Source organism: Devosia soli (assembly GCF_000970455.1).
Taxonomy (GTDB): domain Bacteria; phylum Pseudomonadota; class Alphaproteobacteria; order Rhizobiales; family Devosiaceae; genus Devosia; species Devosia soli.
The window spans coordinates 279,506-389,775 of record NZ_LAJG01000042.1 but is presented as its reverse complement, the minus strand read 5'-3'; the positions used below and the strand labels follow the sequence as shown (position 1 = coordinate 389,775).

Annotated in this window: 114 protein-coding genes, 3 tRNA genes, 1 other RNA gene and 2 pseudogenes (2 of these 120 running past the window's edge); 60 read left to right on the top strand and 60 right to left on the bottom strand. The window is 61.3% G+C overall.

What is annotated here, in order from left to right; translation table 11 throughout:
* The 4 genes in view from deoA to VW35_RS18425 are tightly spaced (at most 45 nt apart) and all read left to right on the top strand, a layout consistent with a single transcriptional unit that may run on beyond the window.
* Positions 1–1,041, top strand: partial view of a thymidine phosphorylase gene (gene deoA / locus VW35_RS18440; RefSeq protein WP_046144506.1) — the 3' portion only. The gene continues 282 nt to the left of window position 1, outside the view; only the last 1,041 of its 1,323 coding nucleotides appear in the window; the start codon falls outside the window, past its left edge; the stop codon is at positions 1,039–1,041.
* A 4-nt stretch (positions 1,042–1,045) separates the two neighbouring features.
* Entirely contained in the window at positions 1,046–2,263 is a 1,218-nt protein-coding gene (locus VW35_RS18435; protein WP_046144505.1) for a phosphopentomutase, read from the top strand.
* A gap of 18 nt (positions 2,264–2,281) precedes the next feature.
* The gene (gene upp, locus VW35_RS18430) at positions 2,282–2,923 is read left to right on the top strand and encodes a uracil phosphoribosyltransferase (protein WP_046144597.1); all 642 of its coding nucleotides are present in this window, start codon (positions 2,282–2,284) and stop codon (positions 2,921–2,923) included.
* A 45-nt stretch (positions 2,924–2,968) separates the two neighbouring features.
* Positions 2,969–3,364: a VOC family protein gene (locus tag VW35_RS18425; RefSeq protein ID WP_046144504.1), complete on the top strand. Its 396-nt coding sequence runs from the start codon at positions 2,969–2,971 to the stop codon at positions 3,362–3,364.
* Positions 3,365–3,410: 46 nt separating this feature from the next.
* Here the strand turns inward: VW35_RS18425 and VW35_RS18420 are convergent, their stop codons facing one another.
* From VW35_RS18420 to VW35_RS18405, 4 genes are all read right to left on the bottom strand, one after another.
* Complete coding sequence (locus tag VW35_RS18420; protein ID WP_046144503.1) at positions 3,411–4,031, bottom strand: HAD family hydrolase; 621 nt, start codon at positions 4,029–4,031, stop codon at positions 3,411–3,413.
* Between the two features lie 69 nt (positions 4,032–4,100).
* Positions 4,101–4,679 (bottom strand): TadE/TadG family type IV pilus assembly protein, encoded by a 579-nt coding sequence (locus tag VW35_RS20800; protein ID WP_052951860.1) that lies wholly within the window; start codon positions 4,677–4,679, stop codon positions 4,101–4,103.
* The gene (locus VW35_RS18410; RefSeq protein ID WP_046144502.1) at positions 4,679–5,209 is read right to left on the bottom strand and encodes a TadE/TadG family type IV pilus assembly protein; all 531 of its coding nucleotides are present in this window, start codon (positions 5,207–5,209) and stop codon (positions 4,679–4,681) included. Before VW35_RS18410 ends, VW35_RS20800 begins: the two co-directional genes overlap by 1 nt.
* A gap of 137 nt (positions 5,210–5,346) precedes the next feature.
* The gene (locus tag VW35_RS18405) at positions 5,347–5,790 is read right to left on the bottom strand and encodes a pilus assembly protein N-terminal domain-containing protein (protein ID WP_046144501.1); all 444 of its coding nucleotides are present in this window, start codon (positions 5,788–5,790) and stop codon (positions 5,347–5,349) included.
* Positions 5,791–6,133: 343 nt separating this feature from the next.
* On the opposite strand from VW35_RS18405, the gene VW35_RS18400 reads away from it, so the two are divergent.
* The 9 genes from VW35_RS18400 to VW35_RS18360 all read left to right on the top strand — a co-directional run bounded on the left by VW35_RS18400 (position 6,134) and on the right by VW35_RS18360 (position 14,483).
* A complete protein-coding gene (locus VW35_RS18400) occupies positions 6,134–6,322 on the top strand; it encodes a Flp family type IVb pilin (protein WP_046144500.1) in 189 nt (62 codons plus the stop codon).
* A 113-nt stretch (positions 6,323–6,435) separates the two neighbouring features.
* On the top strand, positions 6,436–6,648 hold the full coding sequence (locus tag VW35_RS18395; RefSeq protein ID WP_046144499.1) for a Flp family type IVb pilin: 213 nt from the start codon (positions 6,436–6,438) through the stop codon (positions 6,646–6,648).
* Complete coding sequence (locus tag VW35_RS18390) at positions 6,645–7,145, top strand: A24 family peptidase (protein WP_046144498.1); 501 nt, start codon at positions 6,645–6,647, stop codon at positions 7,143–7,145. Before VW35_RS18395 ends, VW35_RS18390 begins: the two co-directional genes overlap by 4 nt.
* Before the next feature lie 187 nt (positions 7,146–7,332).
* The gene (gene cpaB, locus VW35_RS18385; protein WP_083983018.1) at positions 7,333–8,256 is read left to right on the top strand and encodes a Flp pilus assembly protein CpaB; all 924 of its coding nucleotides are present in this window, start codon (positions 7,333–7,335) and stop codon (positions 8,254–8,256) included.
* A 14-nt stretch (positions 8,257–8,270) separates the two neighbouring features.
* A complete protein-coding gene (locus VW35_RS18380) occupies positions 8,271–9,668 on the top strand; it encodes a type II and III secretion system protein family protein (protein WP_052951858.1) in 1,398 nt (465 codons plus the stop codon).
* 18 nt (positions 9,669–9,686) lie between these two features.
* Positions 9,687–10,964 (top strand): AAA family ATPase, encoded by a 1,278-nt coding sequence (locus VW35_RS18375; protein WP_052951857.1) that lies wholly within the window; start codon positions 9,687–9,689, stop codon positions 10,962–10,964.
* Positions 10,965–11,000: 36 nt separating this feature from the next.
* Positions 11,001–12,500 (top strand): TadA family conjugal transfer-associated ATPase, encoded by a 1,500-nt coding sequence (locus VW35_RS18370; RefSeq protein ID WP_046144497.1) that lies wholly within the window; start codon positions 11,001–11,003, stop codon positions 12,498–12,500.
* A 1-nt stretch (position 12,501) separates the two neighbouring features.
* Positions 12,502–13,479: a type II secretion system F family protein gene (locus VW35_RS18365; RefSeq protein WP_046144496.1), complete on the top strand. Its 978-nt coding sequence runs from the start codon at positions 12,502–12,504 to the stop codon at positions 13,477–13,479.
* An 8-nt stretch (positions 13,480–13,487) separates the two neighbouring features.
* The gene (locus VW35_RS18360; protein WP_046144495.1) at positions 13,488–14,483 is read left to right on the top strand and encodes a type II secretion system F family protein; all 996 of its coding nucleotides are present in this window, start codon (positions 13,488–13,490) and stop codon (positions 14,481–14,483) included.
* 13 nt (positions 14,484–14,496) lie between these two features.
* Here VW35_RS18360 and VW35_RS18355 read toward each other — a convergent pair whose 3' ends face one another.
* Positions 14,497–15,267 carry a tetratricopeptide repeat protein gene (locus VW35_RS18355; RefSeq protein WP_046144494.1) on the bottom strand — a complete coding sequence of 257 codons (771 nt, stop codon included), beginning with the start codon at positions 15,265–15,267 and terminating at the stop codon, positions 14,497–14,499.
* A 210-nt stretch (positions 15,268–15,477) separates the two neighbouring features.
* On the opposite strand from VW35_RS18355, the gene VW35_RS18350 reads away from it, so the two are divergent.
* A complete protein-coding gene (locus tag VW35_RS18350) occupies positions 15,478–16,074 on the top strand; it encodes a zinc metalloprotease (RefSeq protein WP_046144493.1) in 597 nt (198 codons plus the stop codon).
* Here the strand turns inward: VW35_RS18350 and VW35_RS18345 are convergent, their stop codons facing one another.
* From VW35_RS18345 to VW35_RS18320, 6 genes are all read right to left on the bottom strand, one after another.
* Complete coding sequence (locus VW35_RS18345; protein WP_161796946.1) at positions 16,075–16,896, bottom strand: substrate-binding periplasmic protein; 822 nt, start codon at positions 16,894–16,896, stop codon at positions 16,075–16,077.
* A gap of 62 nt (positions 16,897–16,958) precedes the next feature.
* Positions 16,959–18,737, bottom strand: a complete 1,779-nt coding sequence (locus VW35_RS18340; protein ID WP_046144491.1) for a pyrroloquinoline quinone-dependent dehydrogenase — start codon at positions 18,735–18,737, stop codon at positions 16,959–16,961.
* Between the two features lie 37 nt (positions 18,738–18,774).
* Positions 18,775–19,353, bottom strand: a complete 579-nt coding sequence (locus tag VW35_RS20795; RefSeq protein ID WP_052951856.1) for a c-type cytochrome — start codon at positions 19,351–19,353, stop codon at positions 18,775–18,777.
* A gap of 219 nt (positions 19,354–19,572) precedes the next feature.
* The gene (locus tag VW35_RS18330) at positions 19,573–20,382 is read right to left on the bottom strand and encodes a substrate-binding periplasmic protein (protein ID WP_161796945.1); all 810 of its coding nucleotides are present in this window, start codon (positions 20,380–20,382) and stop codon (positions 19,573–19,575) included.
* Positions 20,383–20,390: 8 nt separating this feature from the next.
* The gene (locus VW35_RS18325; RefSeq protein ID WP_046144489.1) at positions 20,391–21,200 is read right to left on the bottom strand and encodes an ABC transporter permease; all 810 of its coding nucleotides are present in this window, start codon (positions 21,198–21,200) and stop codon (positions 20,391–20,393) included.
* Positions 21,200–22,174, bottom strand: coding sequence for an ABC transporter ATP-binding protein (locus VW35_RS18320; protein ID WP_046144488.1), 975 nt, complete (start codon positions 22,172–22,174; stop codon positions 21,200–21,202). The genes VW35_RS18325 and VW35_RS18320 overlap by 1 nt, the downstream gene beginning before the upstream one ends.
* 273 nt (positions 22,175–22,447) lie before the next feature.
* On the opposite strand from VW35_RS18320, the gene VW35_RS18315 reads away from it, so the two are divergent.
* From VW35_RS18315 to VW35_RS18305, 3 genes are all read left to right on the top strand, one after another.
* Positions 22,448–22,843, top strand: a complete 396-nt coding sequence (locus VW35_RS18315) for a pseudoazurin (protein ID WP_046144487.1) — start codon at positions 22,448–22,450, stop codon at positions 22,841–22,843.
* A gap of 139 nt (positions 22,844–22,982) precedes the next feature.
* Entirely contained in the window at positions 22,983–23,990 is a 1,008-nt protein-coding gene (locus VW35_RS18310; RefSeq protein ID WP_046144486.1) for an ABC transporter substrate-binding protein, read from the top strand.
* Positions 23,987–24,790 carry an ABC transporter ATP-binding protein gene (locus tag VW35_RS18305; protein ID WP_244465937.1) on the top strand — a complete coding sequence of 268 codons (804 nt, stop codon included), beginning with the start codon at positions 23,987–23,989 and terminating at the stop codon, positions 24,788–24,790. Before VW35_RS18310 ends, VW35_RS18305 begins: the two co-directional genes overlap by 4 nt.
* Here VW35_RS18305 and VW35_RS18300 read toward each other — a convergent pair.
* Positions 24,787–25,539 carry an ABC transporter permease gene (locus VW35_RS18300; RefSeq protein WP_046144485.1) on the bottom strand — a complete coding sequence of 251 codons (753 nt, stop codon included), beginning with the start codon at positions 25,537–25,539 and terminating at the stop codon, positions 24,787–24,789. The two genes, VW35_RS18305 and VW35_RS18300, sit on opposite strands and share 4 nt — an antisense overlap.
* Positions 25,540–25,849: 310 nt before the next feature.
* On the opposite strand from VW35_RS18300, the gene VW35_RS18295 reads away from it, so the two are divergent.
* Positions 25,850–27,199 carry a leucyl aminopeptidase family protein gene (locus VW35_RS18295; protein WP_046144484.1) on the top strand — a complete coding sequence of 450 codons (1,350 nt, stop codon included), beginning with the start codon at positions 25,850–25,852 and terminating at the stop codon, positions 27,197–27,199.
* A 38-nt stretch (positions 27,200–27,237) separates the two neighbouring features.
* Positions 27,238–28,185 carry a bifunctional helix-turn-helix transcriptional regulator/GNAT family N-acetyltransferase gene (locus VW35_RS18290; RefSeq protein ID WP_052951855.1) on the top strand — a complete coding sequence of 316 codons (948 nt, stop codon included), beginning with the start codon at positions 27,238–27,240 and terminating at the stop codon, positions 28,183–28,185.
* On the opposite strand, the gene VW35_RS18285 is transcribed toward VW35_RS18290, so the two are convergent.
* From VW35_RS18285 to VW35_RS21145, 3 genes are all read right to left on the bottom strand, one after another.
* Positions 28,169–28,837, bottom strand: a complete 669-nt coding sequence (locus VW35_RS18285) for a YqaA family protein (protein ID WP_083983010.1) — start codon at positions 28,835–28,837, stop codon at positions 28,169–28,171. The two genes, VW35_RS18290 and VW35_RS18285, sit on opposite strands and share 17 nt — an antisense overlap.
* Positions 28,838–28,905: 68 nt before the next feature.
* Positions 28,906–29,844, bottom strand: coding sequence for a 2-hydroxyacid dehydrogenase (locus VW35_RS18280; RefSeq protein WP_052951854.1), 939 nt, complete (start codon positions 29,842–29,844; stop codon positions 28,906–28,908).
* A 68-nt stretch (positions 29,845–29,912) separates the two neighbouring features.
* A complete protein-coding gene (locus VW35_RS21145) occupies positions 29,913–30,785 on the bottom strand; it encodes a c-type cytochrome (RefSeq protein WP_083983008.1) in 873 nt (290 codons plus the stop codon).
* A gap of 237 nt (positions 30,786–31,022) precedes the next feature.
* Between VW35_RS21145 and VW35_RS18270 the strand changes: the two genes are divergently transcribed.
* The 3 genes from VW35_RS18270 (at position 31,023) to VW35_RS18260 (ending at position 33,955) form a co-directional block, all read left to right on the top strand.
* A complete protein-coding gene (locus VW35_RS18270; protein ID WP_046144482.1) occupies positions 31,023–31,850 on the top strand; it encodes a prephenate dehydratase in 828 nt (275 codons plus the stop codon).
* A 141-nt stretch (positions 31,851–31,991) separates the two neighbouring features.
* Complete coding sequence (gene sthA / locus VW35_RS18265; RefSeq protein WP_046144481.1) at positions 31,992–33,464, top strand: Si-specific NAD(P)(+) transhydrogenase; 1,473 nt, start codon at positions 31,992–31,994, stop codon at positions 33,462–33,464.
* Between the two features lie 32 nt (positions 33,465–33,496).
* Positions 33,497–33,955 (top strand): Rrf2 family transcriptional regulator, encoded by a 459-nt coding sequence (locus tag VW35_RS18260; RefSeq protein ID WP_046144480.1) that lies wholly within the window; start codon positions 33,497–33,499, stop codon positions 33,953–33,955.
* A 7-nt stretch (positions 33,956–33,962) separates the two neighbouring features.
* Here VW35_RS18260 and VW35_RS18255 read toward each other — a convergent pair.
* From VW35_RS18255 to VW35_RS18230, 8 genes and pseudogenes are all read right to left on the bottom strand, one after another.
* Positions 33,963–34,038: transfer RNA gene (locus VW35_RS18255), tRNA-Phe, on the bottom strand.
* A 114-nt stretch (positions 34,039–34,152) separates the two neighbouring features.
* The gene (yacG, locus tag VW35_RS21140; RefSeq protein WP_083983006.1) at positions 34,153–34,320 is read right to left on the bottom strand and encodes a DNA gyrase inhibitor YacG; all 168 of its coding nucleotides are present in this window, start codon (positions 34,318–34,320) and stop codon (positions 34,153–34,155) included.
* Positions 34,320–34,958, bottom strand: a complete 639-nt coding sequence (locus VW35_RS18250; protein ID WP_046144479.1) for a Maf-like protein — start codon at positions 34,956–34,958, stop codon at positions 34,320–34,322. The genes yacG and VW35_RS18250 overlap by 1 nt, the downstream gene beginning before the upstream one ends.
* A gap of 115 nt (positions 34,959–35,073) precedes the next feature.
* Positions 35,074–35,292 carry a translation initiation factor IF-1 gene (infA, locus tag VW35_RS18245; RefSeq protein ID WP_035082742.1) on the bottom strand — a complete coding sequence of 73 codons (219 nt, stop codon included), beginning with the start codon at positions 35,290–35,292 and terminating at the stop codon, positions 35,074–35,076.
* Between the two features lie 75 nt (positions 35,293–35,367).
* Positions 35,368–35,796, bottom strand: a complete 429-nt coding sequence (locus VW35_RS22085) for an arsenate-mycothiol transferase ArsC (protein WP_280136773.1) — start codon at positions 35,794–35,796, stop codon at positions 35,368–35,370.
* A gap of 57 nt (positions 35,797–35,853) precedes the next feature.
* A pseudogene (locus tag VW35_RS22080) lies at positions 35,854–36,327 on the bottom strand (UPF0262 family protein); the annotation flags it as partial.
* Positions 36,328–36,335: 8 nt separating this feature from the next.
* Positions 36,336–37,628 (bottom strand): histidinol dehydrogenase, encoded by a 1,293-nt coding sequence (gene hisD, locus VW35_RS18235; protein WP_046144478.1) that lies wholly within the window; start codon positions 37,626–37,628, stop codon positions 36,336–36,338.
* A 114-nt stretch (positions 37,629–37,742) separates the two neighbouring features.
* Complete coding sequence (locus VW35_RS18230) at positions 37,743–38,339, bottom strand: NADPH-dependent F420 reductase (protein ID WP_083983004.1); 597 nt, start codon at positions 38,337–38,339, stop codon at positions 37,743–37,745.
* A 143-nt stretch (positions 38,340–38,482) separates the two neighbouring features.
* Here VW35_RS18230 and VW35_RS18225 point away from each other — a divergent pair, with 143 nt between their 5' ends.
* Positions 38,483–38,734, top strand: a complete 252-nt coding sequence (locus VW35_RS18225; RefSeq protein ID WP_046144476.1) for a hypothetical protein — start codon at positions 38,483–38,485, stop codon at positions 38,732–38,734.
* Here VW35_RS18225 and VW35_RS18220 read toward each other — a convergent pair whose 3' ends face one another.
* From VW35_RS18220 to murA, 3 genes are all read right to left on the bottom strand, one after another.
* The gene (locus tag VW35_RS18220) at positions 38,735–39,169 is read right to left on the bottom strand and encodes a DUF2948 family protein (RefSeq protein WP_046144475.1); all 435 of its coding nucleotides are present in this window, start codon (positions 39,167–39,169) and stop codon (positions 38,735–38,737) included.
* Between the two features lie 50 nt (positions 39,170–39,219).
* Positions 39,220–39,870: a glutathione S-transferase family protein gene (locus tag VW35_RS18215; protein ID WP_046144586.1), complete on the bottom strand. Its 651-nt coding sequence runs from the start codon at positions 39,868–39,870 to the stop codon at positions 39,220–39,222.
* A 140-nt stretch (positions 39,871–40,010) separates the two neighbouring features.
* Positions 40,011–41,303: a UDP-N-acetylglucosamine 1-carboxyvinyltransferase gene (murA, locus tag VW35_RS18210; RefSeq protein WP_046144474.1), complete on the bottom strand. Its 1,293-nt coding sequence runs from the start codon at positions 41,301–41,303 to the stop codon at positions 40,011–40,013.
* Between the two features lie 405 nt (positions 41,304–41,708).
* Here murA and VW35_RS18200 point away from each other — a divergent pair.
* The 3 genes from VW35_RS18200 to VW35_RS18190 all read left to right on the top strand — a co-directional run bounded on the left by VW35_RS18200 (position 41,709) and on the right by VW35_RS18190 (position 43,660).
* Positions 41,709–41,783: transfer RNA gene (locus VW35_RS18200), tRNA-Thr, on the top strand.
* A 111-nt stretch (positions 41,784–41,894) separates the two neighbouring features.
* Positions 41,895–42,836: a diacylglycerol/lipid kinase family protein gene (locus VW35_RS18195; RefSeq protein WP_046144585.1), complete on the top strand. Its 942-nt coding sequence runs from the start codon at positions 41,895–41,897 to the stop codon at positions 42,834–42,836.
* Positions 42,833–43,660: a metallophosphoesterase family protein gene (locus VW35_RS18190; RefSeq protein WP_046144472.1), complete on the top strand. Its 828-nt coding sequence runs from the start codon at positions 42,833–42,835 to the stop codon at positions 43,658–43,660. Before VW35_RS18195 ends, VW35_RS18190 begins: the two co-directional genes overlap by 4 nt.
* Positions 43,661–43,663: 3 nt before the next feature.
* On the opposite strand, the gene VW35_RS18185 is transcribed toward VW35_RS18190, so the two are convergent.
* The 4 genes from VW35_RS18185 to VW35_RS18170 form a co-directional block, all read right to left on the bottom strand.
* Positions 43,664–45,235 (bottom strand): sensor histidine kinase, encoded by a 1,572-nt coding sequence (locus VW35_RS18185; protein ID WP_046144471.1) that lies wholly within the window; start codon positions 45,233–45,235, stop codon positions 43,664–43,666.
* 98 nt (positions 45,236–45,333) lie between these two features.
* Positions 45,334–45,735, bottom strand: a complete 402-nt coding sequence (locus tag VW35_RS18180; RefSeq protein ID WP_046144470.1) for an SRPBCC family protein — start codon at positions 45,733–45,735, stop codon at positions 45,334–45,336.
* Complete coding sequence (locus tag VW35_RS18175) at positions 45,732–46,124, bottom strand: DUF1801 domain-containing protein (RefSeq protein ID WP_046144469.1); 393 nt, start codon at positions 46,122–46,124, stop codon at positions 45,732–45,734. The genes VW35_RS18180 and VW35_RS18175 overlap by 4 nt, the downstream gene beginning before the upstream one ends.
* Positions 46,125–46,215: 91 nt before the next feature.
* Positions 46,216–46,539 carry an ArsR/SmtB family transcription factor gene (locus tag VW35_RS18170; protein WP_046144468.1) on the bottom strand — a complete coding sequence of 108 codons (324 nt, stop codon included), beginning with the start codon at positions 46,537–46,539 and terminating at the stop codon, positions 46,216–46,218.
* Positions 46,540–46,712: 173 nt separating this feature from the next.
* On the opposite strand from VW35_RS18170, the gene VW35_RS18165 reads away from it, so the two are divergent.
* Positions 46,713–48,557: a putative bifunctional diguanylate cyclase/phosphodiesterase gene (locus VW35_RS18165; protein WP_046144467.1), complete on the top strand. Its 1,845-nt coding sequence runs from the start codon at positions 46,713–46,715 to the stop codon at positions 48,555–48,557.
* Between the two features lie 146 nt (positions 48,558–48,703).
* Here the strand turns inward: VW35_RS18165 and VW35_RS21790 are convergent, their stop codons facing one another.
* The 3 genes from VW35_RS21790 to hemA all read right to left on the bottom strand — a co-directional run bounded on the left by VW35_RS21790 (position 48,704) and on the right by hemA (position 51,036).
* Positions 48,704–48,877, bottom strand: coding sequence for a hypothetical protein (locus VW35_RS21790; RefSeq protein WP_162836645.1), 174 nt, complete (start codon positions 48,875–48,877; stop codon positions 48,704–48,706).
* Positions 48,878–48,947: 70 nt separating this feature from the next.
* Positions 48,948–49,466: a GNAT family N-acetyltransferase gene (locus VW35_RS18155; protein ID WP_046144465.1), complete on the bottom strand. Its 519-nt coding sequence runs from the start codon at positions 49,464–49,466 to the stop codon at positions 48,948–48,950.
* 289 nt (positions 49,467–49,755) lie between these two features.
* Positions 49,756–51,036 (bottom strand): 5-aminolevulinate synthase, encoded by a 1,281-nt coding sequence (hemA, locus tag VW35_RS18150; RefSeq protein WP_046144464.1) that lies wholly within the window; start codon positions 51,034–51,036, stop codon positions 49,756–49,758.
* A gap of 370 nt (positions 51,037–51,406) precedes the next feature.
* Here hemA and VW35_RS18145 point away from each other — a divergent pair, with 370 nt between their 5' ends.
* From VW35_RS18145 to VW35_RS18135, 3 genes are all read left to right on the top strand, one after another.
* Positions 51,407–52,732, top strand: a complete 1,326-nt coding sequence (locus tag VW35_RS18145; RefSeq protein WP_046144463.1) for a hypothetical protein — start codon at positions 51,407–51,409, stop codon at positions 52,730–52,732.
* 255 nt (positions 52,733–52,987) lie between these two features.
* Positions 52,988–54,055, top strand: a complete 1,068-nt coding sequence (locus VW35_RS18140; protein ID WP_046144462.1) for a DUF4037 domain-containing protein — start codon at positions 52,988–52,990, stop codon at positions 54,053–54,055.
* Positions 54,056–54,176: 121 nt separating this feature from the next.
* Complete coding sequence (locus VW35_RS18135; RefSeq protein WP_046144461.1) at positions 54,177–54,842, top strand: YiaD family glycine zipper/OmpA-like lipoprotein; 666 nt, start codon at positions 54,177–54,179, stop codon at positions 54,840–54,842.
* Positions 54,843–54,890: 48 nt separating this feature from the next.
* Here VW35_RS18135 and VW35_RS18130 read toward each other — a convergent pair whose 3' ends face one another.
* Both VW35_RS18130 and VW35_RS18125 read right to left on the bottom strand, forming a co-directional pair.
* Entirely contained in the window at positions 54,891–55,193 is a 303-nt protein-coding gene (locus tag VW35_RS18130; RefSeq protein ID WP_046144460.1) for a hypothetical protein, read from the bottom strand.
* Entirely contained in the window at positions 55,193–55,450 is a 258-nt protein-coding gene (locus VW35_RS18125) for a hypothetical protein (RefSeq protein ID WP_046144459.1), read from the bottom strand. The genes VW35_RS18130 and VW35_RS18125 overlap by 1 nt, the downstream gene beginning before the upstream one ends.
* A 157-nt stretch (positions 55,451–55,607) precedes the next feature.
* On the opposite strand from VW35_RS18125, the gene VW35_RS18120 reads away from it, so the two are divergent.
* Complete coding sequence (locus tag VW35_RS18120; protein WP_046144458.1) at positions 55,608–57,218, top strand: EAL domain-containing protein; 1,611 nt, start codon at positions 55,608–55,610, stop codon at positions 57,216–57,218.
* A gap of 77 nt (positions 57,219–57,295) precedes the next feature.
* The gene (locus VW35_RS18115) at positions 57,296–57,685 is read left to right on the top strand and encodes a PRC-barrel domain-containing protein (RefSeq protein ID WP_046144457.1); all 390 of its coding nucleotides are present in this window, start codon (positions 57,296–57,298) and stop codon (positions 57,683–57,685) included.
* 118 nt (positions 57,686–57,803) lie between these two features.
* Here the strand turns inward: VW35_RS18115 and VW35_RS18110 are convergent, their stop codons facing one another.
* A complete protein-coding gene (locus VW35_RS18110) occupies positions 57,804–59,426 on the bottom strand; it encodes a hybrid sensor histidine kinase/response regulator (protein WP_052951853.1) in 1,623 nt (540 codons plus the stop codon).
* A gap of 156 nt (positions 59,427–59,582) precedes the next feature.
* Here VW35_RS18110 and mscL point away from each other — a divergent pair, with 156 nt between their 5' ends.
* Positions 59,583–60,020, top strand: coding sequence for a large conductance mechanosensitive channel protein MscL (gene mscL, locus VW35_RS18105; protein WP_200896912.1), 438 nt, complete (start codon positions 59,583–59,585; stop codon positions 60,018–60,020).
* Positions 60,021–60,281: 261 nt separating this feature from the next.
* Positions 60,282–60,917 (top strand): response regulator transcription factor, encoded by a 636-nt coding sequence (locus VW35_RS18100; RefSeq protein WP_046144456.1) that lies wholly within the window; start codon positions 60,282–60,284, stop codon positions 60,915–60,917.
* 161 nt (positions 60,918–61,078) lie between these two features.
* Here the strand turns inward: VW35_RS18100 and VW35_RS18095 are convergent, their stop codons facing one another.
* Positions 61,079–61,942, bottom strand: coding sequence for an LOG family protein (locus VW35_RS18095; protein WP_046144455.1), 864 nt, complete (start codon positions 61,940–61,942; stop codon positions 61,079–61,081).
* A gap of 69 nt (positions 61,943–62,011) precedes the next feature.
* On the opposite strand from VW35_RS18095, the gene VW35_RS18090 reads away from it, so the two are divergent.
* The 6 genes and pseudogenes from VW35_RS18090 to recR all read left to right on the top strand — a co-directional run bounded on the left by VW35_RS18090 (position 62,012) and on the right by recR (position 66,755).
* Positions 62,012–62,893 (top strand): DUF817 domain-containing protein, encoded by an 882-nt coding sequence (locus tag VW35_RS18090; protein ID WP_046144454.1) that lies wholly within the window; start codon positions 62,012–62,014, stop codon positions 62,891–62,893.
* Between the two features lie 3 nt (positions 62,894–62,896).
* Positions 62,897–63,469, top strand: coding sequence for a pseudouridine synthase (locus tag VW35_RS18085; RefSeq protein WP_046144453.1), 573 nt, complete (start codon positions 62,897–62,899; stop codon positions 63,467–63,469).
* 232 nt (positions 63,470–63,701) lie between these two features.
* An RNA gene (gene ffs / locus VW35_RS21135) (signal recognition particle sRNA small type) lies at positions 63,702–63,797 on the top strand.
* Between the two features lie 107 nt (positions 63,798–63,904).
* Positions 63,905–65,731 (top strand): annotated as a pseudogene (locus VW35_RS18080) (DNA polymerase III subunit gamma/tau); the annotation flags it as partial.
* Positions 65,728–66,051, top strand: coding sequence for a YbaB/EbfC family nucleoid-associated protein (locus VW35_RS18075; RefSeq protein ID WP_046144451.1), 324 nt, complete (start codon positions 65,728–65,730; stop codon positions 66,049–66,051). The pseudogene VW35_RS18080 and the gene VW35_RS18075, both read left to right, overlap by 4 nt.
* Before the next feature lie 113 nt (positions 66,052–66,164).
* Entirely contained in the window at positions 66,165–66,755 is a 591-nt protein-coding gene (gene recR, locus VW35_RS18070) for a recombination mediator RecR (protein WP_046144450.1), read from the top strand.
* Positions 66,756–66,909: 154 nt separating this feature from the next.
* Here the strand turns inward: recR and VW35_RS18065 are convergent, their stop codons facing one another.
* The 3 genes from VW35_RS18065 to VW35_RS18055 all read right to left on the bottom strand — a co-directional run bounded on the left by VW35_RS18065 (position 66,910) and on the right by VW35_RS18055 (position 70,724).
* Positions 66,910–68,343: a HAMP domain-containing sensor histidine kinase gene (locus VW35_RS18065; protein WP_046144449.1), complete on the bottom strand. Its 1,434-nt coding sequence runs from the start codon at positions 68,341–68,343 to the stop codon at positions 66,910–66,912.
* 3 nt (positions 68,344–68,346) lie between these two features.
* Positions 68,347–69,018: a response regulator transcription factor gene (locus tag VW35_RS18060; RefSeq protein ID WP_046144448.1), complete on the bottom strand. Its 672-nt coding sequence runs from the start codon at positions 69,016–69,018 to the stop codon at positions 68,347–68,349.
* 167 nt (positions 69,019–69,185) lie between these two features.
* Complete coding sequence (locus VW35_RS18055; RefSeq protein WP_046144447.1) at positions 69,186–70,724, bottom strand: Do family serine endopeptidase; 1,539 nt, start codon at positions 70,722–70,724, stop codon at positions 69,186–69,188.
* A gap of 211 nt (positions 70,725–70,935) precedes the next feature.
* On the opposite strand from VW35_RS18055, the gene VW35_RS18050 reads away from it, so the two are divergent.
* Positions 70,936–71,157, top strand: a complete 222-nt coding sequence (locus VW35_RS18050) for a hypervirulence associated TUDOR domain-containing protein (protein WP_342017752.1) — start codon at positions 70,936–70,938, stop codon at positions 71,155–71,157.
* 170 nt (positions 71,158–71,327) lie between these two features.
* Here the strand turns inward: VW35_RS18050 and VW35_RS18045 are convergent, their stop codons facing one another.
* Complete coding sequence (locus tag VW35_RS18045; protein ID WP_052951852.1) at positions 71,328–72,752, bottom strand: DNA recombination protein RmuC; 1,425 nt, start codon at positions 72,750–72,752, stop codon at positions 71,328–71,330.
* Positions 72,753–72,886: 134 nt separating this feature from the next.
* Here VW35_RS18045 and def point away from each other — a divergent pair, with 134 nt between their 5' ends.
* Together def and fmt are read left to right on the top strand one after the other, a co-directional pair.
* A complete protein-coding gene (gene def, locus VW35_RS18040) occupies positions 72,887–73,402 on the top strand; it encodes a peptide deformylase (RefSeq protein ID WP_046144445.1) in 516 nt (171 codons plus the stop codon).
* 49 nt (positions 73,403–73,451) lie between these two features.
* Entirely contained in the window at positions 73,452–74,375 is a 924-nt protein-coding gene (fmt, locus tag VW35_RS18035) for a methionyl-tRNA formyltransferase (RefSeq protein ID WP_046144444.1), read from the top strand.
* On the opposite strand, the gene VW35_RS18030 is transcribed toward fmt, so the two are convergent.
* Positions 74,368–74,601: a hypothetical protein gene (locus VW35_RS18030; protein WP_052951851.1), complete on the bottom strand. Its 234-nt coding sequence runs from the start codon at positions 74,599–74,601 to the stop codon at positions 74,368–74,370. The genes fmt and VW35_RS18030 overlap by 8 nt on opposite strands.
* A gap of 11 nt (positions 74,602–74,612) precedes the next feature.
* Between VW35_RS18030 and truA the strand changes: the two genes are divergently transcribed.
* Positions 74,613–75,359, top strand: a complete 747-nt coding sequence (truA, locus tag VW35_RS18025) for a tRNA pseudouridine(38-40) synthase TruA (protein WP_046144581.1) — start codon at positions 74,613–74,615, stop codon at positions 75,357–75,359.
* Between the two features lie 135 nt (positions 75,360–75,494).
* On the opposite strand, the gene VW35_RS18020 is transcribed toward truA, so the two are convergent.
* From VW35_RS18020 to VW35_RS21685, 5 genes are all read right to left on the bottom strand, one after another.
* Positions 75,495–76,058 carry a hypothetical protein gene (locus VW35_RS18020; protein WP_046144442.1) on the bottom strand — a complete coding sequence of 188 codons (564 nt, stop codon included), beginning with the start codon at positions 76,056–76,058 and terminating at the stop codon, positions 75,495–75,497.
* A gap of 16 nt (positions 76,059–76,074) precedes the next feature.
* Positions 76,075–76,620, bottom strand: coding sequence for a hypothetical protein (locus tag VW35_RS18015; protein ID WP_046144441.1), 546 nt, complete (start codon positions 76,618–76,620; stop codon positions 76,075–76,077).
* The gene (gene dapE / locus VW35_RS18010) at positions 76,617–77,771 is read right to left on the bottom strand and encodes a succinyl-diaminopimelate desuccinylase (protein WP_046144440.1); all 1,155 of its coding nucleotides are present in this window, start codon (positions 77,769–77,771) and stop codon (positions 76,617–76,619) included. Before dapE ends, VW35_RS18015 begins: the two co-directional genes overlap by 4 nt.
* 2 nt (positions 77,772–77,773) lie before the next feature.
* Positions 77,774–78,616 (bottom strand): 2,3,4,5-tetrahydropyridine-2,6-dicarboxylate N-succinyltransferase, encoded by an 843-nt coding sequence (dapD, locus tag VW35_RS18005; protein ID WP_046144439.1) that lies wholly within the window; start codon positions 78,614–78,616, stop codon positions 77,774–77,776.
* A gap of 110 nt (positions 78,617–78,726) precedes the next feature.
* A complete protein-coding gene (locus VW35_RS21685) occupies positions 78,727–78,894 on the bottom strand; it encodes a hypothetical protein (RefSeq protein ID WP_161796943.1) in 168 nt (55 codons plus the stop codon).
* A 212-nt stretch (positions 78,895–79,106) separates the two neighbouring features.
* Between VW35_RS21685 and uxaC the strand changes: the two genes are divergently transcribed.
* Together uxaC and glpK are read left to right on the top strand one after the other, a co-directional pair.
* The gene (uxaC, locus tag VW35_RS18000; protein WP_046144580.1) at positions 79,107–80,525 is read left to right on the top strand and encodes a glucuronate isomerase; all 1,419 of its coding nucleotides are present in this window, start codon (positions 79,107–79,109) and stop codon (positions 80,523–80,525) included.
* Positions 80,526–80,614: 89 nt separating this feature from the next.
* Positions 80,615–82,111: a glycerol kinase GlpK gene (gene glpK / locus VW35_RS17995; protein ID WP_046144438.1), complete on the top strand. Its 1,497-nt coding sequence runs from the start codon at positions 80,615–80,617 to the stop codon at positions 82,109–82,111.
* Positions 82,112–82,115: 4 nt separating this feature from the next.
* Here the strand turns inward: glpK and VW35_RS17990 are convergent, their stop codons facing one another.
* Entirely contained in the window at positions 82,116–82,943 is an 828-nt protein-coding gene (locus VW35_RS17990; protein WP_046144437.1) for a DUF1499 domain-containing protein, read from the bottom strand.
* Between the two features lie 92 nt (positions 82,944–83,035).
* Entirely contained in the window at positions 83,036–83,671 is a 636-nt protein-coding gene (gene pdxH, locus VW35_RS17985) for a pyridoxamine 5'-phosphate oxidase (RefSeq protein WP_083983000.1), read from the bottom strand.
* A 107-nt stretch (positions 83,672–83,778) separates the two neighbouring features.
* On the opposite strand from pdxH, the gene VW35_RS17980 reads away from it, so the two are divergent.
* Entirely contained in the window at positions 83,779–84,747 is a 969-nt protein-coding gene (locus VW35_RS17980) for a DnaJ C-terminal domain-containing protein (RefSeq protein WP_046144578.1), read from the top strand.
* 77 nt (positions 84,748–84,824) lie between these two features.
* Here the strand turns inward: VW35_RS17980 and VW35_RS17975 are convergent, their stop codons facing one another.
* Positions 84,825–85,766 (bottom strand): L-threonylcarbamoyladenylate synthase, encoded by a 942-nt coding sequence (locus VW35_RS17975; RefSeq protein ID WP_046144436.1) that lies wholly within the window; start codon positions 85,764–85,766, stop codon positions 84,825–84,827.
* A 127-nt stretch (positions 85,767–85,893) separates the two neighbouring features.
* Here VW35_RS17975 and VW35_RS17970 point away from each other — a divergent pair, with 127 nt between their 5' ends.
* From VW35_RS17970 to VW35_RS17955, 4 genes are all read left to right on the top strand, one after another.
* Complete coding sequence (locus VW35_RS17970) at positions 85,894–86,841, top strand: histone deacetylase family protein (RefSeq protein WP_046144435.1); 948 nt, start codon at positions 85,894–85,896, stop codon at positions 86,839–86,841.
* Between the two features lie 8 nt (positions 86,842–86,849).
* Positions 86,850–87,098 carry an exodeoxyribonuclease VII small subunit gene (locus VW35_RS17965; protein WP_046144434.1) on the top strand — a complete coding sequence of 83 codons (249 nt, stop codon included), beginning with the start codon at positions 86,850–86,852 and terminating at the stop codon, positions 87,096–87,098.
* Between the two features lie 172 nt (positions 87,099–87,270).
* Positions 87,271–87,870 carry an SCO family protein gene (locus VW35_RS17960; RefSeq protein ID WP_046144433.1) on the top strand — a complete coding sequence of 200 codons (600 nt, stop codon included), beginning with the start codon at positions 87,271–87,273 and terminating at the stop codon, positions 87,868–87,870.
* The gene (locus VW35_RS17955) at positions 87,867–88,604 is read left to right on the top strand and encodes a TlyA family RNA methyltransferase (protein WP_046144432.1); all 738 of its coding nucleotides are present in this window, start codon (positions 87,867–87,869) and stop codon (positions 88,602–88,604) included. Before VW35_RS17960 ends, VW35_RS17955 begins: the two co-directional genes overlap by 4 nt.
* 23 nt (positions 88,605–88,627) lie before the next feature.
* Here the strand turns inward: VW35_RS17955 and VW35_RS17950 are convergent, their stop codons facing one another.
* From VW35_RS17950 to glpD, 3 genes are all read right to left on the bottom strand, one after another.
* Complete coding sequence (locus tag VW35_RS17950) at positions 88,628–89,131, bottom strand: CAP domain-containing protein (RefSeq protein WP_161796942.1); 504 nt, start codon at positions 89,129–89,131, stop codon at positions 88,628–88,630.
* A 19-nt stretch (positions 89,132–89,150) separates the two neighbouring features.
* The gene (locus tag VW35_RS17945; RefSeq protein ID WP_052951849.1) at positions 89,151–89,999 is read right to left on the bottom strand and encodes an aminoglycoside phosphotransferase family protein; all 849 of its coding nucleotides are present in this window, start codon (positions 89,997–89,999) and stop codon (positions 89,151–89,153) included.
* A 94-nt stretch (positions 90,000–90,093) separates the two neighbouring features.
* A complete protein-coding gene (gene glpD, locus VW35_RS17940; protein ID WP_046144431.1) occupies positions 90,094–91,581 on the bottom strand; it encodes a glycerol-3-phosphate dehydrogenase in 1,488 nt (495 codons plus the stop codon).
* A gap of 165 nt (positions 91,582–91,746) precedes the next feature.
* Between glpD and VW35_RS17935 the strand changes: the two genes are divergently transcribed.
* Positions 91,747–92,682: an AEC family transporter gene (locus tag VW35_RS17935; protein ID WP_046144430.1), complete on the top strand. Its 936-nt coding sequence runs from the start codon at positions 91,747–91,749 to the stop codon at positions 92,680–92,682.
* Positions 92,683–92,876: 194 nt separating this feature from the next.
* On the opposite strand, the gene VW35_RS17930 is transcribed toward VW35_RS17935, so the two are convergent.
* Positions 92,877–94,046 carry a M20 aminoacylase family protein gene (locus VW35_RS17930; protein WP_046144429.1) on the bottom strand — a complete coding sequence of 390 codons (1,170 nt, stop codon included), beginning with the start codon at positions 94,044–94,046 and terminating at the stop codon, positions 92,877–92,879.
* A 302-nt stretch (positions 94,047–94,348) separates the two neighbouring features.
* Between VW35_RS17930 and VW35_RS17925 the strand changes: the two genes are divergently transcribed.
* The 7 genes from VW35_RS17925 (at position 94,349) to VW35_RS17895 (ending at position 101,212) form a co-directional block, all read left to right on the top strand.
* Complete coding sequence (locus VW35_RS17925; protein WP_046144575.1) at positions 94,349–95,107, top strand: electron transfer flavoprotein subunit beta/FixA family protein; 759 nt, start codon at positions 94,349–94,351, stop codon at positions 95,105–95,107.
* The gene (locus tag VW35_RS17920) at positions 95,107–96,036 is read left to right on the top strand and encodes an electron transfer flavoprotein subunit alpha/FixB family protein (protein WP_046144428.1); all 930 of its coding nucleotides are present in this window, start codon (positions 95,107–95,109) and stop codon (positions 96,034–96,036) included. The genes VW35_RS17925 and VW35_RS17920 overlap by 1 nt, the downstream gene beginning before the upstream one ends.
* Before the next feature lie 67 nt (positions 96,037–96,103).
* The gene (locus tag VW35_RS17915) at positions 96,104–97,288 is read left to right on the top strand and encodes an amino acid aminotransferase (RefSeq protein ID WP_046144427.1); all 1,185 of its coding nucleotides are present in this window, start codon (positions 96,104–96,106) and stop codon (positions 97,286–97,288) included.
* A gap of 82 nt (positions 97,289–97,370) precedes the next feature.
* Positions 97,371–98,024, top strand: a complete 654-nt coding sequence (gene fsa, locus VW35_RS17910) for a fructose-6-phosphate aldolase (RefSeq protein WP_046144426.1) — start codon at positions 97,371–97,373, stop codon at positions 98,022–98,024.
* Between the two features lie 103 nt (positions 98,025–98,127).
* Entirely contained in the window at positions 98,128–99,186 is a 1,059-nt protein-coding gene (locus VW35_RS17905) for an Mrp/NBP35 family ATP-binding protein (protein WP_046144425.1), read from the top strand.
* Positions 99,187–99,622: 436 nt separating this feature from the next.
* On the top strand, positions 99,623–100,936 hold the full coding sequence (locus tag VW35_RS17900) for a GH1 family beta-glucosidase (RefSeq protein WP_046144424.1): 1,314 nt from the start codon (positions 99,623–99,625) through the stop codon (positions 100,934–100,936).
* Positions 100,937–100,987: 51 nt separating this feature from the next.
* Entirely contained in the window at positions 100,988–101,212 is a 225-nt protein-coding gene (locus VW35_RS17895; protein WP_046144423.1) for a DUF3072 domain-containing protein, read from the top strand.
* Here VW35_RS17895 and VW35_RS17890 read toward each other — a convergent pair.
* The 5 genes from VW35_RS17890 to VW35_RS17870 form a co-directional block, all read right to left on the bottom strand.
* Positions 101,209–102,765, bottom strand: a complete 1,557-nt coding sequence (locus VW35_RS17890) for a dipeptide ABC transporter ATP-binding protein (RefSeq protein ID WP_046144574.1) — start codon at positions 102,763–102,765, stop codon at positions 101,209–101,211. The genes VW35_RS17895 and VW35_RS17890 overlap by 4 nt on opposite strands.
* A complete protein-coding gene (locus tag VW35_RS17885; protein WP_046144422.1) occupies positions 102,752–103,600 on the bottom strand; it encodes an ABC transporter permease in 849 nt (282 codons plus the stop codon). Before VW35_RS17885 ends, VW35_RS17890 begins: the two co-directional genes overlap by 14 nt.
* On the bottom strand, positions 103,597–104,547 hold the full coding sequence (locus VW35_RS17880) for an ABC transporter permease (protein WP_046144573.1): 951 nt from the start codon (positions 104,545–104,547) through the stop codon (positions 103,597–103,599). Before VW35_RS17880 ends, VW35_RS17885 begins: the two co-directional genes overlap by 4 nt.
* A 72-nt stretch (positions 104,548–104,619) precedes the next feature.
* Positions 104,620–106,098, bottom strand: a complete 1,479-nt coding sequence (locus VW35_RS17875; protein WP_046144421.1) for an ABC transporter substrate-binding protein — start codon at positions 106,096–106,098, stop codon at positions 104,620–104,622.
* 167 nt (positions 106,099–106,265) lie between these two features.
* Positions 106,266–108,944 carry a sensor histidine kinase gene (locus VW35_RS17870; RefSeq protein WP_083982994.1) on the bottom strand — a complete coding sequence of 893 codons (2,679 nt, stop codon included), beginning with the start codon at positions 108,942–108,944 and terminating at the stop codon, positions 106,266–106,268.
* Between the two features lie 303 nt (positions 108,945–109,247).
* Between VW35_RS17870 and VW35_RS17865 the strand changes: the two genes are divergently transcribed.
* Positions 109,248–109,324: transfer RNA gene (locus VW35_RS17865), tRNA-His, on the top strand.
* Between the two features lie 53 nt (positions 109,325–109,377).
* Here VW35_RS17865 and VW35_RS17860 read toward each other — a convergent pair.
* A protein-coding gene (locus VW35_RS17860; protein WP_046144419.1) for a TadE/TadG family type IV pilus assembly protein crosses the window boundary here: on the bottom strand, positions 109,378–110,270 show its end. The gene runs 1,162 nt beyond the window's last position; 893 of the gene's 2,055 nt are visible here — the last part of the coding sequence; its start codon lies off the right edge, out of view; the stop codon is at positions 109,378–109,380.

Here is a 110,270-nt window from a genome sequence, read left to right as displayed (position 1 = left end):
CTGATGCTCGCGCCGATCCTCGCCGCCATCGGAATCTATGTGCCGATGATTTCCGGCCGGGGCCTGGGGCACACCGGCGGTACCCTCGACAAATTCGATTCTATTCCCGGCTATCAGACCCAGCCCGACAATGCCCTCTTCCGCAAGGCGGTGGAGGAGGCCGGCTGCGCCATTATCGGGCAGACAGCCGATCTCGCGCCGGCCGATAAAACACTTTACGCCATTCGCGACGTGACGGGCACAGTCGAATCCATCTCCCTGATCACCGCATCGATCCTGTCGAAGAAACTGGCTGCTGGCCTTGGAGCGCTCGTGCTCGACGTTAAGACCGGCTCTGGCGCCTTCATGCCGACCCTCGAAGCATCACGCGATCTGGCCAAAAGTCTGGTGGACGTTGCCAATGGCGCCGGTCTAAGGACCGGAGCGCTGATCACCGATATGAACCAGCCTCTGGCGAGTGCTGCGGGCAATGGCCTCGAAATGCGCAACGCCGTCGAATTTCTGACTGGCAAACACCAGGATCGGCGTCTGCGCGAGGTTACACTCGCCTTGTCGGCGGAAATTGCTCTCATGACCGGCATGGCGGAAACATCTGCTTCCGCTCGCAAAAAAGTGGAAGACGCCCTCGATAGCGGCAAGGCGACTGAGCATTTTTCGAGAATGGTTTCCGAGCTGGGTGGCCCCGCCGATTTTGTCGAGCGCATGGATAAGTATCTGCAGTCGGCGCCGATCGTTCGCGACGTTCTGGCTCTGGGGCGTGGCACTATCGCTGAGATCAATACGCGCGGCGTCGGTATGGCGGTTGTCGCCCTTGGCGGCGGTCGGGCGACGCCGACGGATACCATCGATCATCGAGTGGGGTTCGATCGCCTGCTTGGTTTTGGTGCCGAGGTTGAACCCAATACCCCGATCGCCCGTATCCACGCCGCCGATGAAGCTACGGCCGCCGATGCCGAGGCGCGTCTGCGCTCTGCCTATTTCGTCGGGTCCGGCGCGCCAAAATTTGCGCTGATCGCCGACCGCATCACTGCCACGGAGTAAGCCCATGCCACGCGCAATTGTCTGCCTTCTCGACAGCGTCGGTATTGGCGGCGCGCCCGATGCCCATCAATATGGTGATCAGGGCGCGAACACCGTGGGCCATATTGCCGAATGGGCCGCCGAGGGCAGGGCGGACAGAATTGGCCTGCGCTCCGGTCCGCTCAATGTGCCGAACATGGATGCGATGGGGCTTGGTGCGGCGATCAAACTGTCTACGGGTATCTTGCCACCCAATCTCAGCGACATGCCGAAAGGTGGCAGGTTCGGCGTGGGAAGGGAAGTCTCGCGCGGTAAAGATACGCCATCAGGACACTGGGAAATCGCCGGCGTGCCTGTGCCCTTCGAGTGGGGCTATTTCCCCCAATCCGAGCCAGCGTTTCCGCCACACCTGATCGAAGAATTTGTGCGTCGTGCCGCGCTGCCCGGCATTTTAGGCGATAAGCACGCCTCGGGTACGGATATCATCGCAGCGCTCGGCGAGGAGCATATCCGCACCGGTAAGCCGATTTGCTATACATCCATCGACAGCGTCTTTCAGATCGCGGCGCATGAAAGCTACTTCGGGCTCGAGCGCCTCTACGATATCTGCAAGATCGCCTTCGACCTGACCGCCCCGCTCAATATCGGCCGCGTCATCGCCCGGCCTTTTGTGGGCGAAACCCCGGACACGTTCAAGCGCACCGGCAATCGCCGCGATTTTGCCATTGCACCGCCTGAGCCGACCCTGCTCGATCGCAATCAGGCGGTGGGCAACCAAGTCTATGCTGTTGGAAAGATTTCCGACATCTACGCTGGCTCTGGCGTAACCCATAAGATCAAAGGCACGGGCATTCCGCAGCTCTTCGACAAGACGCTCGACGCCATGGAAATGGCGGCCGATCGCGCTTTCATCATGACCAATTTCGTCGATTTCGATTCGGAATATGGTCACCGCCGCGACGTGCCCGGCTATGCTGCAGCGCTCGAGCTGTTCGATGCGCGTCTGCCCGAGTTAATTGCCAAGATGCGGCCTGATGATCTTCTCATCTTGACCGCCGACCATGGCAATGATCCGACATGGCCTGGCACCGATCACACCCGCGAACAGGTGCCGATCCTCGTCTTTTCCCCAGCCCTCCCCAAAGGAGAGATTGGCATTCGGCCCACCTTCGCAGATATTGGGGAAAGCATCGCCGCATGGCTTGGGCTCACGCCCGGCCGCCACGGCAAGTCCTTCCTGTAACCGAGAAAGATGATCGATATGAGCAAAGTCGTGGGCAATGTCACAGTCATCGATCATCCGCTGATCCAGCATAAGCTGACGATCATGCGCAACAAGGAGACCTCCATCGCCGGTTTCCGGCGGCTCCTGCGCGAGATCGCGCATCTGATGTGCTACGAAGTAACGCGCGATCTCGAACTTGAAATGATCCCGATCGAGACGCCGATGTCTGCGATGGATTCGCCGGCGATCAAGGGCAAGAAGCTCGTGTTTGCCTCGATCCTGCGCGCCGGCAACGGGCTACTCGATGGCATGCTCGACCTTGTCCCCGCGGCGCGCGTTGCCCATATCGGCATCTACCGCGACCATGAAACGCTCGAGCCCGTCGAATATTACTTCAAGGCGCCGTCCAATCTGGAGGACCGGCTGATCATTGTCGTCGATCCCATGCTCGCCACAGGCAATTCGGCGACCGCAGCTATCGAAAAGCTCAAGGAGCGCGGGGCCAACAATATCCGCTTCCTCTGCCTTCTCGCTGCGCCCGAAGGCATCACGAATTTCGAGAAGGCGCATCCTGACGTTTCGGTCTACACCGCCTCGATCGACAGCCACCTCAACGAAAAGGGCTATATCATCCCCGGTCTCGGCGATGCGGGCGACCGCATGTACGGCACTAAATGACGGTCCGCGCCGCGCTTGGCTGCTCCAAACCGAGAGATCAAAAATATGGCTAAGCTCGCGCATTCCATGATCAGGGTCATCGATGAGGCCCGCTCCGTCGATTTTTATCGTCGCGCCTTCGGGCTCGAGATCGTCAACCGTATCGAATTTGCCGATTTTACGCTGGTCTATATGGCCCACGAACTCGACGGCTTCGAGCTTGAGCTGACCATCAACCACGGAAGAACCGAGCCCTATAATCTGGGCGACGGCTATGGCCACCTGGCGGTTGTCGTCGACAATCTGCAAGCAGAGCATGATCGGTTCACCGCCGAGGGTTTTACCGTCGGCAAGGTGGTCGATTTCAAGAACGGTACGGTGCCGGTTGCACGATTCTTCTTTGCGACCGATCCTGACGGCTACAAGATCGAAGTGATCCAGAAGGGTGGCCGTTTCCAGTAGCGGCTGCCAAAAGCAAAAACCCCGGATCGCTCCGGGGTTTTTCTTGTTATTTCGCCTTGAGCGGCAGGCCCAGGCTGATCAGTTCGGCGCGCAATTGCTTGGGTTCCTTGAAGTGGATGCCGTGCATGCCGAACTTGCGGGCTGCCACGATATTGGGCTCGCTGTCGTCGATGAAGACGCAAGAGTCCGGTGCAAAGCCGTAGCGCTCGCAAAAGACGCGATAGATGCGCGGATCGGGTTTGACGAGGCCTTCGAGACCCGAAACGATGACGCCGTCGAACTTTTCGAGGAATGGCCATTCACCAAGACAGCTCACCCACTTCTCCCAGGAGAAATTGGTAATGGCGAAGGTCGGTGTATCTTCTTCGATCAACTCGTTGTGGATGTCGATCGTGCCCTGAATGAAGTCGCCGAGGGTCTCCTTCCACCTCAGGTCGAACGCCTGGATTTCGCGCCAGTATCGGGGAAAGCGCGTGATCAGCTTGGCCACGCCTTCGGCATAGATTTCGCCGGCATCAAATTCGAGGTTCCAGTCGCTCGTGCAGATGTTCTGGTGAAACCACAGCGCATCTTCCTCGCTCTCGAAGAGCTTGCGGAAGAGATACATCGGGTTCCAGTCGACGAAAACGCCGCCCAGGTCGAAGACAGGGATAATGGTGTCGCTCATGCTCAAGCCGGATCAAAGGGAGGGTGGTCGGCTTGTTGCACGCTCTGCCCGGGGCAGCAAGCGCGGAGGCTACTGGATCTCGATGGTGCCGCCGAACCGCGGCATGAAGAGGCCTGAGCGATGCAGGGGTACGGCACTGTTGAACACCATGCCGATGGCGGGTTGATAGGAAAAATCCGCTTCTGCGGCGATCACTGTCTGGCCAGAGGCAATCGCGATCATCTCAGCCGGCAGGTCGAATTTTTGGCCCACTTTATATTCTGGAACCGTAGCTGAATAAGTTCCACCGGAGTAGCGCACCGACCAGGCGATGACGGCTTTGCCGTCCTTGCCGACATTAACGGCGGTCACGGTCTGGACGAGGCCGGTTGACTGATAGGGCGTCATGATGCTGGTGGCCGCACGGAAATAGTCTTCCATCTGCGTCTTGGTCATCGACTTGTTGGTGCGCGCCACGAGATCGCCTATGGCGCCGGCAACCGACTGCACCTTCCGATCGATGGTCAGAAGAGTAGCCGCTTCGGTGCAGCCGATATAGGTCGCCAGCATGATCGGAACGATCAAGGCAAATTCGACGATGGCGACGCCGTTTTCGGCTCGCCCGAGCCGCCGCATCGACTTCAAAAGGTTTTGAAATTGCCGGCGCATCAGAACGGCTCATTGCGAAAAATCGTGGCTGAACTCATCAGGCGCTTGTTCTCGGGCAGGTCGGCCGCGCCTGAGATGCCGAAATTCAGCACCACCGGATAGCGATAATAAACCTGCACCAGCATGACGCTTGACGCATTGCCAGGCGTCCAGCGATCAGGTTCGGTCCAGGTGCAGCTTTTTGTGCAGGTTCGATCGAGCGGGACGCTGATGGTCGCGTCTGCAAAGCTGTTAATCTGCCGGACATCGACATGGAGATCGTCGCATGCCCCGAAGAGTCCATAAACGCGATCGCAGATATTGTCCTTGAAGTCTGCCACGCTCCAGCCTTCGCGCAGGGCCTCACCGGTGCGGATGGCACGGCTTGTATCGTTCATGGCGCTTTCCAGCACCTGAGCGGCAAAGAAGGAGAGCGCCGTCTGGAGAATCGCGGCGAGCACGGCGAAGAAGATCGGCGCCAGAATGGCAAACTCGACTGCGGTCGCGCCGCGTGTGTCCCGGCCAAAATTGGCCCAGTTTCGACCAGCCATGCCATCCGTTCCATCGCAGCCCTGGGCTTCAAGCCCGGTGCTGAACCGTACGGCACGGTGCGTATGATAAGGCTAAGGCTTGGTTAGTTTTTGCGCCGGCCCAGGCGGAGACTGGTCCGGTAGTTAAGAGACCGTTCCTATTGCGTTGCAGATTCGACGATCTGCGATGACGCCAAGGTCTGGCTGGTAAAGGTGTTGTCGTCGCCCATCATGATGACGGGCTGGCAGACCGGGGCGCAGGCAAGCGTGGTCCGCGACTGGCCCTGATAGACCGTCATGACGCCAGCCTGCATCTGGACGACGTCAAGAAGCGTGTCTGCAATGGGCTGACCCTGGCCATCGAGGACGATGAGATTGGTTTGGCCATAGCTCTTGCCGGTAAGGATCAGCGTCTGCGGATCCTGAATCGTCACGTCGGCAATGCCGGGATTGCCGACGATAACCGTCGAGGCCGGTGCGCTGATGCGCAAGACACGCGCCATGTTGACGTTGACCTCGATCGGCGCGCTGTCCTGAGCCAGAGAAATGCCAGTCCCCAGGAAGAGGCTCATGAGGCTGAGGAGGCTTAAAACGCGGAACATGGGCCCAATCTCGATAGCAGGTGTCCCCGGCAGTTTCCGCCAGAATGGTAAATACTTGGCAAACAGAGCCTTTTATGTCGCTCAAAGCGGCTTGGAAATGAACTTTTCCCCATGCGAAGTTAGGCGAAAAGTAACGGCGGCACAGGGACTTGCTTCACTAAGCATAGAATGCACACGGATGCATTAACCGACTGAAAAGTATGAGCATTTTTACTGGAAATGGATCGAGTGTCGGGGTGCCGATTAACGCAATCGAAATCAGTGGCTCCTAAGGTCTGGTCATCTTCGCTGTGTGTCGGCCGTGAGGCGTCACTCGAGGACGTGTAAAAAAGGAGCCTGGGACATGAACATTTTCGCACGTTTCGCGCAGGACGAATCCGGCGCAACCGCAATTGAATACGGCCTTATCGCTGCTCTGATCTCGGTGGTCATCATCGGCGCCGTCACCACTCTCGGTGGGACGCTCAACGGTGTGTTTACCACCATCAACACCAAGCTGACCACGCCTGCTTCTTCGTCGTCTTCCTCGTAATGGCGAAGGTGGGCTCGCAATAGTTTACGGTTGAGAAGGGTCCCGCCGGGGCCCTTCTTTTTATTCTGCTTAACCAATCTAGGTTAGCGTCATCCACACGGGGGTGGGATGCCATGCGTCTAGACTTCAAGAGGCAATTGCGGCGGCTTTGTTCGGATGAACGGGGCGCGACGGCCATCGAATACGGGCTGATCGGCTCTTTGCTCTCGGTCGTGATTATTGGCGCGCTGCTGGCTATCAACGGAAGTCTGACGGATATCTACGAAAATATTCGTCAGGCCATTGTCCCGGTTATCACCGCAGCGGGTGGCGGAGGGAGCTCATGAACCTGGTCGCATTGTTCTTTTTTCCGGTCGCCATGGCGATTGCGGCATCGTCTGATCTTCTGACGATGCGCATTTCCAATAAGCTCGTGCTTATTCTGACAGCCGGCTTCTTCGTGGTCGCCATCGCGGCCAACCTGCCTTTGCAGCAGTTCGCCATGCATGTGCTTTGTGCCCTCATCGTGCTGGCAGTGGCTTTCGGTCTTTTCGCGCTGGGCTTTATCGGAGGCGGCGATGCCAAGCTTGCCGCAGCGACAACGCTTTGGCTCGGTTTTGGCGCTACTCTTCCCTATCTCGGCTATACCGCCATTTTGGGCGGGGTCCTGACCCTGCTCATCCTTGTCCTCCGCGGCATGCCTTTGGCGCCCGTTCTGGCGCGCATGGGCTGGCTGGCGCGCCTCCACAACAAGCGCTCTGGCATTCCCTATGGGATCGCCATGGCAGCGGCCGGCATTGTCGTTTATTCGAATTCCGCCATCTTCGAGCGTCTCGCTGCCTGAACATCATGCGGCGATCCTTCGAGCCCCGGTCCCATGCGCCGGGGCTTTCGTTTGCACCTCTCAATTTGCAAGAGCAGGAAGTCGTTAACCCAAAGGCTTAGGGCCCGATTAACCAAACCTTGACCCTTTGCGCCCATATTTCAGCAGTGGAATTGGGCGCCTGCGCCCGGCGTAACCGGAGTGGGTCATGAGACCAGCACGCATAATCCTGGCGATAGTGGCCCTTGTGGCCGGCGGCCTGGCTGCCTTCCTGGTGACGCGTATGGGCCAGCCCCCCACGACCACCACCGAGGTGGTCACTGAAGTTGTGCAGGAAGCCAAGACGCAGATCCTGGTCGCCAAGGCAGCCATCGGCATTGGTCAGCGGCTCAGCCCCGACAGTGTCGAATGGCAGGATTGGCCCCAAGGCGCCTTGCGGCCGGAATATGTCACGATTTCGGCCTTGCCCGATGCACCGCAGCAGTTGAGCGACGCAGTCGCGCGCTTTGAATTTTTCCCCGGTGAGCCCATTCGCGAGCAGAAACTGGTCCGGTCGGATCAGGGGTACCTGTCGGCCGTCCTGGCGCCGGGGATGCGTGGCGTTTCCGTCAGCGTCAATGCGGCTTCGAGCGCCGGTGGCTTCGTTGTGCCCAACGATCATGTCGACGTCGTGCTGACCACCTCTACGCCGGCTGGCCAGCAGTCCGAAGTGGTGCTCTCCAATGTGCGCATCCTTGCTATCGGCAAGCGCCTTGGCGAACTGGGCACAACGGCTGCGGCCGAAGACGGCAATGCGGTCGAAACCGCGACGCCGGTGACCTTCGACAACACGACCATTGCGACCCTTGAACTGACGCCTAACCAGGCTGAAGCCCTGATCAACGCCTCGATGCGTGGCCAATTGAGCCTGACCCTGCGCTCGGTGGTCGATTTCGGCCGCAGCGCAGATAGCGGTCGTCCGGCGACGAGCCAATCGGTGCGCGTCTTCCGCTTCGGCAAGGAAGAGAGCGTTCTGGCCGGCGGCATGGCCCAGGCCGAAACAGGACCCGTACCGGCCGAGCAGATGACCTCTGACAACAATGCAGGTCAGGTGCAGGTCGAGAGCGTCGACCCCAGTCTGGTGCCGCAATGAGGCGGGAGAGCGAGATGAAGACGACCAAATCCATGTCCCGCCGTGGCTCTTCGACCCTGCTCGCCACTGGCCTGGCGCTGTGCAGCCTGTCGCTGCCGTTACCCGTCGCGGCGCAGGAAGCACAGGTGACCGTTTCCGCCTCTTCCTATGGTGGGCAGCGGAACATGGATATCGAGCTCAATAAGTCGATCATCGTCGATCTGCCGGCCGGCGTTGCCGAAGTCGTCGTCTCCCAGCCGACCGTTGCTGCCGCGATCATGCGTACCCGCACCCGCGCCATCGTCCAGGGCATCGGCGGGGGCGACACCAATATCTTCTTCATCGATGATGCTGGCCGGACCATCCAGGTACTCGACCTGCGCGTCATTAAGGAGCCTTCCCAGGTTGGCAACGCGCTCGAGGAAGCATTGGCGCGGGTCATTCCGGGCTCCCACATCTCGGTTGAATCGGTCACCCTGCCCAATGAGACCAACCGTGTCGTTCTGACCGGTACGGTGCTTTCTTCGGACGATAAGGAGCGCGCAGCACTCGTTGCCATCCAGTTTGCCGGCGACCCGGAAAACGTTGCCAATATCCTGGAAGTCGCGGGCGGTCAGCAGGTCATGCTGCAGGTCACCGTCTCGGAAATCCGCCGCAACGTCGCCAAGCAACTCGGCATCAACCTGTCGGGCACTGTTACCTTGGGCGCGGTCAATCTCGGGCTCAACAGCACCCAGTTCGTCAACCCGCAGAACAACAACGGTATCACCGGCAATTTCCCGATCGGCAATACCCAGATCAATGCCTCGATCCGTGCACTTGAAGATCGCGGCGCCTTGCGGCTTCTGGCACAGCCTACATTGACGGCCGTCTCGGGCCAGCAGGCCAGCTTCCTTGTTGGCGGCGAATTCCCAGTGCCGGTCACCGACAACAACGGCAATACGACCGTTGAATACAAGGACTACGGCGTCAAACTCGAGTTCACGCCCACCGTCCGCTCCAATGGGACGATCGCGCTCGCGGTCAATTCGGGCGTATCGGAAGTCCAGACCGGCTCCTATGCCCTGACGCGGCGTGATGTTCAGACCTCGGTCGAACTGACAGCAGGCTCGACCCTCGCTATCGGCGGGCTGCTCTCGGAGAACGTCAACCAAAACATCGACGAGATGCCGGGTCTTGCCAATATCCCGATCCTCGGCGCGCTGTTCCGCAGCCGCGAATTCCGACGCGAAGAAACCGAGCTGGTCGTGCTGGTCACGCCCTATCTCGTCAATCCGAGCCCGGTCAACTCCATCGCCGTGCCAACCGATTATTCGACGTTGCCGACGGATGCCGAGGCAATTTTCCTTGGCAAGATCGAGCATCAGTATGGCGTTACCAACGGCGAGATGCGCGGCGGGTTCAGTGGCTCTGTCGGTTTTGCCCTCGATTAAGACGATGTGGATGCAATCATGAAGAGTTTCCTGACATCGGATCAGCCAGCCGTAACGGAAGAGCCCGCAGCCGAGATCGCTTCGGGTGCCCGTCTTGTGCCGCGCATCACCATCCAGGCATTCTGCGAACATTCCCAAACGGCTCAGCTCGTCGAGAGTGCGGTGCATGATCGCCGCATGTCCAAGGTCGCGCTGACGACGCACAATGGTGGTATCGATGGCGCAGTCGAGACCTATAAGTCGAATCCAACGCCGAACCTGATCATCGTCGAAACCAACCTGCCGCCTGAAGACGTGCCGCAGGCCATGGAGCGTCTTGCCGAGGTTTGCGACGCGACGACCAGGGTCATCGTGCTCGGCCACGTCAACGACGTGCAGCTTTATCGCGAACTGATCCGCTCCGGCATTTCCGAATATATCGTCTTGCCCACAACGGGACCGCAGATCGTCAGCGCCATTACCGAACTTTTCGCGGGCGAGGGCGCAGCGCCGATCGGACGAACCATCGGCTTCGTATCAGCCAAAGGCGGTGCCGGCGGCTCGACGGTGGCACACAATGTCGCCTGGGCCATCGCCACCGTGCTCCGGCAGGATTGCCTCATCCTCGACATGGATCTTGCCTTCGGCACAGCCGGGCTCAACTTCAATCAGGACCCGCCCCATGGCGTGGCGGACGCCCTGGTTGCGAGCCAGAAGGTCGACCAGACCATGCTCGACCGTCTGATGAGCAAGGCGGCCAACCACATCAATCTCCTGACGGCTCCGGCCACGCTCGATCGGACCTGGGATTTCGAAGAACGCGAATTCGAGCAGATCCTAGAGATCTGCCAGAAGTCGGTTCCCGCGGTGATCCTCGATATTCCCCACTCCTGGAATGCCTGGGTGCGGCACACGCTTTCAACGATCGATGAAGTTGTCATCGTGGCCGAGCCTGACCTGGCGAATCTACGCAATGCCAAGAACCTTGCCGATACGATCAAAGCGCTGCGTCCCACCGAGGCCGCGCCGCATCTCGTCATTAACAAGCAGGGCTTGCCACGGCGCCCCGAGATCGCCGGCACCGAATTTGCGTCCTCGGTCGAGTGCGGTCTTATCGGCCAGATCGGCTTCGATGCCGCTCTCTTCGGCACGGCCGCCAATAACGGCCAGATGATCGCCGAGGTCGCCGCCAACAACAAGGTCAACGAGGTCTACCGCGCCATCGGCATGCACGTGACGGGGCGCCAGCCGACGCATGGCGCCGGCAAGCCGGCGGGACTGATGAAACTGCCGTCCTTCCTCAAAAAGCGGGCTTAGTCCCGCTGGAAGACGATGGGCTGAAACGAGGCAAGCATGTTTGGTAAGCGCACGACATTCGGGGGGAATACGCCAGGTGTGGGAGAGGTCCCGCGACCCGTTCCCTCCATGGCGCGGCCCGAACCGGCAGCGCCGGCGCCTTCCCAGCGTCGCGCCAGCGACGCCGACAGCATGGGCGCCCGCATGCGTTCGGCGGACGACGTGCTCGATGTTCGCACGCCAGTCGATGCGCAGCGCGACAAGGAATATTTCCAGACCAAATCCGCCATCTTCAACGCCCTGATCGACTCCATCGACTTGAGCCAGTTGGCAACTATGGAGCAGCAGTCGGCGCGCGAGGAAATTCGCGACATCGTCGGCGAAATCATCGCGCTCAAGTCGATCGTCATGTCGATCTCAGAGCAGGAAGACCTGCTCGAGGATATCTGCAATGACGTTCTTGGCTATGGCCCACTGGAGCCGCTCTTGGCCCGTGACGACATCGCCGACATCATGGTGAATGGCAGCCAGAAGTGCTATATCGAAGTCGGTGGTAAGGTGCGCCTCACCAATGTGCGCTTCCGCGACGATGCGCATCTGATGAATGTCTGCCAGCGCATCGTCAGCCAGGTGGGCCGGCGCGTCGATGAAGGCTCGCCCATCTGCGACGCCCGTCTTCCAGATGGTTCTCGCGTCAACGTCATTGCCCCGCCGCTTGCCATCGACGGCGCTGCCCTGACCATCCGTAAATTCAAGAAAGACAAGCTGACCCTGCAGCAGCTCGTCAAATATGGCTCGATTTCGCCCGAAGGCGCAGAAGTGCTCCGCATCCTCGGCCGCGTCAGGGCCAATGTGCTGATCTCGGGCGGTACCGGCTCAGGCAAGACGACGCTGCTCAACTGTCTCACGGCCTTCATCGAGAAGGATGAGCGGGTCATCACCTGCGAAGACTCGGCTGAATTGCAGCTGCAGCAGCCGCACGTGGTGCGCCTCGAAACCCGCCCGCCCAACCTTGAGGGCGAAGGGGAGATCACCATGCGCGATCTCATCAAGAACTGCCTTCGTATGCGGCCCGAACGCATCATCGTCGGCGAAGTCCGCGGCCCGGAGAGCTTCGACCTTCTCCAGGCCATGAACACAGGCCACGACGGCTCGATGGGCACGCTCCATGCCAACTCGCCGCGCGAAGCCCTCAGCCGTCTTGAATCCATGATCACCATGGGCGGCTATTCGCTGCCGAGCCGCACCATTCGCGAAATGGTCGTCTCATCCATCGACGTGATCGTGCAGGCCGCGCGCCTTCGCGATGGGTCGCGCCGCATCACCCACATTTCCGAAGTGCTGGGCATGGAAGGTGACGTCATCGTGACCCAGGACATCTTCGTTTATGACATTCTGGGCGAAGACTCGAACGGCATGCTGATGGGCAAGCATCGCTCGACCGGCATCACCAAGCCGCAATTTACCGAGCGCGCCCGCTATTTCAACGAAGAAGCAAACTTGGTCGAAGCGCTCGAAAAGGCCAATGTCGAGCAGCACGAGCTGATGGGCCGCTGATATGCTCGTCACCATACTCCTTGTCGTCCTGGCTGTGGTTGCCGTCGGTGCGGCAGGCTTTGCGCTGGTCCCAAGCGCCATGGGCAGCAGCCGCGCGACCAAGCGGCTGAAGGTCTACCAGGGCGATATGCGCGTAGCGCGGCGCGAGATGGACGCCAGCCGCACGCGCGATGCGCGCCGCAAGACCGTGCAGCAGGCGCTCAAGGCGCAGACCGATGAACTCAACGCCCGCAAGCGCGTCAAGCTGCCGGATCTCTTGTTCCAGGCCGGCATGACCATCACGCCCGGCGCCTTCATGCGCAACAGCGCCATCTTTGGCGCAGTTCTGTTCGTGGTGCTGGTGATCGTCCAGGTGCCGTTCTACTTCGCAGCGGTCTTTGGCGTCGCCGGTGCTTATCTTCTGCCCCGCTTCTACGTCATGCGCCGCCGCAAGAAATACCAGAATGCCTTTCTCGACGAATTGCCCAATGCCGTCGAAGCGATCGTCCGCGGCGTCAAGACGGGCTTGCCGCTCAACGATTCCATGCGTGTTGTCGCCAAGGACACCAAGGAACCGGTCAAGTCCGAATTCCAGCGGGTGCTCGATCAGCAGGCTTTCGGCTTCTCCATGACCGAAGCCGTTCAGGTGCTGCTCGATCGTGTGCCACTGCCGGAAGTGAACTTCTTCGTCGTCGTCATTTCCGTGCAGCAGCAGGCTGGCGGCAATCTCTCCGAAGCCTTGGGCAACCTCGCCCGCGTCCTCCGCAACCGCAAGAAGATGAAGCAGAAGGTTGCGGCCATGTCGTCCGAGGCCAAGGCCTCTGCGGGCATTATCGGCGCCTTGCCGATCGTCGTCGCCATCATGGTGTCGGTGGTTTCGCCCGAATATCTCAAGCCGTTGATCGCCACGCCTCTCGGCCAGGTCTGGCTCGGCGTGGCCGTGATCATGATGGGGCTCGGCGTCTTCGTCATGAACCGCATGGTCCAATTCGAAATCTAGGGGCAGAGATGATCGAGACGCTGACCACGCCCGCATTCTTGATCGCCATCCTCGCTGCCATTTCGGCCGCAGCGGTGGTTTTCACTTTCGGCTCGTCGATGATCGTCAAGCAGGACATGCGCCAGCGTATCAAGCGCGTAGCCATCGAGCGCGACAAGATGCGGGCCGAGGAAATGGCGCGCCTGCGCGGCGGCACGGCAAGCGATGGCCGTGGCACGATCCGCCGCAATGCCGAACCAAAAACCTATGTAAAGCGCGCTGTCGATCGGCTTGATCTCAAGAAGGCCTTCCAGGACGAAACTACGGTCGATAAGCTCGCCATGGCCGGTTATCGCGGCCAGGGTCACCTGACGACGTTCCTGTTCCAGCGCTTTGCAACGCCTTTCGTCGTCTTCGCCTTTGCCGCAGTCTACCTGCTGCTTGTGGTGCCCGGCGAGCGACCGGTTTTTCTCAATCTCGTCTATGCCATCGGCGCAGGCCTGGTCGGCTCATACCTGCCGCTGCTGATGTTGCGCAACGCGACGCAGAAGCGTCAGGCTTCGATCCGCCGCTCATGGCCCGATTGCCTTGATCTCCTGCTTCTTTGTGTCGAAGCGGGCATGTCGATGGAACACGCGTTCAAGCGCGTCGCCCGGGAGATCGGCCAACAGAGCGCCGAATTGGCCGAAGAGCTGACGCTGACTACTGCCGAATTGTCCTTTCTGGAAGATCGCACCCGCGCCTATGAAAATCTCGGCCGCCGCACCGGGCTCGATAACGTCAAGGCGGTGACGACCGCTCTGATCCAGGCGGATCGCTATGGCACATCGGTCGGGCAGGCGCTCCGCGTCATGGCCGAGGAAGGCCGCGAAACGCGCATGATGGAAGCGGAAAAGAAGGCGGCAGCGCTGCCGCCCAAGCTGACCGTTCCGCTGATCCTCTTTTTCCTGCCGGTGCTCTTCATCGTGATCATGGCGCCCGCGATCATCAAGGTGATGAGCAACGGCATGATGGCTGGCAGCTGACAGGAACCAGCTTTCAGCTCTTTTCGATCAGGTTCCAGCGGTTCTGCTGGGTCAGCAGCGCGCGCACATAGGCCATGTTGGCTTCCACCTGGTCGGGCGGCAATTCGGCGGCATAGATGGCGCGGCATTCCTCGAAACGGCCCTGAAGCCCGACAACGAGCGCCAGGTTCTGCCGCGTCTGCGTGGTTGCCCCGCGCATCTGGACCGCCCGGCGCAGATGCTGCTCTGCAGCAGGCAATTCATTGGTCATGGCATAGGAAAGGCCGACATTGGCCTCGATCGATGCCTCCCCCGGCGCAATCGTCGACGCTTGACTATAGAGCGCCCGGGCTTCGCCATGACGTCCCAACTGGTCGAGCGAGGCGCCTTTAACGAGGAGCGCATTCCAGTCCGGCGCGTCGGGCCTGATAGTCGTATCGATGACGGCGATCGACTGCTCGAAACTCCCCATCGACGCGAGTGCCTTGGCATAGGCTACTGTGATTTCAACATCGCCGGGATAGACGGCCATTGCCTGTTCGAGCGCAGCGGACGCTTGTTGCGGTTGTCCGGCAGCGCGCAGCGCCGCAGCATAGAGAATAATCGTATCGCGATCGCGCGGATTGGATTTGTAGCGACCGGTCAGTTCGGCCAGCGTTGCCTGGCGCTGGTCGGCCGGCATCCCGGCATAATCGGTCGCGCCCAACTGTCCGCGATTGGAGGCGCAGGCGGAAAGGCTGATTGCGGCGACGCCAACGATGAGAAGGGTGCGCCATGAGCGACTGGATTGAACGATGCGCATCATGGCGGCACTCCTCCTGGGCGCGGTTTGCCCATCGAGGAGAGCAATAAATCATTAACCCTAACACGCGGTTAAAGAGCGATTTTCGACGCGGCAGGACATCGCTGAAACGTCGGCTGGCGCTTGCCGCCGGCATGAGCAGGGGCTAACTGGAAGTGGAGCCGCTGTGAGGGGCGCCGGTGAGCGGATGGTTGAACGTCCGATGGAGTTGGCGTGCAGTTTCTTCGAGAACTCAGTGTCGGTGGTCTGGTCTCGCGGCTGGCAGCAGTGCTGATTTATGCTGCCCTGCAAGGCGCGATCCTTGCCGCTCTCGCGCGGCTTCTCGGCGATCGACGGCCGCAATTCGATGGGCGGCTGACGCTCAATCCATTTGTCCAGGTTTCGGCCTGGGGTGCGGCCGTGGCCGCACTCTTTGGCGTGAGCTGGGTGCGGAGCATCTGGTATGACCCTAAAGCCAATCGCCTGGGGCGGCTTGGCGTGGTGCTCGGTGTCTGCTTGGGGCTGGCAGCCATGCTGGCTTTGGTGCCAGGCGTTGACCTCCTGCGTCGTGCAGCGCTGCTTTTGCCTTCGACGGGCGCTACGGCCGCGCTGCTGGTTCTTGAACAGGTGCAGAAGCTGACCGTGGCTTCGACCATGCTTGCAGTTTTGCCGCTGCCGGGCTTGCCTGGCGGCGCACTGCTTCAAGCGCTATGGCCCAATGAGGAGCGTCGGCTGCTACAGGCCGAGCCGATCAGCCTTTTCGTAGTGATCGCCGCCATCGTCGCCTTCGGCTTTCCCAGCCCGGACGCCATCCTGCAGCTCTTGCGCTGACTATTCGCCAGCCTTGCCTTCGTAGCCGTATTTTTCGAGCAGCGCCGCAATAGTGCCATCGGCCACAAGGGCATCGATGGCCTGGTCCATCTGGCTGCGGAGAAACCCGTTACGGCTCGACACCAGCGCCCCGACCCTGACGAACGCCTCCGGCAACGGAGAGGGGTCGATGATCCGCAGTGCGTCGGCATCCGAACGTTCTGCCAAAACGCGTGAGAAGGCCGGCTGCCAAACAATCATTCCGGCGATCGTGCCGTCGAGCACGCGCGTCGCCATCTTATCCGGGTCGGCATAGGGATAGCGCACCCAGCTCTGGCCGTCCGGCTGCTGCTGCGCCCAGGTGATGTAGTTCATCTCGCCCATGCTCGCCATGGCGGTGCCGAGCGGACGATCCTTGGGAATATCGCCCAGGCTTTGATAGGCCGGGTCGCTGGCCACGAAGACGAACGGAATGGACGCATAGGGCCGCGTCAGCGCAAAGGCCTCTGAAAACGGCGAGTTGGCGGAGACGCTGACGCCCATGAAGACGTCGCAGGTATTGTTCATCGCCAGCGTCAGCTCATCCATGAACCCGTCGCCGTTGAGCGGAAAGCCGCCGAAGCCATCGATCACATTGACCTCAAGAAAGAGCGCATCGCCAATGGCGCGCGCCACATCTTCATCAAAGGGCCGGCCAAGGCTTGTGACATCAAAGCACACATTGATGCTGTCGCCCGCAAGGCGCCGCGTATTGTTGAGTTCTTCCGGCGGTACTCCGGCGGTCTGGGCAAAGGCCGTTCCGGCTGAAAAAAGCGCAATCGCAAAGGCAAGAAAACGAAGCATCATGAAATCCTTTGAAAAGAGAAAAGGGGCCGAAGCCCCTTTTCCGAAACGCGTAGCGATCCTTAGTTGGCGCTCGCCGTCTTGGCGTCGCTTGGCAGCTTGAACACGAAGATCGAATTGCCCGAACCGGTCGGCAACGGGATCTCGGGGAAGGCCGACGAGATCGAGCTTGCCGAGTTCGAGTAGCCGGTGGGGACCACCAGATACTGTTCGCCATTGATGGCGTAGGTCATCGGGTAACCGCCGATCGGCGCGTTGAGGCGCTGCGACCAGACGACTTCACCGGTTTCCTGATCCCAAGCCTTTATTTCGCGCGATGCGTCACCGCCGAAAACGAGGCCGCCAGCCGTTGCCAGCACGGAGCTGGTCGGGCTCGGACGGTAGCGGTACTGCCACTTCGATTCACCCTGGGTCGGGTTGATATCGAGTGCCTGCATCAGGCCGGCATCGGTGATGCCTTCGGGCAGGACGCGCGGGCCGAACTTGACCGAGCCCACGGCATTGCCGGCGGTGAATTCGGTCTGGGTCGGGGCCACGGTGTTGCAGGCTTCGGTCAGCGGCACGAAGTAAGCCTGGGTCAGCGGGCTATAGGCACCGGCCTGCCAGAGCTTGCCACCCGACACCGACGAGCAGACGAGGAATTCTTCACCGAGGGCGTTGAACACGAGGTCCTCGTTGATGTGGACGGTACCGTCTTCGTCGATCTTGTCGACGACGTTCTGGACGATGGTTTCCTTGCTCCAGAGATACTTGCCTGTGTCACGATCGAGCGCGAAGGCGATGCCGTTCTTGCCTGGGACGGTGACGAGCATCTTGTGCATGACGCCGTCGATTTCCTGATCGACGAGCATACGCTCGAACGGCGAGTCCAAGTCCCAGTTATCGCGCGGCAGGTGCTGGTAGTACCACTTGAGCTTGCCGGTATCGACGTCGATGGCAAGTGTCGAGTTGGTGTAGAGCACCGAACCATCGCCCGAACCGCGGATCAGCTGGGCATAGGGTCCAGGCATGCCGACACCCCAGAACGTGGTGTTGGTTTCCGGATCATAGGCGCCGGTGGTCCAAGGGGTACCGCCCCAACGATTTTCCGGCGGAACGCCGCCCCAGCTTTCCTGCTGAGCCGGATTATCGGGATCGTCGATGGTGTTGAAGCGCCAGAGTTCGTCACCGGTTTCGACATCATGGGCCATGATGTAGCAACCGCCAGCCGTGCCGGCGATTGAGCAGCCCGAAATGGCGGAGATGATCTTGCCATCGGCGATCAGCGGCCCAACGGTGTAGCTATAGCCCTTGTTGTAGTCGAGAACCTGCTTTTCCCAGGCGACCTTGCCGTCCGCGGCGTTGAGCACGACGATTTTGGCGTCGACGGTGGTGAGGATCACCTTGTCTTCGTAAAGCGCGATCGAGTTCTTCTGCCGGCGGGCCTGGTTGGCCTGGTAGCTCCAGCTCGCCGGAATTTCGGCGACAGCGTGACGATACTGCCAGATCAGGTCGCCTGTCTCGGCGTTAATCGCTTCGACGATGTTGTTGTTGGTCTGGAGGAACATGATGCCGTCGTGAACGAGCGGCGCAGTTTCCTGGATGCCGGCTTCAGCCATCGGCCAGGCCCATGCCAGTTCAAGGTCACCAACGGTGTCCTTGTTGATCATGTCCAGTTCGCTATAGCCCTGGTTGTTGTACTTGCCGCGGAACATCAGCCATTCTTCGGCCGGCGGATTGGCCAGCATCTCGGCGGTGACCGGCTCGTAGTCAGCGATGACGTTCTGGGCGAATGCGGGAGCGGACACCGTTGCAAAAGCGGTGCCTGCGGCCAGCAGGACAGGCAGCAATTTCAATTTCATAGCAATCTCCTCAATAGGGCAGCTTTGCAGCGCTAGGTTATTTTGCGCCGGCAGTCGGCAATTCCTTGCCCCAGGTATAGGCTTGGGGAACGGATGTAGTGGCAGGTGCAGCGGGGGTTGCTGCGGGCTGTTCCGTGCTGCCGCCGGGAAGCTGGGTGCCCCAGGTATAGGCCTGCGGAACGGCAGTCTCTGCCGGAGCAGCCGCGGCTGAAGCGTCAGCGGCAGGCGCAGCTGCGCCGCCGGCGTCGAGCGCTGCAGCATCCTGGCTCGCCGCGCCGGCCGAGGTTTCGGCGACGAGCGAAACGGCATAATCACGGTCGCTGGTCAGCTGCGTGTCGCCAGGAACGGCACCGTTGAACTTCATGATGTAGGCAACGATGTTGACGTAGGTTTCCTCACCGAGCTGACCCGGCGCCGAAGGCGGCATCGCAACCGAGATGAAGTCATAAAGGCCACCGGCGGTGTCCCAGTTGCCCATGACGTCCTGGCCGGCAAGGCCTGGAGCCTCCGGGCCTTCGAGCTGACGGCCGTGGCATTGGGCACAGTTGGAATTGTAGGCGCGTTCTCCGGCCTCCGCCTGCTCTGCCGTAAAACTACCGGCATAGGCGGGGACCATAAGCGTCAATCCAGCAATCAGCGGAACAATTACGCGTGCGGTTATGCTTTTGGGGCTTAGCGGCACCGTATCCTCCCTTCAATTAAGATTAAAAATTTCATCCCCCGTGGGGCGCGAAGCGGCGAGGGAGGCGATTGACTATTTCATAGGCATTGTGGGAGCGCAACGACGAGCTGGCATGAAAACGCCGCATTTGCGACAAGCATTTTTCTATATGCGTTAGGGATTTGTTAGCGTGAGCTCCGCCCCGACCCCATAGCGTTTCCTCAGCTTTTCGAGCGATCCGGACGCTTCGAGCCGCGTCGTGGCAGCTTCGACCGCGCGCTTCAGCGTCTGGTCGCCCTTCCATAAACCGAGCGCCGTGGATACTGGCGCAAAATGGTCTGATTCGAGCCAGAACGCCTTATTGGCGGCGGGGTCCAGTTCGAGACCGTTGGCGAGGAATCGCTCGGTGACGGCAGTCTGCGCGACGCCACTCGCGAGGTCCTGGCTGAGTTGAACCGGACTGCGCACCAGCTGCCCGCGGAGACCCTGACTGCGCAGCCATGTCGAAAGGGCCACACGGTCAAGTCCCGATGTTCCTGGCAGCACTGCCACGACGCTACCGGTTTCCGGCATCGTTCCGGTCGCAGAGATGCCGATCCAGCCCGTCCGGCTATCGGTGGGGATGGTCTGCAGGAACGAACGGGTCTGCGCAGAGTCGGCAACACCGCCGCCGATGATGTCGCACTGCGCCCGCGTCAGAGACCAGTTCCGCGGATTATAATCGCGGCCTATGGCGGGAAGCGTGTTGACCTGGAGACGCAGTCCCATTTCTGAAGCGATCGCTCCGGCCAATTCGACGTCATATCCCGGCATTTCCGGATCGCCGGTGACGAGCGGCGGAAAGCTTTGCGGCACGCAGAGCTTTAGCACGCCAGAGCGCTCGCGATCGCTGAGCGACGTATCCGGCGGCAGAAGGCTTGCTGCCACGAGGAGCACGATAACTGCGCCGAGGTTGACTGCGGCAGCACGCCAGCGATTCACCACGCTCCGGCTCATGAGCGGCCGAAATCGATCAGAGCGACGACGAAGAACACCACGGCCATGCCGAAGATCACCATGAGGCCATAGGCGGGTGGGAACTGGTTGAAGCCGATGATCACCCCGCGCAACGCGTCGACGGCATAGGTGATCGGGTTGATCTGCATCAGGAACACCAGCCACTCGGGATAGGCTGTGACCATCTGCGTTCGGGTGAGCGACGGATCGAGCGGGAAGACCGAGGAAGAAGTGAAATAGAGCGGCAGGATAATGGTGTTCGAAAACACCCCGAAGCCTTCAAAGCTGCGAACACGCGCCGCCAGGATGACCCCGAAACTCGTCAGCCCGAAAGCGAGCACGAACATCAAGCCGAGCGCCGTCAGCATTTGGGGAATGGACAGGGTCACGTCGGCAAAGCGCGCAAGGATCAGCACTAGAGAGCCATGAAGCGTCGCGATCGTGCTCCCACCCAAAACCTTGCCGAGGAGGATCAGCCGGCGCGGCATAGGCGACACCAGAACCTCCCGGAGGAAGCCGAATTCACGATCCCAGATCACGGACACCGCAAACTGGATCGAGGTGTACATGATGTTGAGGACGATGACGGCGGGAAAGAGAAATTGAAGGTAGGTGAAGGGAATGACGAAGCGCACTTCGCCATAGACCTCGCCGCGGAAATATGGATTGAGCCCAACCCCGAGGATCAGCAGCCAGATCAGCGGGCGGCTGACGCCTCCGATCAATTGAGCGCGGTCGCGCGTTGCACGTGTGATCTCGCGCAGCCAGACGGCATAGACGCCGCGCAAAAGCATGATGGCAGTCATCAGCGGCGCCCTCCGCGTCGACCCGCGGCCCGATCGGCATCGCGCTGGCCATCGGCGCGATCGCGCAACTCCCGTCCAGTCAGCGAGAGGAAGACGCTTTCGAGCGTGGGCGGCAGGAAGCGGACCTCGGCAAGACGATCGCGGAATTGATCGATGATCACATCGGTCTTCACCTCGCCGTTTTCCGGAAACGCCAGGGTATTTGTGCCGATCAATTGCGCCTGCGGGAAACGATCGCGAATTGCCGCGAGCGCTTCTCCGTTTTGCGGCACAACATGCAGCCAACGCTGACCATATTGCTTCTTGAGGGCCTCGGGCGTGCCTTCGGCAATGATCTTGCCGCCATCGATGATGCAGACGGCGTCCGCGCCTTCGACCTCTTCGATATAATGGGTTGTCGTCAGGACGGTCAGGTCGCGTTCGCGCCGCAACCTGTCGAGATAGTGCCAGATACGCTGGCGTGTTTGCGCATCGAGCCCCACTGTCGGTTCGTCGAGGAAAAGAATCTTGGGCTCATGCAGGAGCGCGCGGGCGATTTCGAGCCTTCGGCGCATGCCACCGGAAAAACTGCGCACGATTTCGTGTGTCCAGTTCTCGAGTTCGACGAGATTGAGCACGGTTTCGATCATCTGGCGTCGCGACTTCTTCGCCATGCCGTAGACCAGCCCGTGAAATTCGAGATTCTCCCAGGCACTGAGGCGATCATCTAGGCTTGAATCCTGGAAGACTACGCCGATCGACCGGCGCGCTTCTGTCGGGCGCTTGGCTACATCGACGCCGGCCACGCTCGCCGAGCCGGCATCGGCCTTTCTCAAGGTGCAAAGGATGTTGATCAGCGTCGTCTTGCCCGCGCCATTGGGTCCGAGCAGCGCGAAGTGCGACCCGCGCGGAACACAAAGGCTGACGGCATCGAGCGCCTTCTTGGCGCCATAGGCTGCGCTCACGTCTGAGACCATTATCGCGGCGTCGTTCATGGCACGAAGTCCCCAGCATCGCTGCCTGACGCAACGCAAAACTCTCTTGGGCCAGAATAGGCAAAAAAAGCGCAAACGGCCTAGGCCCTGAAGCCATGAAAGTGTATCACTTGGCTTCCCAGATCGATGCCCCGAACCAAAATGCTCAGGGCGCATTCATCTTCCTTGGGGGCAGAGGCCGGATGTCCGGCCTGCCGCCTGACATTTCCTCAGGAGAGTTTCTTGAAAACCTTTAATGTATTGACCGCTGTTGCAGTTTTGCTGGCATCCACCATGTCCATCTCGGCTGCCGAATATGAAGTTAAGATGCTGAATACTGGCGCCGACGGCGAGAAGATGGTGTTCGAACCTGCATTCCTTCAGATCGAAGTCGGTGACACCGTCAAGTTCGTGCCGACCGACAAGGGCCACAATGCCGAAGTCATCAAAGGCATGTTCCCCGAAGGCGGCTCCGAGTTCAAGGGCAAGATCAACGAAGAATTCAGCGTGACCTTCGACGTCGCTGGCGCCTATGGCTACAAGTGCCTGCCGCACTTCGCCATGGGCATGGTCGGCCTCATCGTCGTGGGCGATGATCCGGCGAACCTCGATGCCATCACCAACGCTGCCGGCCCGGCACGCGTCAAGGCCAAGTTCGCCGACCTTGCTGCCATGATCGGCCAGCAGTAAGCCTTTTATCAAGGCTGATTATCCAAGCTTTGCTGGCGTCGGTCGATAATGGCGCCAGCGATTCCACCGCCTGCCACCTTACAAAAGGACCGGCAGGCGTTTCAGTTCTACCGTTCGCGTCAATTTCGCTGAGCCGCTCATGAAAAACCTCGTCGCAAGCCTCGCCGTTCTCGCAGCTATGATCGGCCCCGCTGCCGCTGCGCCGTTCCGCCTGATCGTCACCGATCTCGAAGCGCCGCTTGTGCCGAATTCGGTCATGGATCTTGCGGTGTCGCTTGGCTATTTCGCACGCGAAAATGTCGAGGTGGAGCTGGTTCGCGTGCAGCAGACGCCGCTTGCCGTGACTGCTCTTCAGGCCGGCGAAGGCGAAATGGCCAATATCGGCGTCGATACGCTCCTGCAGCTGGTGGCCAGTGGTCAGCTAGACTTGCGCGCCGTCATGTCTCCGAGCAAGTCACTCGCCTTCATGATCGTCGCCCGCGACGCTATTCCCGATGTCGCCAGCCTTGGCGGCAAGAGTTTCGGCATCGGCCGGGTCGGCAGTGTGGACCAGACCCTTTCGCGCCAGGTTTTGACGAGCGCCGGCGTCGATGTCGAGAGCCTCGAACAGGTCGCGCTCGGCCAGCCTGCCGCTCGTGCCCAAGCGCTGGCTGCCGGGCAAATCGATGCGACCACCATGTCGCTTGGCACATGGACCACGTTGCCCGATCAGGCCGGCCTTCATGTGCTGATCGATCAGGATGCCTATTACAAAGCGGCGCCGGTGGTCAGCAAAGTCAATGTCGTGTTGCCCGAAACCCTCGAAACCCGCCGGCCCGAAGTCGTCGCCGTGGTTACAGCGCTGACCAAGCTTGCCCGAGACATCTCCGCCGATCCCAAGCTTTGGGTCGATGCCATGGCCGAAGTTCGCCCCGACCTCGATCGCACTAAGCTCGAAAGCCTTGCCGACGCCTATGGCCAAAGCTGGAGCGTCAATGGCGGCCTCAGTGCCAAAGAGCTGGCTTTTACGGCCGACTGGAATTTCAAATCGGCGGACTTTGCCGATCTCGAACCAGTCGACATGGCGCGTTGGGTTGATTTCTCGGTCGTCGACGAGGTCCTTGGCAGTCTCGGCTCCTTGCCCGATATGGACCCGGCCGATCGGTGATCGATAAGGTCTCTCTCGCCGGTATAGAGATCGCCAACGTCTCGAAGACGTTCGCCCGCGCCGGCGAGCCGACCATCTCGGATTTCTCGCTTACCGTCGCGCCCGGCGAACTGGTCTCGATCCTCGGCCCTTCGGGCTGTGGCAAGACTACGTTGCTGCGACTCGTTGATGGCCTATTGTCGCTTGATGCGGGATCGATCCACATCGGCGGCACGCCGCCACAGCCAAGCCGACGGATTGGCTTCGTCTTTCAGTCCTTCCGGCTCATTCCCTGGGCGACCGTGTTGGACAATGTCGCGTTTCCACTCGAATTAGCCGGCATCGCGCGCCATGAACGAGAGGATATTGCCCGGCATTGGCTCGATCGCGTCGGCCTTGGGCGCAATGGTAAATCCTATCCGTCCGAACTGTCTGGCGGCATGAAACAGCGCGTAGCCCTCGCCCGCGCCTTCGCAGGCGATCCGGACGTGCTGCTGCTCGATGAGCCCTTTGCAAGCCTTGATGCGCAGACACGCGAGATCATGCAACTTGAACTGCTTCGCCTCTGGGAGGAGCGCAAGCTGACGGCGCTCTTTGTCACCCATAGCGTCGAGGAAGCGATTTTGCTGGCTGACCGCGTGGTGGTGATGGGACCAGCGCCGGCCTCCCTGCGCGAGATCGTCGAGGTGAACCTTCCACGACCGAGAACAGATGCGGTTCGCTCGGCGTCGGAATTCCTCGACCTGAGAATGCGCCTGACGCGGATGATCCGGGACCTAATTACCAGCGATCCGCGCTCCCCGTTCTTCAATCGCCTCTAGGCGTTTCTCCAGCGCTCCAGCCGGCGCTCAAGGAGGCGCAAGGCTTCGGTGATCGCAACGCCCAGGATGGCCAGCACCATCACCACGACGAAATAGGGCGCCATACGGAAGGTGCTGCCATAGGTGGTGAGCAGGCCGCCAAGGCCCTGAACGGCCGTATAAAGTTCAGCGACTACCGAATTGATCAGCCCGATCGTCGCCCCGAGGCGCAAGCCAACGAGAATGAAGGGTGACGCGCCGGGCAGCAAAATTTTGCCAAACACCTGAAGCCGGCTCGCCCCGTTCGCCTCCGCCATTTCGACGAGTTCCCGATCGCCGTTGCGCACGCCGGCATAGGTGTTGATCAGGATCGGCATGACAGCACCGAGCGCCACGATGGTGATCTTCGCCTGGAAGCCAAGCCCCAAGAGCACGATGATGAGCGGAACAAAGGCGACGCGCGGAGTGGCCATCAGGGCGTTGAAAAACGGATCGAACACCCGTCCAACCATCGGGATGCCGCCGGCAAGAAGTCCAAGCGGCAAGCCCAGCGCGGCTGCGATGGCCATGCCTGCCAAGTAAATCCCGAGTGTCTCCCAAATGGCTTCGTAAATGTCGGGGCGGCTGAATAGCGTCACGGCCGCATCCCAGGTGGCCACTGGCGTCGGCACGAGATTGCGGCCGACAAGCGCCGCTGCCAGCATCCAAAGTGCAAGAAGGCAGATCAACACGAAGAGGCGATAGGCCCAGACCCGCAGCCGCTCGCTCACTGCTTTTGCTCCAGAGACACATGGATGATCATTGGTCTTTTGGCTCAGGTTTCGAAACTGTCGTCTGCAAGATATGACATGCGATCGGCGCCGACCATTAGACAATGGAGCATTTTAGGAAGGCACCAGCGTTAGGCTGAGCTAAACCTCCAGGACAAGGCTAGTCTGGTCGACACCTCAGACGGTCCTACCGGAGTTGGCGCGGCAGCACAGTCCCCGTTGCAAAATAAGCGATACCAATAAGTTATGGGACATGACTTCGGGCCCGCCTACAGGCTAGATAGCGCAACGATCAAGCCGGAGCCTTCCCATGTCGAATCCGAACGCCATTCCCGTTTATCTTATTGGCGAAGGAGCGCTCGACGCTTCCGGTCTTACCGGGCGCCAAAAGGCCTGGGCCACGGCGAACGGCTTTTTGGGCCAGCGCGGCAAGTTGCTTGCCTTGCCCGGTGATGCGGAAGGCCTTGCTGGCTATGTCTTTGGCCTAGGCGGCGAAGACGGGCGTTCGCCTTTTCTTGCTGGGCTCGCTGCTGCGGCGCTGCCTGCGGGCGAGTATCGCCTCGAAGGCACGATTGGCGACGCAACGCTCGCCTCGATTGCCTTCCGTCTCGGCGCCTATCGCTTCGATCGATACCGTGAGGCCAAGGCGACGCCGGTCCTGGCCCTCTCCGAAGCAGCCGACGCTGCCGAAGTCGAGCGGCAGGTGACAGCCGCAACGCTTGCGCGAGACCTCGTCAATACACCCACGAGCGATCTTGGCCCAAATAGGCTCCATGAAGAGGTCGAGCGCTTTGCCAGCGAGCGCGGCATGGGGTTCAAGGCTATCGTCGGCGACGATCTGCTCGATCAGAATTTTCCCATGATCCATGCGGTCGGCCGCGCCAGCGCCGAGCCGCCGCGTCTTCTGGATCTTTCTTGGGGCGATGAATCCCACCCCAAGGTCACCCTCGTCGGCAAGGGGGTCTGCTTTGACACCGGTGGTCTCGACATCAAGACCGCCGCCGGCATGCTGATGATGAAAAAGGACATGGGCGGCGCCGCCAATATCCTGGGCCTCGCGCATACCATCGTCTCGGCCGAGCTTCCTGTGCGCTTGCGCGTACTGCTGCCGGTGGTTGAAAATTCAATCTCCAGCAATTCCTTCCGGCCCGGCGACGTCCTTCACTCCCGCCGTGGCCTGACGGTCGAGATCGGCAATACCGATGCCGAAGGCCGGTTGATTCTTGCCGACGCGCTGGCGTTGGCCGATGAAGAAAGTCCCGATCTCATTATCGATATGGCGACCCTGACCGGCGCTGCGCGTGTGGCGCTGGGTCCTGATCTGCCGCCCCTCTATTCGACTGATGATAGCGTTGCCGCTGCCATCGCTGCTGCCGGCAACACGGTGGAGGACCCGCTGTGGCACATGCCGCTCTGGTCGGCTTACGACAGCCAGCTCTCCTCAAAGATTGCCGATATAAACAATACCGGCTTGGGCGGCCATTCCGGTTCGATTATCGCGGCGCTCTTTATGCGTCGCTTTGTGAACAAGGCAAAAGCCTGGGTGCACCTCGATATTCTATCCTGGGCGCCGGAAGCCCGTCCCGGGCGTCCAGTCGGTGCCACCGACCAGGGCATTCGTGCCCTCTACAATTACATACGCCGACGTTTCGCCAACTGATTGACTTTGGCATCCAAATGATTGACTAAGTCAATTATTTGGAGAGCATCATCGTCGAGCCCGAAGAGGTCGCACAAGTCCGCGCCTTCAATCGCTTCTACACCCACATCATCGGGCTTCTCGATGAAGGAATGCATCAAACCATACACACGCTGTCCGAAGCGCGTGTGATCTATGAGCTCAACCAGGCAGGCACCACTACCTCGGCGTCGATTGCCGAAACGCTCGGCATGGATCGCGCCCAGCTCAGCCGGTTGGTCGGCAAGCTCGTCAGCCAGAATCTTGTCGCCATCCTGCCGCGCGCCGGTGATCGGCGGTCAGCGCCGCTGGCATTGACGCTCGAAGGACGCAAGGTGGCGGCCCATCTTAACGCCATGAGCGACGCAGCAGCGGCGCGGACGCTCTTGGAGCCACTCACGCCTTTCGAACGGCGTGATTTAGTTGGCGCCATGCGTCGCATCGAAGCGCTGCTTGCCGAACCTGACGACCCAACGCTCATTCTACGGGGGCCACGTATCGGCGAAATCGGCTGGCTCATCCACCGCCAGGCGGTTCTCTATAACCTTGAACAGGGCTGGAACAGCGAATTCGAGACGCTGATCACCCGCATCTATGCCGACTATGAGGCTGCCCCCGGCACGCCGGCAAAAAACCTATGGATCGCCGAAGTCGACGGCGAGGTTGCAGGCTCGGTCTTTATGCTACCATCGAGCGAAAGCGAAGATACCGCCCAGCTCCGCATGCTCTATGTCGAGCCGATGTTTCGCGGTCGCGGCATTGGTGGGCGGCTCGTGGCCGAATGCATCGCTTTCGCCCGTACGTCAGGCTATCGGCGCATGATGCTCTGGACACAGGATTGTCTTTCCTCGGCCCGCGCTATTTACCAGAAGGCCGGCTTTACCCTAGCCAAGGAAGAGCGGCACACATTGTTCGGCGCCGATCTCAACGGCCAATATTGGGTACTCGAGCTCACCCCTCGGGGTTGATGTCTTCGATCTCGGCATGGTTTGGCGTCAGGTCGCCGGTCTCGCCTTTGGGAAAAAGGAGCGGCGCCATGGCAAAGCCGACGACGACCAGCACGATCATGCTCACGCCAGCCCACTTCTTGTGCCGTTCGATGAATTCGCTGGCGACGGGCCCGAAGAAGTAGAAAAGCCCACACGGTACGAAATAGCGCAAAGCGCGGCCGATGATGCCGTAAACGACGAAGGTCCAGATATCGAGCCCCGCCACGCCCGAGGTGATGGTGATGACCTTATAGGGGATCGGCGAGATCGCCCCAACGAGGATCATGAACGGGCCGTTTTGGTTGAAACTTTGCCGCAGCGTTTCAAAGCCATCCGCGGCGCCATAGAATTCGATAATGCCGCGACCGACTGTGTCGAAGAGGAAGTAGCCGATGGCATAACCGGCAAGGCCACCCGATACCGATGCGATCGTGCAGATCGCCGCCAGCCTCCAGGCGCGCATGCGATCGGCGATGATCATGGGGGCCAGCATGATTTCCGGAAAAACCGGGATGATCATTGCTTCGAGAAAGCAGAGGAGCGCTAGGATCGGCTCGGCAAGTCGATGTTTGGTCGCAAGCTTCAAGCGGTCGTAAAAGCTTGGTTTGGCGCTTCTTGCTGTCTCTGTCATTTGGCCTCATGCATAGGGTCTGATGGCAAATTTAGGCCAAGCACTCCTCTTGGCCAGTGAATTTTGTGTCAGTAGCCGCGATTGCGATCGACGACGTTAATCAGCGGCTTACCGGCGCGGTGCTCGGCGATGATCCTGCTGAAGTAGCGCACGCCGCTTTTTTCGTCCGAAATCGCCGCGATATGCGGGGTGATATAGCAGTTTTCGAGCTCCCAGAGCGGGCTCGATGGGGGTAGGGGCTCGACTTCGAAGACATCGAGGCTCGCCGCGCCCAAGGTTCCGTCTTGAAGCGCCCGGACGATATCGGCCTCGCGCTGGTGCCCGCCGCGGGCAGCATTGATGACCGCCGGGCCACCCTGGAGTACGCCGTGGCGCAATTTGCCAAAGGTTTCGTAGCTGAGAATGCCCGTTGTTTCCGGGGTTAGCGGCAAGAGATTGACCAGAATGTCGGTGCCGCTGAGGAAGGCATCGAATTCATCCGCTCCGGCAAAGCATTCGACTCCCTCGACTGCCTTGCGCGTCCGGCTCCAGCTTCGCAAGCTGAAGCCCAGCGGCCGGAGGCGCCGCGCTGCGTCCTTTCCGAGCACGCCCATCCCCATGATGCCCACCGTGCTTTCGCTGGCTGAGGGGGGATAGAATTGCTCCCAGCGCCGCGCCTTTTGGTCGGCGCGGAATCGCGTATAAAGGCGGTGATGCATGGTGACATGAGCCACCACATAGTCACTCATGCGCTGGCTGAGATCCGCATCGACGAAGCGCACGAGCGGTACATCGGGAAGCTTCGGGTGTTTGAGCAAGGCATCTACCCCGGCCCCCAGCGACAGGATCACCTCGAGCCCGCTTAATCCATCGAATGCATCCGGCTTTGGCTTCCAGACAAAAATATAGCGCACGTCGGCTGGGTCAAAATCGTCGCCGCGCCGCACGACGGGATAGGGGTGGAGCGCCTTGGCAAAGGCCTCGGCCCAGCTCGCTTCGTTGACGTCGGAAAGGTGGAGCAGGAGCATGGGCGGCCTTTCAAGAAAAAGCCGCGCTCGAGGCGCGGCTTATGTAAGCGAACGAATGTCGGCCGGCCTTACTGGCTTGTGGTAGTCGCCGGAGCCGGCGTCGTTGTTGCCGGTGTCGTGCCATTGGCTGGCGCCGCTGCGGGAGCAGCAGGCGTCGTGGCTGGAGCCGGCGTGGCTGGCGCAGCAGCGCCGGTGCCGCTCGTCGTCGGGGTGCCTTCGACGGAGGTTTCGCTATCGGTCGTGCTCGTCGACGGCGTTGCCGCCGCAGGCTCAGCCGGAGCCGTCGTTTCGGATGGCGGCGCGGTCACTTCGGCCGGAGCGACTTCACCATCGGGTGCGGCTTCGACGGGCGTACCGGCTTCTTCAGGCGTTGCTGCCGGAGCTGCGCCTTCCTCAGGCGCCGGGAAGGGTACCGGCGAGGACGACAGGGTCTGAAGATAGGCGAGAATATCGGCACGCTCTTCAGGCGAGCGGACGCCGGCGAAGCTCATCTTGGTGCCCGGCGCATAAGCTTTCGGGTTGGTCAGGAAGGCATTGAGGTTCTCGTAGGACCAGACCTGACCTTCCGCCTTCTGCTGCTGCAGAATGTCGGAATAGGCGAAGCCTTCCATATGGGCCTTGGTGTTATTCACGATGCCGTAAAGGTTCGGGCCCTGCTTGGCCGGCTCGCCTTCCCCGAAGGTGTGGCACGACTGGCACTTGCGGGTGGCAGCAGCGCCGCGTTCGGCGCTGGCGCTTGCCAGCAGCACGCCAAGCGGCACATCCGGCACGGCCTCGGCACTGCCGGCCGCCTCCGCGACCTCCGGTTCCGGCAAGGCATAACCCTGGCCGACATCTTCCTTCGGGTGGTAGATGGCCTCAGCCAGAAAACCCACGCCCATGACAAACATAAGTGTGCCAAGGACGGCGCCCATGATCTTGTTTAGCTCAAACGAATCCATTTGGTCTCTCTGCCGGTCCATCCCCGGTGGACATTGAACGAACCCGACCAACTGGACTTCTAGGAAAAGCCCGCCTCAACCGGCCGGTTCGACGCGCGCGGAAGATAGTATTACGCCCGACGAGGCGCAACAGGGCAATCCCTCCTTGCGACAATTCCCCCAATGTCATGCCAATTTAGCCTTGGCAACCTCCGAAGTGGCGTCTAAAGCCGGCTGAGAGAGACGGACGGACATCCCATGACCAAGAAAATAGCCTTCCAAGGTGAACCCGGTGCATTCAGCCACGCTGCTGCGGCCAATGTGTTTCCCGGCGAAGAGTTTCTGGGCTGTGTGACATTCGAGGAAACTCTCTCCGCGGTTCAATCCGGCAAGGCCGATTTCGCGGTCGTGCCGGTCGAAAACTCGCTTTATGGTCGTATCACCGACATTCATCACCTCCTGCCCGAAAGCGGGCTCTTCATCATCGCCGAGACCTTTTTGCGCGTCGAGATGAATCTGCTCGGCGTGCCTGGCGCGACGCTGGACGACATCAAGGCGGTGCAGTCCTTGTCGGTCGCGCTCGGCCAATGCCGCAAATTCATTTCCGAGCATGGCCTTCGCACCATCAATGCCGTCGATACGGCCGGCTCGGCCCGCGAAGTGGCACAAAAGGGCGACAAGTCGGTCGCGGCCATCGCTTCGCGTTTTGCCGGCGAAATCTACGGTCTTGATGTCCTGGCCGGCAATATCGAGGACGCCGACCACAACACGACCCGCTTCCTCGTGCTCTCGCCCACCGAGCAGAACGTTTCCCAGCAAAGCGGGGTGAAGACCACCTTCATCTTCCGCGTTCGCAACGTGCCCGCCGCGCTTTACAAAGCCATGGGCGGCTTTGCTACCAATGGCGTCAACATGACCAAGCTTGAAAGCTACATGGTCGGCGGCAATTTCACGGCGACGCAATTCTATGCCGATATCGAAGGCCATCCCGATGACATCAGCGTCCGGCATGCATTCGATGAACTGCGCTTTTTCACCGATCAGTTCCGCATTCTCGGCGTATATCCCGCCTCGCCCCAAGCCTGACCCGAAGCGATTGGTAATACATATCGGCTAGATTGCCCGTTGCGCATATCAGCCAGCCTGCGACTGGGCTGCCTGATCAGGTGCAATTGTGTTGTCATGTCTGCGCCTTAGGCTGCACGCGTCCGATCCAGGGGCTTTTCGTTGGAACATTTCGATCTCGTCGTCATCGGTTCGGGCCCCGCGGGGCGCCGAGCCGCCATCCAGGCTGCCAAGCTGGGCAAGTCGGTCATGGTCATCGAGCGTCGACAGCGCGTGGGCGGCGTCTCCGTTCACACTGGCACCATTCCGTCCAAGACCCTGCGCGAAACAGTTCTCAATCTTTCCGGCTGGCGCGAGCGCGGCTTTTACGGCCTTTCCTATCGCGTCAAGAAAGACATCGAGGGCAAGGATCTCGGTGCGCGTCTCAACAAGACGCTCGATTATGAAGTCGAAGTGCTCGAGCACCAGTTTGCCCGCAACGGCGTCGAAACCATGAGCGGCAATGCCCGGTTCCGGGATGATCATCACATCGTCGTCACCGATCTCAACGGCGAAACCCAGACAATCAGTTTCGACTTCGCCGTCATTGCCGTCGGCACGACGCCCTATAGGCCTGGCAATATTCCGTTTGACGATCACACCATCGTCGATAGCGACAGCCTTGTTGCCGAGCCGCGCGTGCCGCGCAGCTTGACCGTCGTCGGCGCCGGCGTCATTGGCATCGAATATGCTACGATCTTTTCCGCCCTGGACGTTCCGGTCACCCTGATCGAGCCGCGCGATACCTATCTGGATTTTATCGATCGCGAGATTATCGAGGAATTTTCCCATGATCTGCGCAAGCGCGGCATGACTATTCGCCTCGGCGCCAAGGTCGATCGCGTCGAAAAGGATGCGCAGGGATGGGCTATTGCCATCCTGACCGACGGGCGCCAGATCCGTTCGGACATGCTGCTTTACGCTGCCGGGCGCATGGGGGCGACCATGGATCTGGGCCTTGAAGCCTGTGGCGTCGTTCCCGATGAGCGCGGCCGGCTCAAGGTCGATCCGGCAACATTCCAGACCGAAGTGCGCAACATCTACGCAGCCGGTGACGTCATCGGTTTTCCCTCGCTCGCCTCGACTTCGATGGAGCAGGGCCGCATTGCCGCGCTTCATGCCTTTGGCGCCTCAATGCCGCCGGCACCGGAGTTTTTCCCCTATGGCATCTACGCCGTGCCGGAAATTTCCACTGTCGGCCTCACCGAGCAGCAGGTGCGGGCGCAGAACATTCCTTATGAGTGCGGCGTTGCCAGGTTCCGCGAAACCTCGCGCGGCCACATCATGGGGCTGCAGTCGGGGATGATGAAAATGATCGTCTCGCTCGAAACGCGGAAACTCCTCGGCGTGCACATCGTCGGCGAAGGTGCGACTGAGCTCATCCATATCGGTCAGGCAGTGCTCAACCTCGGCGCCACGCTCGATTATTTCGTCGAGAACACTTTCAATTATCCAACGCTGGCAGAGGCTTACAAGATTGCTGCGCTCGATGCGTGGAACCGCATGCCGCGCACCAAGCCGATCGCGCCGATCGTCGAAGAGCCCGAAATCCAGGTGACGCGCCGCAAGGCTCGAGCAGGGCAGGCGGGCGCTTGACAGGCTTCGCGCTTCGTAACACATGATGTCGCATGAATCGCGATAGTCGGCTTTCCGGTATTTTGCATGTGCTGCTGCACATGGCGCAGGCTGATGGGCCGGTGACCTCGGAGGTCCTGGCGCAGGCCATGACGACCAATCCCACAGTCATCCGCCGCATCATGGCGGGGCTCCGCGAGGCGGGCTATGTGCGCAGCGAAAAGGGGCATGGCGGGGGGTGGACACTGTCCTGCCGGCTTGACCAGGTCACGCTACGCGATATTTATCAAGCCATTGGCAAGCCAACACTTTTGGCGATCGGGCTACGAGATGACAACCCGCAATGTCTCGTGGAAAAAGCCGTCAACAAGGCACTGGCGGACAGTTTTGCCGAGGCTGAGGCGCTGCTTTTGAAGCGCTTCGGCGAAGTGACGCTGGCCGATCTCAACAAGACTTTTGCGGCCGGATACGACAACCGTATCAACCACATGGCAGCGCACGCACAGTCCTGAGGTGGAGTGGTGCCCAGAGCCGGAATCGAACCAGCGACACGCGGATTTTCAATCCGCTGCTCTACCAACTGAGCTATCTGGGCAGCCTTTGGTGGAGAGCGTCATAGGCAATCGGCTTGAGGCGCGCAAGGGTAAAAGCGTTGCCGCCCCGCGCCTGTCGGGTACCATTCCGTTATCATTGAGCGCCGGATAAGCGGCTACTCGTCTTCGTCCTGCTGTTGCGGTTCGTCGTCACGCGCGGGGATGACATAGGAGCCGGTCAGCCAGCGGTTGAGATCGACGTCGGCGCAGCGCTTCGAACAAAATGGCTTGAACTTATCCACGGTCGGTTTTCCGCAGATCGGGCATTTTCTTTCCGGAGCCATCAGACCCCCGAAAGGCTCGACTGGTTGAGCCAGTTGAAGTGCACCGGATAGCCTTCGCCGGCGAGCAATTGGGTGACTTCGTGAAGCGGCAGGCCGACGACGCCGGAATAGGAGCCGACGAGCTTGACGACGAAAGAGCCGGCAATGCCCTGGATGGCGTAACCGCCCGCCTTGTCGCGCCATTCGGCGCTGGCGAGATAGGCTTCCATTTCGCGGGTCGACAAGCGCTTGAAGCGGATGCGGGTTTCAACGATGCGCTGCCGCTTGGCGCCCGAAGGGGTGAGCAGCGTCACGCCGGTATAGACGCGATGAGCGCGGCCCGAGAGGAGGCGAAGGCAATCGGACGCCTCTTCCATGATCTCGGCCTTGGGCAGGATGCGCCGGCCCACCGCCACGACCGTATCGGCAGCCAACACCAGTGCGTCGGAGCCGAAACCGGCGACGCGGGCCTTATGCTGAGCCGTGAGAGCCTTGAGATCGGCAAGCCGGCCAGCGAGCTTGCGCGGCAGTTCGCCCTTTTCGGGCGTCTCGTCCACATGGGCCGGCACCAGGTGCTCGGGCTCGATGCCGATCTGATTGAGAAGCGCAAGCCGGCGCGGCGAGGCGGAGGCCAGGATTAGTTCGGGCCTTGAGGCCATGATGACGTCGAGCTCCGCTGAAACAGGACCGCCCTTCGCATGGCTCCGGGCGCTTGTCGCTTGAAACGCTCCGTCGGAGCGTTTTGACCAACCATCGGCTGGTCGCGCCAAACCTTCACTTGAAGCGGTAGGTGATACGACCCTTGGTCAGGTCATAGGGGGTCATTTCGCACAGCACCTTGTCGCCTGCGAGAACGCGAATACGGTTCTTGCGCATGCGCCCAGCGGTGTGAGCGATGATCTCGTGTTCGTTTTCCAGCTTGACCCGGAAGGTCGCGTTGGGAAGCAATTCGGTGACCACGCCCGGGAATTCGAGCACTTCTTCTTTGGCCATACTTTCTCCTGGGAAGACCCCCGCGTGCGAAATTGCTCGGCGGCGGCCGCAAATTTTGGCGGAACCTACTGCAAATCAGTGGCTTTGTGAACTACCGGAAACCAGCGGCTCCAAACGGGTGCGAACGCGGCGCCGAAGATCGTCCCGCAAGGCCCGGTAGGCCGACAGAACCACCTCGCGATTGCCCTCGACAAGCGATGGATCGGGCACCGGCCATTGCTCGACCGCGCCGGCTTCAAGACCCTTTCGGGCCACGGCTTCGGGCGCGTCATCGGAAAGGGTAATCACGAGATCGAAGCGATTGGCGACGAGTTCATCAAGGATATGGGGCGTGTGCACGCTCATATCAATGCCGATCTCCTCCATCACCTCATGGACGAACTGATCGGCCTTGCCGCCATTGACCCCCACCGAGCGGGCAATGACGCGGCCCGGAAAAGCTTGGCGCGCCAGGGCCGCGGCGATGGGCGAGCGGACCGAATTCATCGAGCAGACAAAGAGCACCGTCGGCAATTCGCTCGTCGCCTCGTCGATGCGGCTGGCATAGGGCTGGACGGCGCAGATGAGGGTAAACAGCCGGCGCGCGGTATTGAGATCGATGGTGATCTTGTTGGTCAGCCGCGTGCGCAGAAGTTCGGCCGCCTCGTTGTGCATGCCGCGCCGGGCCATGTCGACAGTTTCGATCTGGAACGGCTGGGCCGAACGGATCGCTTCGTAATAAGCATCGCGGATCCGGAAATAATCGCGGATCAGGCGGCGGAACGGGGTGAGCGAAAGATAGTGCGCGGCGATCGGCTGGAAGGTTTCGGGATGGCGCACATCGAGGACGATGGAATTGCCGATGATCGAGACGTGGAGCGCATAGGGTCCTTCGGCGCTGACGCGGGCGGGGCGGAACGAGTTATTTTCCAGAAGGTCATAAATGGCGATGCGCCATTCATGCACTTCGTCGGGATTGATCGAGGTGATAGTGTTTGGGTCGAGCGTTACGGTCACCAGGCGATTGGTGCTCGGCGCCGCATCGCTCGTGCCCATGGAAATGCTCAACGGTTGAGCCGAATCGATATCGAGCGCCCATGACCGTCGAGCGCTTCGACTTCAGCGATGGTCACCGCCGCGCCGGCGAGCGCCGAAAGCGAAGACGGCGTGCAGCCAAGGATCGAGGTGCGCTTGACAAAATCGAGGACGCCGAGCCCCGAGGCAAAGCGCGCCGAACGGGCGGTGGGCAGCACGTGGTTCGAGCCGCCGACATAATCTCCGATCGCCTCGGGCGTGTGATGGCCAAGAAAGATCGCGCCGGCATGGCGAATACCCACCATCAGGGCCTGCGGATCGTCGACGGCAAGCTCGACATGTTCGGAGGCAATGCGATTGGCAAGGATGGTTGCGGTCTCGAGAGTATCGACGGTGATGATGGCGCCGAACTCCTCCCAGCCCTCGCGGGCGATCGATTGCTTGGGCAGAAGGCTCAGCTGGCGATCGACCTCGGCGTCGACCGTATCGGCGAGGGCTTCCTCGGTCGTCACGAGAATCGATTGGGCGCCGCCGCCATGCTCGGCCTGGGCGATAAGATCGGCCGCGACCCAGGCGGGATTGGCCGAGCGGTCGGCGATGACCAGCACTTCCGAGGGGCCGGCGATGAGGTCGATCCCAACCTGCCCGAAAACCTGGCGCTTGGCGGCCGCGACATAGGCATTACCGGGCCCCATGATCTTGTCGACCCGGGCAATGGACGCGGTGCCATAGGCGAGGGCGGCGACGGCCTGGGCACCGCCGATGCGGTAGATCTCGGTGACGCCAGCAATCTGGGCAGCGCAAAGAATGGCGGAAGCAAGCTGGCCATTGGGCGTCGGCACGACCATGGCGATACGCTCGACGCCGGCAACCTTGGCGGGAACCGCGTTCATCAGCACCGAGGAAGGATAGGAGGCGAGCCCGCCTGGCACATAGATGCCGACAGCATCGATCGGCGTCCAGCGCGAGCCGAGGGTCACGCCGAGCGCGTCGGTATAAAGATCGTCCTTGGGCTTTTGCCGCTCGTGGTGGGACTTGATGCGATCATGCGCAGTCTGCAACGCTTCCCGCACCTCGGCGGAAACGCGCGCGGCGGCCGAGGCGATTTCATCCTCGGAAAAGCGCAGCGTGTCGGGGGTAACACCTGCCTTATCGAACTTATTGGTGAGTTCGGCCACCGCTTCGTCGCCACGAGCGCGCACATCGGCGATGATGCCGGCGACCGTATCGCCCACTTCCTGCGAGGCTTCGCGCTTGCTCGCGAGCAGTTCGGCAAAGCGGCGTTCAAAATCGGGCGCGGCGCTGTCGAGGCGTAAAGGCATTGGTGGTCCGGAAAAGGCGGGTGGATGGTGCGATCTATCCCCACCCGGCCTTGTGTCGCAAGGAAAAATGGACGCTGAACCGCGCCACTTTGCCTCGCGTTGGTTCGTCTTTTGCTAGCGAACGAGGACAAGACTGAAGTTCGGCCCGCCAACGGCCTTTTCGATGGCGACCCAGGATGCCGCCACATATTCCATGGCGCGGCAGGCGCTGAGATCGCCGAGATCGAAGATGTCCTGCCAGCCGATGGCTTTCAGAAGTTCAGTGACGGCAGTCTTGGCCTCGTCGTCATTGGAGGCGATGAAGATCGTCAGCGTCTTGCCCAGATGCACCGGATCGACCATGAGATGGGCGCTGACGTGATTGAGCGTCTTGACGAGGCGAACCTGGGGCAGGGCCTGCTGCAGCGTTTCCCCGAGAGAGCGCTCCAGCGGGCCTTCGATCGAGCCTTCGAAGTTGCCTATGTCGATCAGGATCTTTCCCGCGGTATTGAGGGAGGGCAGCACCTCGACGGCTGCCTCGCCATGCATGGCATTGACGAGCCATTCGCCGTGGGACGCGGCTTCTTCGGCGGTCCCGAGCTTGATGCCGGGGAACTCTGCTGTCTTGTCCTTGGCATGGGGAGAGCCGATCATGACGTCATGACCCAACTGCGCGAGCTTTTTCGCAACGGTGCCGCCGACCTGGCCGCTTCCCAATATTCCAATCCGCATTTCTTACTCCTTCACTGAGTGGAAACGACGCTTTTGGAACAGCCCGCGTTCCATGCCGTTAACGCATTGGAAGTCTTCGTAAAGAAATCATTGCAGTCCTGGAGGACTAGGAGCACGTTAGATTTTCGAGAGGAGGCAGCGTCATGGCCATTGTTTTCCTGCCGACACAACCTGGTGAGTCAGTCGAGTACATGCTGTCCATCGATACCCGTCTCGTTGCTGCCGTCGACAAGTGGCGCGCCGAAAGGGCGCCAGAGATGGAGGCGAGCCAAGCGGTGGAATTCCTGCTGCGCGAGGCGCTGGCGACCGAAGGGTATTTCGACCCCGCCAATGAGACGCGCCAGGAGGTGCTGCTTGCCGCTTTTCAGCAAGCGGCCGCCGGCAAATCCTCCTGATCAGTCGAGCGCGTGCTCGGGCTTGGCTGCCGCCGCCCAGGCCGCGCCGAGATCGCCAAGTCGCGCCTCGAGGCATTCGACGCTGAGACGCACCGTGCCGCCGCCGGCAAAGGCCAGTTCGACAATGCCCGACACGCCGTCTGCCGACGGCAGGAAGGTGATCGCGAGAAGATTAAGAACGCCCTCGGGCGAGGCCGGATCGAACCCGGCATAGGCGACACTTTCGACGCGATTAAAATGCAGCCCCGAACGCTTGCGCAGGCCCTTGCTGCGCTTTTCAGCGCTCGTCCAGTCATAGCGGTTCATCAACAGGGCAAAGCGCTTGTCGCCGCGCGAATAGCCCATGTCCGGCACGCGCACCACCGCATCCTGCACATGCGCGGAGATCACGGCGAGGTCTTCGGCATCGAGCGCCAAAAGCTTGAGGTCGGTCATGGTCGGCCCTGAACTGGTTGCGGACCATATCTGGTCACGCATGGCTCGATCTACAAGCTTGCCTCGGCCCGGGCAATGCTGCCCTGGGCAAAATGCGCCATCTGTGAATCATAGGCGCGGCGAAAGGCGGGTCGATCGCAGACCCGCAGCACATAGTCCTCTAGCGCCTTATGCGGGTTAAAGGCGCGAAACTTCGGCACCCGGAGGACGTCGGCCATCAGCAGATCGGCAACGGTGAACCGCCCATCGACCAGCCAATCGCGCTTGGAGAGCACGGCGTCGAGATGGTTGAGACGCTGCAGGAGCCAGGGCTCGAGCGGATTGGTCGAGGGATTGGAAAGGGCGATGAACCACCAGGACACCGACACCATCTCGATCGAATTGAGCGCCGCGATAACCCATTCAAGCGTTTCAGCGCTGCCCTTGGGATCGCGAGGCATCAGCACTTCGCTTTTTTGCGCCAGGTGCAGCAGGCAGGCGCCGCTTTCAAAGAGCGTGATCTCGCCGTCTTCGAGCACCGGCACCTGACCGAAGGGCTGGCGCTGGTAATGCTCGGGGCCGCGATTCTCGAAGCGCACGGATTTAACCCGGTAGTGGAGCCCCGCCTCTTCGCAGGCCCAGCGCAGCCGCATGTCGCGCACGAAGCCGCGTGGGCCTTCGGGCACCCAGTCATAGGTCCAGATGATGAGGTCCCGGCTCATGCTGGCGTCTCCATGGCTTTGCCTGATCATGAGCGGGCCGGAGCTTTGCGGCAAGCTTTCAGGCAAAAAAAGGCCCGGCAGTGCCGGGCCTACCATTTCTGCAGCCGCTCCATCTGAGCAGACTTGGTTCTAAACCTGCGCTAGCCAGCGAGGCGTTCGATTTCGGCGCCGCAACGCGAGAGCTTGTCCTCGAGCCGTTCGAATCCCCGGTCGAGGTGATAGATGCGGTTGACGACGGTCTCGCCCTTGGCGGCGAGGCCGGCAATGACCAGCGACACCGAGGCGCGCAGGTCTGTTGCCATCACCTGGGCACCCTTGAGCTTGTCCTTGCCGCGAATGGTCGCCACCTGCCCATCGACCGCAATATCGGCGCCGAAGCGGGCGAGTTCGGCCACATGCATATAGCGGTTTTCAAAGATCGTTTCGCGCACGTGGCTCGTGCCCTGGCTCATGGTCATCAGCGCCATGAACTGGGCTTGGAGATCGGTGGGGAAACCCGGAAAGGGCTGGGTTTCGATATCGACCGGCAGGATGCCATTGCCATTGCGGCGGACGCGCACCCCATCGGCTTCCGGGGTCAGGTCGACACCGGTCTTGGCCAGGATATCGAGCGCTGCCTGGAGATGCTCGGGCCGCGCGCCGCGCAAGAGCACATCGCCGCCGGTCATGGCCGCAGCCATGGCAAAGGTGCCGGTTTCGATGCGATCGGGGATCACCTCGACATTGGCGCCATGGAGTTTTTCGACGCCCTCGATGGTGAGCGTCCTGGTGCCGATGCCCGAAATTTTCGCGCCCATGGCAACGAGGCATTCGGCGACATTGGTAATCTCGGGCTCCTGCGCGGCATTCTCGATCATTGTCGTGCCGTTGGCGAGCGTGGCGGCCATGAGCAGCGTATGGGTGGCGCCCACCGAGACCTTGGGGAAAACGATGCGCGCGCCGACGAGGCCACCCTTGGGCGCCTTGGCGACCACATAGCCATCGTCGATGTCGATTTCAGCGCCGAGTTCCTTGAGCCCGAAGAGGAAGAGATCGACCGGGCGCGTACCGATGGCGCAGCCGCCGGGCAGCGACACGCGGGCCTCGTGGCATCGGGCAAGGAGCGGCCCGATAACCCAGAAACTTGCCCGCATCTTGGAGACGAGGTCGTAAGGGGCGGTGGTGTCGACGATATCGGCGGCATGGAAGGTCATGCGCTGCCCGCCACCGTCCGATTCGCCGCGCCGGCGGCCATGGACGGCGATATCGACGCCGTGGTTTTCGAGAATCCGCTCCAGCTGCTTGACGTCGGCGAGCCGCGGAACATTGCTGAGCACCAGCGGCTCATCGGTGAGCAGCGAGGCGATCATGAGGGGGAGGGCGGCGTTCTTGGCGCCCGAGATGACGATTTCCCCATTGAGCGGGTTGCCGCCGACCAAACGAATACGATCCATGAAATGGTTCCTCTGAACCGGCCCTTGGGCCTTCTACCTGTTGGGGAGGTAGGCGAGGTCTTCGTTGCCACGTAAGCCAGACCAGCCGCGCTCTTGCGAATATGTGACGTTCCTAATTCGCCCGAAAATGGTTTACGGTTTCTTGACCGTGCTCGTTTCGGGTGCCGGAGCATCGTCCCGGGCAGCGCGCGCTCGGGCCTGATCCTTTCGGCGCTTGAGGTTCTCGCGAAGCTTTGCGGCCAATCTTTGCTCTTTGGCGGCTGCTGCGTCCGACTTGCTCATCGCCTTCCTGGCTATCGGTGATTCACGAGGGGAGTTGATAGGCGCTTTTTGCGCTTGCGTCGAGTGAATCCCTATGGCAGTAGAGCGCCCGTCGCCGCCGATACCGGCCGCGCCCCTTTCGATGCTGCCGTAGCTCAGTGGTAGAGCACTCCCTTGGTAAGGGAGAGGCCGACAGTTCAATCCTGTCCGGCAGCACCAGTTTTTTAGTGGTTTTGGGTGTTTGGGTGCGCATCGGCTTCGTTGCTGGGTGATGCAACCACGTGGCTTTGCTCTCGTTACGCAGTCAGCGTGTTCAACCAGCGGGCAATCATGGAACTTTCGGCAGCGCGCCGCTTTCACGTAGTCCTCAATGCCAATTCCGGAACGGTGCTTGCGACGGGGATTTCCGCCCAGTCGCTGGTGGAGCATTTTGCTGCCGCAGGTCTCGAGGCAGTTGTCGATGGCGATACCAAGATGCCCTTTGCCGAGCGCATTGCGCGTGCGGCCCAGTCCGATGCCGATGTGATCGTTGCGGCAGGCGGAGATGGGACGATTACGGCGCTGGCCGGGGCGCTTGCCGGTTCGGATAAAGCGCTCGCCATTCTCCCGCTCGGCACGGTCAATGCGCTCGCCAAGGATTTGGGCCTGCCCATGGATATCCCGCAGGCGATTGCGCTGCTTAAATCAGCGGCCATTCGCCGGATCGATGTCGGTGAGGTCAATGGACGGATTTATCTGCATAAGGTCGTCATCGGGGTGATCCCGGCGCTTGCGGCGGCGCGCGAACATATCCGCGGGCAGGGGACATGGGGGTCGAAAGCGGCGTTCATGCGCTTCATGTTCAACCGCCTGATGCGCGCGCGGCGCATGGCGATTGCCATCGAGCCCGAGGACGGGCCGAGCCATATCGTCCGCGCCAAGGCAGTGGCGGTGGCCTGCAATGCCTATGACCAGGGGATCGGCAAGATTTTCTCGCGCCAGAACCTCGAGGGCGGCAGCCTTTATATCTATACTCTTTCAAGCCTGACGATCGTCGATTTCGTGCGGCTTTCGGCCGGCATGCTGCTTGGCAACTGGCAGGACGCGGCAGCGCTCAGCATCGAAAAATCGCGCGCCGTGACCATTCGCAGCCACAAGAAACTGGTCAAGGTCATGTTCGACGGCGAGGTGGAGTCGCTTCATACCCCGCTCGATTTCCGGATACGGCCGGCTGCGCTTTCGGTGCTGGTGCCGCCCGATCCCGATGCTTTGCCCGAAGGAAACGTTCCGTGAAGATCGTCCATATTTCCGATCTCCATTTCGGCCATCATGACCCCGAAGTCGCCGCTGGCCTTGCGGCCGATATTTCCAGGCAGAAGCCCGATCTCGTCGTGGCGAGCGGAGACTTTACTCAGGTCGGGACCAAGGAAGAATTCGTCGAGGCGCGGCAATTTCTCGATAGCCTGACGGTGCCGGTCTTTACCGTGCCCGGCAATCACGATGTGCCCGCGATCAACATCGTCCGGCGCTTTCTCAATCCCTACGGGCTCTACAAGAAGTATATCGCCCGCGACCTCGAGCCGATGCTCGAAATGGACGGCGTGGTCTTTGTCGGCATGAGAACGTCACGCCGGGCGCGGCTCGAGTGGAACTGGGGCCACGGCACGATTTCTCGCGATCAGCTCGAACATCTCGAAGCGCGCTTTGCCAAGGCTTCGCCGAATGCGGTGCGGGTGATCGTCGCGCACCATCCCCTGCTTTTTCCCACCGAACCGATGATGCAGAAGACCAAGCGGGTGAAGCGCGCCGACGAAGCGCTGGCGACGTTTGCCGAGCTCGGCGTGCGCCTCGTGCTTTCGGGGCACTTTCATCTTTCCTATGTGCGCAAGCATGAGGAGCCGGGCGCGATCCGGGAGGGTGAACCGCGCGGGCTTCGTGCCGCCGCTTCCGCACCGATCCTTGTTGCGCAAGCTTCGTCGACCATTTCGACGCGCCTCCGCGGCGAGCCTAATGCGTATAATCTGATCGACATCACACAGCAGATGATCTCCATCACCGTGCGCGAATGGCGCGAGGGAGAATGGTTCACCCGCGAAAAGGCGTCCGAGGCGACCTGAAGGTCAGTCGGTGTCTTCTGAGCGGATGGGCGTTGCCGATCGCCCGTCCGGCGTCAGGCGGAGGTGGGCGGTAAAGACCGCGCCATGGTCGGAAGTGAAGGCATAATCGCCCTCCATCTGGCCCACGGCGCCGCGAATGATGCGCATACCCATGCTTGAATTGGGCAGCTCTTCGGGCAGGCCAACGCCATTGTCGCGGAAAACGAGCTTGGCCTTTTGCTCTGCGTCGAAGCCGAGCGACACGCGGATTTCCGCCTTCTGGCCATTTTGGAAGGCATATTTGCAGCTATTGGTCGCCAGTTCGCTGAGCAGTAGCGCCAGCGGCGTTGCATGGTCGCGATCGACCGCGACATTTTCGAGCGCATAGTGGGTCTCGACGTCGACGCCATAGGCCTGCAGCACCTTGCCCATCACGGCAGGGATGAAATCGGCCGCGTTGATGTCTTCATAGCGATCATGCTTGTAGATGTGCTCGTGCATGGCTGCCATTGCGGCAAAGCGGCTTTCGAGATCGCGCTTGGCCTCCTTGGGAATATCCTGCATGCGCACCAGCGCCTGGATCGAAGCGAGATTGTTCTTCACGCGGTGATGAATCTCGCGAAAGAGCATGGTGTTGAGATCGACCGATTCCTGGAGTTGCTGGTTGCGCGCAGCGCCATCGCGGAGCAGCTTGACGATCCACCAGCAGCCGACGACGAGCCCGAGCAGGACCGGCGAGACGATCAGCAGCAGCGTCCAGGTTGCAGTATAAAGGTTTTGCCAGGACGGGTCGGCGGCAACCGAAGCAATGGCAATGATCTCCGTCTGCGGCACGCGGCGATAGGAGACGACGCGGGAAATGCCATCGACGGGCGAGGACGGGGAACTATAGGTGCCGGACGGCGCGTGGGGCAGATAGGTGGTGAAAAGCACACTTTTAGCCAGATCCACCCCCTGACCAGCCGAGGGGCTGCGGGCCATCAACTGCCCGTCGTCGCGCACGAAACTGACAGTGGAGCCGGGCGGCAGGTCCAGCGTTTCGAGAAGGTCGGCGAGAAGGGATTCGGAAAACGAAATCATGATGGCGCCGGCAAACTGGCCGTTGCGCATCACGCGTTTGCTGAAGACGAAAATGATGTCGTTGGTGATGCGGCTTTGAAGAAGCGGCGAGACATAAAAGGACGCGCCATCGCGCAGCGCCGAAAAGTATTCCCTATCGGCCACCGAGACCCGGCTGGCATCGGGCACGGTCGAGAAGATGGTATTGGCATTGGCATCGATGACATAGGTTTCGGCGGCATCGGGCAGGCCATCGAGCACCGATTCGATGGTCGCATCCGTGCCGGTCAGTGCCGGGCCCAAGGCGGCATCGACGCGTCGCAGCGTCTGGTTGGCGAGTTCGGTAATCCAGTAGGCATTGGTGGCGACAACCTGCGAAGCCGCCAAGGAGCGCTCTTCGACCCGCGCCTGCGTCTGGTTTGCCGCAAGGGAGAAGAAATAGATCAGCAGCGCCACAAAGAGCAGAAGTGCCGTGAGCATCAAGCCAATGGTGAGCTGGATCGAGCGCGATGCGGCCCAGCCCGCCTTAATTGGCACTTGTCCCCCCAACCGACTGCCCCTTCTGCAAACGGATTCTCCCCAGCCCACAAATGCATGGGAAGCCGATAGGTTCCAGTCCGTTCAAAAAAAGGCTGTCAGTCGTGCCGGGCGAGGACAGTCTCCAGATTGTCGAGGAAGCGTTTCCAGCCGGTGCGCGCACCGTGATAGGCTTGGCTCTGGTCCGGTTTGAACCCGGTCTGTTCCATGCGCAGCTGTGTGCCGGAACCGGTCGGTGTCAGAGTCCAGGTCACCGTACTTTCAAGGCCAAGCGCGTTCCAGCTGTAGGCGAGGCGCCTTTGCGGCTCGATTTCCTTGACGATACAATCGACCGAACCCCACTCGCCGCGAAATTGGAAGGTATGGCCAAGCTGGGGCGCAAAGTCGCTCTTCATCAGCCATTCGGCAATCAGGTGCGGCTGGGTCAAGGCGCGCCAGAGCTTTTCCGGGCGATGGGCAAAATCGCGCTCGATGACGACGGTGCGGATTTCCTCGGTCATGGCGTCTTGCCTGCAAGGTTATGGGCGACAGCGGCGCGGATCAGCGCGACGAAAGCATCCTCGTCAAAGCTTTCCCCTTGGCGAAAATCGATCGCCCGCCGGGTGCCGCCGCCAAGGCTCGAATTGAAGAGCCCGGTAGGATCAGGAAGGGCTGCGCCTTTTGCAAAGGTTGTCTTCACGGCGGCCTTATAGGCTTCGCCCGTGCAGATGATGCCGCCATGGGACCAGACGGGATTGTCCCACTTCCACTCTTCGACCACCTCAGGATCGGCCCTTTTTATGAGAGCCCGGATTTTCGCCAGCGTTTCGCCGCGCCAGCCGCCCAGCTCGGCGATGCGCTTGTCGATGTTTTCCGAGGCGGGGCCAGTGGCCGGATTGGTCTTGCTCATGGTTTTTCTTCTCACATCGTTTCGTCGGGCAACGGGTTTGTCATCGAGCGTCCTCCACTGCGCCGCGCGGCGCTCTTTTTGACGGGCGTCGTCACTGGTCCATCCTCTTCAAAAGATCATCCAGTGCGTCGAAGCGGCCTTCCCAGAAACGGGCCATGTCGCGCGTCCAGTCAACGAGCGGGGCCAGCGCACCAAGCTGGGCGCTATAGTGGGTGAGGCGTCCGTCGATGCGACCGCGCACGAGGCCCGCCTCGCGCAAGACGCCAAGATGCTTTGAAACGACCGGCTGCGAGACCCCAGCGCCTTCGGTCAGAGTGCCGACCGTCCGCTCGCCTTCGCGGCAAAGGCGCTCGAAGAGCGCGCGGCGCGTTGGATCCGAGAGAGCTTTGAACAATATGTCAGCCGCCTGCTGCATAGATCGATACCTCGATGGCTATGGGTTTATTGATAGCTCTATAGCTATAGGTCCGTCAACTGCAGGCCATGAACGTCAATTAGAGACGATTTGAATCAATTGATCGGCTATCCGGGAAGCTCCCCTTACGGCCAAGCGCGCATTGATAGGTGCAGTCCCTTAGGGAGACGGCAATGACCGGTGCAGAGACGGAGCAGCTCCTAAGGCTGCAGACCGAAATACTGGAGGCGGTGGCCCAGGGCGAAACCCTGCCGGCCATCGGCCGCCTTGTCTGCCAGCGCGCCCAGCAACTCGCTCCCGGCGTCGTCTGCTCGATCCTGCTCGTCGATGAAAGGGAAACGCTGCATCACCTGGCTTCTGTAAGTGTTCCTGAGGCCTATCTGCATGCGATCGACGGCCTCGTCGCCGGGCCGAAATCCGGCTCCTGCGGCACGGCGGCCTTCCGCAACGAAGAAGTGGTGGTGACCGACATTGCCACCGACCCGCTCTGGGAAGCCTACAGGGACCTTGCTCTGCCGCTCGCTTTTCTCGCCTGCTGGTCAACCCCGATCCGCAGTCCATCCGGCCGGGTCATCGGCACCTTCGCCTTTTATTTTCCGACGACGCGCGGCCCGACCCGGTTCGAACGCGATATCGTTGAAACCTGCGTCCATATGTGCGCGCTGGCCATCGAACACGAGCGCATTCGCGAGCGTAACTTTCGCCTTGCCTATTTCGATGTGCTGACGGGCCTGCCCAATCGAGCGCGCTTCAACCAGTTGCTCGACGAGCATATCGACGCCCAGGTGCCGTTCGGGCTTATCCTTCTCGATATCGATCATCTCAAATCGGTCAATGACACGATCGGGCACGCAGCAGGCGATCGGCTGATCGCGGCGGTGGGCGCGCGCCTCAGTGCCGTCAGTCCCGCGCTTATTCCCTGCCGCCTCGGCGGAGACGAATTCGCCATCATCGCGCGCGGCTGCGATGGCCATGACATGCTCGAGCATTGGGCGGCGCTGACCAGCGACGCGGCAACGGGCATGGTCGAGATGCAGAGCCAGTCCTTTGAAGCCCATGTCACCATGGGCGGTGCCGTTTTCGGGCTCGATGGCGACGACGCCAATACGTTGAGCCAAAATGCCGATTTCGCGCTCTATCACGCCAAGACCGTACGCCGGGGCGGCTATATGGCGTTTGAATTGGGCCTGCGCACCGACATGACGCATCGCATCGCGCTCGTCCGCCAGCTCGACCAGGCGCTGCTCGAGGGTCGGATCGAGCCGCACTACCAACCCATCGTCAATCTCGCGAGCAGGGAGATCGTCGGGCTCGAAGCCTTGGCGCGCCTGCGCATTGGGGATCGTGTCGTTTCGGCGGGAGAATTCCACACTGCGCTTGCCGATCCGCGTATTGCCTATGAGGTTACCGGAAAGATTTTGGAGCAGGTGGCGCGCGACATGCGCGGCTGGCTCGACGCGCGCATCAATTTCCAGCATGTCGGGGTCAACGTCACGACTGGCGATTTTCTGCGCGGGGACCTCGCCGAGCGGATCATCGATATCTTCGGTCGGGCCAATGTGCCGTTGAGCCACATTATCCTCGAGGTCAACGAGGGCGTCTTCATGGGCGGCAGCGACAATCTCGTGCCCCATGCCGTCGAGGCGCTGCGCGAGCGCGGCATCCTGGTGGCGCTCGACGATTTCGGCACGGGATATGCCTCGCTAACGCATCTGCTCAGCTTCCCGGTGGATATCGTCAAGATCGACCGCTCGTTTACCGCGCGGCTTTCGGACGATGAAAAGAGCGACACGGTGGTTTCGGGCCTGATCGATATCGTCAAGAAGCTCGGCATGCGCGTCGTGGCCGAAGGGGTCGAGACCGAAGCGCAGGCCGAAATTCTGCGCCGGTTCGGTGCGCGGCTTGGCCAGGGCTATCTCTATTCGCCTGCGGTTTCGGCTGCGGACTGCACCGCGCTCCTCGCCCAATTCGGGCAACCTCTCGTCGATCGATCCGACCTGGCGCGGCGAAGCGCGTAAAAGCCATGCCTTCAATGCATGGCTAAATGCCGAAAAGTCAGCAAAAGAAAAGCCCGGATGCCAGGGAGGGAGCTGGCATCCGGGCTTTCTGTGTCGGCTGCTGGCGCAGCGGGTCGCCGAGGGAGGAGGCTGGCGCCCCGCGCGGCTTACAGCTTGCCGATCGAGCGGAAGGACTGGGGTTCAATCCCGAGGGTCCGGAGGTGCTTAGCCTTGGGCACCCGGCCCCCTTCGACCGCCGCCGACACAGCAGCAGCGCTGCCGAATACGGTGACGAAAGTGTCGAGGGTCGCAAAGAACTTGTTCTTGCGGGGGGTGCTCATGGTGGTCTCCTTGCCGGACCCGGAACCATCCCGGATCGCTTCCATGCACCCTAAATGATCCTCATCGGGCTCAAGCGGTAGTGCGGGTCTGGTTATTCCAGCCATGCGCTGGGCGAATGGGAATGGAGGGAGTCAGCCGCCGCGTCATGTAGAGCGTTGTGCCGCCCATGAAGGGTTCGGTCTGCTCAACCTCGTAGCCGAGCTTTTGGTAAAGCGTGACATTGCTGGCAAAGGCCGCATTGGTCAGCAGGCGCATTGCGTCGAGTTCGGCATGGCGGGCAAGCTGCTCGGCAAGAATGAGCAGCGACTGGCCATGGCCGCGGCGCTGGTGATGGGGATGGACGGCAAGGTTCTCGATCCACAGGTGATCGGCACAGGGGCAGGTCTGCAGCACGCCAGCAAGCTGGCCATCGACCGTCAGGAGATCGAAACGGAAATCGTGGATAGCCTCGGAATAGTCGATCAGCATGGGCCGTGGCTCGCGGCCGATGACGGGCGTCCACTTGGCATAGGCAGCACGCACGAGAGAACGGATGGCCGGGACGTCAGCCGCGGTGGCCGTTCTGAACGCTACATAGTGAGGAGGCATAGAGACATCCAGAAAACAAATACCTGCCAACCGGGCGGCGACAGATATGCGCGAGTCGAATGACGGCTGGATAAATCCGGCCGCTTCGCCCGCGCGCGTCTGCCCCCGTCCCAATGGGACTTGGGTCCACAACGCCGGAAAACGCAGAGGGATGCATCGCGACAAATATTTGTCGCCGTTAACATTTTGGCCTTTTGCTGGGCTTGACGAGGGTGTGTTCGGCCGTGGTGTGCCGCCAACAAAAATCCCCGCCGGAGCGGGGATTGAATGGGCGAATCGCGGCGGTCCGTCAGCCGCCGAGGCTTGGCAGGGTAAGGTCGCCCGATGTCAGCTTCGACGCCGTCAGCGCCGCATCGGCCTTTTCACGCGGCAGTTCGAGGCTGGTCCAGACGCTGACGAGCGCATGGCGCAATTCAAAGATCATCTCGTCGGTGTGGAGCGGGGTTGGGGTGATCCGCAACCGCTCGGTGCCCTTGGGGACGGTGGGGTAGTTGATCGGCTGGATATAGATATTGTGCTTATCGAGCAGCATGTCGCTCGCAGCTTTCACGGCGCGCGCATCGCCCACGATCAGCGGCACGATATGGGTCGAGGTTTCCATGACCGGCAGGCCGGCATCGGCAAGGATCGCCTTGGTCAGCCGCGCCTGACGCTGGTGCATCATGCGCTCGTGACCATTGCCCTTCAAATGCTCGATCGAGGCGCGCGCGGCGGCGCAGAGGGCAGGGGGCAGGGCGGTGGTAAAGATGAATTCGGGCGCATAGGAGCGCACCGCATCGATGATGGCTTTGTTGGCGGCGATATAGCCGCCCATGACGCCGAAGCCCTTGGCGAGTGTACCCTCGATAACGTCGATGCGTTCCATCAGGCCTTCGCGCTCGGCTATGCCGCCACCGCGCGGCCCATACATGCCCACGGCATGCACTTCATCGATATAGGTCAGCGCGCCGAATTCCTCGGCGAGATCGCAGATCTCCTTGATCGGCGCGATATCGCCATCCATCGAATAGACGGATTCAAAGGCAATCAGTTTCGGGCGCTTGCGATCGACCTGGCTCAGCAACTCGCGAAGATGCGCGACGTCATTGTGCCGGAAAATCTTCTTTTCCATACCCGACTGGCGCACGCCCTGGATCATCGAGGCGTGGTTGAGCTGATCGGAAAAGATCACGCAATCGGGCAGGAGCCGCGCAATGGTCGAAAGCGCCGCTTCGTTGGACACGAAGCCCGAAGTGAAGACAAGTGCCGCTTCCTTGCGATGCAGGTCCGCGAGCGAGCGCTCGAGTTCCACCAGCGGGCGGTTGGTGCCCGAAATGTTGCGGGTGCCGCCGGCGCCGACGCCGAGCTTGCCGGCCGTCTCCTGCATGGCTTTGACGACCTTATCGTTCTGGCCCATGCCGAGATAATCGTTGGAGCACCAGATGGTGATCTCGCGCGCATTATCCGCATCGTCGCGGTAGAGCGCCTTCGGAAACCGGCCGGCGATACGTTCGAGATCGGCAAAAATGCGATAGCGCTTTTCCGCCCGCAGCGTGTCCACTGCATCCTCAAAAATACCGCGATAATCCATGGGGCCGTTCCTTTGCGCCTGCCGTGGGGAAGCAGGATTGCCAATGTGGCTGCATCGCACCCTACTTATGGAAGCGCTGGCTGCATTGACATAGGTCAATTCGACGCGCGGCCGGGCCTGGGCTAAGGTCAGACTCTGCTGCGTAAACGAGAACTATTCTAAAGTCTTGCAGCGCTTCTGCCAACTGCGAATGCGCAACGCCCCGTCCATTTGGAGGGGGCGGGTGGGCAGGATTAATGTCACAGACCCACAAAATTGCGTGTTTTGCGCGTGTCGGCGTTAACTGGGCCGCGTCGGGGAGGTTGCGAGGTCGAAAAGACTGCGCTTAGATCGTCTCTGCCGGGGGAGCGGCACGAGGGGGATAACTGAAGTGAAGAGCTTTTCGTCTTCAAGTTTTACGGGGCAACATGCCGATGCCCTGGCACTCGCCCACGCGGCGGTCAAACGTCATCCTCAAGCCTTATTCACCGATTTCCAGTGGTTCCTGTATCAGGGCCGGGACACGGTTTTCTTTACCGCCTTCTCCACCGAAAGCTACGACAAGGACGGGCTGGCGAACATGGTGGCCGAGATGGTTGCACTGGCCCCGCAACTGACCCATGGCTTTGTCGGCGCAGAGCCGGGCCAGCCGTTTCCCAAGCATATGCTCGATGCCATCACTTCGGTTGAAATGGTCGACGAATTCGATGGCTATCCCGACAAGTGGCTGAGCAAATCGACCGACATTTTTGAGCGCGATGACCTGCCGCTGTTCCGCGTCATGGCGGCGGTGCGCCGCGGTGGTCCGGATGGGGAGGGACGCGCTGCCGTCCTGCAGGTCCGCTCGAGCCACGCGCTTCTCGAGGGCTCGGATTCAGCGCTGTTGACCCGTTCGGCCGCGGCCGGCCACGGCGTGCAATCGAACAAATCCAACAAGCTGCCGCTGCTCGACCGGATCAAGAGTGCCCTGCGCGGCGGAATGACCGCTTTCATCTACCTGGTTCTCGCCAATATCCTCGCGCCCAAGGAGCAGCCCTGGGGTTTCAAGACGCTCGCCATCGAGCGCCATCGCCTCAGGCTTCTTGCCAACAAGCTCGGCGTGCGCCAGCGCTCGCTGATGTTTGCGCTCGTCACCCATGCGCTCAATGGCGAGGGCGCGGAAAAACTGATGAGCAAGAAGGTGATCGGCGCTGCCTATACCATGCTCGACACCAAGCGGAACAATACCGACGACGACTTCTTTCGCGTCCGCGCGCTCGAAGCCAAATTCAGGGTGATGGACGACTTCGTCGACTATGTTCGCGCCGTCGACAACACCGTCGCCGGCATCGAGCAGAAGGACATCACCTCGTTCCAGGTGGTGATCATGGCCATGTTCAAGGCCATGCGCACGCTCAACCGGCTAATCCCCGCGCTGCCCAACAAGCGCTTCTGGCGCTTCAACGGCGGCATGCATATCGTGCTGACGCTGGTGCCGCCGCACCGCACCTATGGACCAATGACCCATGGCATGATCGAGCCGCTCTATTGCGGCGCTTGGCATGCGGCGGTGAACATCTGCACCTTCTGCCCCGGCCGCGACTACGTCACGCTCAATTTTTCCATGGAACAGCGGCACATCGACAATGCCGAAAAAATCCTGAAACTGCTCGACGAGGTCGAAGCGCGGGACGTAACCCCACACACCATGATGCCGAGCGTCGAGCGACTGCGCTGAGGACGGCACTCAATGAGCATTGGCATGTGCGGAATCAAGCAGAGGAGTTAGGACAAGAGCCGGTTGTACCGCGCATCTTTATGGTCGTAGTCGCCATCGGCCTATTCACTCGTATGGCACATTGGTCCTGATTTTCTGGTCCAGCCACTATCATTAGGCGGTTGCCAGTGCTTGGCCCGTCGGTGGCTTACCACCCTGGCTAATTAGCTAAGCCGTGTAAGTCGATTTGGTACAGCGCTAGGCAGAGCAACAAGAATGCAGGGCATCGAACTGTCGCGGACGTTTTATGACGAGATCGTCGCGCCGTTTTTGGCGTCGGCGGCACCGGAGTTGTCGTATTCAGCGGCGCTGATCGGCTATGGCTCGGAGCTTCTCGGCTTTGATGATGAAACATCCAAAGACCATAATTGGGGTCCGCGGGTGCATATTCATCTATCGGCTGCCGATTTTCACGCGCACGCGCAGTCCTTGCTTGCTGACTTTGCCAAGGTCTTGCCCCAAACGTTTCGAGGCGAGCCGACTGGTTGGCGGGCGCGTCCTCATCCGGCGGCGAGCAACAGAGATTCCATTGGCGCTCTGGAGCATGGGCTCGAATTTCATACGATTGAAGGACGGCTTGAGTCGCATTTCGGCATTCGTTACCTCGAAGGTATTAGGCCCGTCGATTGGCTCGGCTTTCCAGAACAGAAACTGCTTTCGTTCACGGCGGGTGCAGTTTTTCACGATGGCGATGGCCGGCTGACACTTGCGCGGCGGGCGCTGGCTTACTTTCCCGATGATGTCTGGTTATATCGCATCGCCTGCCATTGGCGGCGGATTGCCGAAGCACAGGCCTTTGTCGGGAGAGCGGGTCAGGTGGGCGATGATCTGGGTTCGCGCCTAATCGCCGCTCGGTTGGTGCACGATGTCATGGCGCTTGGATTTCTCCTTGCGCGAAGCTATGCGCCCTATGCCAAATGGTTCGGCACGGGCTTTTCGCAACTGCCTATTGCGAACGCGCTGATGCCCGACCTTAATTTGGCCTTGGAGGCGACAGCGTGGAACGAACGCGGCGAAGCGCTCGCCAGGGCTTATCTTAAGCTTGCAACCATACAAAATGAAAAGGGGGTCGGGCCCTTCACTCCGGTGGTTGGCCCCTATTACGATCGTCCCTTCGTCACCATCAATGCCGATGACGCGGTGAACGCAGCGATGGCAGCGATCAATGACCCGGCACTTCGATCTTTGCCGGTGTTGGGCGCAATCGATCAAGCCAGTGATCTTACGCCGTTACTGGTTGACGCGGTGCGCTCGCAACAGGTGGCCCGACAGTTGTTAGGTTAGGGTAGTCCGGCAGGCGAAGTTTTCTCGCATTCATCCATTGTTCAGCATCTTCCCGGCATCACGCTCCTGCCGTATTCCACAGCCACTCAGGCCACTTTCTAGATTCCTTCGGGGGAAAACCATGAAGTCCAAGGTTCTTGTCGCGCTTGCCGCCACGCTGGCGCTGACCGCCTGTACCACCACCAATCCCTATACCGGCCAGTCGCAGATTTCGAACACGGCTGGCGGCACGCTGATCGGGGCGGGCGGTGGCGCCATTGCCGGTGCGATCGTCGGTGCAGCCGTCGGCGGCGATCCGCGTGTCGGCGCTTTGATCGGCGCTGGCGTCGGCGGCCTCACCGGCGCCGCCATCGGCAATTACATGGACCAGCAGGAAGCCGAACTGCGCGCCCAGCTGCAAGGAACCGGTGTTTCGGTGACCCGCGTCGGCGACCAGATCATCCTCAACATGCCGTCCAACATCACCTTCTCGACCGATCAGGCGACGGTGCAGCCGCAGTTCAACCAGACGCTGGTTTCGGTCGCGCTCGTGCTCAAGAAGTTCGACAAGTCTATCGTCGATGTCTATGGCCACACCGATAGCCAGGGCGATGACGCCTATAACCTGTCGCTCAGCCAGCGTCGCGCCGTCGCTGTTGCAACGATCCTGGCCAACCAGGGCATCGACCAGCGCCGCTTCTACATTGAAGGCAAGGGCGAAACCTCGCCCATCGCTTCGAACGCCACTGAAGCTGGCCGCGCGCAGAACCGCCGCGTCGAAATCCAGATCTCGCCGATCCAGGGCTGATCGGACCTGCTGCAAAGGAAGCGCGGCCTCTCATGGGGGCCGCGTTTTTTATTGTGCGGCCGGCTGGGCCGGGGTTTCAACCACCGGCTCCGAAGTCGGCGACCCGGGCTGTACGTCTGTGCCCGGCGCGCCGTTGAGCATTTGCATCAGGAAAAGCAGCGCCACGACGATGGCGAGGCCGACCACGCCATAAAGCCACCAATTGGTGGGCGAAGTGGCCCCGACTGCGGCTTCGGTATCGCCGGTCGGGCGGATTTCGCTATCGGGCGGCACATCGATGCGCGAGCCGTTTTCGTCGACGAGGAAATCGACATTGGCAACGCTGGGCGCCTTGCTGTCCTGGACGGCCATCAGAAGTCTCCCTTCAATACGGTTTGGGTGCCGACGCCGGATTGCACGCCTTCGTGCACATAGGCGATGGCTTCATCGATTTCTTCGGCGCCGAAGCCGAAATCTTCGCCTTCCTCGAGCGCGCCCGTAGCATCGGCCTTGAGCTGCTGGAGGAGATCGAGCTTTTCGCGTGCGGTAAAAAGGCTGTGCTGAGCAATCTGCATCGGGGTCAAGTTGTCCCGCCCGGCCATCTGGTCCTTGAGACTGTCGAACACCATTCTGCGCTCCTCAATTCTTGCCTCGTCAATTCTTGAGAAAAATGCGGTGGAGGGCGCGCCAGTTCCATGTCCCCTCTATTGGAGGCAAAGGCGTGAGCGGCAATTAACGCGGCCTTGACCTCTCGCCTTGCATCATCGCGGGGCGTGAGGGACGCAAATGGGCGGGATTACATCGTTTCTTCTGGCAGCAACCAACCAGGGCAAGGTGCGCTTTGTCTTGTGGCTCGTGTGCTTCGTCTCCCTGGTCTGGGCGTCGGGCTTCTTCATGGCCCGCGAATTGCTGGCGGGCATGGACCGCGAGGTCGCAGCGGTCCTAGAAACCCATACGCGCATTCGCACCGCGGCGCTCCAGACCCTCGACACCATGGACGCGCAGCTGACGGCGGCGCCCTGTTCGCCCCTTTATGCCGAACAGCAGCGCCGCATCGCCTTCCTGCCCGACGGCATGAACGAATTGTTCTTCTTCGAAAACGGCCGGGTGATCTGCACCGCCAATAACGGTCTTCTGCCGGTGCCGGTGGCTCTCGGCACGCCCGACCTGACACCCTCCGGGCAATTCGCGGTGGCGCTGTGGCTCGATCGTGACCTAGCCAGCATCGGGCTCCACGGGCTTTCCGGGACGTTTGCCATTCGCGGCAATCATGGTGTCGTCATCCCCGTCACGCCGCTCGCGGCGCCGGCGTCCAATTGGCTGAAAATCGAAGTGGTGGTGCGCGCCGGGGATGGCCGCTGGTGGCACACCTCGGGCATGCCGGGCGTTTATGCGGATGCCCTGTCGCCGCCAGATGGCCTCTTCGGCCTCCACAAGGGAAATTGGCTGACGACCCGCTGCGACGAGGGCGGCGTCCACTGTTTAGTTGCGCGCGCGAGCCTTGGCGATCTCCTGGTTGTGGGCAGCGCCACGATCATTGCTGCACTCGTTGTTTCCGCCATCGTTTCTGCCTGGCTTGCGGCCAAGCTTTATGCGCTTTTTGCCCATGTCTGGTCGTTCGAGGCGCGCTTCCTGCGCCGCTTCCAGCAGCGTGGGCTGGTATGCACCTATCAGCCGCTGCTCGATCTCAAGACTGATCTCGTCACCGGGTGCGAGGTGCTTGCCCGCTGGCGCGATGTCGACCAAACGCTGGTTTTTCCCGATCGCTTCATTCCGCTCATCGAGAAAAAGGGGCTGACGCGGGTTTTCACCGCGCTGATGGCGCAGCAGGCCTTCGCTGAACTTGCGTCTTTCATTCCCCTTGGCGAGCGGCTGCAGGTCAATTTCAATATCTTTCCGCAGGATCTCGACGCCGATTGGCTGCTGCAGACCTTCGCTCCGTTTATCGAGCCCGGTTCGCCATTCGATCTGGCCTTTGAAATCGTTGAAACCGGCGCCATCGAAATCGAGACGGCGCAATTAACCATCGATGCGCTGCGCGACGAAGGCATCGCCGTTTACATCGACGACTTCGGTGTGGGCTATTCGTCCATGCAGACGCTGGCAAAGCTTTCTGTCGAGGGCGTCAAGCTCGATCGCGGTTTCGCCATGGCGCCGGACCAGTCGGTGATGGCGCGGATGCTCGATCATGCGCTTGATCTGGTGCAGTCGACAGGACTTAAGGTGGTCGTCGAAGGGATCGAAACCGCTGGCCGGCTCGCCGAAATGCAGGCGTCCGGCAAGGTCGATTACGCCCAGGGCTATTATATTGCCCGGCCGCTCGGCATAGACGCCTTTGCCCAGATCCTGACCGAGCGCGACGCCCGCTCACGCCGGCAACCGCGTCTCGTCGCCTGATCACAAATCTTCTAACCTCGCAACTTCACGCCAAGGCCTGCGTTCGTCCCTCCACCATCAATCAGGAGGATTTCACAATGGCCTATGATGACGTTCGCAAGGCAGACGCCGACATCAAGGAAACCCATGACCTGATCGCCTCGGACAAGGTTGAAGGCACCAAGGTCTATGACCAATCGGGCGAGCATATCGGCTCGATCGAACGCATTCTCGTCGAAAAGCGCTCCGGCAAGGTATCCTATGCCGTATTGAGCTTCGGCGGCTTCCTCGGCATCGGACACGAGCACTATCCGCTCCCCTGGTCCAAGCTCAACTATGACGAAAGCCTCGGCGGCTATCGCGTCGATGTCAGCAAATCCCAGCTCGAAGGCGCACCGCGCTACGAGACGGAAGACGACAGCTACTGGACCGAGGAAAACGGCCGCCGCGTCTACGACTATTATGGCGTGACGCCTTACTGGATCTGATCGCTTCCGGCGCCGGGCCTTTCCCGGCGCCGCACCCTTTTGATGACCTGAGCCTTTCAGCCCATATCTTTCAAGACGATCATTTTAAACAACGGTCGGTGCTTCGGCGCCGGCCTTTTTATTTGGCGCGGGTGGAGCGGACCGATTGGTTCGCAAGGCCACTGATGGTGGCGCGCAGCGCCGCAGGTTTGACGGGCTTGGTGACGACGGCGATGCCGCGATCTTCCGCCAGCGTCCGTACCGCTGGGCTGCGGTCGGCCGTGACGAGCGCTGCGGGAAGGTGCCCGCCAAGGTTGTGCCGCAGCCACTCGATGGCATCGAGCCCCGATGTCTGATCGAGGTGATAATCCATCAAGACTAGATCGGGATACCAGCCTTCCAGCAAGCGCTCCCGATCGATTTGCTTGAGAGAGAGCGCAACGCGCACGTCGCAGCCCCAATGTTCGAGAAGCCCCTGCATGGCCTCGAGAATGGCCCGCTCATTGTCGACGCACAGCACCTTGAGATTGAGCGTCCCGAAATTGCCTTCCGGGGAGGGCGAAGAACCAGCGGGCGTCACCTTGGCATTGCGCACGAGGGGCAGGTAAACCGAGAACCGCGACCCGCGGCCCTCGCGGCTGTCGAGTTCGAGCGTCAGATCGAGCGCGGCGACGAGACGCTGGACGATGGAGAGCCCCAGGCCCAGCCCCTGCGCCATGCGCGCGGCGCGATCGAGCCGGGAAAACTCGGCAAACACCAGTTTGTGCTGATCGCGATTAAAGCCGATGCCGGTATCGACGACATCGAGCCGCAGCCGGTTGCCGCGCCGCCGCATCCCCACCAGCACTCGCCCGCCGGCCGGCGTATATTTGATGGCGTTGGACACAAGATTCTGAACGATGCGCCCGACGAGCGCGCGATCCGCCATGACCGATGCGGCCGTCGGGATGATGCGCAAGGAGACTTCATGCTCGCGCGCGAGGGGGGCAAATTCCACCTCGATCCTGCGCAGCAAATCCTGCCCGGCGACGGGCACGGGCGCAGGCTTGAGGACGCCGCTATCGATGCGCGAAATATCGAGCAGCGCGGACATGATCTCTTCGACCGCCGTGAGCGAAGCTTCGATCGATGTCGCCAATTCGGCAAAGGCGGTGGATTTGGCCCGTTCGATCAGCGTCGAGGTATAGAGTCGCGCCGCATTCAGGGGCTGCAGCAGATCGTGGCTGGCAGCGGCGAGAAAGCGCGTCTTGTCGTGATTGGCGGCATCCGCCTTGGCGCGGGCGACTTCGAGTTCGGAATTAACGCGGGTCAGCGCCTTGGTGCGCTCTTCGACCCGACCTTCAAGCGAAAGGTTGACACGTTCGAGTTCCTGCTCGGCGCGGACGCGCGCCGTGACGTCGGAAAAGGTGATGGCAAGGCCGCCATCGGGCAGGCGGCTTGAGTGAAACTCGAGCGCCTGGCCGCCATTGCCCATCCGCTGCGTCACGGTCATCGGCGCCTCGGTCAAAATCCGGATACGGTCGATGGCAAGATGCGCCGGATCGCCCGGACCCATATCGCCGCGCTCGGACAGAAAAAGCGCAATGTCGAAAAGCGCCGTTCCCGGGCGGGTAAGATCCTCGGGCAGGGCCAGGAGGAGATTGTACCGGTGATTGGATACAACGAGGCGCATCCCGGCATCGAAGACGGCGATGCCCTGCGGCAGGTAATCGATGGCAAGCCGGAGGCTGGCCGTGCCATCTGTCAATGCATGGGTCATCATCAGCTTAACCGCTCCACGCCCTGCTTATCCCCTCGGTATCTTCCCCATGCAAGGCCGACAGAGGTCCCATTGCCAAAGCGCTCAAGCTCGGGAATGCTGGCTATCCCGTTTCGGCGGCCGCCGGAGGGATCAACCAAGCTGGAGGGCATTATGAGCGTGATGAAGGAATTCCGCGATTTCGCGATCAAGGGCAACATGATCGATCTCGCTATCGGCGTGATCATCGGCGCGGCGTTCGGCGCCATCGTTTCTTCGATCGTCGACGATATTTTCATGCCGCTGATCGGGCTGATCATCGGTGGCATCGATTTTTCCAACCTCTTTGTGGTTCTGTCCAATCCGCAGAACGTGCCGGTGCCTTCTGTCGCCGCCGCCAAAGCCGCGGGCGTGGCAACGCTCAATATCGGCCTCTTCATCAATGCCGTGGTCAAGTTCGCCATTATCGCCTTTGTCCTGTTCCTCGTCGTCAAGGCGATCAACAGCCTCAAGCGCGAAGCGGCCAAAGAGCCGGTGCAGACGACCCCCGCCCCCACCAAGGAAGAAGTGCTGCTCACCGAAATCCGCGACGCACTGCGCGCCAACCCGCGCGTTTGAGGAAGTTTCGGGCGGGCGATCCTCTCGCCCGCTTGACCTCCTTGCTAGGATCGATATCATAAGAATCGTCGATCATAAGAAAAAATACCTAGTTACTAGGTAATAATACTTAAGTATTGTATCCAAATCGAACGGCACGATCACCTAGAGCAAACTACCGGGGTGAGTTTGGGACGGGGGGCGGCGGACCAGTTTCTCCGCCGTCATGCGGCTCCAGTCCCAAGGGTTGATAGGCGAACCTGCCAAAGAGGCTTGGGCACGATGAGCGACGACACGTATTACCACTCTTTTCTCAACCGCGATCGCATCATCCATATCGTGGATGACGATCCGGTCATGTGCGAAGGGCTGAGCGTATTGTTCCGGCTGGAGGGATTTCAGACCATGTTTTCCCTTGAAGCGGCGCAATTTCTGGCTTCGCTCGAGCGGCGGCGTACCGATGTCGCCATCGTCAATCTTTCCATTGGCGGGGAAAGCGGGCTCCCGCTGCTGCGCCGGATAAAATCCATGCACAATGGTACGCCGGTGGTCATGCTCGCCAATTCTCCGCAACTCGACGCGGCGGTAACGGCGATGAAGCTCGGCGCCACCGATGTGGTACCCAAGCCGATCGATAGCGAGCACCTCCTGACCATCGTGCGCGATGCGCTGCGGCGCGACGTGCATCTGGGCGCCATGCAGGGTGGGCGGCGGCCCGTGGAGGTGCGCGGCTTTTCCCAGCTGACCCCGCGCGAGCGGGAAGTGCTGCAATTGATCACCAATGGCCAATCCAACAAGGAAGCCGGGCGCGAACTCGGCATCTCCCCGCGCACCATCGAGGTGCACCGCGCGCGCGTCATGGAAAAGCTCGGCGCCAAAAATACGGCCGATCTGATGCGCATCGTGCTGACGAGCTGATCCTGTCGGCGCGTGGCGCGCTCAGCGCCCGGATGTAGCGAATGCTGATCCGCCCCCGCCATCATCCTCGGGCTCGACCCGAGGGAACTTCGCTTCGTGGTCGAGTCGTAAAACCCTCGGGTCAGACCCGAGGGTAACGATCAAGCGGACTGGCAGAAGAACTATTCCGCCGCCCACTCTGGCTTTGGCATCTCGGGCAGCTGGTAAAATTCGCGGATCACCGCCCAGCCTTCATCCGCCGTATCGACAATGTGGAACAGCTCGGGATCGGTGGGCGAGATCGTTCCGGCCTCGGCCAGCGCCTCGAAATTGATGACCTTTTCCCAAAAATGACGGCCAAAGAGCAGCATCGGCACGCGGTCCATGCGCCCGGTCTGCACGAGGGTCAGCGTTTCGAAGAATTCATCGAGCGTCCCGAAGCCGCCTGGAAACACCGCCACTGCCTTGGCGCGCAGCAGGAAGTGGATTTTTCGTGTGGCGAAGTAGTGGAAATTGAACGAGAGATCGGGCGTCACATAAAGGTTCGGCGCCTGCTCGTGGGGCAGGACGATGTTGAGCCCGATCGAGGGCGCACCCATATCGGCGGCGCCGCGATTGCCCGCTTCCATCACGCCCGGCCCACCGCCGGTGACGACGACGAAATCCTTGAAGTCGCTCGCCGCCGAAGTTTGGCTCGCGAGCCGCGCAAAGTGGCGCGCTTCGTCGTAATAGCGCGAGGCTTCTTCGAGATTACGCTTCTGCGTTTCGTTCTTGGCGGCCCATGCTGGCTTTCCGGGCTCGGGAATACGCGCGCCGCCAAACAGCACGACGGTCGAAGTAATGCCGCGCTCGCGAAGGCGCATCTCGGTCTTGAGATATTCGAGTTGGAAGCGGATGCCGCGCGTATCTTCCGAGGTCAGGAAATCATCGTCGGCAAAGGCGAGGCGATAAGCGGGGTTCTCGGTTTGCGGCGTCTGCGGCGCCTTCTTGGCGACAGCAATATCCTGCTTGGAGGTGCGCAGCGATGTCGGGTGGCGTCTGGCCAAAAGGGCGTCTCCGTTCCGAACCGGGATGGGTGGCGCCACAATTCGGCGCATTTGATGAGGGCATAACCAGTGCCGCGCAGCGGGGCAAGGGCGGAGGGCGCCATTCACTTCACGAGTGTGGAAGCAAGGATCGACGCGGCTGCCCGCATCTTGCTGTCACGCCTGCCACGCGGTCGCCTTGCCGATGGCGCCGTCGAATTCCTGGTTTTTGGTTTGAAACAAGCCTGGGCCTGCCTATTTGGCGCTCTGGTGCTGGGCATGATCCTTCTCACCCGGCTCTGGTGGCCCGAGATTGGGCTCAATCGCTACGACGCCTGGTTCCTCGCCGCTCTCGCTATTCAGGCCGGCATGATTTTCTTCCGTCTCGAAACGCTCGATGAAGCCCGCGTCATCCTCATCTTTCATCTCGTCGGCACGGGCATGGAAGTGTTCAAGACTGCCGTCGGCTCCTGGGTCTATCCCGACGATGCCCTTTTCCGCATTGGCGGCGTGCCGCTCTTTTCCGGCTTCATGTATGCCTGCGTCGGCTCCTACATGGCCCGCATCCAGCGCATCTTCGACATCACCTTCACCCGCTATCCGGCTGTCCCAATGACCGTGCTTGTGGCGCTCGGCATCTATGTCAATTTCTTCGCCCACCACTATTTCTTCGACTTCCGCTGGTTGCTCTTTGCCGCGGTGGTGGTGCTCTATCGGCGTAGTTTCATGCACTACCGCGTCTTCCGTTTCCGGCACCGCATGCCCATGCTGCTGGCCTTTCTCCTTGTTGCGCTCTTTATCTGGATCGCGGAAAACATCGGCACCTGGAGCCGTGCCTGGATCTATCCGAGCCAGGCCGATGGCTGGGCGCTGGTCGGTTGGGAAAAGCTCGGATCGTGGTATCTGCTGATGTTGATTTCGGTGGTGCTGGTCACCCTCGTCCACCCGCCCCGACCCTATGAGAAGGACTGACCCTTGCCGCGCCTCATCCTTCTCAACAAGCCATTCAACGTCCAATCGCAGTTTTCCGGCGGCGAGCCGGGCGAAACGCTGGCAAGCTTCGTGCGCGTGCCCGGCGTCTATCCGGCCGGCCGGCTCGACAAGGACAGCGAGGGCCTGCTGCTTCTGACCGACGATGGCCAGCTGCAGGCAAGAATCTCCTCGCCGAAATTCAAGCTCCCAAAAACCTATCTCGTCCAGGTCGAAGGCATTCCGGACGAGGGAGCACTCGAAAAGCTGCGCAATGGCGTCACTCTCAAGGATGGCCCCACCCTGCCTGCGCAGGCAAGGTTGATCGACCCACCAACCCTTTGGGAACGCAACCCGCCGGTGCGCTTCCGCAAGAGCGTGCCCGATAGCTGGATCTCGCTGACCATTACCGAGGGCCGCAACCGTCAGGTCCGCCGCATGACGGCGTCCGTGGGGTTCCCGACGCTGCGCCTTGTGCGCTGGCAGATCGGGGATTGGACGCTGGACGGGCTAGCGCCTGGGGAGTGGCGCGATGCGCCGCTGCCGAAGGCAGGTCAAGGTGCGCGGGGGAGCCGATAGAGCTGCGGGCGTGCGTCAACCCCTCCCATCCTCCCCCTTGATGGGGAGTGTTCACCCTGGACCCGAACGGCGTTTCCAATTTCCACCTGACACCCTGGTTGGGAAGGCATTGCTATCGACGGTCCAGAGTGCACTTAATGAGGGCGGCGAGGAGGGGGGCAGCAAGCGCGGCCTGTTCACGGACGAGCAGAAGGTCTTGCACTCCGCCCGATAAATCAGCATATACACCCTCGGGAGGTTGGCGCGGACGTGTTCCTCGCCAACCGGGTCAGGTCCGGAAGGAAGCAGCCCCAACGAGATCCTCACGGGTCGATGCCAGCCTCCTACTTCAATTCCCTGTTCGAATCCGGTGTTTTCGTCCGCATGCTTTTGCGGGTTGCGTGCCATTGCCCTATGGTTACGCCATGACCTCATGCAGATTCCACCAAGCACCGGCAATGGAGGGCAAAAATGGCTGACGCTCAGACCACGCCCTATCTGGTGCTGGCCCGCAAATATCGCCCGCGCGACTTCTCGACCCTGGTCGGGCAGGATGCCATGGTGCAGACGCTGGGCAATGCGTTTGCGCAGAACCGCATCCACCACGCCTTCATCATGACCGGCGTGCGCGGCGTGGGGAAGACCACTACCGCGCGCATTTTGGCCCGTGCCTTCAACTATGAAGACGAAAACGGCCGCCGCCCGACGCTCGATCTCGAAAAGGAAGGCATGCACTGCCGCGCCATCATCGAGGGCCGGCATGTCGACGTCATCGAAATGGACGCTGCGTCCAATACCGGTATCGGCGATATCCGCGAGATCATCGACTCGGTCAAATATGGCCCGGCTTCGGCGCCCTATAAGGTCTATGTCATCGACGAAGTGCACATGCTCTCGACGGCGGCCTTCAATGGCCTCTTGAAGACGCTCGAAGAGCCGCCGCCCTATGTCAAATTCATTTTCGCGACGACCGAGATCCGCAAGGTTCCGATCACCATCCTGTCGCGCTGCCAGCGTTTCGATCTGCGCCGTATCCCGGCCGATATCATGACCGGCTATCTCGAAAAGATCCTTGGCCAGGAAGGCATCGCGTTCGAAGCCGATGCATTGGCCATGATCGTCCGCGCGGGGGAAGGCTCTGCCCGCGATAGTCTCTCGCTGCTCGACCAGGCTATCGCCCATGGTGGCGGCACGGTGACGGCCGCGACCGTCAAGACCATGCTCGGCCTCGGCGATCGCGCCCGTATCATTGATCTCTTCGAAGACGTGATGGGCGGCCGCGTCGCCGAAGCGCTGACCGCTTTGCGCGAACTTTATGATCTCGGTGCCGATCCGCAGACGCTGCTCGCTGACTTGGCTGAATTTACCCATCTCGTCACGCGCATAAAAGTCGTGCCTGCGGCGGCAGATGACGCCTCGCTGACCCCGGACGAAAAGAGCCGTGGGCGCGATCTTGCCCAGCGCCTGCCGATGCGCGCGCTGACCCGCGCCTGGCAGATTCTTTTCAAGGGCAATGAAGAAACCGCCCGCGCCGGCAATGCGCTGCAGGCGGCAGAAATGACGCTGATCCGGCTCGCTTATGCGGCCGATCTGCCAAGCCCTGACGAAGTCATTGCCAAGCTTTCGGGCCAGGTGCTCGCCAATGCGCCGCTCAGTCCACCTGCACCTCGCGGCCTCCCATCCGGCAGTGGTGGGGGCGGTGCCTCGGCAGCGCGCATCGAAACGCCGCTGTCGGTGGCTGAGCCCCAGCAAATGTCTCGGCCGCAGGCCATCGTCACCACCCAGCCACAGGCCCTCGCATCAGTCCAACCCCAGGTCGTTGCGGCGCAGCCGCAGGTTGCCCCCGTGCAGCAGCCCGCTCTGGCAACGGTTGCAAGCTATAAAGACCTGATCGCCCTCGCGACCGCCAAGCGTGATGTGCTGGTCAAGCTCGCGCTCGAATCCCAGATGCGCCCCATCTCCTTCGAGCAGGGCCGGATCGAGGTGGCGCTGGCCGAAAATGCCGATCCCGGCATGATCGCAACGCTATCGGCGCGCCTCCAGACTTGGACGGGTCAGCGCTGGCTCGTCATGGTTTCGACCAAGCCGCCCGAAGGGATGACCATCCGGCAGGAGCGCGAGCAGCGCAAGGTCGAGGCGACAGCGGCAGCGCACGAGGATCCGCTCGTCAAAGCCATTCTTGAAACCTTTCCCGGGGCCAAGCTCGTTAACGTCACCGTGCGCGACGACGAAGCCGCGCCCGCAGAAATCGCCCCCGCACCAATCGAAGAGGACGACGAATGAAAGACATCATGGGCATGATGAAGGCCGCCAGCGAAATGAAGGGCAAGATGGAGGCCATGCAGGCCGAACTTGCCGACATGGTCGTTGAAGGCCGCTCCGGCGGTGGCCTCGTCACCGTGGCGCTCTCCGGCAAGGGCGATTTGAAGGGTCTCAAGATCGATCCATCCCTCGCCAATCCGTCCGAAATCGAAGTGCTCGAAGACCTGATCGTTGCTGCGTTCAACGACGCCAAGGGCAAGAGCGAAGCCGAAGTGCAGCGCAAGATGAGCGAAGTCACTGCCGGCCTGCCGATTCCGCCCGGCATGAAGTTTCCGTTCTAAAACTCTCCCAACCTCAGCGTCATCCCTGCGAAAGTGGGAATCCCGTTCTGAGATCCCCGCTTTCGCGGGGATGACGCCGTGGCTGTTTCAACCTCTGAGCCAAGTCGCAAAACATGTCCGGCGGACCTGAAATCGAGCAACTGATCCAGCTTCTGGCCCGCCTTCCGGGCCTCGGGCCGCGTTCGGCCCGGCGCGCTGTGCTGCATATGATCAAGAAGAAGGAGCAGCTCATGCTGCCCCTTTCAGCCGCGCTCGATCGCGCTGTTGCCGCCGTCCGCACCTGCGAGATTTGCGGCAATGTCGATACGGCAAGTCCCTGCTCGATCTGCTCCGATCCGCGTCGCGGCGAAAGTGGAATCCTGATTGTCGTCGAAGACGTGTCCGACCTCTGGGCGCTCGAACGCGCCGGGGCAGGGCAGGTGCGCTATCACGTGCTCGGCGGTGTTCTATCGCCGCTCGATGGCATCGGGCCCGATGATCTCAATCTCGATAGTCTGGCGCGCCGGGCAGGGGATTATTCGGAGATCGTGCTGGCGATGAATGCAACGGTCGATGGCCAGACGACCGCGCATTACATTACCGACCGGCTGGGGCCGGGGGCGAAGGTAACGCGCCTCGCCCATGGCGTGCCGATTGGTGGCGAGCTCGACTATCTTGACGAAGGGACCTTGAGCCAGGCGCTGCGGGCGCGGACACAGATTTAGCTTTCGCCACCGTTGAGTGCCGCGTTACCACCCCCGTCACCGTTCTTCCCTCTGACTTGATCCGAGGGCCTATTGGGGGGCACAAGCGATGTGGCTTGGTCAAAGACCCTTGGGTCAAGCCCGAGGAAAGAACCGTGAGCGCGGCGCGCCGCCGTCATGCCTCAGGCAGTTCCAACACCGCCCGAACCCCCGGCCCATTGTCCTCGATCCTGAACGTCCCGCCGTGCAGCCGTGCCACGGCGTTGACGAGTGCCAGCCCCAGGCCTGAGCCCGGTTCCGAGCGGCTCTTTTCGAGCCGAACGAACCTCTCGAGCACGCGCAGGCGATCGGCCTCGGGGATTCCCGGCCCATTATCGGCGACGATGATATCGACCTGCCCGCCCTGGCGCTTGAGATCTACGGTAATTCTGCCCGCGCTCCCATCTTCGGGCTTGGCATATTTCATCGCGTTTTCAAGCAGGTTCACCATGGCCTGGCCGATCAGTTCACGATTGGCCTTGAGCATGACGCCATCCGCAACCCTGGTCTCGATGACGATGCCTTCGTCTTCGGCGACCGGCGTATAAAGTTCGGCCATATCGGCGACGATCGCGCTGACGTCGATCTCTGACAGCGCGCCGGACGGCGCTCCGGCCTCGACGCGCGCGATCATCAAAAGGGCATTGAATGTCTCGATGAGCTTGTCGCTTTCCGCGATGACCGTTTCCAGCGCCTTCTCCTTGGTTTCCGGTCCGGCCGTGTCACGCAGCGCGCCCTCTGCCTGGTTGCGAAGGCGGGTCAGCGGGGTCTTGAGATCATGTGCCACGTTGTCGGTGACTTCCTTGAGCCCCTTCAAAAGCTGTTCGATACGGTCGAGCATGGCGTTGAGATTGCGCGCCAGCCCATCGAATTCGTCATTGCGCTTGGTGATCGGCACGCGCTCGGAGAGATTGCCCGACATGATCTTGGTCGACGTATCGCGAATGGTATCGATGCGCTTAAGCACGCGCCGTGCCGTTAGTCCGCCGGCAAAGATCGAAAAGACAATGATGCCGACGACGCCGACCAGAAAACTCTGGAGGATGATGGCCGAATAGCCGCGCCGCTCGACGACGTCGCGTCCGACGACAAGCCGCATGCCATTGTTGAGTTCCACCGAGCGCACCAGCGCAACGCCGCCGCGCTTGGGCGGATCGGGCGGGCCTGCAGCTGGGCCTCCCGGCGGCCCGGCTTCCGGCCCCAAGGGGTCTGGCCGGTCATAGTCAAAACTATAGACGCCGGGATCGATCAGCACATCGGGCGGCACCTGGGTCATATTGCCGAGAAGATATTGCCCTGACGCATCGCCAAGAAAATAGACCCCCGGCCCCGGTTGGTTCGAGAGGCGATTGAGCGCGAAAGCGAGCGCGCGAATGCCTTGCGTTGCTTCGATGCGCTGAAAGAGGCGCACTTCGCGGTCGATATCGTCGGCCTGCTGGCGCTGGATTTGGACGCTCGATTGCCAGCCGATGAAACCCATCAGCAGAATGGCAAAGAGCACGAAGATGGCGATGAAGGTAGCGGTCAGGCGAACCGTCGAGGTGCGCCAGACCTGCGCAAAACGGCTCAATTGCTACTCGCGGATCATATAGCCCGCGCCGCGCACGGTGTGGAGGAGGGGCGTGTCGTGGCCCTTGTCGATCTTTGAGCGCAAGCGCGACATGTGGACGTCGATGACATTGGTCTGGGGGTCGAAATGATAGTCCCAGACATTTTCAAGCAGCATGGTGCGCGTAACGACCTTGCCGGCGTTCTTCATCAAATATTCGAGGAGGCGAAATTCGCGCGGCTGCAGCAGAATGGATTCGCCATCGCGTTCGACCTTGCGGCTGAGCCGATCAAGCGTGAGGCCCGCAACGCTATAGCTCGTCGCCGCTTCCGCCGGGCTAGAACGTCGCGCAAGGACTTCGATCCGCGCCAGAAGCTCGGTAAAGGCATAGGGTTTGGTGAGGTAATCGTCGCCGCCCGCGCGAAGTCCGGTGACGCGATCGTCGACTTCGCCCAGTGCGGAAAGGATCAGGACGGGCGTCTTGTCGCCCTCAGCCCTGAGGCTTTCGACAATGGAAAGACCATCGCGCCGCGGCAGCATGCGATCGACGATCAAGACGTCGTAATCCATGCCCGAGGCCATGGCGTAGCCGGTTTCGCCGTCGGCAGCGTGGTGGGTTACGTGGCCGGCTTCGTCCAGCGCCTGGATCAGATAGCTGGCCGCTTCGCGATCGTCTTCAATCAATAAAATCTTCACGCCGACGCTCCGCGCTCGTCACCACTAGACCTAGGGCACAAATGCGACGGCGAAAAGCGCGCACCCACCCCTTGCTTGAAAAACGGCTCCGGGGAGTGATCCCGGAGCCGACAGAAGCGCTGGGGGCGGGAGGGAGCCACCCCCGAAGCGCAACTCTGAAGAGAGGCTTAGCCCTCTTCGTTGAGCGGCAGACCGATGAAACGAGCTTCACCGTCGCGGGCGACCTTGACGAGAGCTGTTGCAAGGCCCTTGCCCTGGACCGCGGAGATAGCGGCTTCGAAATCGGCGACCGAGTTGATCGGCTTGTTGTCGATTTCCTGCACGACGTCCCCGACGGCAAGGCCACGCTGGGCGGCAGCGCTATCGGGCTGCACGTCCTGGATGAGGAGACCACCCGAGCCATCGCCATTTGGAACCAAGGTCAGCCCAAGCATCGAGGTGCTTTCCGGCACATCAGCCGGGGGCGTCGGTGCGTTCGGCGCAGTCTGGCCGGCGTCTTCCTTGAGCTGTGTCAGCTTGACGCTGAGCTTTTGTTCGGCGCCATCACGCCAGATGGTCAGCTCGACGGTCGAATCCGGGGCCTTGCCGGCAATGGTGCGGCTCAGGTCAAGCGCGTCATCGATGCTGTCGCCATCGACGGCCGTGATGATATCGCCGGACTTGACGCCTGCTGCACCGGCCGGGCCATCGGCTGCCGGTTCACGCACGATCGCGCCCTTGGCCGTGGGGAGGCCAACGCTGTCTGCGATGTCCTTGGTCACGTCCTGGATGGAGACGCCGAGGTATCCGCGGGTGACCGTGCCGCTGTCGATCAGCTGGTTGACGATCTGCTTGACGGTGCTTGCGGGGATAGCGAAGGCGATACCCACATTGCCGCCATTGGGCGAATAGATGGCGGTGTTGACGCCCACCACTTCACCCTTAGTGTTGAAGGCAGGGCCGCCCGAGTTGCCGGTGTTGACAGCAGCGTCGATCTGAAGGAAGTCGCCATAGTTCGATCCGCCGATATTGCGGCCGGAACCGGAGATCACGCCCACGGTCACGGTACCACCAAGGCCGAACGGGTTACCCACGGCAACCACCCAATCGCCAACGCGGCTCGGGGTGTCCTCGAAGGTGACGAAGGGCAGGTCCTTGCCTTCGATCTTGAGGACGGCAAGGTCGGTGCGTTCGTCGGTGCCGACGACGGTCGCGACCTGTTCGGAGCCATCGTCAAAGATCACGGTGACCTTGGTGGCGTCCTGCACGACGTGGTTGTTGGTCACGACATAGCCGTCAGCCGAGACGATGAAGCCCGAACCGGCTGCCATGAACTGACGCGGCTTGGCTTCAGCACCGGGGCCACCCTGGCCGCCGCCGAACTGGTCGAAGAAATCGCGGAACGGATGACCTTCGGGCAGGTCGGGGAAGTTAAACTGGAAGTCGCGACCGCGCGGGCCGCCGGGGCCAGCAGGAGCGCCGGGCCCGGCGGGTTCGGTCGCTTCAACGAGAATGGAGACCACGGCGGGCTTGACCGCCTGGACGAGGTCGGCAAAGCCCTGCTGGTTCACTGTGGGAACAGCAATCTGGGCGACATTGCGCACCTGAGCATTGGCAGCCTGACCCGTCAGCACGAAGGCTGTGGATACGCCGCCGACACCGACCAGAAGCGCGAGGGCCGAAGCACCAAGCCAGCGGCGCGTACGCGAAAGAAGAGTGGGACGCATAAGGAATAGTCTCCTTCGAAAAAGCTCTCAACAGCTTGTGGGCCTAGATATGGAACGTCCCGCCTTTCTGTGAAGTTGCGCCGACATTAAGCTTTCGCAATGTTGGCGGCAGCTTTGCGGCGACGGTGGTCGCTGGCGTTATACGCTCGTGATCGGCCGGCAAGGAACGTTTCCTCCAGCCTCCTCATTTCCACGGAAAATGGAGATGAAAATGGCATTTCGCAAAGGCTCGAAAGTCACTTGGAAGTGGGGCTCGAGCAAAGCCGAAGGTAAGATTGTCGAGCGCTTTACCGAAGAGGTGACCAAGACCATCAAGGGCACCAAGGGCACCAAGGTAACGCGCGAGGCAAGCAAGAAAGAGCCGGCTTTCCTTATAGAGCAGGACGACGGCGATAAGGTACTCAAGAGTAAGAGCGAATTGTGCGCGGCTTAGGGGAGGTTGGTCAGCGGCGCTGATCACCGTTGTCAACTCACGCCCCAATCGTCACCACCCGGCTTGTCCGGGTAAACCATGCGGAGGCAAGATGGATTGCCCGGGCAGGCCGGGCAATGACCGTGACATCGGATTGAAGAGCACGCTGTCAATCAGCCTGTATTTAGCGCCTAATTCCGATCCCCCGGCTCCTCGCCCACCAGCCGCAGCGTCGGTTGCTCGTCGCTCCCGCCATCCCAGCCAGCCGGCAGGCTCTTGGCCGATTTCGCGCCGAGCTCCCGCAGCATTTCGACCTGCCGCACGACATTGCCGCGGCCGGTCGAGAGTTGATCCTTGGCCTTGGCAAAATCCTGGCTCGCGCGCTCGATGCTCGTGCCGACCTTATCCATGGTCGAGAGGAACCCAGCCACCTTTTCGTACAACGCCCCTGCGCGCTCCGCGATTTCTTCGGCGTTCTGATGGCGCTTTTCGATGTCCCAGACATTGCGCACGGTGCGCAGCACCGTCATCAGCGTCGTCGGCGTTGTCAGCATGACACCCTTGCCCATGCCGAATTCGACGAGTTTTGCGTCGTGCTGGATGGCCGTCGCGAGCGCGGATTCGATGGGCACGAACATCATCACGTAATCAAGGCTCGATTTCGCGGCGCGATGATAGCTCTTGTCCCCCAGCGTCGTGATATGCCCGCGCACGGAAGTTATGTGGGCCCGCAGATGCTGGTCCCGATCGAGCTCAGAGCTGTTCACGAAGGCCTCGAACGCCGTCAGCGAGACTTTGGAGTCGATCACCAGCCGATCGCCATTCGGCATCAGGATTTCGACATCGGTCCGGACGCGCTGCCCTTCCTCGCCGCTATGGCTCTGCTGGACGAAATACTGCTCCCCTTCGCGCAGGCCCGATTGTTCCAGGATCGTCGAGAGGATCATTTCACCCCAGGCGCCCTGGGTCTGCGAACTGCCCTTGAGCGCCCGCGTCAAATTCTGCGCTTCGGTGGTGATCTGCAGATTGCTCTCGGCCAGCGCGCGGATGCGCTCGCCCATGGCGGAGCGATCTTCGACGAGGTTCTTGTGAAACTCGGTGATCTTGTCCTGCAGCGGCTTCAGAAGCGTATCCACCTGCTCGCGGTTCTGCCGCGTAAACGTCTCGCCATGACTTTTCAGTACGTCGCCAGCAATGGCCTTGAACTCATCGGTCATCTGCTGGCGCGCGTCCATGAAGCGCTTGAGGTTCGCTTCGTTTTGCCGGCTCTGTTCATCGAGACGGGTCCGCATGGCGGCCAGTTCGGCCATCAGCCCGCTCGATTTTTCCCGCTCGCTGTCGAGCAAATCTGCCGCCCGTTCGCGCTCGCGCGCCAAGGCGAGGTCGAGATCACGAATGCGCATATCGCGCTGCGCGATCTGTTCAAGGAAACTCGTCTTGAGATTGTCGCTGGCGATCCGCGCCGCATCCTCTGCCCGCTCGGCATTGGTCCGCGCATTGCCCACCAGCAACACGAAGGCGAGGCCCACCACCAGCAGAAAGCCGATCGCCAGCGCGAGACCCAGGGTCACCGGCACCGAGCCGGCCACAAACAAAATCGTGTCGAGTTCACTCATGCGCCTCAGTCTAACCGATTCTTCCGTTCTTAAAATGTTCTATTCTGCTCTGGGTGCAATCGTGCTCCGCAGTTGACCGATGCGCCTCAAGACGCCATATCAGCACCAAATCCAGATATCGCCGGACCTTTGCCATGGCCATCCGCCCTATTCTCATCATTCCCGACGCGCGCCTGCGCGCCGTTGCCGATCCGATCGTCGAGGTCGACGAAGAGATCAAGACGCTGGCCAAGGACATGCTCGACACCATGTATGACGCCCCGGGCATCGGCCTTGCCGCGCCCCAGATCGGGGTGATGAAGCGCATCGTGGTCATGGATCTGGCGGGCGAAAAGGAAACCCCTCAGCCGCTCGTCATGATCAATCCCGAGATCACCCATTTCGGCGAAGAAATCCAGGTGACCGAAGAAGGGTGCCTGTCGATTCCCGAGCTTTATTACGAAGTCGAGCGCCCTTCGACGGTGACGGTGAAATATACCGATCTCGACGGCCAGGAAGTCACCAAGGACGCCGATGGCAAGCTCGCCGTCTGCATCCAGCACGAACTCGATCACCTCGATGGCGTGCTCTATATCGACTATCTCAGCCGTTTGAAGCGCGACCGGGTGATCAAGAAGTTCGAAAAGCAGGCCAAGCTCGCCGCGCGATAAGAATTTTTCCCCGCGCTGGCGTGGGGAGAACTGCCCAGGAGTAAAGCCAATGCGCGTCGTCTTCATGGGCACGCCCGAATTTTCCGTGCCGACGCTGACCGAGATCGTTTCGGCGGGCCACGAAGTGCTCGCCGTCTATACGCGTGCGCCAAAGCCGGCCGGCCGCGGCCAGGCCGAGCGAAAGAGCCCGGTGCATGAAGCGGCCGAAAGTTTCGGTATTCCGGTCTTCACGCCCAAGAGTCTCCGCAATGAAGCCGAGCAGGCTCAGTTCGCCTCGCTCGGCGCCGATGTCGCCGTGGTCGTCGCCTATGGCCTGATCCTGCCCAAGCCCATTCTCGATGCGCCCCCCGAAGGCTGCCTCAACCTCCACGGCTCGCTTCTTCCGCGCTGGCGCGGCGCTGCGCCCATGCAGCGCGCTATCATGGCTGGGGATAAGCAAACCGGCATCGTCGTCATGAACATGGATGAAGGCCTCGATACCGGCGCCATGGGCCCGACTGAGATCATCCCCATCGGCCCCGACATGACAGCGGGCGAACTCCATGACCAGATGATGCGCCTCGGCGCGGATCTCATGGGCCGCGCCCTCGCAGCGCTCGAACGCGGCAGCCTCGATTTCACGCCCCAGCCCGAAGCGGGCGTCACCTATGCGGCAAAGATCGAAAAGGCTGAAGCCAAACTCGATTTTTCAAAGTCGGCCGAAGAGGTCCATAACACCATCCGCGGCCTCTCGCCCTTCCCCGGCGCTTGGTTCGAACTGGAACTAGCGGGAAAACCGACGCGGATAAAGGCCCTGCGCTCGACGCTTGCCACCGGCAGCGCTGCGCCCGGTAGCCTGCTCGGCCCCGACCTCACCATCGCCTGCGGCACGGGCGCCGTCCGCCTCACCCAGGTGCAGCGCGAAGGCAAGGGCGCCATGGACGCCGCGACGTTTTTGCGCGGGGCAGGGCTGTTGCCGGAGCGAGTCAGCTAAGGGCGAATGCCTTCCGCAGGATTGCGACCAACGCCTCGGCGCCCTGGCGATCTAGCTGTATACTTTGAGACAGTTTGCCAGGAAGCTCACGATCGGCCCGGCCATACGTGTTGATCTGCACAAACCCTTTGCCGTCTCGATCAAAGGTGGCGTACCTAGCTTCAACTTCTTCGTGGAGTTGGTAGCGTTCGCCGTCTAGCTTTTTGAATTCTCGAACAAGTGCCAAAGAGCCCTCCCATAAACCGATTTAGATATAAACTCACCCTCGAATATGACGGAACCTCCTTATGCGGCTGGCAGCGTCAGGCCGATCGGATGAGCGTGCAGCAGGCTCTCGAAGAAGCCATTTTTCGGTTTTCGGGCGAGACGGTCGTCACCCAGGCCTCCGGCCGCACCGATGCCGGGGTTCATGCGCTCGGCCAAGTGGTTCACTTCGATCTCTCGACCGACCGTGACCCATTTCGCGTGCGCGAGGCGCTCAACTATCACCTGCGCCCACATCCTGCGTCGGTCCTCACTTGCGAAACCGCGCCCGACACCTTCGAGGCCCGCTTCTCCGCCCTCGCGCGGCACTATGAATACCGCATCCTCAATCGCCGCGCCCCGGCAGCACTGGAGCGGCATCAGGTCTGGCACGTGCCCGTGCCGCTCGACGCCGACGTCATGCACGAGGCGGCCCAGAAAATCCTCGGTCGCCACGACTTCACGACCTTCCGCTCCGCCGAATGCCAGGCCAATTCGCCCATCAGAACCCTCGACCATTTCGCCGTGCGCCGCGAACTGGACCATGTGATCGTCACTGCCAGCGCCCGGAGTTTCCTTCACCATCAGGTGCGCTCGATGGTCGGCTCGCTCAAACTTGTGGGTGAAGGCAAATGGAGCCCTGCCGATTTTCGCGCCGCGCTCGACGCTGCCGACCGCAGCCGCTGCGGCGCCATGGCGCCCCCGACCGGGCTTTATTTCGTCAGGGTCGACTACCCTTAGGGCTTTTCAACTGAGACCGTCGTCACCACCCGGCTTGTCCGGATGGTCCATATCACGGCGATGTGGATTGCCCGGATAAGCCGGGCAATGACGATTGGACTGGCATGATGCAAGACTATTCTTTGAGGGCATGCCTCAAGGCATCGGCGGAGCCGGCAGGAAAATGGCAATGAGGCCCAGGGCCAGGAATACGCCAACCGCCTGCGACACGAACAGCAGTGCGATCTGCATCGGCGCGAGGGTGACGATAAACCGGCCTATATTAATGAAGGTCAGAAGCGCGATCACGGCGATGCCGAGCAGCAACACCATGCCGACTGGCCCGAAAACCGTCGAAATCAGCAGCAGCACTGCGGAAAACAGCGTCACCCAATTGCTGGCAACGAGATAGGGGATGAAGCCATCCTGCCGGCCCATCTGGCGCAGCACGATATAGGCCATTCCGGCCTGGGTGAGAAACAACACGCCATTGACGACCACAGATTGCGTCGCCGTGCCGGGCGGCAGCGCCAGGCCGAGCACGAGGGGGCCAAAGGCGGCGAGCAGGATCGCCACGAGGGCGGCGATCAGGCTGCCGACAAGGCCGCGCTGGGAGAAATCGAAGAAAGTCGACGAATCACGCTTGCCCGTGATGAGGGCAACGCAGCCCCGGATGGCATTGGCGGCTTCGTCGAAGAAGGGCGAATTAGGCTGTGCCAAAGGCTATGGTCTCGTCTCAAGGTGTGGGCGCGGCCACCGGGCCTAGCAGCATGTAGAGCGTCACAGGCAAGCCGACAAGCAGGACCATGGTCAAAACCGAAAAGGCCGCGCTAACCCCGATGTTCCATTCTGCCGCCCGCCGGCCGAGAAAGAACAGCAAAACCGCAAGCCCGATCCATAGCGCCACCAGCACCGGCCCGGCAATCAGGGACAAAATAGTGCCCAGGATCAGATAGGCGATAAGCGCATAAATGCCCGGCACCAGCATCTCGAATAGGCTTGCGCTGGTCGGCACCGCCCGGCGGGTCGCGAAAATCGCCGCAAGAAGCGCGAGGATCGACAGGCTCTGCACGAGTACGGCAATCACGAGCCCGAAAAGGCTCGGCATGCCGACATTGGCCGAGGCAAGTGCGATCGAAAGCAGCGCAAAAAACAGGAACAGTACAAGCGCCGTCGTCAGCCCTGCCGAGGAAATGGCAAAGAACCGGCGCCAGTCGGTATCGCCGCGCACCAGCCCGACCCAGCCGGTGATCGCATTGCGCAGCGCGGCAAAAATCTTCATGACATATCCACCGCAAAGAACCGACCCATGAAGGTTTCATAGATCGCCGTCAGACCCACGAGATCGGTGATGGCGATATGTTCGTCGGCCTTGTGCATGGAGGGCCCGACCAGCCCACATTCCACCACCGGCCCGTATTGGGCGATGAACCGCGCATCCGAAGTGCCGCCGCCGGTCGAATAATCCGGCCGGCGCCCGGTCACATCCTCGATGGCGTCCGACAGCGTGTCGATGTCGTCGCTGAGCGGAGAGAGGAAAGACCGTGAAGGGACGCCTGACACCTGGAAGGTCACCGCGCATCCCTTGGCGTCGACCGACGCGATTTGGGCACGAACCCAGTTCGCCAGTGTTTCGGGCGTCCAGGTGTCATTGTAGCGGATATTGAATTTGAGCGTTCCCGCGCCTGGGATGACATTGCCGGTCGGATTGCCGACATCGACCGTCGTCACTTCGAGATTGCTGGCCGGGAAATGCTCGGTGCCGTCATCGAGTTTGGTCGTGCTCAGCGCTGTCAGGATTGCCGCAAGTACCGGCAGCGGATTGTTGGCCTTGTGCGGATAGGCCACATGCCCCTGTACGCCCTTTACCGTCACGACGCCGGAAAACGAGCCGCGCCGCCCGATCTTGATGCTGTCGCCCAGCGTCTCGGCCGAACTCGGCTCGCCCACCAGCGCAAAATCGAAATGGTGGCCATTGTCCGCCATCCAGCGCACCAGCTTTTCGGTGCCGTTGATGGCGTCGGCCTCTTCATCATTGGTGATGGCGAGCTGGATCGTTCCGGCACTTTCGGGAATGGCCGAACAGGCCGCGACAAAGGCCGCGACGCCCGATTTCATATCCGCCGCGCCGCGTCCAAAAAGCTTTCCATCCGTCACGCGCGGCACGAAGGGATCACTCGTCCACTGCTGGAGATCGCCGGGCGGCACGACATCGGTATGCCCGGCAAAGAGCAGCGTGCGCCCACCCGTCCCGCGCGTCGCAAAGAGATTATCGACGGGATAAGACCCTTCGCCCTCAAAGCGCAGATGCGTCACCGCAAAGCCGACCGCTTCCAGCTCCCGCCCCAAAAGCTCCAGCGTCCCCGCAGCCTCCGGCGTTACCGAAGGGCAGGCAATCAGGCGCTCGAGCAGGTTTTGCGGGTTGATGGTCATGTTCAGTCGCGGAGGAGTTCGTTGATACCCGTCTTCGAGCGCGTTTGTGCGTCGACCGTCTTGACGATGACAGCGCAATAAAGGCTCGGGCCGGGTGTGCCATCGGGCAGCGGCTTGCCGGGGAGCGAGCCGGAGACAACGACGGAGTAGGGCGGCACCTTGCCCATATGCACTTCGCCGGTCGCGCGGTTGATGATCTTCGTCGAAGCGCCGATGAAGACGCCCATGGAAATCACCGAGCCTTCGCCGACGACGACACCCTCGACGACTTCTGAGCGTGCTCCGACAAAGCAATTGTCTTCAATGATCGTCGGATTGGCCTGCAGCGGCTCGAGCACGCCGCCGATGCCGACGCCGCCCGACAGGTGCACGTTCTTGCCGATCTGGGCGCAGGAGCCGACTGTCGCCCAGGTATCGACCATGGTGTTTTCATCGACATAGGCGCCAAGATTGACAAAGCTCGGCATCAGGATGACACCCTTGCCGATAAAGGCCGACTGGCGGACCACTGCGCCCGGCACGCTGCGAAAACCAGCAGCGCGATACTGGTTCTCGCCCCAGCCGGCGAACTTGCTTGGCACCTTGTCGAACCAATTGGCCCCGCCCGGCGCGCCTTCGATGAGCACATTGTCATTGAGGCGGAAGGACAGCAGCACGGCCTTCTTGAGCCACTGGTTGACCTGCCATACGCCACCAACCTTTTCGGCTACGCGCGCCTGCCCGCTATCGAGCAAATTCAGCGCCGTTTCCACCGCCTCGCGCACTTCGCCCTTGGTCGAAAAATTGACCTCGGCCCGGTTTTCGAAAGCGGTCTCGATGACGGCGGACAACTGGGCGTGCGACATGGCGGCTCCTCAACAAAATCTGGCGCGGACCATAGCGGCAGAGGGCCTTGTGTCAACTTCAATGGCGGGTTTGACGGCTGAAGAAATCGCCGCTCTGAATAGTGTGAAAATCAGAACGCCTGGGTGAGCAGTGCGCCGGCGATCAGCACGAGGCTCAGCGCGGCAATGCCGGCCGCCACCAGCATCTGGCGGGCGCGCTGCACATGGGCGCTGCGCTGCACGGCAATGCGCACCTGGGCAATGTCGGGCGTTCGGGAACCGATATCGAGATTGGCCATGCTTACCCCTCATGTCGCGGTGTCGACCACGCGCTTACGATTGGGCAGCCGCCTTGAAAGGGCTGTTTCTCACCCGGTACGCAAGAATACGCTCGTGCGCGGCAGGGGCGAATGACGCACTGAAAATGCGGTTAATTTGTCTTAAATTTTCACAAGCCCCGTCTTGTATGGAAGATGTTGAAACCAGCTGTCGAACATGGCACAACCGGATCATGACCCACCCAGCCCATCTCCATCCCGATCGCCTCTTCCCCGCTTCCGAGCCGGCTCGCAGCGTTGCGCGCGAGCTTTATCCGGCGGTCAGGGACCTGCCCATCGTCAGCCCCCATGGCCATACCGATCCGGCCTGGTTCGCGGGGAATGCGCGGTTCTCGACGCCGACGGCGCTGTTTCTGACCCCGGATCATTACGTTCTGCGCATGCTGCGCAGCCGGGGTCTGAGCTATGATGCGCTGGGCATCCCGCGCAAGGACGGCAAGTCGATTGAGACCGATGGCCGCGCGGCATGGAGGCTCTTTGCGTCCAACTATCATCTCTTTGCCGGCACTCCGTCGAAGACCTGGATCGACCATTCGCTCCATGCCGTCTTCGGCATCACCGAAGAACTCTCCGCGGCAACCGCCGACAGCATCTATGACGCGATCGACAGCCAGCTCGGCACGCCGGAGTTGCTGCCGCGCGCCATTCTCGACCGCTTCAATGTCGAGGTCATCACCACCACCGAATTCGCACTCGACAGGCTGCCGCATCATCATTCGATGGAAGCGGACGGCTATCTTGGCCGCGTGCGCACCACCTATCGTCCCGATGACGTCACCAATCCCGAGCGCGCCGGGTGGATCGATCGCATCAGGGAATTTGCCGAGCTGACTGGGGAGAATATTTCGACCTGGAATGGCCTCCTGAACGCGCATCGCCGTCGCCGCGAATTCTTCCGCCGCTTCGGCGCCGTCGCAACCGACCATGGCGTGCCGACGGCACAGACGGCCGATCTTGCCCCGATCGAAAAGCAGGCGCTGCTCGATCGGCTCCTCACCGGCCAATATAGCAACGAAGACGCCGATCTTTTCCGTGCGCAGATGATGACCGAAATGGCGGGCCTCGCGGTCGAAGACGGTCTCGTCATGCAGCTTCATGCCGGCGCCCGCCGCAACACCGATCCATCGCTTCTCGCCGAGCGCGGCGCCGATCTTGGCGCCGATATCCCGAGCCGGGTCAATTATGTTGACGGCCTCCAGCCCCTTCTCGCCCGCTTTGGCAATGAGCCCAATCTCCGTCTCATCATGTTCACGCTCGACGAAACCAATTATGCCCGCGAGCTGGCGCCCATGGCCGGCTTCTGGCCCTCGCTGCTGATCGGCCCGCCATGGTGGTTCCACGATAGTCCACAGGGCATCCGCCGCTATCTCGATCAGGTGGTCGAAACGGCCGGCTTCTATAACCTTGCAGGCTTCAACGACGACACGCGCGCGCTGCTCTCTATCCCCGCCCGCCACGACGTCTGGCGCCGCGAGGTCTGTGGCTTTCTCGGTCGCTGGGTTGGCGAAAACCGGCTCAGCAAGTCGAGCGCCGAGGAAATCGCCCGCCACCTCAGCTATCAGGCCGCCAAGGACGCCTATCGCATCGCCTGACCTGCGCCCAAAAGGTTTGCTTGCAGCCCAGTCTTTCGTAAAAGGATGCGGCCGAAGAAGCCCCGAGAGCTTCGCAAGAGGAGAATGTGATGAGCGGTTTTGTGCTGGCGATCGATCAGGGCACGACCTCGACCCGGGCCATCGTCTTCGATGGCGCCCGTAAGGTCGTCGGGGTCGGCCAAAAAGAGTTCGCCCAGCACTTTCCGCAGGATGGCTGGGTCGAGCATGATCCAGAGGAAATCTGGCAAAGCGTCGTCTCGACCATCAAGACTGCCTTCTCCGAAGCCAGGGTGACGGCCAGCGACGTCGCCGCCATCGGCATTACCAACCAGCGCGAAACCGTCGTCATCTGGGATCGGGCAACCGGCGAGCCCATCCACAATGCCATCGTCTGGCAGGATCGGCGCACCGCCTCGACCTGCGCGGCGCTCCGGCAAGAAGGTCACGAAGCGCTGTTCACCGAGCGCACCGGCCTGCTCCTCGACCCCTATTTTTCCGGCACCAAGGTCAAGTGGCTGCTCGATAATGTCGAAGGCGCGCGCGCCCGGGCCGAAAAAGGCGAGCTGGCCTTCGGCACCATCGACACCTTCCTCGTCTGGCGCCTCACCGGCGGCAAGGTGCATGCCACCGACGCCACCAATGCTGCGCGCACATTAATGTTCGACATCGCCCGCAATGCCTGGGACGATGAACTGCTCACGCTCCTTGCCGTCCCCAGGGCAATCCTGCCCGAGGTCAAGGATTGCGCCGGAGATTATGGCGTGACTGAGCTCTTCGGCGCTCCCATTCCCATTCTCGGTGTGGCCGGCGATCAGCACGCCGCGACGATCGGCCAGGCCTGTTTCGATCCAGGCATGGTCAAGTCGACCTATGGCACCGGCTGTTTTGCCGTTCTCAATACCGGCAAGGACATGGTGCGTTCGCAAAATCGTCTTCTGACCACCATCGCCTATCGCCTCGATGGCAAAACGACCTACGCGCTCGAAGGCTCGATCTTCATTGCCGGCGCAGCGGTGCAGTGGATCCGCGATGGTCTCAAGCTCGTGCGCCAGGCGAGCGAAACCGGCCCCTTGGCGCGCTCTGCCGATCCCAGCCAGCACGTCTATATGGTGCCCGCCTTTGTCGGGCTCGGCGCGCCCTGGTGGGATGCCGAGGCGCGCGGCGCCATTTTCGGCATTACCCGCAATACCGGCCCGGCCGAAATCGCCCGCGCCGCGCTCGAAGCGGTCTGCTACCAGACACGCGACCTGCTCGAAGCCATGCGCAAGGACTGGACGGCAAGCAGTACCGATACAGTGCTGCGCGTCGATGGCGGCATGGTTGCGTCTGATTGGACCATGCAGTTCCTCGCCGATCTCCTTGATGCCCCGGTCGATCGTCCGACCATTCTTGAAACCACGGCGCTCGGCGCGGCCTGGCTGGCGGGCATGAAGGCCGGTGTCTGGCCCGGCATGGACGAATTTGCCGCCGGCTGGGCGCGGGACCGGCGCTTCGAGCCGGCGATGGATGCTGCCGAGCGGGACGCCAAGGTAGCAGGCTGGAACGATGCGGTGCAGCGCACGCTGACGCGCCGGGCCGCCAGCTGACCGCCTACTGCGCCTGACCCTCGACGGCCGGCGCGGGCTCTTCGTCTTCGGCGGGTGCCGGCTGGTTTGCAGTGGGGTTGTCGCGCAGCAGCGTCGTCACTTCGTTGTCGAGCGCGATCATGAAATTCTCGATGCGCGTGCCGTTCGAGCCAAAATCGTGCGGCGCATTGATCGAGGCCGAACGCATGTCGACGGAAGAGCCGCCGGTCCTCGTTGAAACTCGGATCACCGCCTCCTCGGTCCAGCCGGGAATGGTGACGATGCGGGCATTGATCCGGCCCGGCGTGCCATCCGCGCCAGGGTCGCGGCTGAGGCGAATATCCCAGCCTTCCGCATCGGCCAGGCGGGTGACGATGGCAAAAAGCTGCGTTGGATCGAGCGGATAGGTGCGCGTCGTAGCATTGGGAAAGACCCGCGCCTGCTCCTCCGCTGAAAGCAGTTTTGGCGGCGGCATCTGCGCCGTATCGGGCAGGAAAAGAAGCGGCAATTCGCCTCGGGGCACCGTAGCGATATCGGTCACCGGCGGATAGGTCGCGGCCAGGTAGCCGTAATAGGTAAAGGGCGCCATCGAGAAGAGCCCGAACAACAGGCCCAGAAGCGCGCTGCCCCAACCCTGATCGCCCGAGTACCAGAGCCGCACAAGCGCCAGGAGCGAGACCAGAATGGCGATCGCCGCCAGCGCCATGGCCCCCAGCGCCACGATGAAGAAGCTCGGCGAATCGATCAGCTTGAGATGGTGCATGCCCACCGGCAAGACGACGAGCGGCACCGCAAGGCTGCCAAGCCGGCGCGCCCAGATGGCCGTTTTCGACGTTCTGATCAGGATGCGCACGAAGAGTTCATTCCCTTGCTGGCGCTCAGTTCTAGGAGGAAGGTCTTTGGATTGTTTTAAACGTTCCGGCCCCTCGAACGGGTTGCACCATCTCAGGGATAAAGACGCGTGCTCTCCCAGGGGGCCTCGAACCCCTCGCGGGTGAACCGGACCCGGTCGTGGAGGCGGTATTGCCCGTCCTTCCAGAATTCGATCGCCAGCGGACGAAGGCGGAAACCCGACCAGTGCGGCGGCCGCGGCACCGGACCGTCACCGATCGTTTCGGTCAATTTTTCAACCCGCTCGACCAGCTCCTGTCGGCTCTCGAGCGGACGCGATTGCAGCGAGGCCGAGGAGGCGATCTGGCTGCCGCGATGGCGCGAAGCGAAATAGGCGTCCGCTTCCGAAGGCGTCACCACTTCGACCGGGCCGCGCATGCGGATCTGGCGGCGCAGCGACTTCCAGTGAAACATCAGCGCGGCCTGCGGATGGGCCAGGAGTTCACGCCCCTTATCGCTTTCGAAATTGGTAAAAAAGGCAAAGCCGCGTTCGTCCCGCGCATTCATCAGCACCATGCGCACATCCGGCACGCCGGATGGGTCGACAGTTGCGACGGCCATGGCGTGGGGATCGTTCGGTTCGCTCTCCTCTGCCAGGGCGAACCACTCCTCGAATATGGCAAAGGGATCGAGATCGGCGCGGTCGCCATCATCGAAAAGGCGTTCGGTCAGCGTCTGCAGCATCGTCATATTTCCCGCGCTTTGACGCCCCCAAAACTGGACAAGCCGGGGGGGCATCGCCATATAGGACTTCAATTGTGAGCGAAGCAACGCTCGATCAGAACAGATTGGACCAAATGCGCGATCCATACACCGTGCTTGGGGTGCCGCGGTCCGCAAGCGAGAAGGACATCAAGTCCGCCTATCGCAAGCTGGCCAAGAAGTATCACCCTGACCAGAACCCGGACGATCCATCGGCCCACGGCAAGTTTGCCGAGGCAACGCACGCTTATGACCTGCTCAACGACAAGGACAAGCGCGCCCAGTTCGACCGTGGCGAAATAGATGCTGATGGCAATCCCCGCTTTGCCGGTTTTGGCAATGGTGGGTTTGGCGGTGCACGCGGCGCCCGGCCGGGCGCAGGCGGCGGGGCAAGCGGCTTTTCGGCCGAGGACATCCTCAAGGAATTCATGAGCGGCTTTGGCGGCCAGCCCCGCGGTGGCGCGGGTGGCCGTGCTGGCGCCGCCGGTGGCGCCCAGTGGGATCCTTTTGCCGGCGGCATGGGCGCGGGTGCGGGCGCCGGCGCCGGCCAGCGCCTCAAGGGCGATGATGTTGTCGTCACCGTTGCTGTCTCGCTTGAGGATGCGCATAAGGCCGCCTCCGTGCCGGTGCGCATGCCCACGGGCAAGGTGCTCAACGTCAAGCTGCCTGAAAAGGTCGAGGAAGGTCAGCAGATCCGTCTCAAGGGCCAGGGCACGCCCAATGCCTTCGGCGAGCCGGGCGATGCGCTCGTCACCGTGCGCTTTGAAAAATCCAAGGTGTTCCGCCGCGACGGCAAGGACATGCGCACCGACGTCGCCGTGACGCTTTACGAAGCGGTGCTCGGCGCTAAGGTGCGCGTGCCGACGCTCGATGGCTCGGTGGAGCTCAACTTGCCGCCGGGCGTCGATACCTCGAAGGCTCTGCGCCTCAAGGGCAAGGGCCTTTATGGCGACGGCGATCTCTACGTAAACATCCGCGTCGTACTGCCGCCCGGGGGCGATCCGGATCTTGAAGCGCTGGCTCGCTTCATGCGGGATCAGAAGCCTTATTCCGTCAGGGATTAGAGGCAAAAGGCGCAGCGCTCGAACGCCCAGACTTTCGGCCGAGCGCTGCTGCCAACGGATTGGCCAACAGGGAAAACCTAATCCCTCGGCGCTGCGGCTCTGCGCAGGCGATCGTTGATCGCTTCGCCAAGCCCCGTTTCCGCAACCGGCGCAACCGCGATCATTTTCGCCCCTGTCGCGTCCAGCTCGTGCAGCATCGTAAAGAGATTCCGCGCGGCTTCGCGGAGGTCGCCGCTGGGCGAGAGGTTTCGCATTTCCCCGTCAAAGGCCGGCGCCTGCCCAAATGCCAGAAAGGCTTCGCCTGGCTGGGGTGCGGTGTCGAGGCGGATGGCGGCGTTCGGGGCATAGTGGCTCAGCAGCATGCCCGGCGCCGAGATTTTTGCGCCCTGCGCGGCGAGCGACACGGTTCGCCCGAACGCCGTTTCGATCTCTTGCCGCGCCAGCGCCCCGGCCCGCAATTGCACGATCGAGTCGCCATCGACGGCAACGATGGTTGATTCAACGCCAGCCTGGCACGGGCCGCCATCTAGCACCGGCACCTTGCCGCCAAATCCGCGGCGCACCTGCTCGGCCGTTGTCGGCGAGAGTTTTCCCGAAGGATTGGCCGAAGGCGCCGCGAGCGGACGATCGGTCGCTCTGAGCAGCGCCAGGGCCACGGGATGGTCCGGCATGCGCAGCGCCACCGTATCGAGCCCCGCGGTGGCGATATCGGCAAGGCCATGCCAGGTCCTGAGCGGCACCACGATGCTGAGCGGCCCTGGCCAGAACCGGGCGGCAAGGGCTCGCGCCAGCGGCGAAAATTCGGCAAGGCGTTCGGCCATGGCAAGGTCCGCGACATGGACGATGAGCGGATTGAACCGTGGACGGCCCTTGGTCTCGTAGATCGAGAGCACCGCGTCGGCATTGGTCGCATCAGCGCCGAGCCCATAGACCGTCTCGGTCGGGAACGCGACGAGCCGGCCTGACAAGAGGAGGGCGGCGGCAGCATCAACGGAAAGGTCTTGCGGCAAAGGGTTCATGCTGGCTCTTTCGCAACGGCGCATGCGCGCGTCAAGCGGGAGCCAACAGGGGCCGTCATCCGTTTCTCGCCCGTTCGCTCCTGAAAAGTGCTATCTGACCTTTCGACAACGCTTTCGCAGGCCATCCGTGACCACGCTCCTCGTCAGCCAGACCAATTTCGAAGACCACAAGACACCGCCGGGGCACCCGGAGCGGGCCGATCGCATCCGCGCCGTCAACGATGCGCTGGCTGACGACCAGTTTGGCAAGCTCGTGCGCCGCGATGCGCCCTATGGCGACATAACATTGGCCGAGCTGGTCCATGATAGCCGATACCTTGCCCGGCTGCGCGACGCGCGCCCGGCGGAAGGCATCGGCCAGATCGATGGCGACACCTTTATTTCCGATACCTCCCTTTCTGCCGTCGCCACCGGCCTTGGCGGCGCGCTGCTCGGGCTCGAGGCCGTGCTGCTTGGCGAGGCGGACAACGCGTTTTGCGCCATTCGCCCACCTGGCCACCATGCCGAGGTCGATCAGCCCATGGGCTTTTGCCTGATCAACACCGTCGCCATCGTCGCGCGCGAGGCGCAGCGCAAATATGGAGCCGAGCGCATCGCCATCGTGGATTTCGACGTCCACCACGGCAATGGCACCCAGGACATTTTCGAGGCCGATCCGACGGTATTCTATGCCTCTAGCCACCAAATGCCGCTTTTTCCGGGCACCGGACATCCGCGCGAAACCGGTGTCGGCAATATCGTCAACGTGGCGCTCGAAGCGCACACCGGCGGAGAGGCCATGCGCGAGGCCTATCTCGGCCGCATCCTTCCCGCGCTTGATAATTTCGCCCCCGACCTTATCCTCATTTCAGCGGGCTTTGACGCGCACAAGCGCGATCCCCTGGCGCAGCTCGAATGGGATGACCAGGACTTCGCCTGGGTCACCGGAAAGTTGATGGATATCGCTGACAAGCGCTGCGCCAACCGCATTGTGTCCCTGCTCGAAGGTGGCTATGACCTCAGGGGCCTAGCCGGAGGTGTGCGCCAGCACGTGGCCATGCTGATGGATGGGGCGACGAGTTCTCTTAAAAGTTAGGATGCGCCATGGCCGAGATCGCCGAGGATGTCAAAACCCTGAGCTTCGAAGCAGCGCTGGAACAGCTCGAACAGATCGTCCAGAAGCTTGAAAGCGGCCGCGCGCCGCTAGCGGAATCGATCGCCATCTATGAGCGCGGCGAGGCCCTCAAGGCCCATTGCGAAATGCTGCTCAAGACCGCCGAAGCACGCATCGAAAAGATCACCTTGAGCCGCGAAGGCAAGGCCATCGGCACCGAACCTCTCGACGCCAACTGAGTGTGATAGCGCCCACCTGCGGGCCCTTCAGCCATCCGTAGCGTCATTCCCGCGAACGCTAGAACCTCAGTTTAGCCGGATGTCCCTGGTCTCCCGGGAGATGGGTTGCCCGGACAAGCCGGGGAATGACGAAAACTGGCGGCGTTGCGCTTCCATGGGGCATCCAGAAACAATGACGACAAACAAAACCCTCCGCAATTTCCGGATCGTGCTCTGGGTGCTGGTGGCCGTGGCAGCGCTCGGCGCAACCTGGCTCTATCTTTATCGCCCACCCCAGCGGCCCCTCGGGCTCAATGGGCAGAGCTTCGCGCTCAACTCCACCAAGGGCGGCACCTTTACCGAAAAGGACCTTCCCGGCACGCCGAGCCTTGTTTTCTTTGGCTATACGTTCTGCCCCGATGTCTGCCCGACAACGCTGGCCGAAACCACCGCATGGCGCAGTCAGCTGGGTCTCTCGCCGGAAGATTTGCGCATCATCTTTGTCACCGTCGATCCCGAGCGCGATACGCTCGAGGCCGTCAAAGCCTATGTCGAGGGCTTTGATCCCTCCGTCATCGGCCTTGTCGGCGACCAAGCGGCGGCCGAGGCGGCCAAGGCCGCGTTCGGCGTCTTTTCCGAAAAGGCGGGCGACGTGGAAAGCGAGTTCTATCTCGTCAATCACACGGCCCTCACCTTCCTTATCGACCGCAATGGCAGTTTCCAGGGCACGATCGCCTATGAAGAGGCTCAGGATACCGCCCTCGCCAAGGTCGAGCGGCTCGTTTCGCGGTGAGCGCGCGCATCCGTCTCGATCTGGCGCTCGAACAGCGCGGCTTCCTGCCGAGCCGCGCCCGCGCGCGTGACGCGATCCTGCGCGGCACCGTCTCGGTCAATGGCGCTCCGGCCAGAAAACCCAATCAGATGGTCGGACCCCACGATGCCATTGCTCTTGATGATCCGGCGTCCGCCTATGTTTCGCGCGCCGCCCTCAAACTCGTCGCTGGGCTCGATGCCGGCCACATTGCGGTCGCCGGCAAAACCTGCCTCGATGTCGGTTCTTCGACGGGCGGCTTCACTCAGGTTCTGCTCGAACGGGGCGCCGCGCAGGTCTATGCCGTCGATGTTGGCCACGATCAGCTGCACGAAAAGCTGCGCTCCGACCCGCGTGTCATCGGCCTCGAAGGCACCAATGCACGCGACTTGACCCGCGCGGAGATTGCCGACGCCGTCGACCTGCTGGTGTCCGATATCAGCTTCGTCTCGGTCACCAAGGTGCTTGCGGCGCCGCTCGCCCTTTGCCAAGCCAGGGCCGATGCCGTCATTCTCTTCAAGCCGCAATTCGAAGTCGGCCGCGATTTCGTCGGCAAGGGCGGCATCGTCTCCGATGGTGACGCCAGCGGCCGCGCCATGGCCGAAGTCATCGCCTTTGTCGAAGCGCAGGGGTTTACCCACCAGCTCAGCATCCTCTCGCCCATTGCTGGCGGCGATGGCAACCGAGAAACAGTGCTGGTCTTTTCGCGCGGCTGATCAGCGCGGGCCTTGTGGCTTGCTCAGACCCGCCAGGCGTCGAAACTGCCGCCGGCGATCATCGCCCAATAAAGCTTGCCCGAACCGGTCCGTGCCACGGCCAAGCCGAACTCGGTGAATTTCGGCGACAAAAGCGTATTCCGGTGCCCCTGACTTGCAAGCCAGCCTTCGATCACCGTCGGCAGGGTCTTATAGCCCTTGGCGACATTCTCCCCGACCGCCCCGAGATAGCCCGCTTCCGTTACGCGCTGGCGCAGTGTTACGCCGAGGTCGTGGCTCAGCGTGTCTTTTCGCGCCATCAGCCGCGCCTGCGATAGCGCGGCGGCCTCGAGCCGCGGATTATAGGTCCAGGCCGGCGCGCCATTGGCCTTTCGCGTGGCATTGATCGCCGCAAGGATTTCGTCCCGTGTCAGGCTCTCCGGCCGGTCCGAAGTGGATGCGGGCAGCGGTGGAATGGTCGCCGAACAGGCAGCGAGCAGCGAGGCGGCCCCGAGGCCAAGAATGGCGCGTCGCGAATAAATCGTCATGGCAGGATTTCCGGTGCGATCAGGCAAGGTCATAGGCGCTGAGCAGATGCGGCAGGCAGGCCAGTTGCCCGATGATGGCCTTTCCATCCTCGAGGTCCCAGCAGGCCGAGAGCGCCGCATGCGCCGCGGCCCAGCCCAGGATGCGCTTGCGATTATAGCCGAGCCGCTGCGACAGGATATCGGCTCGCGCCGCAATGCGCCGGGGATCGGAGGCGATCTTTTCGCCGCGCTCGGGATTGATGAACACATTGGCCACATCATAGGCCGGATCGCCGAGAACGCCCTTTGGATCGATCGCGAGCCAGCCGCGGTCGGAAGAGAGGATGTTGTCGTGATGGAGATCGCCGTGAAGCGGGATGCGCGCGCTCGGCCGGTCGAACAGCTTGAGCGCAATGCCGCTGGCCCGCGCATAAAGATCCCGCGCCGTGTGGGGCCAGGTGCGCACGTCCGCATCGAACAGCGTCTGGAACCGGTCGCGCAGGTCTTCCAGCCCCTCCGGCGCATCCGGCCGCGAGCGATGGAGCCCGGCAACGACGGTCGCGATGGCGATCGTGCCCTCGTCATCCTTGCCCGCGCGTACTGGATCGCCGAGCGGTCCGCCATCGAGCCATTCCATGAAGACGGTATCGCCATGCATGTCGAAGACGGTGGCCGCGCCATTGCCTTCATACCATTGCAACAGCCGCGCCCCGCAACCCTCTTCCTTGGCGGCGATGGGCTTGATGATCTTGAGCGCCGCGAAGTTGCGGCCATTCTGCTCGACGCGAAAGATCGCGCTGCGCGGTGTTTCGGCAACCGGCGTCGACTTGGTCAGCGACCAGCGGATCATGGCGCGGCTCAGCGCGGTTTCGACGGGTGACTGATTCATGATCGCGTCATTAGACCGTATTGGGCGAAAGTGGCTACCACTTTTCCGCAATAAAGCCCTCGCTCACCGCTGCACAAAGCTGCGAGCGCTCCCCTCAGGCAGAAAGATACTGTTCGAGGCGCGTGCTTTCTTCGGCGTTGATCCTAAGCCCGAGCTTGGTCCGCCGCCAGAGTACGTCCTCTGCCGTCCGCGCCCATTCATGAGCCTTGAGATAGTCGACCTCCGCCGCATAAAGGTCAGCACCAAAATGCTGGCCCAGCGCGGGAATCGTCTTGCGCTCGCCAAGCAGCACCCGTGCCTTGGTGCCATAAAGCCGCATCAGGCGCTTGAGGAGCGTGCCGGGCAAGTCCGGATAGTCGAGCCCGAGCCGCCGCACTTCCGCGTCAAAACTCATCGGTCCGAAATCGCCGCCGGGCAGGGTGCTGACCTTGGTCCAGGCCGGCTTTTTCGCCCCCAAAACGTCTTCGATCTTTTCAAGCACCGATTCTGCAAGGCGCCGCGAGGTCGTCAGCTTTCCGCCGAACACATTGACCACCGCGCCTGTCGCCTTATCGCCCTCGGTCTTTAGTACATAATCGCGCGTCGCTTCCTGTGCTTCGCTCGCGCCATCGTCGAACAGCGGCCGCACGCCCGAATAGGTCCAGACGATCTGGTCCTTGGTGACGGGCTTGGCAAAATATTCGCTCGCCGCGCTCAGGAGGTAGTTCGTTTCTTCCGGCGAGATTTTGACGTCCTTCGGATCGCCCTTGTAGTCGCGGTCCGTCGTGCCGATCAGGGTGAAATCGTCCTGATAGGGAATTGCGAAGATGATCCGGCCATCGGCATTCTGGAAGATATAGCAGCGGTCGTGGTCATAGAGTTTTTTGACGACGATATGGCTGCCTTGGACCAGCCGCACATTGTGCGCGCCATTCTTGCCCATCACGCCATTGATGACGCTATCGACCCACGGCCCCGCCGCATTGACGATCATTTTCGCGCGCACCGTCTCGATGCCGTCTTCGCCATCGAGCGTAATGGTCCAGGCGCCGTTCTCGCGCCGTGCGCTCGTCACTCTGGTGCGCGCAAAGATTTTTGCGCCGCGATCGGCCGCGTCTCGCACGTTGAGCACGACGAACCGCGCATCGTCGACCCAGCAGTCTGAATATTCAAAGCCGAGCCGATAGCCGGGCTTGAGCGGCTTGCCCGTCGCGTCTCGCGTCAGGTCGAGCGTCTTGGTCGGCGGCAGGAGCTTGCGCCCACCCATATAGTCGTACATGGCAAGGCCCGTGCGCAGCACGAAGGCGGGGCGCAACCCCTTATGATGCGGCAAGACGAAGCGCAGCGGCCAGATGATATGCGGCGCCGCGGCCCAGAGGATTTCGCGCTCGGCCAGAGCTTCATGGACAAGCCGGAATTCATAATGCTCGAGATAGCGTAGCCCGCCATGGATTAGCTTGGTCGCTGCCGAGCTCGTGCCAGAGGCGAAGTCGTTCATTTCCGCAAGGCCGACGGAATAGCCGCGCCCGACCGCGTCGCGCGCCACGCTCGCGCCATTGATGCCGCCGCCGATAACGAACAGATCCAGCATTGCGTCACTCATGGCCCATCTCCTGCATCGGCTTTCGCTTATAATGCATTTGCTTTCGTTTTAGAACCAGAATTGGTTCGTTACGCCAAGTAAAACTTCCATACTAGTTCTCGGTTGACCGCATGGCGCAGCCAGCGTAGGCCTCGCACATCCTTCGGGCCAGGACAGGCCAAATCCATGCTCGACATCGTCTTCGTCATTCTGCCGATCTTTGCGCTCATGGCCCTCGGCTATGTCGCGGTTCTCCGCCGGCTCTATCCGGCCGAAGGCGTCAAAAGCCTGATCGCTTTCGTGAACAATTTTGCGACGCCCTGCCTGCTCTACCATTCGATTTCCACGAGCGACTTCCGCTCGGCCTTCAACCTCTCGATCATCGGGCCGTTTTATCTCGGCGCCTTCGTCTGCTTCGGCCTCGGCATCCTTATTGCCCGACGCGGTTTTGACAACCGCCCAGGCGAAAGCGTTGCCGTCGGCTTTTCCGGCACTTTTACCAATACGGTTCTGGTCGGCCTGCCGATCCTCACCCGCGCCTATGGCAACGAGGCCCTGCCGGTCACTCTGTCGATCATCGGCCTTCATGGCGCGATCCTCCTGACCCTTGGCATGATCACCATGGAGCTGGTGCGCCGCGATGGCCAACCCTTGGGCAAGACGCTGATCGTCGCCGTCCGCCGTGTCGTCTCTAATCCGCTGATCTGGGGCATCGCCGCGGGGATCATCGGCTCGATCCTTGAAATCAAGCTCATCGAACCGGCCGAAGCCTTCTTCGTTATGATGAGCCAGGCCGTCGTCCCCGCCGCCCTCTTCGGCATCGGCGGGGCGCTGGTTGAATTCAAGCTCTCGGAAAACTGGAAGCAGGCGCTTGTCGCTTCTCTGATCAAACTGATCGTTCACCCCGCCATCGCCTATGTGCTGATGATCTGGGTTTTGCACGTCCCCATGGACATCGCCCGCTACGGCATTTTGCTCTCCGCCATGCCGGCGGGCGTGAACATCTATGTCTTCGCCACCTACTACGATCGCGGCGTCAGCGTTGCCACCAACACGATCCTCATCGCCACGGTGCTGTCTGCGCTGACGATTTCGGGGTGGTTGTTTATTCTGGCGCTCTAGGGCGAAGGACCCGTAGCGAGAAGTGGCCCGGAGGCCGGAGCGCGCCATCACCTCCTGTCAACCTCCCCATCAAGGGGGAGCTGCCAACCTGTGAGACTGGCAAGATCGTGCCCCAAAACTCGACCCGACACCTCCCCCTCAATCGGGAGGATGGGAGGGATGGGCAACAAACGCGAGCTAAAGTGCTCGCTCCATCATCCGGCCTTCAGCGCCCGCTCCGCCAACCGCACCCAATAGCTCGTCCCCACCGGAATCGCCTCGTCATTGAAATCATACGTATCCGTATGCAATTCCGAGGATTCCCCATTCCCGACGAAAATATAGGCCCCCGGCCGCTCGTTGAGCATGAAGGAAAAATCCTCCCCGCCCATCGATGGCGCAACATCGCGGTCCACCCGCTCTTCGCCCGAGATTTCCGCCGCGACATCGGCCGCAAAACTCGCCTCACGCTCCGAATTGACCGTCACCGGATAGCCGCGCGCGTAGCGGATTTCCGCCGTCGCGCCAAAAGCCAGCGCGAGCTGCGGCACCATTTCATTGAGCCGAGCCTCGATAAAGTCCTGCACTGCGCCATCGAGTGTGCGCACCGTGCCGGTGATCTTGGCGGTCTGGGAAATCACATTGTCGGCTTCGCCGGCCTCGATCATCGTCACGCTCAAGACGGCATTGTCGAGCGGATCGAGATTGCGCGAAACGATCGTCTGCAGCGCCGTCACCAATTGTGCCGCAACGATGATCGGATCGATCGTCTGCTGCGGCCGCGCCGCATGCCCGCCCTGGCCGGTAATGGTGATGTAGAAGCGATCGGTGGCTGCCATGATGCCGCCGGCGCGAATGCCAAAGTGGCCGACCGGCATGCCCGGCCAATTGTGCATGCCATAGACTTCGGCAATGTCGAATTTTTCGATCAGCCCGTCCTCGATCATCACCTTGCCGCCCCCGCCGCCCTCTTCGGCCGGCTGGAAGATCACCGCGACGCGCCCGTCAAAATTCCGCGTTTCTGCCAGATATTTCGCGGCGCCCAGCAGCATCGCCGTATGCCCATCGTGCCCGCATGCATGCATCTTGCCCGGAATAGTCGAGGCATAGGCGGCGCCGGTCTGCTCGGTCACCGTCAGCGCATCCATGTCGGCGCGCAGCCCAATGGTCCTGCCGCTCGTATTGGTTCGGCCGTTGATGATCCCGACGACCCCCGTGCGCCCGAGCCCGGTAACGATCTCATCGACCCCGAACGCCTTGAGCTTTTCCGCCACGATCCCCGCCGTCCGATGCACATCGAACAGCACTTCCGGATGCGCATGCAGATCCCTCCGCCAGGCGGTGATCTCGTCATGAAATTCGGCAATGCGGTTGAGGATAGGCATAAGACGTCCGGATAAATCAGGGATGCGACAGTGTCTCTGCCCCAAGCCATGGCGTCAATGCTTGCACATAGATTTTGGCCCAACCCGTCTTGCGTCGGTCTCTAGTTACCCGTCATGGCCGGGCTTGTCCCGGCAATCCAGCTTGCCCCTGCTTGGGCCATCGGTACAAGCACGGTGGCGACGATGTCCTTGGTTAGGCACCCCTTTCTAACATTCGCTCCGCTTCCGAACCGAATTTCCCCATCCGCGCCTTGCCCCTGTCGCCCCTTTTTGTCATTGAACCGGCAACTTCGGAGCCGCTCATGAAAATCCTCGTCGCCGTCAAGCGCGTGGTCGACCACAATGTTCGCATCCGCGTCCGTCCCGATGGCACTGGTGTCGAAACATCAGGCGTCCGCATGTCGATGAACCCCTTCTGCAAGCACGCGGTGGAAGCCGCAGTGCAGCTGGCGGAAAAAGGCGATGTCAGCGAAATCGTCGTCGTCTCGATCGGCCCTAAGCAATCGAACGACGTCATCCTCACCGCCCTCGCCATGGGCGCCCATCGCGGCATTCTTGTCGAGACCGACGCGGCGCTCGAAACCCTAACCATCGCCAAGCTCCTCGCCAAAGTCGTCGCCGAAGAACAGCCCGACCTCGTGCTCCTCGGTAAGCAGGCCGTTGACGACGACAGCAACCATGTCGGCCAGATGCTCGCCGCCCTGAGCAACCGCCCGCAAGCGACTTTTGCCTCCGAAATCGTCGTCAAGGGCGCCGAATTGGAAGTCACCCGCGAAGTCGACTACGGTCGCGAAACTATTGCTGTGCCGCTTCCCGCCGTCGTCACCGCCGACCTCCGCCTCAACACCCCGCGCAATGCCGCACTGCCCATGGTGATGAAGGCTCGCTCAAAGCCGCTGACCGTCCGTCCCGCCGCCGAATTCGGTGTCGATCTCGCCCCGCGCCTGACGGTAGAAAAGATATCCCCCCCTTCCGAACGCGTTGCCGGCAAGACCGTCGCCTCGGTTGCCGACTTCGCAAACGCCATCGCCGGTGAAGTCAACGAGATGGAAGCGCTCTGATGTCGGTTCTCCTGCTTGCCGATCACGACAACGGCGCCCTCTCGCCCGCAACCGCCCGCCTCGTCGCCGCTGCTAGCGAACTGGGCGCGGTCGACATTCTCGTCGTCGCCGAAAATCCCGCTCCGATCGCTGCCGAAGCGGCAAAAATCGCCGGCGTTCACCAAGTGATCACTGTCACCGCCCCCGAGACTGCCGAAACCATAACCAATTCCCTCGAGAACCTCGCTCAACGGTATCGTAATGTTACCGCAAGTGCGTCTTCGGTGGGGAAGGATGTCATCCCGCGTCTTGCCGCCAAGCTCGATATCCAGCCGGTCACTGACATTGTCGAAATCCTCGGCCCCAACCGCTTCACGCGCCCCATCTACGCTGGAAATGCTCTCGAAACCGTCGAGGACCGGCAGGCCACACATCTCCTCACTTTCCGCGCCTCGGCTTTCCGCCCCGCCGCTTCCGGCAACGATGCGCCGATAGAAACGCTAGACCTTTCAGTTACTTCCGCCGCCCGCTTTCTCGCCGCGCATCGCACTGATAGCGACACGCCCGATCTCGCCACCGCCCAGATCGTCATCGGCGGCGGCGTCTCGGTTGGCTCTGCCGAAGGCTTCCAACTCATTGAAAAGCTGGGAAAAACCCTCGGTGCCGCTGTCGGCGCCACCCGTGCAGCGGTCGACGCCGGCTACGCCCCCAACGATTGGCAGATCGGCCAGACCGGCAAGATCATCGCGCCCGATCTCTATATCGCCATCGGCATTTCTGGCGCGCTGCAGCACCTCGCCGGCATCCAGGGCGCCAAGAAGATTTTCGCCATCAACACCGATCCCGAATCGCCTCTCGTGAAGATTGCCGATGTCGCGCTGATCGGCGATCTCTTTGAAATCATTCCGCAATTAATCGCCGAGCTTGAGCGCTTAGGCATAAAGCGCTAGTCGCGAAAGATTGCAAAAATCCCCATTCCGCCTATAAAGGCGGCGCTTTCCCACCGGACTTCCAAAAATGTTCGAAACCCTCTCCAAGGCCCCCGGCGACAAGATTCTTGCGCTGATGGGCGAATATGCGGCCGACTCCCGTCCCACCAAGATCGACCTCGGCGTCGGTGTCTATAAGGACGAAAAAGGCGTGACCCCGGTCATGACCGCCGTGCGCAAAGCCGAAGAGAAGATCCTTTCGAACGAAAAAACAAAGACTTATCTCGGGATCGCCGGCAACAAGGGCTTTGGCACCGCGGTGCTGGACCTTGTCCTTGCCGACAGCGTCGACCGCTCTCGCGTCCGCATTGCCCAGGCTCCCGGTGGCACTGGCTCGCTCTGGGTCCTGATGCAGCTCATCAACCGCGCCCGTCCCGGGGCCAGGGTTTATGTGTCCGACCCGACCTGGGCCAACCACAACCCGATCGCCATCAATTCGGGCCTTAAGGTCGCGACTTATCCCTATTTCGACGCGGCGACCCGCGGCGTTAAATTCGACGAAATGCTTGCCGCGCTTGATAAATTGAGCGCCGGCGACGTCGTTCTGTTGCATGGCTGCTGCCACAACCCGACCGGCGCTAACCTCACCGACAGCCAGTGGGATCAGGTCGCCGACAGCCTCAAGCGCACCGGCGCGTTGCCGTTCGTCGATCTCGCGTACCTTGGTTTCGGCGACGGCATCGAGGCCGATGCCTATGGAACGCGCAAGATTCTATCCACGGTCCCCGAAGCTCTGGTAGCATTCTCTGGCTCGAAGAATTTCGGGCTTTATCGCGAGCGTGTCGGGGCCGCCATCCTCGTTGCCCGCAACGCCGAGGAAGCTGAGGTCACAAATTCCCAGCTTCTCAACATTATCCGCGGCGCCTATTCGCAGCCGCCCGATCATGGCGCGGAAATTATCCGCACCATTCTCGAGGACGCATCCTTGCGCGCAGAGTGGGAATCGGAACTGGCGGTAATGCGTAACCGTATGATTTCATTGAGGAAAAAACTCGCGGATGCAATCCGCGAACGCTCGAACTCTACCGACTTCGACTTCGTTGCCGACCACCGCGGGATGTTTTCTCTGCTCGGGCTCAGCAATGACGCCGTAGAACATTTAAAAGCCGGAAACGGTGTCTATATGACTGGTGATAGTCGCATCAATGTCGCTGGCATCCCGGAAGATCGCGTCGGTGATCTGGCGGATGCCTTCCTTGGCGCCGTTCGCTGAGCACAATGCTTGCGGCTCAGCGCCGCCATGGACTAGCATCCGGCTAACTGGCCGGGACATAAACGCTTTTTAGGAGGGAACGATGAAGTTCTTCGTCGACACTGCAGATACCGCCGCGATCAAGGAACTCAATGAGGCAGGGCTGATCAACGGTGTCACCACCAACCCGTCGCTGATCGCCAAGTCCGGCCGCGACTTCAAGGAAGTCATCAAGGAAATCTGCGGCATCACGTCCGATCCGGTCTCCGCCGAAGTCGCCAGTCTTGAATTCGATGGCATGGTCGCCGAAGGCGAACACTTGGCCAAGATCGCCTCCAACGTCGTCGTCAAGCTTCCGCTCACGCTCAATGGCTTGAAAGCAACCAAGTATTTCAAGGACAAGGGCATCAAGACCAACGTCACGCTCTGCTTCTCGGCCAACCAGGCGCTGCTCGCTGCCAAGGCCGGCGCGACCTACATCTCGCCCTTCCTCGGCCGCCTCGATGACATCAACCTCGATGGCGTCGAACTGATCGAAGACATCCGCACCATCTACGACAATTATCAGTTCGAGACGCAGATTCTCGCCGCTTCGATCCGCTCGCCCAACCACGTGACCCAGGTCGCCCTCGTCGGCGCCGACGTGGCGACCATCCCGCCAGACGTGATCAAGAAGCTCGCCAACCACCCGCTTACCAATGCGGGCATTGAAGGCTTCCTTAAGGATTGGGCCGGCACCGGCCAGTCGATCCTCTAAGGGCGACGTAATTCATTGATAGGCCGCGGCTATTTTCCGCGGCTGCGCTTCACGACCTCGCCCGCGCACCGCCTGGGGGAGGTCTTTTCTTTTGGGAGCCAAGATGGCCGATACCGAACTCGCCGCCCAGATTAAGGCTGCCCTTGCCAATGTGGACGTTCCCGGCGGCGGTGATCTCGCCAGCTATTCCGGCCTCTCCGAAATCATCGTCACCCCGAGCGCCGTTGCCTTCGCCGTCGCCGTCCAGCCGGGCATGGAAGCCGCCTTCGGTCCGGTCCGTGAGGCTGCGATCGCCGCTGCGAAAGATCTGTCCGGCGAACGCAAGCTGATGGTGTCTATTACCTCGGAGAAGCAGAACACGCCGAAATTTTCTCACGGCTCGCCCCAGCCACAGGGCAAGACGCGCGTTAAAGGCGTACGTCGCATCATCGCCGTCGGCTCGGGCAAGGGTGGCGTTGGCAAATCTACCACCTCGGTCAATCTCGCGCTTTCGCTCGCCGCCGAAGGCCTCAAGGTCGGCATGCTCGACGCCGATCTCTACGGCCCCTCGGTCCCCAAGCTGCTCGGCATCGAAGGCCGCACGGCTCTGCGCGACGATGGCATTTTTCAGCCACACGAAGCCTTTGGCCTGAAAGTCATGTCGATCGGCTCGATGCTCGTGCCGGGCCAGGCCGTCGTCTGGCGCGGTCCCATGGCCACGTCCGGCCTCCGGCAACTCCTCCGTGAAACCGATTGGGGCGATCTAGACGTCCTCGTCATCGACCTACCGCCCGGCACGGGCGACATCCATATCGGCCTTTTCCAGCAGACGATCGTCGATGGCGTCGTCATCGTCTCGACCCCGCAGGACCTCGCGCTGATCGACGCTCAAAAGGCCATCGACATGCTCCGCCGCATGTCCGTGCCGATCCTCGGCCTCATTGAAAACATGAGCTATTTCATCGCCCCAGATACCGGCAACCGCTACGATATTTTTGGAACTGGTGGCGCCGAACGGGCCGCCGCGCGCCTCGAAATTCCCTTCCTCGGCGCGGTCCCTCTGGTCATGTCCATCCGTGAATATTCAGACGACGGCATGCCGCCTCTCGTTGCCGAACCGGAGGGAACGGAGGCTGGTATCTATCGCCAGATCGCGCGGACCTTGCTGATCAAAGTCGCCTAGTTTGGCAGGGGTAGGGAAATTCCTTACATTGCCTTCAGAGGTGCACGATGATCACCAGCAAACTGACGAGCAAGGCTCAAACGACCATACCGCAATCGGTGCGTTAAGCGCTGAAGCTGAGTGAAGGCGATGAGATTGCCTATGCGATCGAAAATGGACGGGTCATCATGACACGCGCCAATGTCGAGACAGCAGACGACCCATTCGGCGTTTTCACCGAGTGGGACAGCGACGCCGACCGCCGAGCCTAGGCCGAGCTTTGAGCGCGGCGCGGTCGTCAGCGTTCCCTTTCTTTACATCAATCGACCCATGCTCCAGCGACGCCCAGCCATTGTGGTGTCGCAGCACTCGAAATCGGTGATGAAATCGATTGCATGGCATTTCCGAACCGGATATCCGAACTCTGATACAGGCGGCAGGCCTGAGCGGAGGGGCTATGTTCTCGATCGATCGGAAGGACTTTGGTCCTGACTTTACCTTTGGCGTGGCGACGGCGGCCTATCAGATCGAAGGTGGACAGCGCGATGGTCGCGGTCAGTCGATCTGGGACACCTTCTCTGCGACGCCCGGCAATGTGAAAAATGGCGATACCGGCCGCGATGCCTGCAATCACTATGAGCTTTGGCCGCAGGATCTCGATCTTATCCGGGATGGTGGTTTTGATGCCTATCGGTTTTCCTTCGCCTGGCCGCGCCTGATGCCGGAAGGCACGGGCGCTGTCAATCAGGCTGGCCTTGATTTCTATGATCGCCTGATAGATGGCATGCTCGAGCGCGGGCTCAAGCCATACGCAACGCTCTATCACTGGGATCTGCCTTCGACGCTGCAGGACCGCGGCGGCTGGATGAATCGCGACATTGCCAGCTGGTTCGCGGATTACGCAACGCTCGTCGGCGAAAGATTCGGCGATCGCCTTGCTGCCACGGCGACGATCAACGAGCCCTGGTGCGTTGCTTTTCTCAGCCATTATCTCGGCATCCACGCGCCCGGTTATCGCGATATGCGCGCCGCGGCCCGCGCCATGCATCATGTGCTTTTTGCCCATGGCACCGCTATCGATGCGCTGCGCGCGACGAGCACCAAAAATCTCGGTATCGTGCTCAACCTCGAAAAGTCCGAGCCGGCCACCGACAGTGAAGCCGACCAGGCCGCGTGCAATTTCGGCGATGCGGTCTTTAATCGCTGGTATCTCGGCGGCGTGCTCAAGGGCCAATATCCGAGCGAATTGACCGAATGGCTCGCGCCCTACCTGCCGGCCAATTACCAAGATGATATGGACGTCGTTTCCCGCCCGCTCGATTGGCTCGGGATCAACTACTATACCCGCGGACTTTACAAGGCTTCGAGTGATCCGAGCCGTCCAGTCGAACAGGTCAAGGGCAATCTTGAACTCACCGATATCGGCTGGGAAATCTACCACAAGGGCCTTTCGGATCTCTTGGTGCGTGTCTCCAACGAATACACAAAGATCCCGCTCTACGTGACCGAAAACGGCATGGCCGAGGTCGAGGGCGACGATGACCCGCGCCGTGTAAAATATTACGACGAGCATCTCAGGGCGGTGCTTGCTGCCCGTGCGGCCGGGGCCGATGTCCGCGGCTATTTCGCCTGGTCGCTGCTCGACAATTACGAATGGGCGGAGGGCTATGACAAGCGCTTTGGCCTCGTTCACGTCGACTATCAGACCCAGAAGCGCACGCCGAAGGCAAGCTACCGCTCGTTCCAAGGTCTGCTGCACAACACCCGTTGAGGGAACGGATTGGGTGGTGTGAACATTAAGAGAACAAACAGGAGTTCTCTCATGTCCACAAATTCAAAAGTCGATCCGGGTCCGCATTCCAATCTTGAAAAAGATCCGAACGAATGGACTACTGGCGATGACCCGATGACCGATGCGCAGGCGTCTTACTTGAAGACGCTGTCCGAGCAGGCGCATGAGCCGGAGGAATTCGACGATGAGCTCAGCAAGGCAGAAGCCTCGCGCCGGATCGACGCCTTGCGGAATAAGCTCGGGCTTGGCGGCTAGGCGCCGATATTGGGCAGGCGCGCGGCGATCAACGCCTTGGTCAAACGATGCTGGGGCGCTGCGAAAAGCGCCGCGGGAGCGCCTTCTTCAACGATTCTGCCGGCTTCCATGACAAGCACGCGATCCGCCATGGCCGCAACCATGTCGAGGTCGTGGCTGATGATGAGGTAGGTGAGCCCGAACTGGCTTTGGAGGCGCGCAAGGAGATCGAGCACGTCGCCGCGCACCGAGACATCGAGCGCCGAAACCGGTTCATCGAGTACGACGAGCTTTGGCCGCGTCACCAGCGCCCGGGCAATGGCGAGGCGCTGGCGTTGACCACCGGAAAATTCGTGCGGGTAGCGCACCAGCATCGCGCGATCAAGCCCGACGGATTCTATCGCCTCCGCGATGCGGAGTTGCCGGTCCATTGGGGTGACGCCCGGCACAAGGCGCAACGGTTCGCCAAGCGATTGCGCGACAGTCAGGCGCGGATCGAAACTGCCGAAGGGGTCCTGAAAAACTAGCGAGATATCCGCTCGGCGCGACGAAGGCAGGTCGGTGCCGCGATAGCGCGTGTCCTCGAGCTGCATCACGCCCGAGCTTGCCATGTCGAGCCCGACGATCATCCGTGCCATCGTCGTCTTGCCACATCCAGATGGGCCAACAAGCGCCAGACATTCGCCGCTGGAAATTGTCAGGCTGACATCGTCGACCGCGAGGAGCGCTTGTCGGCGCGCGCGCCAGAAACCACCCTGCGCAAAAGCCCGCGTGACGCGTTCGACGGAAAGCAGCGCCTTGCCGGCAATGTGCGGTTCGCCCTGGCGCGGCACCATTCGTGTCGCAGCTACGAGCTTTTGCGTATAGGCGTGTTGCGGGTCCGCGAGGACGGTCGCGACGGGGCCCACTTCGATGAGCGTTCCAGCGCGCATGACGGCAACCTTATCGCACAATGCCGCAACCGCGCGCATATCATGGCTGATGAAGATCAGCGTCATTTGCCGGCGTTCGCAAATGTCGCGGATAAGGTCGAGCACGATACGCTGGGTGATGACATCGAGCGCCGAGGTCGGTTCATCAGCAATCATCAGGTCGGGGGCGCTGGCCAGCGCCATGGCGATCATAACGCGCTGGCGTTGTCCGCCCGACAGTTGATGCGGAAAGCGTTCCGCGTGTCGCCCTTCCAGTCCGACTTCGCTCAAAAGGCTGCCCACGGTACTCTGTTTCGCTGCATGGGCGAGGGCGATCGCCTCGGCAATCTGATCGCCGACCCGCATGAGCGGGTTGAGCGCGGTCATCGGTTCCTGAAACACCATGCCGATTTTCTGGCCGCGCAGCCGTGCCATGACTTTTTCGTCAGCGGGCAGGGGGGCGCCATCGAACGAGATGCTGCCCGAAACCTCGGCATTGTCGGGCAAAAGGCCGGCTATTGCCAAGGCAGTCAGGGACTTCCCCGAACCGCTTTCTCCGATAATGCCGAAGCGGTCGCCCGCGTCGATGCTGAGTGAGAGCCCGGACAGGGCCGCTTTCTCGACGAAGCGAATGGTGAGGTCGGCAATATCAACCAGCGACATTGGCAAGTCCAGGGCGGCGGAGGCGCGGATCGAGCGCGTCGCGAAGGCCATCACCGGCAATGTTGAGCGCGATGACGATGAGAACGATGGCCAAGCCCGGCGCGACGCTGAGCCAAGGATGGATAAGAAAGAGGCTTTGTGCGTCCCGCAGCATGAGACCAAGGCTCGTTTCCGGCGGCTGCGTGCCGAGGCCGATATAGGAAAGCCCCGCTTCTGCAAGGATGCCGAGCGAAAGCTGGATCGTTCCCTGGACGATGATGAGACTCGTGATGTTGGGCAGCAGATGCCGCATGGCAATTCCGGGTTTGCTCAAGCCTGCCAGCCTGGCCGCCGCGATGAAGTCGAGCGTTGAAAGTGCGATGGCGCCGCCCCGCGCCACCTGCGCAAAGACCGGAATATTGAAGATGCCGATGGCGATGATCGCATTGCCCGCGCCTGGCCCCATGAGCGCGGCGATCAGGATGGCGATGACCACAGCCGGAAAGGCGAAAGCGAGATCGGAAAAGCGCAGCACGAGCCATTCGACCTGCCCACCATAAATGGCTGCCGCGAGGCCGAGTGGTACGCCGACGCCGGCGCCGATCAGTACAGCGATGGCACCCACGGTGAAACTCGTCCGCGTGCCGAACATGATCAGCGAAAGCATGTCGCGACCGAGCTGGTCGGTCCCGAGCCAATGGTCAGGTCCGGGCGTCGCAAAGCGTCTCGCAACAGATATTTCGGCAATGGGAAACGGCGTCCAGACGACGGAAAGCAGCGCCAGGAGGGCAAAAATAACTGTTAGCGCAAGACCGATAGCCAAGCCGGGATGGGCGCGGAAAAGCTGTGCGTTCATGCGCTGCGCTGCCTCAGGCGTGGATCGACAAGCCCATAGGCAAGATCAACGACGAGCATGGTGAAGCTGACAACCAGGACAAGGATGATCGTAGCGCTGCGCACGAGGACGAGATCGCGCTCCATGATGGCAGTGTAGATTAACTTGCCCAGGCCGGGCAGGTAGAAGACGTTTTCGACGATAATCGTGCCGGCGATCAGAAAGGCAAATTGCAGCCCAAGAATCGTCAAGACGGGCAGAAGCGCATTGCGCACGCCATGACGCCACATGGCCTCCCCGAAGGTCATGCCTTTGGCGCGAGCGGTGCGGATAAAATCCTGCGTCGAAACATCCACGAGGGCCGTGCGCATCACTCGAGCCAGGATCGCCGCCTGCGGCAAGGCGAGTGCGAGGCTCGGCAGGACAAGGCCGCGGAGGGATGCTGCGGCGTCCTCATCCCAAGGCGTAAACCCACCAGGCGGCAGCCAGCGCAGCGTGACGGCAAAAAGCAGCGTCAGCAACATGCCGAACCAGAAATTCGGCACTGCGACGCCGGCCTGCGCGATCACCATTAGAACGGTATCGAGCGGCTTGCCACGATACATGGCGGCAAGGATCCCGAGGGGAAGGCCGACGAGCATCGAAACGAGCATGGCGAAGAGGGTCAAGGGCAGGGTGACGGCCATGCGCGCGGCGATCAAGTCTGCCACGGGAAGTTTCTGCGTCTGCGACACGCCGAAATCGCCACGCAGCATGCCCAAGAGCCAATTGCCGAAACGAAGGATGGCTGGATCGTCGAGTCCCATCTGAAGGCGCAAGGCGGCGACCGATTCAGGCGTCGCATTGATGCCGAGGATGAAGCGCGCTGGATCGCCGGGGAGCAGGTCGAGCAGCGCGAAAATGACGATGGCAGCGATGAGGATTGTGACGATAAAACCGAAAACCCGGCGGAGAATGTAGAGGGTCATCGGCGTAAGGTCCCACATCCGACCTCCCCCAAATCGGGGGAGGTTAAGTTGCGGGTGTCACGAGAGGAAGCGCTATTCAACCCAATGAATGTCGCGCAGCACCACGCCTTCGACGGGCGCGTTCTGCCACATGCCTTCGAGCTTGGCGTTCCAGACGCCGGTCTGGGCGAGTTCGAAGAGATAGCCGTTGACCGCGTCCTTGGCGATGATGGTCTGCATTTCCTGGGCCAGTTCCTTGCGCTTGGCCTCGTCGGTCGTGGCATTGAGCGTCTCGTTGAGGGCCTGGAACTCAGGGTTGTTGTAGCCGAAGTAGTAATCGGGATTGGCATAGATGCCAATGTCGAAGGGCTCGACATGGCTGATGATGGTGAGATCGAAGTCCTTGTTGGCAAAGACATCTTCGAGCCACTGCGCCCATTCCATATTGATCAGCTCGAGCTTGATGCCGACCTTGGCGAATTCGCTGGCAATGATCTGCCCGGAAGCGCGCGCATAGTTGACCGGCGGCAGCTTCAGCGTGGCTGAAAAGCCATCGGGATAGCCGGCTTCGGCGAGCAGTGCCTTGGCCTTTTCAATGTCATGGGGATAGGTGTTGGTCAGGTCGATATAATAAGGATTGTGCGGCGCGAAGTGGCTGCCGATCGGCACCCCATAACCATAAGTCGCGCCATCGATGATCTCCTGGCGGTCGATCGCATGCGCCATTGCCTGGCGTACGGCGAGCTTGTCGAAGGGCGGCCTGGCGTTGTTGGTCGAAAGGATCGTCTCGCCCTCGGTCGTGCCGACGACAACCTTGAATTGCGGGTTGGATTGGAAAATTGGCAGCGCTTCGGCAGCAAAATTGTAGGTGCCGTCGATGTCGCCGGCGAGAAGGGCATTGGTCATCGTCGTGGTATCGCCGATGAACACATAGGTCGCCTTGGTCAGGGCAGGCTTTTCACCCCAATATGGGCCGTATTGCTCGAGAATGACGCGGCTGCCGCGATCCCACTGCACGAAGGCAAAGGGGCCGGTGCCGATCGGGTCAGTGCCGTTATTGGCGGCGCTTTCCGTGGCGACGATCACCGCGTCGCCACGGCCGATATTGAAGAGGAAGAGCCCATCGGGGCGCGACAGCTTGAACTCGATAGTCAGCGGATCGATGACAGTAATGGCCGAGATGGCCTCGTAGAGCGCCTTCTGGGCATTGACGCTATCGTCTGCGAGAATACGATCAAAAGTGAACTTGACGTCTTCGGCATCAAAGCTGGTGCCGTCGTGAAAGGTCACTCCGTTATGGAGGGTGAAGCGGTATGTCAGGCCATCGTCGCTGATGGTCCATTCGGACGCGAGACCCGGCTGCACCGCGCCATCCTGGTCGATGCGGGTGAGGCCTTCGAAGACGTTCTGGTAGACGACGACGTCGATGGCCTCGGCAGCGCCGGCGGTCGGATCGAGGGCTGGTGGCTCAAGCGGGGCGCCCACGCGAATCTCGGTGGATTGCGCGAAAGCCAGGCTGGTGGCCAAAAGCAAACCGGCACTGGCCAGCGCAATGGACTTGGTCACTCTCATAACGGTCTCCCAGAAGTCGGCGCGGCTCCGCGCCTCCCGGCTAGGTATAGGCAAACTTGCGTTCCGGTACACCCCACCAAAGGTGCTAAAGTTTTCGCCCCGGTAACATAGGCTTAGGAAGATCGTCCGCAGAGGCCGCCTTGTGGGGCACGGGCCGTACGCCGCGGTCAGGCTGATGGCGCCATATCGACCAGATCTGCCGGGATGCGCAGGGTGAAGAGGACGCCGCTTTCACCAGCCGGGTCGACCGACAAAGAGACGGTATTGACGGCAAGGAGCGAGCGGGTCAGCGCCAGGCCAACGCTGGAGCGAACGGGCGCCAGCGCCTGTCCCGTCTTGCTGACGCCATCGCGGAAAACGACGAAACGCTCGGCCATGTCCACCGCATGGCTGGAATTGTCGCGCACATGGATGGCGATGCCGCCGTCATCGAGCCGCTGGGCCGAAATCACCACCGTGCTGCCGACAGGGCTCTGGTCGATGGCGCTGGCAAGAAGATTGAGCACGGCCTGCGTGAGCGAAGCACGATCGGCGGTGACGCGGGGCAAGGTTTCGGAAATGGCGCTGCGGACGATGACACGGCCTGCATTTGCCTGGTTGCGAATGCGCAGGACGCAGGTTTCTAGAAGCGCCGTGAGATCGAGGCTGGCGCGTTCGGCGAGGTATTTGCCCTCGCGCAGCCGGGCATAATCTTCGAGTTCATCGACGAGCGCCGCGATATCATTGCCGGCTGCGGCGATATCCTCGGCATAGGCGACATAGCGCTCATCGCCGAGGTCGCCAAAGGCCTTGCCGCGCAGCAGTTCGGCAAAGCCGATAATGGTATTGAGCGGCCGGCGCACGCCGCGGCTGATGCGCGCCAGAAGCGCAGGATCGGCGTCGGGCGCCCCGAGCGTGCGGCGCTGCGGGATGCTGCGCTGGCGCACAAGCGCGAAGTAGCCGGTAACCACCCCTGCCTGGCCCTGTGCAAAAAGCACGATCTCGGACTTGCTGTCCTGCGACTGCAGGATGATCGAGGGGCGTTCAGTTTCGGCAAAGCGCGCCGGGCGCTCGAGGAAAGCGCGAAGCGCGATTGCGTCCTCGGGCGATGTCAGCGCCGAAAGCGGTTTGCCCAGAATGCTGGAGCCGGCGCCGAGTGCGGCATTGGCCGGCGCATTGGTCAGGCGGACGACGCCTGAACGGCTGGCCTCGATGAACCCATCGCCTCGAAGATCGGCAAAGGTCTGGGCAAAGGCGCGAACGGCGTCTTCATGCCCGGTGCGCACTTCGGTGGCGCTCGCCGACAGCATCAGGGCGGGGCGCCCCTGCCAGGAGGTCGACTGCAACCGCGCCGTCACCGGCACGAGCGTTCCGTCGCGCTGAACCAGATGATTGACGGGCCCGGCATCCTGTTCCCCATTGCTCGCGGGGAAAACGGCCGCCAGCCCGGCCTGGCGCAAAGCCTCGACGGAGTCATAGCCGACCATTTCGGTGATGGCGCGATTGGCGAAAAGAATCTGCTGGTCCCGGAAGACCAGAATGCCGAGCGGAAGGCGATTGAGGACAAGCGTTTCGCCGCCGAGATTGACCAGTGATCCACCGTTGGATTCGGCGGGGGCTGGGCGCACGGCTGGAACGCTTGTCGGCCCCTGGCTGCGATCGCCAAGGCCAACGCGATCGTTGAGAATGCGCGAAAGCTCGTCGAAATTGTAGCGCGACACGCGCTCGACAAGGTCCGGATCCGGCACCGGCTCGTCAGTCGCAAGCGGCAGGTCGGGCGAGCCAGGCGGAAACAGCGTGTCGTCGGCAACAGGTGATGCCTCTGTTTCCGTCACCTCCGGTGCTGGTTGGACTGAGGCGACGAAGCCGCGTCCGGTGATCTTGAAAAGCTGCGGCGGGGATTCCGGCTGCTCTTCTGCTGGTGCTGAAGGGATGGCATCGTCGGCACTATTGAGCGGGCTGAAAAGATTGTCGTCAGCCGCCAGTCGATCGACCAATTGGCTGAGGCTGCGAAAGAGCGGTCGGTCTTCAGCTTCTTCAGCAGGCGCGGCTTCGACGCTTTCAGCCGGTGAGGCGATTTCGAGCGTCAACTCGGGCTCCGCCCAATCGGCCGTTTCCGAAGCTGGCCGGTCTTCAAATATGCGCTGATTCTCTGCCTCGCCCCGCGCCCCGTAAACGCTTTCGGGATCCGCATCCTGCCAGTTGTGCAATTCGCGCGAATAGCTGTCGTCGCCACCGATGGCGGCCGCAACCGGGGCAGGCGCCTCGGCTTCCCGTTCATGGTCGGCGTCGACCGCCAAGGGCTCGCGGATATCGCTGCTCGGAGTTTGATCTGGCGCAGGCGGCTGAGGTTCCTCAACGGGCGCCTCTCGAGCAGCCTCATCCTCGCCGAGAGTTTCGGACGGCATGTCCGCGCTCACTGTTTCGGGCGGAAGCGCGTCCGTCGGCTGCCGGTCTCCCATGTCATCTGCCTGACGCAGCCCGGCCTCATAGGCGGCAATGATCTCGGCTTCGATCGGGTCGACGCCGACAATGAGAAGGCAGGGCTCGTTATCGATCCAGGCCAGCGGGGTCGTTGCGCATGTCGCCGAGGCGGGCTTGTCGCCGGCGGTAAACTGGATGCGGGCTAGGCTCGTGCGGCCGAGGGAGCCGAGGCGAATGGTGCGTGCCACCTGCCCCTTGAGCGGCACCGCGAGAGGCGCGAGCTTCAGACCGCTTTTCTTGAGCTTGGCAAGAAATAGCGTAGCGGCGGGATTGGACCAGAGCAGGTTCTGTCCGTCTTGCGACCATAGCCAAGCCGGCCGCGCATCTTGCGCATGCTGCAGCACCCGTCGGGCGTTCGGCAATGTGGTCCAGTCGGCATTCATCGTCGACGTGTTCAGGCTCTTGTCCCACTGTGCCAGTTCAGCACAATTTTAAAAGGTTCTTTAAGTGTTCTTATTATCGCGCCCCTCGGAACGAATCCAGCCTGAGGCGTGCCTATCGGTTGCTCAATCGCGACCATGGTTAAACGCGAGGTCCTAAGGAATGGTCACGAGCACGTGAATTTGTGCGTCGGGGCCGACTTCCGACAACTGTCCACAGGACCAAAATCGGTGCTTGTCATTGTGACGATCTCGACCTATGTTCCGCCCGTTTTCGGCCGGCGCCTATGTGCCGCGCGCTGATATGCCGCCTTAGCTCAGTTGGTTAGAGCGCTAGATTGTGGATCTAGAGGTCCTCCGTTCAATCCGGAGAGGCGGTACCACTCCCAGACAATCTTGTTGCTGTTGTGGTCCTCGCGCAATTTTGCGCGAGCGGTCAAATCGCAAGGCGCAGAGCGGAGAGTTCGTTGGCAATCGACTCGAACACATCCCGAAGTTCGCTCGATTTCTTGGGCAGGCGCGCGTTGCCGGCATTGCTGGCACAATCGCTGAGCATCGCCTCGACGACGCTTTGCGAGCTTTGTGAGACCTTATCGGTCGCAAGGCCGATCGTGTAAACGCGAATGCCTGCCGCCTTGGCATTGGCGCAAGTCTGCGCCGTGCGCTCGTTCATTTGGGTGACGAGATTGGCATTCGACGTTCCCATCGGCCCCAGGCGGTTGATGTTGCCGCTACTGGTCGAGCCACTGCTGGTATTTTGGGAATTGTATGGGAAACCGTAGGCCGTGTTGTAGCACTTGCCGTTGAGGTCCCGCATGGCGCTGTTGCAATAGTTCGAGAGATTGTAATCGGTATTCTCGCCGTCGGTCATGATGATCAGCACCTTGCTGATCGATTTGTCCGTGCTGCTGCCGCCCTCGGTAAAGGGTGAGCCGGGCGTCAAGACGCGATAGCCCCAGACCGTGCCTTCATGGATATTGGTGCCGCCTTCGGCCACCATGCTCTCGATGGTGTCGATGACCTTCTTGATGTCGCTGGTCAGCGGCAGGATCGAGGTACGTGTACAATCGGCATTTGGGCCGCTCGAAAAGCCCTGACTGCCAATCGTCTGCTGATACTTGCATACCCGCTCCTGCAGTTCACGAGTGGACAAGCCAAAGGGAACGAAGCTCGCGCAGGTGCCGGTGCGCTTCTGCTGCGAAGTGCTCCCATTCACAGATTCCCAACTGCCATAGGTTGGATTTCGGCAGGCACAGCTCGGTGGCAGCGCGCCGTAGAAGGCTTTGTTGTAGAGGGCGTTGCTGACGAAATTGATCGGCGACGCGGTGT

What these genes read in the sequence shown, in the direction of transcription:
- VW35_RS18435 (WP_046144505.1), top strand. Translation starts at nt 1,046, where the DNA reads ATGCCACGCGCAATTGTCTGCCTTCTCGACAGCGTCGGTATTGGCGGC.
- upp (WP_046144597.1), top strand. Translation starts at nt 2,282, where the DNA reads ATGAGCAAAGTCGTGGGCAATGTCACAGTCATCGATCATCCGCTGATC.
- VW35_RS18425 (WP_046144504.1), top strand. Translation starts at nt 2,969, where the DNA reads ATGGCTAAGCTCGCGCATTCCATGATCAGGGTCATCGATGAGGCCCGC.
- VW35_RS18420 (WP_046144503.1), bottom strand. Translation starts at nt 4,031, where the DNA reads ATGAGCGACACCATTATCCCTGTCTTCGACCTGGGCGGCGTTTTCGTC.
- VW35_RS20800 (WP_052951860.1), bottom strand. Translation starts at nt 4,679, where the DNA reads ATGCGCCGGCAATTTCAAAACCTTTTGAAGTCGATGCGGCGGCTCGGG.
- VW35_RS18410 (WP_046144502.1), bottom strand. Translation starts at nt 5,209, where the DNA reads ATGGCTGGTCGAAACTGGGCCAATTTTGGCCGGGACACACGCGGCGCG.
- VW35_RS18405 (WP_046144501.1), bottom strand. Translation starts at nt 5,790, where the DNA reads ATGTTCCGCGTTTTAAGCCTCCTCAGCCTCATGAGCCTCTTCCTGGGG.
- VW35_RS18400 (WP_046144500.1), top strand. Translation starts at nt 6,134, where the DNA reads ATGAACATTTTCGCACGTTTCGCGCAGGACGAATCCGGCGCAACCGCA.
- VW35_RS18395 (WP_046144499.1), top strand. Translation starts at nt 6,436, where the DNA reads ATGCGTCTAGACTTCAAGAGGCAATTGCGGCGGCTTTGTTCGGATGAA.
- VW35_RS18390 (WP_046144498.1), top strand. Translation starts at nt 6,645, where the DNA reads ATGAACCTGGTCGCATTGTTCTTTTTTCCGGTCGCCATGGCGATTGCG.
- cpaB (WP_083983018.1), top strand. Translation starts at nt 7,333, where the DNA reads ATGAGACCAGCACGCATAATCCTGGCGATAGTGGCCCTTGTGGCCGGC.
- VW35_RS18380 (WP_052951858.1), top strand. Translation starts at nt 8,271, where the DNA reads ATGAAGACGACCAAATCCATGTCCCGCCGTGGCTCTTCGACCCTGCTC.
- VW35_RS18375 (WP_052951857.1), top strand. Translation starts at nt 9,687, where the DNA reads ATGAAGAGTTTCCTGACATCGGATCAGCCAGCCGTAACGGAAGAGCCC.
- VW35_RS18370 (WP_046144497.1), top strand. Translation starts at nt 11,001, where the DNA reads ATGTTTGGTAAGCGCACGACATTCGGGGGGAATACGCCAGGTGTGGGA.
- VW35_RS18365 (WP_046144496.1), top strand. Translation starts at nt 12,502, where the DNA reads ATGCTCGTCACCATACTCCTTGTCGTCCTGGCTGTGGTTGCCGTCGGT.
- VW35_RS18360 (WP_046144495.1), top strand. Translation starts at nt 13,488, where the DNA reads ATGATCGAGACGCTGACCACGCCCGCATTCTTGATCGCCATCCTCGCT.
- VW35_RS18355 (WP_046144494.1), bottom strand. Translation starts at nt 15,267, where the DNA reads ATGATGCGCATCGTTCAATCCAGTCGCTCATGGCGCACCCTTCTCATC.
- VW35_RS18345 (WP_161796946.1), bottom strand. Translation starts at nt 16,896, where the DNA reads ATGCTTCGTTTTCTTGCCTTTGCGATTGCGCTTTTTTCAGCCGGAACG.
- VW35_RS18340 (WP_046144491.1), bottom strand. Translation starts at nt 18,737, where the DNA reads ATGAAATTGAAATTGCTGCCTGTCCTGCTGGCCGCAGGCACCGCTTTT.
- VW35_RS20795 (WP_052951856.1), bottom strand. Translation starts at nt 19,353, where the DNA reads ATGGTCCCCGCCTATGCCGGTAGTTTTACGGCAGAGCAGGCGGAGGCC.
- VW35_RS18325 (WP_046144489.1), bottom strand. Translation starts at nt 21,200, where the DNA reads ATGACTGCCATCATGCTTTTGCGCGGCGTCTATGCCGTCTGGCTGCGC.
- VW35_RS18320 (WP_046144488.1), bottom strand. Translation starts at nt 22,174, where the DNA reads ATGAACGACGCCGCGATAATGGTCTCAGACGTGAGCGCAGCCTATGGC.
- VW35_RS18315 (WP_046144487.1), top strand. Translation starts at nt 22,448, where the DNA reads ATGTCCATCTCGGCTGCCGAATATGAAGTTAAGATGCTGAATACTGGC.
- VW35_RS18310 (WP_046144486.1), top strand. Translation starts at nt 22,983, where the DNA reads ATGAAAAACCTCGTCGCAAGCCTCGCCGTTCTCGCAGCTATGATCGGC.
- VW35_RS18295 (WP_046144484.1), top strand. Translation starts at nt 25,850, where the DNA reads ATGTCGAATCCGAACGCCATTCCCGTTTATCTTATTGGCGAAGGAGCG.
- VW35_RS18285 (WP_083983010.1), bottom strand. Translation starts at nt 28,837, where the DNA reads ATGACAGAGACAGCAAGAAGCGCCAAACCAAGCTTTTACGACCGCTTG.
- VW35_RS18280 (WP_052951854.1), bottom strand. Translation starts at nt 29,844, where the DNA reads ATGCTCCTGCTCCACCTTTCCGACGTCAACGAAGCGAGCTGGGCCGAG.
- VW35_RS21145 (WP_083983008.1), bottom strand. Translation starts at nt 30,785, where the DNA reads ATGGATTCGTTTGAGCTAAACAAGATCATGGGCGCCGTCCTTGGCACA.
- VW35_RS18270 (WP_046144482.1), top strand. Translation starts at nt 31,023, where the DNA reads ATGACCAAGAAAATAGCCTTCCAAGGTGAACCCGGTGCATTCAGCCAC.
- VW35_RS18260 (WP_046144480.1), top strand. Translation starts at nt 33,497, where the DNA reads ATGAATCGCGATAGTCGGCTTTCCGGTATTTTGCATGTGCTGCTGCAC.
- yacG (WP_083983006.1), bottom strand. Translation starts at nt 34,320, where the DNA reads ATGGCTCCGGAAAGAAAATGCCCGATCTGCGGAAAACCGACCGTGGAT.
- VW35_RS18250 (WP_046144479.1), bottom strand. Translation starts at nt 34,958, where the DNA reads ATGGCCTCAAGGCCCGAACTAATCCTGGCCTCCGCCTCGCCGCGCCGG.
- infA (WP_035082742.1), bottom strand. Translation starts at nt 35,292, where the DNA reads ATGGCCAAAGAAGAAGTGCTCGAATTCCCGGGCGTGGTCACCGAATTG.
- hisD (WP_046144478.1), bottom strand. Translation starts at nt 37,628, where the DNA reads ATGCCTTTACGCCTCGACAGCGCCGCGCCCGATTTTGAACGCCGCTTT.
- VW35_RS18230 (WP_083983004.1), bottom strand. Translation starts at nt 38,339, where the DNA reads ATGCGGATTGGAATATTGGGAAGCGGCCAGGTCGGCGGCACCGTTGCG.
- VW35_RS18225 (WP_046144476.1), top strand. Translation starts at nt 38,483, where the DNA reads ATGGCCATTGTTTTCCTGCCGACACAACCTGGTGAGTCAGTCGAGTAC.
- VW35_RS18220 (WP_046144475.1), bottom strand. Translation starts at nt 39,169, where the DNA reads ATGACCGACCTCAAGCTTTTGGCGCTCGATGCCGAAGACCTCGCCGTG.
- VW35_RS18215 (WP_046144586.1), bottom strand. Translation starts at nt 39,870, where the DNA reads ATGAGCCGGGACCTCATCATCTGGACCTATGACTGGGTGCCCGAAGGC.
- murA (WP_046144474.1), bottom strand. Translation starts at nt 41,303, where the DNA reads ATGGATCGTATTCGTTTGGTCGGCGGCAACCCGCTCAATGGGGAAATC.
- VW35_RS18195 (WP_046144585.1), top strand. Translation starts at nt 41,895, where the DNA reads ATGGAACTTTCGGCAGCGCGCCGCTTTCACGTAGTCCTCAATGCCAAT.
- VW35_RS18180 (WP_046144470.1), bottom strand. Translation starts at nt 45,735, where the DNA reads ATGACCGAGGAAATCCGCACCGTCGTCATCGAGCGCGATTTTGCCCAT.
- VW35_RS18175 (WP_046144469.1), bottom strand. Translation starts at nt 46,124, where the DNA reads ATGAGCAAGACCAATCCGGCCACTGGCCCCGCCTCGGAAAACATCGAC.
- VW35_RS18170 (WP_046144468.1), bottom strand. Translation starts at nt 46,539, where the DNA reads ATGCAGCAGGCGGCTGACATATTGTTCAAAGCTCTCTCGGATCCAACG.
- VW35_RS18165 (WP_046144467.1), top strand. Translation starts at nt 46,713, where the DNA reads ATGACCGGTGCAGAGACGGAGCAGCTCCTAAGGCTGCAGACCGAAATA.
- VW35_RS21790 (WP_162836645.1), bottom strand. Translation starts at nt 48,877, where the DNA reads ATGAGCACCCCCCGCAAGAACAAGTTCTTTGCGACCCTCGACACTTTC.
- VW35_RS18155 (WP_046144465.1), bottom strand. Translation starts at nt 49,466, where the DNA reads ATGCCTCCTCACTATGTAGCGTTCAGAACGGCCACCGCGGCTGACGTC.
- hemA (WP_046144464.1), bottom strand. Translation starts at nt 51,036, where the DNA reads ATGGATTATCGCGGTATTTTTGAGGATGCAGTGGACACGCTGCGGGCG.
- VW35_RS18140 (WP_046144462.1), top strand. Translation starts at nt 52,988, where the DNA reads ATGCAGGGCATCGAACTGTCGCGGACGTTTTATGACGAGATCGTCGCG.
- VW35_RS18135 (WP_046144461.1), top strand. Translation starts at nt 54,177, where the DNA reads ATGAAGTCCAAGGTTCTTGTCGCGCTTGCCGCCACGCTGGCGCTGACC.
- VW35_RS18130 (WP_046144460.1), bottom strand. Translation starts at nt 55,193, where the DNA reads ATGGCCGTCCAGGACAGCAAGGCGCCCAGCGTTGCCAATGTCGATTTC.
- VW35_RS18125 (WP_046144459.1), bottom strand. Translation starts at nt 55,450, where the DNA reads ATGGTGTTCGACAGTCTCAAGGACCAGATGGCCGGGCGGGACAACTTG.
- VW35_RS18120 (WP_046144458.1), top strand. Translation starts at nt 55,608, where the DNA reads ATGGGCGGGATTACATCGTTTCTTCTGGCAGCAACCAACCAGGGCAAG.
- VW35_RS18115 (WP_046144457.1), top strand. Translation starts at nt 57,296, where the DNA reads ATGGCCTATGATGACGTTCGCAAGGCAGACGCCGACATCAAGGAAACC.
- VW35_RS18110 (WP_052951853.1), bottom strand. Translation starts at nt 59,426, where the DNA reads ATGATGACCCATGCATTGACAGATGGCACGGCCAGCCTCCGGCTTGCC.
- VW35_RS18100 (WP_046144456.1), top strand. Translation starts at nt 60,282, where the DNA reads ATGAGCGACGACACGTATTACCACTCTTTTCTCAACCGCGATCGCATC.
- VW35_RS18075 (WP_046144451.1), top strand. Translation starts at nt 65,728, where the DNA reads ATGAAAGACATCATGGGCATGATGAAGGCCGCCAGCGAAATGAAGGGC.
- recR (WP_046144450.1), top strand. Translation starts at nt 66,165, where the DNA reads ATGTCCGGCGGACCTGAAATCGAGCAACTGATCCAGCTTCTGGCCCGC.
- VW35_RS18055 (WP_046144447.1), bottom strand. Translation starts at nt 70,724, where the DNA reads ATGCGTCCCACTCTTCTTTCGCGTACGCGCCGCTGGCTTGGTGCTTCG.
- VW35_RS18050 (WP_342017752.1), top strand. Translation starts at nt 70,936, where the DNA reads ATGGCATTTCGCAAAGGCTCGAAAGTCACTTGGAAGTGGGGCTCGAGC.
- VW35_RS18045 (WP_052951852.1), bottom strand. Translation starts at nt 72,752, where the DNA reads ATGAGTGAACTCGACACGATTTTGTTTGTGGCCGGCTCGGTGCCGGTG.
- def (WP_046144445.1), top strand. Translation starts at nt 72,887, where the DNA reads ATGGCCATCCGCCCTATTCTCATCATTCCCGACGCGCGCCTGCGCGCC.
- fmt (WP_046144444.1), top strand. Translation starts at nt 73,452, where the DNA reads ATGCGCGTCGTCTTCATGGGCACGCCCGAATTTTCCGTGCCGACGCTG.
- VW35_RS18015 (WP_046144441.1), bottom strand. Translation starts at nt 76,620, where the DNA reads ATGAAGATTTTTGCCGCGCTGCGCAATGCGATCACCGGCTGGGTCGGG.
- dapE (WP_046144440.1), bottom strand. Translation starts at nt 77,771, where the DNA reads ATGACCATCAACCCGCAAAACCTGCTCGAGCGCCTGATTGCCTGCCCT.
- dapD (WP_046144439.1), bottom strand. Translation starts at nt 78,616, where the DNA reads ATGTCGCACGCCCAGTTGTCCGCCGTCATCGAGACCGCTTTCGAAAAC.
- VW35_RS21685 (WP_161796943.1), bottom strand. Translation starts at nt 78,894, where the DNA reads ATGGCCAATCTCGATATCGGTTCCCGAACGCCCGACATTGCCCAGGTG.
- uxaC (WP_046144580.1), top strand. Translation starts at nt 79,107, where the DNA reads ATGACCCACCCAGCCCATCTCCATCCCGATCGCCTCTTCCCCGCTTCC.
- glpK (WP_046144438.1), top strand. Translation starts at nt 80,615, where the DNA reads ATGAGCGGTTTTGTGCTGGCGATCGATCAGGGCACGACCTCGACCCGG.
- pdxH (WP_083983000.1), bottom strand. Translation starts at nt 83,671, where the DNA reads ATGACGATGCTGCAGACGCTGACCGAACGCCTTTTCGATGATGGCGAC.
- VW35_RS17980 (WP_046144578.1), top strand. Translation starts at nt 83,779, where the DNA reads ATGCGCGATCCATACACCGTGCTTGGGGTGCCGCGGTCCGCAAGCGAG.
- VW35_RS17975 (WP_046144436.1), bottom strand. Translation starts at nt 85,766, where the DNA reads ATGAACCCTTTGCCGCAAGACCTTTCCGTTGATGCTGCCGCCGCCCTC.
- VW35_RS17965 (WP_046144434.1), top strand. Translation starts at nt 86,850, where the DNA reads ATGGCCGAGATCGCCGAGGATGTCAAAACCCTGAGCTTCGAAGCAGCG.
- VW35_RS17960 (WP_046144433.1), top strand. Translation starts at nt 87,271, where the DNA reads ATGACGACAAACAAAACCCTCCGCAATTTCCGGATCGTGCTCTGGGTG.
- VW35_RS17950 (WP_161796942.1), bottom strand. Translation starts at nt 89,131, where the DNA reads ATGACGATTTATTCGCGACGCGCCATTCTTGGCCTCGGGGCCGCCTCG.
- VW35_RS17945 (WP_052951849.1), bottom strand. Translation starts at nt 89,999, where the DNA reads ATGAATCAGTCACCCGTCGAAACCGCGCTGAGCCGCGCCATGATCCGC.
- glpD (WP_046144431.1), bottom strand. Translation starts at nt 91,581, where the DNA reads ATGAGTGACGCAATGCTGGATCTGTTCGTTATCGGCGGCGGCATCAAT.
- VW35_RS17935 (WP_046144430.1), top strand. Translation starts at nt 91,747, where the DNA reads ATGCTCGACATCGTCTTCGTCATTCTGCCGATCTTTGCGCTCATGGCC.
- VW35_RS17930 (WP_046144429.1), bottom strand. Translation starts at nt 94,046, where the DNA reads ATGCCTATCCTCAACCGCATTGCCGAATTTCATGACGAGATCACCGCC.
- VW35_RS17925 (WP_046144575.1), top strand. Translation starts at nt 94,349, where the DNA reads ATGAAAATCCTCGTCGCCGTCAAGCGCGTGGTCGACCACAATGTTCGC.
- VW35_RS17920 (WP_046144428.1), top strand. Translation starts at nt 95,107, where the DNA reads ATGTCGGTTCTCCTGCTTGCCGATCACGACAACGGCGCCCTCTCGCCC.
- VW35_RS17915 (WP_046144427.1), top strand. Translation starts at nt 96,104, where the DNA reads ATGTTCGAAACCCTCTCCAAGGCCCCCGGCGACAAGATTCTTGCGCTG.
- fsa (WP_046144426.1), top strand. Translation starts at nt 97,371, where the DNA reads ATGAAGTTCTTCGTCGACACTGCAGATACCGCCGCGATCAAGGAACTC.
- VW35_RS17905 (WP_046144425.1), top strand. Translation starts at nt 98,128, where the DNA reads ATGGCCGATACCGAACTCGCCGCCCAGATTAAGGCTGCCCTTGCCAAT.
- VW35_RS17900 (WP_046144424.1), top strand. Translation starts at nt 99,623, where the DNA reads ATGTTCTCGATCGATCGGAAGGACTTTGGTCCTGACTTTACCTTTGGC.
- VW35_RS17895 (WP_046144423.1), top strand. Translation starts at nt 100,988, where the DNA reads ATGTCCACAAATTCAAAAGTCGATCCGGGTCCGCATTCCAATCTTGAA.
- VW35_RS17890 (WP_046144574.1), bottom strand. Translation starts at nt 102,765, where the DNA reads ATGTCGCTGGTTGATATTGCCGACCTCACCATTCGCTTCGTCGAGAAA.
- VW35_RS17885 (WP_046144422.1), bottom strand. Translation starts at nt 103,600, where the DNA reads ATGAACGCACAGCTTTTCCGCGCCCATCCCGGCTTGGCTATCGGTCTT.
- VW35_RS17880 (WP_046144573.1), bottom strand. Translation starts at nt 104,547, where the DNA reads ATGACCCTCTACATTCTCCGCCGGGTTTTCGGTTTTATCGTCACAATC.
- VW35_RS17875 (WP_046144421.1), bottom strand. Translation starts at nt 106,098, where the DNA reads ATGAGAGTGACCAAGTCCATTGCGCTGGCCAGTGCCGGTTTGCTTTTG.
- VW35_RS17870 (WP_083982994.1), bottom strand. Translation starts at nt 108,944, where the DNA reads ATGAATGCCGACTGGACCACATTGCCGAACGCCCGACGGGTGCTGCAG.